This window comes from Pollutibacter soli, assembly GCA_029269725.1.
In the GTDB taxonomy this organism is placed as follows: Bacteria; Bacteroidota; Bacteroidia; order Chitinophagales; family Chitinophagaceae; genus Pollutibacter; species Pollutibacter soli.
Window position 1 is genome coordinate 216292 of sequence record JARJHS010000003.1, and the last position, 115343, is coordinate 331634.

At 42.5% G+C, this 115343-nt stretch carries 84 protein-coding genes, 6 tRNA genes and 1 riboswitch (1 of these 91 running past the window's edge); of the genes, 46 read left to right on the forward strand and 44 right to left on the reverse strand.

Features of this window, described 5'->3' with window-relative positions:
• Nucleotides 1-699: 699 nt before the first annotated feature.
• Nucleotides 700-1326, forward strand: coding sequence for a hypothetical protein (locus tag P2W82_RS09345; protein ID WP_336515609.1), 627 nt, complete (start codon nt 700-702; stop codon nt 1324-1326).
• A 19-nt stretch (nt 1327-1345) separates the two neighbouring features.
• Here the strand turns inward: P2W82_RS09345 and P2W82_RS09350 are convergent, their stop codons facing one another.
• Nucleotides 1346-3748, reverse strand: coding sequence for an ABC transporter permease (locus P2W82_RS09350; protein ID WP_336515610.1), 2403 nt, complete (start codon nt 3746-3748; stop codon nt 1346-1348).
• Between the two features lie 233 nt (nt 3749-3981).
• Between P2W82_RS09350 and P2W82_RS09355 the strand changes: the two genes are divergently transcribed.
• Complete coding sequence (locus tag P2W82_RS09355; RefSeq protein WP_336515611.1) at nt 3982-4257, forward strand: globin family protein; 276 nt, start codon at nt 3982-3984, stop codon at nt 4255-4257.
• 257 nt (nt 4258-4514) lie between these two features.
• Here the strand turns inward: P2W82_RS09355 and P2W82_RS09360 are convergent, their stop codons facing one another.
• Entirely contained in the window at nt 4515-5237 is a 723-nt protein-coding gene (locus P2W82_RS09360) for a head GIN domain-containing protein (RefSeq protein ID WP_336515612.1), read from the reverse strand.
• Between the two features lie 39 nt (nt 5238-5276).
• A complete protein-coding gene (locus P2W82_RS09365; RefSeq protein ID WP_336515613.1) occupies nt 5277-6002 on the reverse strand; it encodes a head GIN domain-containing protein in 726 nt (241 codons plus the stop codon).
• A 94-nt stretch (nt 6003-6096) separates the two neighbouring features.
• Nucleotides 6097-6201, forward strand: a riboswitch (TPP riboswitch).
• A gap of 72 nt (nt 6202-6273) precedes the next feature.
• Between P2W82_RS09365 and P2W82_RS09370 the strand changes: the two genes are divergently transcribed.
• A complete protein-coding gene (locus P2W82_RS09370) occupies nt 6274-8649 on the forward strand; it encodes a TonB-dependent receptor (protein WP_336515614.1) in 2376 nt (791 codons plus the stop codon).
• 195 nt (nt 8650-8844) lie between these two features.
• Here the strand turns inward: P2W82_RS09370 and P2W82_RS09375 are convergent, their stop codons facing one another.
• The 6 genes from P2W82_RS09375 to P2W82_RS09400 form a co-directional block, all read right to left on the reverse strand.
• Complete coding sequence (locus tag P2W82_RS09375) at nt 8845-9222, reverse strand: Dabb family protein (protein WP_336515615.1); 378 nt, start codon at nt 9220-9222, stop codon at nt 8845-8847.
• A gap of 329 nt (nt 9223-9551) precedes the next feature.
• The gene (locus P2W82_RS09380; protein WP_336515616.1) at nt 9552-9857 is read right to left on the reverse strand and encodes a rhodanese-like domain-containing protein; all 306 of its coding nucleotides are present in this window, start codon (nt 9855-9857) and stop codon (nt 9552-9554) included.
• A gap of 22 nt (nt 9858-9879) precedes the next feature.
• Complete coding sequence (locus tag P2W82_RS09385; RefSeq protein ID WP_336515617.1) at nt 9880-10707, reverse strand: PASTA domain-containing protein; 828 nt, start codon at nt 10705-10707, stop codon at nt 9880-9882.
• 28 nt (nt 10708-10735) lie between these two features.
• Nucleotides 10736-11743, reverse strand: a complete 1008-nt coding sequence (locus P2W82_RS09390; protein ID WP_336515618.1) for a D-alanine--D-alanine ligase — start codon at nt 11741-11743, stop codon at nt 10736-10738.
• 85 nt (nt 11744-11828) lie between these two features.
• Complete coding sequence (locus tag P2W82_RS09395; protein WP_336515619.1) at nt 11829-12290, reverse strand: YybH family protein; 462 nt, start codon at nt 12288-12290, stop codon at nt 11829-11831.
• A 120-nt stretch (nt 12291-12410) separates the two neighbouring features.
• Nucleotides 12411-12758, reverse strand: a complete 348-nt coding sequence (locus P2W82_RS09400; protein WP_336515620.1) for a 4Fe-4S dicluster domain-containing protein — start codon at nt 12756-12758, stop codon at nt 12411-12413.
• 89 nt (nt 12759-12847) lie between these two features.
• Here P2W82_RS09400 and P2W82_RS09405 point away from each other — a divergent pair, with 89 nt between their 5' ends.
• Both P2W82_RS09405 and P2W82_RS09410 read left to right on the forward strand, forming a co-directional pair.
• A complete protein-coding gene (locus P2W82_RS09405) occupies nt 12848-13846 on the forward strand; it encodes an acyl-CoA reductase (protein ID WP_336515621.1) in 999 nt (332 codons plus the stop codon).
• A gap of 240 nt (nt 13847-14086) precedes the next feature.
• The gene (locus P2W82_RS09410) at nt 14087-15589 is read left to right on the forward strand and encodes a trypsin-like peptidase domain-containing protein (RefSeq protein WP_336515622.1); all 1503 of its coding nucleotides are present in this window, start codon (nt 14087-14089) and stop codon (nt 15587-15589) included.
• Between the two features lie 256 nt (nt 15590-15845).
• Here the strand turns inward: P2W82_RS09410 and P2W82_RS09415 are convergent, their stop codons facing one another.
• A complete protein-coding gene (locus P2W82_RS09415) occupies nt 15846-17132 on the reverse strand; it encodes an alpha-amylase family glycosyl hydrolase (protein WP_336515623.1) in 1287 nt (428 codons plus the stop codon).
• Between the two features lie 563 nt (nt 17133-17695).
• Between P2W82_RS09415 and P2W82_RS09420 the strand changes: the two genes are divergently transcribed.
• A complete protein-coding gene (locus P2W82_RS09420; protein ID WP_336515624.1) occupies nt 17696-18925 on the forward strand; it encodes a 4-hydroxy-3-methylbut-2-enyl diphosphate reductase in 1230 nt (409 codons plus the stop codon).
• An 18-nt stretch (nt 18926-18943) separates the two neighbouring features.
• Here the strand turns inward: P2W82_RS09420 and cmk are convergent, their stop codons facing one another.
• On the reverse strand, nt 18944-19636 hold the full coding sequence (cmk, locus tag P2W82_RS09425; protein ID WP_336515625.1) for a (d)CMP kinase: 693 nt from the start codon (nt 19634-19636) through the stop codon (nt 18944-18946).
• Nucleotides 19637-19829: 193 nt separating this feature from the next.
• Between cmk and P2W82_RS09430 the strand changes: the two genes are divergently transcribed.
• From P2W82_RS09430 to P2W82_RS09440, 3 genes are read left to right on the forward strand one after another with little or no spacing between them, the layout of a single operon-like run.
• Nucleotides 19830-20816 carry a Gfo/Idh/MocA family protein gene (locus tag P2W82_RS09430; protein WP_336515626.1) on the forward strand — a complete coding sequence of 329 codons (987 nt, stop codon included), beginning with the start codon at nt 19830-19832 and terminating at the stop codon, nt 20814-20816.
• Nucleotides 20813-22231: a sugar transferase gene (locus P2W82_RS09435; protein ID WP_336515627.1), complete on the forward strand. Its 1419-nt coding sequence runs from the start codon at nt 20813-20815 to the stop codon at nt 22229-22231. Before P2W82_RS09430 ends, P2W82_RS09435 begins: the two co-directional genes overlap by 4 nt.
• A 38-nt stretch (nt 22232-22269) precedes the next feature.
• On the forward strand, nt 22270-25020 hold the full coding sequence (locus tag P2W82_RS09440) for a M1 family metallopeptidase (protein WP_336515628.1): 2751 nt from the start codon (nt 22270-22272) through the stop codon (nt 25018-25020).
• On the opposite strand, the gene P2W82_RS09445 is transcribed toward P2W82_RS09440, so the two are convergent.
• Nucleotides 25021-25692: a 2-C-methyl-D-erythritol 4-phosphate cytidylyltransferase gene (locus tag P2W82_RS09445; RefSeq protein WP_336515629.1), complete on the reverse strand. Its 672-nt coding sequence runs from the start codon at nt 25690-25692 to the stop codon at nt 25021-25023. It abuts the gene before it with no gap.
• A 64-nt stretch (nt 25693-25756) separates the two neighbouring features.
• Between P2W82_RS09445 and P2W82_RS09450 the strand changes: the two genes are divergently transcribed.
• Nucleotides 25757-26320 carry a DUF4230 domain-containing protein gene (locus tag P2W82_RS09450; protein ID WP_336515630.1) on the forward strand — a complete coding sequence of 188 codons (564 nt, stop codon included), beginning with the start codon at nt 25757-25759 and terminating at the stop codon, nt 26318-26320.
• Complete coding sequence (locus P2W82_RS09455; RefSeq protein ID WP_336515631.1) at nt 26320-26958, forward strand: DUF4230 domain-containing protein; 639 nt, start codon at nt 26320-26322, stop codon at nt 26956-26958. Before P2W82_RS09450 ends, P2W82_RS09455 begins: the two co-directional genes overlap by 1 nt.
• Nucleotides 26959-27667: 709 nt before the next feature.
• Here the strand turns inward: P2W82_RS09455 and P2W82_RS09460 are convergent.
• From P2W82_RS09460 to P2W82_RS09480, 5 genes are all read right to left on the reverse strand, one after another.
• Entirely contained in the window at nt 27668-28669 is a 1002-nt protein-coding gene (locus tag P2W82_RS09460; protein ID WP_336515632.1) for a bifunctional heptose 7-phosphate kinase/heptose 1-phosphate adenyltransferase, read from the reverse strand.
• A gap of 3 nt (nt 28670-28672) precedes the next feature.
• Nucleotides 28673-30103 (reverse strand): APC family permease, encoded by a 1431-nt coding sequence (locus tag P2W82_RS09465; RefSeq protein ID WP_336515633.1) that lies wholly within the window; start codon nt 30101-30103, stop codon nt 28673-28675.
• 87 nt (nt 30104-30190) lie between these two features.
• Nucleotides 30191-30811, reverse strand: coding sequence for an OmpH/Skp family outer membrane protein (locus tag P2W82_RS09470; RefSeq protein WP_336515634.1), 621 nt, complete (start codon nt 30809-30811; stop codon nt 30191-30193).
• A 137-nt stretch (nt 30812-30948) separates the two neighbouring features.
• On the reverse strand, nt 30949-35244 hold the full coding sequence (rpoC, locus tag P2W82_RS09475) for a DNA-directed RNA polymerase subunit beta' (RefSeq protein WP_336515635.1): 4296 nt from the start codon (nt 35242-35244) through the stop codon (nt 30949-30951).
• A gap of 492 nt (nt 35245-35736) precedes the next feature.
• The gene (locus tag P2W82_RS09480; RefSeq protein ID WP_336515636.1) at nt 35737-37305 is read right to left on the reverse strand and encodes a hypothetical protein; all 1569 of its coding nucleotides are present in this window, start codon (nt 37303-37305) and stop codon (nt 35737-35739) included.
• Nucleotides 37306-37511: 206 nt separating this feature from the next.
• On the opposite strand from P2W82_RS09480, the gene P2W82_RS09485 reads away from it, so the two are divergent.
• The 12 genes from P2W82_RS09485 to P2W82_RS09540 all read left to right on the forward strand — a co-directional run bounded on the left by P2W82_RS09485 (nt 37512) and on the right by P2W82_RS09540 (nt 56206).
• Complete coding sequence (locus P2W82_RS09485; protein ID WP_336515637.1) at nt 37512-38687, forward strand: 2-isopropylmalate synthase; 1176 nt, start codon at nt 37512-37514, stop codon at nt 38685-38687.
• Between the two features lie 105 nt (nt 38688-38792).
• Nucleotides 38793-40193 (forward strand): 3-isopropylmalate dehydratase large subunit, encoded by a 1401-nt coding sequence (gene leuC / locus P2W82_RS09490; protein WP_336515638.1) that lies wholly within the window; start codon nt 38793-38795, stop codon nt 40191-40193.
• Between the two features lie 44 nt (nt 40194-40237).
• A complete protein-coding gene (leuD, locus tag P2W82_RS09495; RefSeq protein ID WP_336515639.1) occupies nt 40238-40837 on the forward strand; it encodes a 3-isopropylmalate dehydratase small subunit in 600 nt (199 codons plus the stop codon).
• 35 nt (nt 40838-40872) lie between these two features.
• A complete protein-coding gene (leuB, locus tag P2W82_RS09500; protein WP_336515640.1) occupies nt 40873-41988 on the forward strand; it encodes a 3-isopropylmalate dehydrogenase in 1116 nt (371 codons plus the stop codon).
• A 288-nt stretch (nt 41989-42276) separates the two neighbouring features.
• Nucleotides 42277-43197, forward strand: coding sequence for a branched-chain amino acid transaminase (locus tag P2W82_RS09505; protein WP_336515641.1), 921 nt, complete (start codon nt 42277-42279; stop codon nt 43195-43197).
• Between the two features lie 65 nt (nt 43198-43262).
• The gene (ilvD, locus tag P2W82_RS09510) at nt 43263-45002 is read left to right on the forward strand and encodes a dihydroxy-acid dehydratase (RefSeq protein WP_336515642.1); all 1740 of its coding nucleotides are present in this window, start codon (nt 43263-43265) and stop codon (nt 45000-45002) included.
• 59 nt (nt 45003-45061) lie between these two features.
• Nucleotides 45062-46813 (forward strand): biosynthetic-type acetolactate synthase large subunit, encoded by a 1752-nt coding sequence (gene ilvB / locus P2W82_RS09515; RefSeq protein ID WP_336515643.1) that lies wholly within the window; start codon nt 45062-45064, stop codon nt 46811-46813.
• Between the two features lie 64 nt (nt 46814-46877).
• Nucleotides 46878-47468 (forward strand): acetolactate synthase small subunit, encoded by a 591-nt coding sequence (gene ilvN / locus P2W82_RS09520; RefSeq protein ID WP_336515644.1) that lies wholly within the window; start codon nt 46878-46880, stop codon nt 47466-47468.
• Between the two features lie 67 nt (nt 47469-47535).
• A complete protein-coding gene (ilvC, locus tag P2W82_RS09525; RefSeq protein ID WP_336515645.1) occupies nt 47536-48639 on the forward strand; it encodes a ketol-acid reductoisomerase in 1104 nt (367 codons plus the stop codon).
• A gap of 63 nt (nt 48640-48702) precedes the next feature.
• Nucleotides 48703-49989, forward strand: coding sequence for a threonine ammonia-lyase (gene ilvA / locus P2W82_RS09530; protein ID WP_336515646.1), 1287 nt, complete (start codon nt 48703-48705; stop codon nt 49987-49989).
• A gap of 186 nt (nt 49990-50175) precedes the next feature.
• Nucleotides 50176-54696: a glutamate synthase large subunit gene (gene gltB, locus P2W82_RS09535; protein WP_336515647.1), complete on the forward strand. Its 4521-nt coding sequence runs from the start codon at nt 50176-50178 to the stop codon at nt 54694-54696.
• A gap of 10 nt (nt 54697-54706) precedes the next feature.
• Nucleotides 54707-56206, forward strand: coding sequence for a glutamate synthase subunit beta (locus tag P2W82_RS09540; RefSeq protein WP_336515648.1), 1500 nt, complete (start codon nt 54707-54709; stop codon nt 56204-56206).
• 109 nt (nt 56207-56315) lie between these two features.
• Here P2W82_RS09540 and P2W82_RS09545 read toward each other — a convergent pair whose 3' ends face one another.
• Nucleotides 56316-57062 (reverse strand): DUF4397 domain-containing protein, encoded by a 747-nt coding sequence (locus tag P2W82_RS09545; RefSeq protein WP_336515649.1) that lies wholly within the window; start codon nt 57060-57062, stop codon nt 56316-56318.
• Nucleotides 57063-57370: 308 nt separating this feature from the next.
• Between P2W82_RS09545 and P2W82_RS09550 the strand changes: the two genes are divergently transcribed.
• From P2W82_RS09550 to P2W82_RS09560, 3 genes are all read left to right on the forward strand, one after another.
• On the forward strand, nt 57371-57658 hold the full coding sequence (locus P2W82_RS09550) for an RNA recognition motif domain-containing protein (RefSeq protein WP_336515650.1): 288 nt from the start codon (nt 57371-57373) through the stop codon (nt 57656-57658).
• A 190-nt stretch (nt 57659-57848) separates the two neighbouring features.
• Entirely contained in the window at nt 57849-58292 is a 444-nt protein-coding gene (locus tag P2W82_RS09555) for a cold-shock protein (RefSeq protein WP_336515651.1), read from the forward strand.
• Between the two features lie 75 nt (nt 58293-58367).
• Nucleotides 58368-59468 (forward strand): fatty acid desaturase family protein, encoded by a 1101-nt coding sequence (locus P2W82_RS09560; RefSeq protein ID WP_336515652.1) that lies wholly within the window; start codon nt 58368-58370, stop codon nt 59466-59468.
• A 248-nt stretch (nt 59469-59716) separates the two neighbouring features.
• Here the strand turns inward: P2W82_RS09560 and P2W82_RS09565 are convergent, their stop codons facing one another.
• Nucleotides 59717-59941, reverse strand: a complete 225-nt coding sequence (locus tag P2W82_RS09565) for a hypothetical protein (RefSeq protein ID WP_336515653.1) — start codon at nt 59939-59941, stop codon at nt 59717-59719.
• A 650-nt stretch (nt 59942-60591) separates the two neighbouring features.
• Here P2W82_RS09565 and P2W82_RS09570 point away from each other — a divergent pair.
• The 3 genes from P2W82_RS09570 (at nt 60592) to P2W82_RS09580 (ending at nt 64035) form a co-directional block, all read left to right on the forward strand.
• Nucleotides 60592-61041 carry a hypothetical protein gene (locus tag P2W82_RS09570; RefSeq protein ID WP_336515654.1) on the forward strand — a complete coding sequence of 150 codons (450 nt, stop codon included), beginning with the start codon at nt 60592-60594 and terminating at the stop codon, nt 61039-61041.
• Between the two features lie 358 nt (nt 61042-61399).
• A complete protein-coding gene (locus P2W82_RS09575; RefSeq protein ID WP_336515655.1) occupies nt 61400-62809 on the forward strand; it encodes an ammonium transporter in 1410 nt (469 codons plus the stop codon).
• Nucleotides 62810-62958: 149 nt separating this feature from the next.
• Nucleotides 62959-64035 (forward strand): porin, encoded by a 1077-nt coding sequence (locus P2W82_RS09580; RefSeq protein WP_336515656.1) that lies wholly within the window; start codon nt 62959-62961, stop codon nt 64033-64035.
• 407 nt (nt 64036-64442) lie between these two features.
• Here P2W82_RS09580 and P2W82_RS09585 read toward each other — a convergent pair whose 3' ends face one another.
• On the reverse strand, nt 64443-67022 hold the full coding sequence (locus P2W82_RS09585) for a phosphoenolpyruvate carboxylase (protein ID WP_336515657.1): 2580 nt from the start codon (nt 67020-67022) through the stop codon (nt 64443-64445).
• Nucleotides 67023-67376: 354 nt separating this feature from the next.
• Here P2W82_RS09585 and thrA point away from each other — a divergent pair, with 354 nt between their 5' ends.
• The 5 genes from thrA to P2W82_RS09610 all read left to right on the forward strand — a co-directional run bounded on the left by thrA (nt 67377) and on the right by P2W82_RS09610 (nt 74746).
• Complete coding sequence (thrA, locus tag P2W82_RS09590; protein WP_336515658.1) at nt 67377-69821, forward strand: bifunctional aspartate kinase/homoserine dehydrogenase I; 2445 nt, start codon at nt 67377-67379, stop codon at nt 69819-69821.
• Nucleotides 69822-69984: 163 nt separating this feature from the next.
• A complete protein-coding gene (locus tag P2W82_RS09595) occupies nt 69985-70917 on the forward strand; it encodes a homoserine kinase (protein WP_336515659.1) in 933 nt (310 codons plus the stop codon).
• Between the two features lie 23 nt (nt 70918-70940).
• Nucleotides 70941-72239 (forward strand): threonine synthase, encoded by a 1299-nt coding sequence (gene thrC, locus P2W82_RS09600; RefSeq protein ID WP_336515660.1) that lies wholly within the window; start codon nt 70941-70943, stop codon nt 72237-72239.
• Between the two features lie 43 nt (nt 72240-72282).
• On the forward strand, nt 72283-74253 hold the full coding sequence (locus P2W82_RS09605) for a glycoside hydrolase family 97 protein (protein ID WP_336515661.1): 1971 nt from the start codon (nt 72283-72285) through the stop codon (nt 74251-74253).
• 28 nt (nt 74254-74281) lie between these two features.
• Nucleotides 74282-74746, forward strand: a complete 465-nt coding sequence (locus P2W82_RS09610) for a hypothetical protein (protein WP_336515662.1) — start codon at nt 74282-74284, stop codon at nt 74744-74746.
• Nucleotides 74747-74836: 90 nt separating this feature from the next.
• Here the strand turns inward: P2W82_RS09610 and P2W82_RS24810 are convergent, their stop codons facing one another.
• Nucleotides 74837-75031 (reverse strand): DUF6966 domain-containing protein, encoded by a 195-nt coding sequence (locus P2W82_RS24810; protein WP_419555714.1) that lies wholly within the window; start codon nt 75029-75031, stop codon nt 74837-74839.
• 57 nt (nt 75032-75088) lie between these two features.
• On the opposite strand from P2W82_RS24810, the gene P2W82_RS09615 reads away from it, so the two are divergent.
• The 5 genes from P2W82_RS09615 (at nt 75089) to P2W82_RS09635 (ending at nt 80983) form a co-directional block, all read left to right on the forward strand.
• Entirely contained in the window at nt 75089-75886 is a 798-nt protein-coding gene (locus tag P2W82_RS09615) for a ThuA domain-containing protein (protein ID WP_336515663.1), read from the forward strand.
• A 117-nt stretch (nt 75887-76003) separates the two neighbouring features.
• The gene (locus tag P2W82_RS09620; RefSeq protein WP_336515664.1) at nt 76004-77167 is read left to right on the forward strand and encodes an alpha/beta hydrolase; all 1164 of its coding nucleotides are present in this window, start codon (nt 76004-76006) and stop codon (nt 77165-77167) included.
• A gap of 72 nt (nt 77168-77239) precedes the next feature.
• The gene (locus tag P2W82_RS09625; RefSeq protein ID WP_336515665.1) at nt 77240-78772 is read left to right on the forward strand and encodes a glycosyltransferase family 39 protein; all 1533 of its coding nucleotides are present in this window, start codon (nt 77240-77242) and stop codon (nt 78770-78772) included.
• A gap of 295 nt (nt 78773-79067) precedes the next feature.
• Entirely contained in the window at nt 79068-80543 is a 1476-nt protein-coding gene (locus tag P2W82_RS09630) for a potassium/proton antiporter (RefSeq protein WP_336515666.1), read from the forward strand.
• On the forward strand, nt 80540-80983 hold the full coding sequence (locus P2W82_RS09635) for an acyl-CoA thioesterase (protein WP_336515667.1): 444 nt from the start codon (nt 80540-80542) through the stop codon (nt 80981-80983). Before P2W82_RS09630 ends, P2W82_RS09635 begins: the two co-directional genes overlap by 4 nt.
• Before the next feature lie 288 nt (nt 80984-81271).
• On the opposite strand, the gene rpoB is transcribed toward P2W82_RS09635, so the two are convergent.
• The 6 genes from rpoB to rplK all read right to left on the reverse strand — a co-directional run bounded on the left by rpoB (nt 81272) and on the right by rplK (nt 89725).
• Nucleotides 81272-85084, reverse strand: coding sequence for a DNA-directed RNA polymerase subunit beta (gene rpoB, locus P2W82_RS09640; protein WP_336515668.1), 3813 nt, complete (start codon nt 85082-85084; stop codon nt 81272-81274).
• Nucleotides 85085-85361: 277 nt separating this feature from the next.
• Nucleotides 85362-87347: a hypothetical protein gene (locus tag P2W82_RS09645; protein WP_336515669.1), complete on the reverse strand. Its 1986-nt coding sequence runs from the start codon at nt 87345-87347 to the stop codon at nt 85362-85364.
• A gap of 154 nt (nt 87348-87501) precedes the next feature.
• Nucleotides 87502-87882, reverse strand: a complete 381-nt coding sequence (gene rplL / locus P2W82_RS09650; protein WP_336515670.1) for a 50S ribosomal protein L7/L12 — start codon at nt 87880-87882, stop codon at nt 87502-87504.
• A gap of 107 nt (nt 87883-87989) precedes the next feature.
• A complete protein-coding gene (rplJ, locus tag P2W82_RS09655) occupies nt 87990-88520 on the reverse strand; it encodes a 50S ribosomal protein L10 (RefSeq protein ID WP_336515671.1) in 531 nt (176 codons plus the stop codon).
• 41 nt (nt 88521-88561) lie between these two features.
• Nucleotides 88562-89254, reverse strand: coding sequence for a 50S ribosomal protein L1 (rplA, locus tag P2W82_RS09660; protein ID WP_336515672.1), 693 nt, complete (start codon nt 89252-89254; stop codon nt 88562-88564).
• A 27-nt stretch (nt 89255-89281) separates the two neighbouring features.
• Nucleotides 89282-89725 carry a 50S ribosomal protein L11 gene (gene rplK, locus P2W82_RS09665; protein WP_336515673.1) on the reverse strand — a complete coding sequence of 148 codons (444 nt, stop codon included), beginning with the start codon at nt 89723-89725 and terminating at the stop codon, nt 89282-89284.
• A gap of 538 nt (nt 89726-90263) precedes the next feature.
• Between rplK and P2W82_RS09670 the strand changes: the two genes are divergently transcribed.
• Nucleotides 90264-90662 (forward strand): hypothetical protein, encoded by a 399-nt coding sequence (locus P2W82_RS09670; RefSeq protein ID WP_336515674.1) that lies wholly within the window; start codon nt 90264-90266, stop codon nt 90660-90662.
• Nucleotides 90663-90735: 73 nt separating this feature from the next.
• Here P2W82_RS09670 and P2W82_RS09675 read toward each other — a convergent pair whose 3' ends face one another.
• The 12 genes from P2W82_RS09675 to rpsU form a co-directional block, all read right to left on the reverse strand.
• On the reverse strand, nt 90736-91746 hold the full coding sequence (locus P2W82_RS09675) for a LacI family DNA-binding transcriptional regulator (protein ID WP_336515675.1): 1011 nt from the start codon (nt 91744-91746) through the stop codon (nt 90736-90738).
• A 94-nt stretch (nt 91747-91840) separates the two neighbouring features.
• Nucleotides 91841-92407, reverse strand: coding sequence for a transcription termination/antitermination protein NusG (gene nusG, locus P2W82_RS09680; RefSeq protein WP_336515676.1), 567 nt, complete (start codon nt 92405-92407; stop codon nt 91841-91843).
• Nucleotides 92407-92604 carry a preprotein translocase subunit SecE gene (secE, locus tag P2W82_RS09685; RefSeq protein WP_336515677.1) on the reverse strand — a complete coding sequence of 66 codons (198 nt, stop codon included), beginning with the start codon at nt 92602-92604 and terminating at the stop codon, nt 92407-92409. The genes nusG and secE overlap by 1 nt, the downstream gene beginning before the upstream one ends.
• Before the next feature lie 68 nt (nt 92605-92672).
• A tRNA-Trp gene (locus P2W82_RS09690) sits at nt 92673-92743 on the reverse strand.
• Nucleotides 92744-92878: 135 nt separating this feature from the next.
• A complete protein-coding gene (tuf, locus tag P2W82_RS09695; protein ID WP_336515678.1) occupies nt 92879-94066 on the reverse strand; it encodes an elongation factor Tu in 1188 nt (395 codons plus the stop codon).
• A 225-nt stretch (nt 94067-94291) separates the two neighbouring features.
• Nucleotides 94292-94363 (reverse strand) — tRNA-Thr (locus P2W82_RS09700).
• A 33-nt stretch (nt 94364-94396) separates the two neighbouring features.
• Nucleotides 94397-94469: transfer RNA gene (locus P2W82_RS09705), tRNA-Gly, on the reverse strand.
• A gap of 104 nt (nt 94470-94573) precedes the next feature.
• Nucleotides 94574-94656: transfer RNA gene (locus tag P2W82_RS09710), tRNA-Tyr, on the reverse strand.
• Between the two features lie 58 nt (nt 94657-94714).
• Nucleotides 94715-94787, reverse strand: a tRNA-Thr gene (locus tag P2W82_RS09715).
• A gap of 368 nt (nt 94788-95155) precedes the next feature.
• Nucleotides 95156-95455 carry a ribosome hibernation-promoting factor, HPF/YfiA family gene (gene hpf, locus P2W82_RS09720; protein WP_336515679.1) on the reverse strand — a complete coding sequence of 100 codons (300 nt, stop codon included), beginning with the start codon at nt 95453-95455 and terminating at the stop codon, nt 95156-95158.
• 271 nt (nt 95456-95726) lie between these two features.
• Nucleotides 95727-96623 carry a tyrosine-type recombinase/integrase gene (locus P2W82_RS09725; protein ID WP_336515680.1) on the reverse strand — a complete coding sequence of 299 codons (897 nt, stop codon included), beginning with the start codon at nt 96621-96623 and terminating at the stop codon, nt 95727-95729.
• 70 nt (nt 96624-96693) lie between these two features.
• Complete coding sequence (gene rpsU, locus P2W82_RS09730) at nt 96694-96888, reverse strand: 30S ribosomal protein S21 (protein WP_336515681.1); 195 nt, start codon at nt 96886-96888, stop codon at nt 96694-96696.
• Nucleotides 96889-97001: 113 nt separating this feature from the next.
• Between rpsU and P2W82_RS09735 the strand changes: the two genes are divergently transcribed.
• From P2W82_RS09735 to P2W82_RS09745, 3 genes are read left to right on the forward strand one after another with little or no spacing between them, the layout of a single operon-like run.
• Nucleotides 97002-97616, forward strand: coding sequence for a riboflavin synthase (locus tag P2W82_RS09735; protein ID WP_336515682.1), 615 nt, complete (start codon nt 97002-97004; stop codon nt 97614-97616).
• Nucleotides 97613-98530: a glycosyltransferase family 2 protein gene (locus P2W82_RS09740; RefSeq protein WP_336515683.1), complete on the forward strand. Its 918-nt coding sequence runs from the start codon at nt 97613-97615 to the stop codon at nt 98528-98530. The genes P2W82_RS09735 and P2W82_RS09740 overlap by 4 nt, the downstream gene beginning before the upstream one ends.
• A gap of 56 nt (nt 98531-98586) precedes the next feature.
• Nucleotides 98587-100629 (forward strand): hypothetical protein, encoded by a 2043-nt coding sequence (locus P2W82_RS09745; RefSeq protein ID WP_336515684.1) that lies wholly within the window; start codon nt 98587-98589, stop codon nt 100627-100629.
• A 1-nt stretch (nt 100630) separates the two neighbouring features.
• Here the strand turns inward: P2W82_RS09745 and P2W82_RS09750 are convergent, their stop codons facing one another.
• The 3 genes from P2W82_RS09750 to P2W82_RS09760 all read right to left on the reverse strand — a co-directional run bounded on the left by P2W82_RS09750 (nt 100631) and on the right by P2W82_RS09760 (nt 108584).
• Nucleotides 100631-102364: an ArnT family glycosyltransferase gene (locus tag P2W82_RS09750; protein ID WP_336515685.1), complete on the reverse strand. Its 1734-nt coding sequence runs from the start codon at nt 102362-102364 to the stop codon at nt 100631-100633.
• A gap of 66 nt (nt 102365-102430) precedes the next feature.
• Entirely contained in the window at nt 102431-107455 is a 5025-nt protein-coding gene (gene porU2 / locus P2W82_RS09755; RefSeq protein WP_336515686.1) for a putative type IX secretion system sortase PorU2, read from the reverse strand.
• A gap of 16 nt (nt 107456-107471) precedes the next feature.
• Nucleotides 107472-108584: a putative type IX sorting system protein PorV2 gene (locus P2W82_RS09760; RefSeq protein WP_336515687.1), complete on the reverse strand. Its 1113-nt coding sequence runs from the start codon at nt 108582-108584 to the stop codon at nt 107472-107474.
• Nucleotides 108585-108773: 189 nt separating this feature from the next.
• Here P2W82_RS09760 and tyrS point away from each other — a divergent pair, with 189 nt between their 5' ends.
• Complete coding sequence (gene tyrS / locus P2W82_RS09765; RefSeq protein ID WP_336515688.1) at nt 108774-110060, forward strand: tyrosine--tRNA ligase; 1287 nt, start codon at nt 108774-108776, stop codon at nt 110058-110060.
• 116 nt (nt 110061-110176) lie between these two features.
• Here the strand turns inward: tyrS and P2W82_RS09770 are convergent, their stop codons facing one another.
• Together P2W82_RS09770 and P2W82_RS09775 are read right to left on the reverse strand one after the other, a co-directional pair.
• Nucleotides 110177-110878, reverse strand: coding sequence for an SGNH/GDSL hydrolase family protein (locus P2W82_RS09770; protein ID WP_336515689.1), 702 nt, complete (start codon nt 110876-110878; stop codon nt 110177-110179).
• Nucleotides 110879-111210: 332 nt separating this feature from the next.
• On the reverse strand, nt 111211-113610 hold the full coding sequence (locus P2W82_RS09775; RefSeq protein ID WP_336515690.1) for a TonB-dependent receptor: 2400 nt from the start codon (nt 113608-113610) through the stop codon (nt 111211-111213).
• 322 nt (nt 113611-113932) lie between these two features.
• Between P2W82_RS09775 and P2W82_RS09780 the strand changes: the two genes are divergently transcribed.
• Nucleotides 113933-114003, forward strand: a tRNA-Gln gene (locus P2W82_RS09780).
• 974 nt (nt 114004-114977) lie between these two features.
• A protein-coding gene (locus P2W82_RS09785) for a hypothetical protein (protein WP_336515691.1) crosses the window boundary here: on the forward strand, nt 114978-115343 show its 5' portion. 57 nt of this gene lie beyond the right edge of the window; only the first 366 of its 423 coding nucleotides appear in the window; its start codon is at nt 114978-114980; the stop codon falls past the right edge of the window.

The following is a 115343-nucleotide window of genomic DNA, read 5'->3' on the forward strand; positions in this document are numbered from 1 at the left end:
GGATAGACATAAGCTTAGCATTGTAGTCGGGCTGTTCACTTCTTACTTCGTACCTCGTACTTCTCACTTATATTGATCCTCCCCTTCGCAACAACAGAAAGTCAATCAGCAATGGTTGACTTTTTTATTTTATCAACTCGTCGGGCTCATATCCGCCGCGGCGGACGGGAGTTATCCGGCTACAGGCTCGTACACAAAATCATTAATGCTTTTGTCTTGCCGGATAGACATAAGCTTAGCATTGTAGTCGGGCTGTTCACTTCTTACTTCGTACCTCGTACTTCTCACTTATATTGATCCTCCCCTTCGCAACAACAGAAAACAACCGCCAGTGCCTGGCCCGTTTAGTTTCATTTTATTGGTCTCTTCAAAAAATACAATCTCTCAAAAAAAGATTCGGAACAACCCGGATGTACAAAACCAATTTCACTAATTCTTTCTACCAAAATAGGGTGTCACTTTTTACTTATCACTTACTCACCTTACACCTGAAAAATCAGGAAAATTTTAATCTCAATTTAATACCGTTTAACAGATTGGTCGTTTTAATAGGTTTCATACAATATTGACAATAAAAACTTGTTGAAACAGAGCAGATTTGTTCATTAATTGATAAATCAAAAACCTTAATTATTTTATTTTCGCGGAGTACTTTTCTGTTTGATAATAAACAATCAGCAGCGAATTATCCCATTACTTATGAAAGGCAAATACCTGGTGTGGCTATTATGTATCTGGGCGCTATTTTCATGCAGGAAGGGCTCTTCTCATTTTATTAACCATACACAGGTATCACACATCGAAATAAGAAAACAAGCAGATCCAATCCCCCTCCGGCTTACAGAAAAACAGACTTACTTATTTCTGCAGAACTGGAACAATTCAAAACTAAAGGGAGTACAAACCATTGACCCGGAATTTCATCTCAATATCTATCTGCAAAACGACAGCCTGATCCGGTTACAGGTTCAACAACACCTGATTTCTCATCCTGACGAGTATGTGTATTCATTCGGAGATAAAAGTTTTTTCAGACGCATATGGTATGATTGCGCAAATATTCCACACGACTATCTGGAATATACACCACTGGTAAAAGATAAAAAAGGATTTAAAAAGGCGCACCATGTGCTAACAGATAAACACAGGGATGCCATTAAAAAAGTGCTCAGTCATCACAGCCATCATTGGAAAGATGTTCGTGGACAAATTTTTTATAAAGGCAGTATCAAAGAAGAGATACTTTTCAATTATACTTCACTGGCTGAAGACAGCAGTTGGCTTGCCAAAATTGAAAAGTCGTCATCGACAGATACCATGGAGTGAACATTTTTATCCACAGAACTTATTCTTCCCGAAGCCCATTTACCGGGTTAACAAATGCAGCCCTGATTGTTTGTGAACCGACAGTCAATGCAGAAAATATTAACATGACGGTTACTCCCGGTACAAATAATCCTGGCCCGAATTCAATTCGCTGACTGATACTCTGCAATACAAGGTTTCCAAGAATGGCGACTACCGGAATTGCGATTAACAATGAAATCAGAATCACCTGGAAATAAGAACGCGACAATAACTTAACCAGCGCAAACGGACCAGCTCCTACAACTTTCCGGATACTGATCTCCCGTGTTTTTGATTGCACGGTAAACATGGTAATGCCCAATAGTCCGAGACATGCTATTACCATTCCCAGGAAGCCGATAAACGCGACCATCCGTGTTATGTCACGCATTCCTGCATAGACTGCCTGTACTTCTTCCTCATAAAATCTGCCATTAAACTGATGATAAGGATCAAGCGCTTTCCAAACAGCACCAAGCTGTGCAACGGTGCTTACAACACTGGAAGAATTAAGGCTGATGTTAAGATAATTCCACTGTGTAGGATCATAACGCATAACCATAGGCGCCAACGCGTACTCCTGTGGCTTGAAAATAAAATCTTTCAACACACCTATGATGGTCAATTCAAGACTGTCGTTTGCAAGTACTGTTTTTCCAACAGCTTCGATAGGAGAACCCAATTGAAAATGTTCAATAAATTTCTCATTCACGATGGCATACTGTTCATGCTGCTGAGATGGATTTGAAGGAAAATTCTTTCCCGCCAGAAGTTTCAGATCGAAGTTGCTGATGTAATTTTCGTCAGTAACATACTCGCGAATGATCACCGGATCTTTATCTTTTGATATCCGGTATTCTCCTGCACGATCACTGTAATTTCCCATAAGTGTTGATATTGCAGACACTTTTCCCACTCCAGGCACTTTTGAAAATTCCTGCAAGGCATGGGCATAGTCCTGTCCCTGCAGATTGATGTTGAAAATATGCGCATGGCTGCTCCCGAAATTGATGTCCATCCCATGCTGCATTTGTTTGTACGAAATATGCACCATGTTGATGAAAATCAATGAAATCAGGAACTGAATAATCAGTAAAACTTTTCTTAAACCCAGCCGCCTGAAATAGGGAAGATGCTGAAGCTTCTGTAATAACATCAACGGTTTTACACGGGAGAGTACGGTTGCCGGCAGAATACCAGCGAATAAGCCAGTGATGATGGCAAATAAAACAAAGTAAAATAACACGAGTGGGTCTGTTTTTAAGCTGATATCAAATGAGCTCATGACACTGAGGCCGGTAAATGAAGGAATCAGGAACTGTAATATCACAAATGCGACGAGCAGGGAAATAAGCGAAGTAATAATTGATTCAGATAACACCTGAAGAAATATATACCATCTTGAACTTCCCACTACTTTTCTAAGTGCGATCTCACGGGTACGAACAACTGCTTTAGCGATGGTGAGATTTGTATAGTTAAAAGCAGCAGAAACGATAATCACCAAGGCAAGCAGACTTATAAACCAGAGTACAATTGAAGGAACACCCCTTCCCATATTATTACTGAACATCGGGCCTGGAGTAATTTTCTGTAATGACTGAAGCTTAAACCGATAGCCTGCATCTCTTGTTTCCAATGGCAGATCTTTATACTTTGTCGCAGCAATTTCAGTCAGGAACAGCTCGATCTGCTTAGGATCGGTTCCTTTGTTCAGCAATAAATAACTGTAGTTGGTATAATAGTTTAACCAATTATTTGTCGTGTTACTTACTACATTTTTTTTCTCGAGCACAGGCACGGATGAAAACGACATCAACGCATCAAATTCGAGATGCGTTTTTCCGGGAAATTTGTCCAGTACACCCGTCACCTTGAAAATGCCCGCTCCTGTAACATCAACCATTTTTCCGACTGGATTTTCAGAAGGAAATAACTTTTCACTCAGCTCATTGGTAAGAACTATTGAAAATGGTTCGGCAAGCGAAGTTGCTGTCTGCCCAGCTTTTAGCGTGAATCCAAAAATGGAGAAAAACTGTTCATCAGTAAACTTTCCATCGAATGAAAATTTTCGTTCTTCAAATGATACATCACCATTGAACCTGCTCAGCATAACTGAATGCTCGATTCCGGAGTAACCTTTGGTTAACGCAGCCATGACTGTGTATGGAGAAGAAGCATAGCCTTCCGTTCCTCCGCCTTTACGAATGGCCTCAGTGTTGATGCGATAAATCCTATCCGGACTTTTATGAAAAAGATCAAACTGGTTTGCATCCTTAACAAGCATGATCAGTAACAGGCAAACTGCCATACTGAGAGCAAGTCCTATAATATTGATCAGTGAAAATGCTTTCTGTTTCCAGAAAATGCGAACTGCTGTTTTGAAGTAATGTCTGAACATAAGTTTTGGTATTGGATCACGCACCTGGAAATCGATCAACCCCGGGTGATGATCATAATTTAAAATGACTACATGCTTTTACAAGCATTCCAGAAATACAAGGCTTATGTTCGTTCCTATGACTTAGAAAAAATTGACCAGACGGCTGGCTGATTTAAGGTAACAAATATTTTCTATTACAGGATCATAAATCCTGCATTTTTAGATCAGCAAAAACAAATAATATAACACAAGTGGAGAAACAAGTACCAACCCTGTTCACGTGGGCGGGTGATAGGAGTACTTTCGAAAGACTGTTTGCAGAATGCTATTCAAAAGTTCTAAAAGACGAATTGCTCGGGCCGGTTTTCAAAAATATGTCGCCCGATCATGTCAGGCATGTGGCGCATTTTGCAGCTGAAGTGTTTGGCGGAGAGAAGCTATGTACAACAGGAGACGGCGGATCACAAGCTTCGATGATTGGAAAGCACATAGGGAAAATGCTTGATGAACAAAAGCGTCAGCGATAGATGGCTTTATAGTTGCAGACAGCTGACGAAGTTGGATTCAAATCCGATCCTGAATTCCGGTTGGCATTTGCAGGATACCTGGAATGGGGACGCGGATTGCAGTTATCAATTCACCTATACAGGAAAACCCAATGAAAGAATCTGAACCTTTGCCTGTCTGGGGTTGGGGCGTGCCAGGAGGGCCCTATCAACCTGAATAAAAAAAATCCATGCAGATCAATCAACTGCATGGATTCTCCGGAATGATTATCAGGTTGTCAATTCTGTCTTTTCACGCTACTCGATCCGCTGCTCTTGATATCCCTTATCATCCCTGCACCCTTATAAAACACATCACTCGCACCTGAAGCTCTTACATTTAATTCTTTCTGTACTGTAATTTGAATATCTGATGCACCAGACGCTTCAGCAGTACAATAGTTTACTTCAAATTCGTAAGCCTTCACGTCACTCGCGCCGCTGACATCTACATTAACCCGATCGGCGCGTCCACTGATCCGCGAATCAGAACTTCCGCTTTGATTTAATGTCAACTGATTTGCTTCGATTGCTCCTCTAAAATCACTGGCTCCGCTCAATGTGAGATCAAAAACGTCACTCCTGATTATCCCGTTTACAAAAACATCGGAAGATCCACTGGCTTTCAGTTTTTTCAATGTTTTAAATGACACGTATGCTTTCAGATTCATATTTGAAGGCCAGCGGGTGAGACTCTTATTATCAAAAAATATTTCAAGCCTGCTTCCATTAACCCTCGTCACGATCCGATCCCTCAGTTTCAAATCATTTGCACTTACCACCACAGTTTCGTTATTATCCGGGGAGAGATAAAGATCAATACCACCCGAAACGGAAATCTCATCAAAGCCGCTTACCGCTCTCACCTCTGCATTCGGATCGTTTACCACCACTTTTTCATCCTGGGCTTTCAAACCGGTAAAAGCCGACAACATCACGATAAAAACAAAAATTTTTTTCATACAATTTGTTTGTGCTACTTATTGGAATGCCTGTAGTTATTATTTCATTCTTTTTAACCTGCCACTTCCCGATGTGGAAATATCCGATATCAACGCTTCGCCATGCAAACGAATATTTCCTGAACCACTGGTAGATGCTGCTATTTCTTTGTTTACAGTCACCTCAACACTTCCTGATCCACTGGTGGAAATTGAACATTTTTCAACGATCAGATCGGGTCCCACAAAACTTCCTGAGCCACTGGTTTCAATCGACGCATAAGTAGCTCTTCCACTTAAACGGGATTGACCACTTCCGCTTTTCTCAAAACTAAGCTTGTTTACATCAATAATTCCATCGATACTGCCTGAGCCACTTGAGGTGATTTCCAGTTCTTCTGAATTGATCCTGCCTTCAATAATCGTACGCCCGGATCCTGATGATTCAATCGATTTTATTACCGGTGAAGACACATAAGCACGGAAACGCCTGTTGCGACCACTCCAGTTCCAGTTGTCAGAATCCTTCTTCATCCGGATATACAATACATCGTTCTTCAAAAAAGTTTCAATTTTATCAGTCCAATCCGCATCAGATGAGCTGACCAGAACTCTCGTGGAAGGATCCTGGGTAATATGCAACTCAATTGATCCCGAAACGGAAACTCCCGAAAAGGTCCCAACTTTTCTTTCCCTTGCATTGGGATCGTTAATCGTGTTTTTTTCCTGTGCCTGCACAAATCCTGTTACAAGGCATAACATAGCCAATCCTATGATCCTTTTCATGTGATGTGTTTATAATGGTACGTTCAGCCAAAACAAATGTTACAGGAAAACTCAAATATTCCTAATTTCGCCGCGGATAGCATCCGCATCCAAAAAAAAGTTCCCGGGGTGCCTGTCTGCCAAAAGCAAGACGGCTGAGATCAAACCCGTAGAACCTGATCAGGGTAATGCCTGCGCAGGGAAGGTTAGAGCCTCTCACATATTCTCTCCTTTCCTGTTTTTGTGAACCAGATTGGTATTGTGAGAATACCGGTCGCCGACAAAAACAGTTATGAAAAAAACAAGAATTTTCCTCACTGCAGGGCTCATCCTGCAGACCATGCTTTCGTATGCACAGCCATACACCATCAGGGGCCAGGTGCGCGATAAAGAAGGTAATGGCGCCCTTTCCGGTGCCACAATCATTGTATCGAATCAGAGCATTATTACAGACCAGGACGGCTGGTTTTCTGCACGTGTTTCATCCAGCGAAAAGCTAAACCTGACTGTCAGTAGTATAGGTTATCGCACTTTGGATACTGCCATTGCTCCTTCAAACACGCCAGTTTTACTACTCCTTTCAAGATCCTCAGGACTGATGCAACCAGTCGAGATCTATGCAGTCAGAGCAGGAGACAAGGCGCCTTTCACAAAATCCACGATTAACAAAAGAGAACTGGAAAAAATTAATCTTGGGCAGGATATCCCTTTCCTGATCAATCAGACGCCATCTGTCGTTGCAAATTCCGACGCGGGTAACGGTGTCGGATACACTGGAATAAGAATTCGTGGAACTGACGCCACCAGGATCAACGTAACCCTTAATGGGATCCCATACAATGATGCAGAATCCCAGGGACTGTTCTTCGTTAACCTTCCGGATTTTGCATCATCCGTCAACAGCATCCAGATCCAGCGCGGTGTTGGTACAAGTACCAATGGCGCCGGTGCATTCGGCGCAACGATCAATATGTCAACCAATGAAGTACAGGATAAATCTTATGCTGAAATTAACAACAGCTATGGATCTTTCAATACCTGGAAGAACACAATCAAGGCCGGTACTGGTTTGCTGAATAATCAGTTCACCGTGGATGCAAGGTTATCACATATCAGCAGTGATGGTTATGTTGATCGTGCTTCATCCACACTAACTTCCTGGTATCTATCCGGGGCATGGCTGAAAGAAAAAACTTCGCTGCGTTTCAATGCATTTTCAGGTAAAGAAAAAACCTACCAGGCATGGAATGGGGTAACTGAAGATTTACTGAAAACAGACCGGACTTATAATCCATCCGGAACCGAAAAACCTGGAACGCCTTATGATAATGAAACAGACAATTACAAACAGGATCATTACCAGCTGTTCTTCAACCAGGAGTTAAGCAGCAAACTCAAACTGAACATCGCATTGTTTTATACGAGAGGCAAAGGCTACTACGAGCAGTACAAAGCTGACCAGGCTTATGAGGATTATGGTTTGCCAAATCCCGTTATCGGTAATGAACCCATAACGGAAACAGATCTGGTCCGCCAGCTTTGGCTCGATAATCATTTTTATGGAAACACTTTTTCACTTCAATACAAAGACCGGAGCAAAGAAGTAATTCTTGGTGGAGGTTTCAGCAGGTATGACGGTGATCACTACGGTAAAGTGATATGGGCAGAAGAAGGCGGAATTGAAAAAGATTATCGCTGGTACAATCTTGATGCTTTTAAAAATGATTTTAATATTTATGGCAAGTGGCAACAACAGATCGCAGATTATTTTTATGCCTTCAGTGATCTGCAGTACCGGCATGTGAGTTACGATCTGAACGGTTTCAGAAATTCGCCGAATCTGCTGATCGATAAGAAATGGAATTTTATCAACCCGAAAGCAGGCATTAGCTATATAAGAAGCGAATGGACCACTTACCTCTCTTACGCTCTTGCCAACAAAGAACCTAACCGGGATGATTTTGAAGCAGGTCTGGAACAACAACCTGTTCATGAGACTTTACATGATTTTGAACTGGGTGTGGAAAGACGCAACGCCGAAACATTTTTTGGTGTTACGGGTTATTATATGCGTTACAAAAATCAACTCGTACTCACAGGCCAGATTAACGATGTAGGCGCATACACGCGTACCAATATTCCCAAAAGTTACAGGATGGGTGTTGAAATACAGGCACGCTGGAAACCTGTCAACTGGTTTACTGTTTCCGGTAATCTGAATCTGAGCGAAAATAAAGTGCTTGACTTTACGGAGTACTATGATGATTATGATGCAGGTGGACAAAAATCTGTTTTTTATGAGAAATCAGATATCGCCTTATCTCCGGGTGTAACGGCTGGAGCTCAGTTACAATTCAATCCCATCCCCGGACTTGGAATTGCAATGACAGGGAAATATGTGGGGCGTCAATATCTCGATAATACCTCAAAAAAATCCAGGAGTCTTGATCCGTTTCTTGTATCGGATCTCCGGTTTAATTATTCTATTCCACAAAAATTTGCAAAGGACATTGAATTGTTATTTGTGGTAAATAATCTTTTCAACGCGCTGTACGAACCTAACGGATATACCTACTCGTACCAGTATGGTGGAGAGCTCGTTACTTCCAACAATTACTTTCCGGTGGCAGGCATCAATTTTATGGGGGGAGTAAATATCAGGTTTTGACGTTCAACGTAAAACGTAAAACGTTAGACTTCGCGAGAAGGATAGACACCCAAATGTCAAAAAGAATAATGCAGAAACTAACCAGGTTAGTTTCTGCATTATTCTTTTACCGTTTAACATACGGAGAACAATTATTTTATCGTGAAAGTTGAACCGCAGCGTATTACGCTTAACGTTATACGTTTCACGTTGTACCTACTCGGCCCAATAATCCACCACGGTCACCTTATCGATATGCGGTCCTGCAAGATCGACGAAAGCTTTATGTTCAGGATGAGGAAGATAATTGTCGCGGTCTTTTTCGGACGCGAAAGTGACTAAGAAGCAATGGGTCAGTCCCTGGCTAACTCCTTCCGTACTAATGTTGGTACCCCATTCAAATGCGGTGATGGTTTTTATTTTCTTCGGAAGTGCTTTAAATGCTTCTTCGATTTTTTTTACGTCCGCCGGAGTGCTGCTGTCTTTAAATTTAAAAAGTACCACGTGGCGTAAGGTTTTTTTCTGATTCAACATAGATGAAGTAAAAATGGTTGCCGCGGCAATAACGGTTAAAAACAATAAAGCTTTCTTCATTTTGCGAGATTGAGATGAGTGTTAGTTATCAGTTGTCAGTTGACAGTCGTCAGACAAATGCTGTGCTGTTTATAATTTGTTTTCAGCTATAGCAATGAGTTGGCAGAAAAAACGAAGCGCTGTTGAACATTTGCTTCCTGTATAATCTACTATTTTCTTACAGGCCCAGGACAGCGGCTGTCGAATACTGATTCACGATTCCCGGCTTCCTGAATTCAAGTATACCGCCGTCCGCTTGCGGATGGTCTTCTTACATTTGCCTGTTTCCACTGTTTCTGTTGTCTTTTTCTCTGTCTACTTCCTGTATTCTGTTTTCTGTATTCCTCTTATTACCCGTACTTCTCTCTCCACGCCAGCATTCCCCCGGTAAGATTTTTTACATTACTAAAGCCCATCGTCCCGAGCATCATTGCTGCCTGGCCGCTGCGATTGCCACTGCGGCAATACACGATCACTTCTTTATCCTGCAGGCCATCCAGTTCATTTATCTCAAAATGATGAATCTTCCCGAGCGGATGCAGTATTCCACCAATATTAAACTCCTGGTTCTCGTGAGGCTCACGTACATCAACAAGGTTAAGCTCTTCGCCTTTTTCAATCCGGTCATGTACTTCTTCTATAGAAATCGTCTTCATAAACAACTTTTTAAAATCCTTCTCAAAATTCGCTCTTTTCTTCTTTAGACGGAGCAGCGATCGCAGAATCAATTCTGGGTTCAGGTCGGGTCGCACCAAGACGGATATCCATAATCTGACCAGCGCGGATCCTGTTGATGCGCCGGTCCCGATCCAGTCTTTCCGGGTTTTGCCAATAAACAAATCCAGCGGTCGTATCTCTTAAATCCGAATCCAGCACAACAAACAACTCAATTCCATTCGCCTCTGAAAGTGCAAGAGCTTCCGCGTAAGGCAAACCATACAGATTGGGTACCGGAACTTCTTCAGCTCCGATTCCTGCACCTATGACAAGCGAAATTTTTTGCCCCATCGTGATCTTGGAACCCGGTTTTATCGAACTGCCGTTCCATATCTGTTCTTTCACTGCATTCTTCGCGATATCCGGAACATATGTGGTATCGCCCAGTTTCAATCCTCTTGATTTCAGTTCCAGTTCAGCATTGCGAAAACTCATACCCACCAGATTCGGCATTTCAATGACAGGTGCATTCGCCCTGTTGATCGTCAGGTAAATTGTTCGGTTAACCTTCACTGTTGCTTCAGGATCTGGAAACTGTTTGAACACTACGGTTGGAGCTATTGTATCATAATACACACTATCCTGCACCACTACATCAAATCCCTGTTTTTCCAGCAAACCTGCAGCTTCAGCAAAAGTTTTTCCTTTTACATCAGGCACACGCAGGTACTCGCCGTGATTCGTCCAGAAATTCAGCGTCATGAAAACCAGGAAGAAAAAAAGAAAAGAAAGGGCAATGCCGACTAGCAGATTCACCCAAAGCGGCCTTTTTGTTATGAAGGAAAACATGTATTAATTCAAAGCGTTTTAGGGTGGATCAAACTAATTGTTTTTCTGTTTTCTGTGCAAGCGCTTCGCGAACCAGTGCAGTATAAAAATCTTTCAACTGCATTCCGTTTGCTCTTACCTGCTGCGGTACGATGCTTGCCTCACTTTGTCCGGGCACTGTATTGATTTCAAGAAGATATGCTGCATTAGCTTCCTCATTGAAAATAAAATCCATCCGCACGATGCCTCTGCAATTGAATACTCGATACACCTTTTCCGCAGTATCACGTACATTTTGTGCGATCTCTTCTGAACATGCAGCAGGCGTCACTTCTCTGGACTTACCCTCATACTTAGCCGAAAAATCAAAAAACTCATTCTCGGCAAATATTTCAGTGAAAGGCAGCGTCACCACTTTATTATTACTCCTGTACACACCGATGGTGAATTCTCTGCCACTGATGTATTCTTCCACAAGCACCTGGTCATCTTCGCGAAAAGCCTTTTCGAGTGCAGCTTCAAGTTCATGTCCATGCATCACTTTACTCATCCCGATACTGGAACCTCCGTTATTGGGTTTTACAAAAACCGGTAAAGTCAGTGATCTGAGAATTTCTGTCGGCGGCAACGGATCGTGTTTGAAAAGGTGCAATGACCTTGCCACGTTAACCCCGGAAAATGCAGCGACTGCTACAGTATATCTTTTATTGAAGGTGATCGCAGACGTCGCTGCATCACAGGAAGTATAAGGGAGTCCTACCAGGTCAAAATATCCCTGCAAACGACCATCTTCACCGGGAGTACCATGAATACCGATGAACACGGCATCAAATTCGACTTTTCCCGATTCGAGAGAAAGCGAAAAATCATCCCTGTTAACAAGTACACGACCACCGCCTTTGAGCGGATGAAACCATTGCTCGGGAGTTATATCAATCCTGTAGACGTCGAATAATTCTTTATCCAGGTGATTTTCAATGGTGATGGCACTTTTGTAAGATATTACCGCTTCAGACGAATATCCTCCGGTAACAAAAGCGATCCGCGGTTTACGCATGGAATTGGTCTTTTAACAAAGAAAATGAAAAGAAACTAAATGAAACCTAAATTTTGAATCAGACTTTAACGAACTGATAATCATTTTATTCTCTGATCACATCATCTAATCCCTGCGTGCCGGCGTCCATCACAAACTTCCAATTGCCATTGTCTGTCTTCCGCCAGACAGTAACATAAGTGCCCCGTTGTTCAGTACTGTCGCCGCTCAGTATGTATGTTCCGTAAGTATAGCCCAGGTCGCCGGATTTTGCCACATCGCCGCCCAGCGGTTCCCATTCCAGGCGGAAAGTGGAATCATTGATGCTGGTTACATAATGAATGGCATCTGCGCCAACAATGGGTTCATGATTGTCTCTCAACAAAATCCCATCCTCATCCATATATTCCAGGAATGCTTTCCGAAATCCCTTTTCAACGGACAGCTTAGAGAAATCAGCATCTGTCTGCTGCATACTGTTCAACGCCTCTACGCGCTTATCTTCTTTTTTAAAACTAAGATTGCAGGAGAATAAAGAAACTAAAACCAGCGCTGCTAACCCTTTCATGGCATGTATTTAAATAGAAAGGGTGAAGTATAAACAAGGTTTATGCCGACTTCACCCCGCGATGGGAAATATCACCCACCTGATTATGTCGCTTACAGCGGCAATCGTCAAATATTTTTCTCAGATATGCAGTTTCTCTTTTTTCGCCAGCAACTCTTCCACAGTTTCAGTATACATCTCATCAGGTACGCAACAGTCCACAGGACAAACCGCTGCACATTGTGGCTCCTCATGAAATCCCTGGCACTCCGTACATTTATTTGGTGTAATATAATAGGTGTCGTTACTGATCGGAGCATGCTTTTCATCTGCATCGGTAACCGTACCATCCAGGAGCACAAAACTTCCTTTCACGGTGGTGCCGTCAGCAATGGCCCATTCCACTCCGCCTTCATAAATAGCATTATTCGGACATTCAGGTTCGCACGCGCCGCAGTTAATACACTCGTCTGTTATTTTTATCGCCATAGCAACTTATTTTTTTAAGGGTTGATTACGGGTTTATTTTTGCAAACTATACAAATGATTTGTGGTCTAAAATTAACTCATGCGTCAATATGAAAATACAACAACGCATCGAAATTCTGAAACAATTAGGTGAATACATAGGATCAGATGAATCGGGCTGGGCAGCTGCCAAACACCGGGCTTCAACAATCAACGCCTGGTTTCTTCCGGAATTTATCGATCTGGCAGCCAACAATATACGGGAGCAGTTTCTAAATGAGGACCTGTTACGTCACTGGGCGGCAGAATATCAATTACCCGAGGAAACGCCCGCAGGTAAAGAAATCGGAATCGTCATGGCGGGAAATATTCCAATGGTGGGATTTCATGATTTCCTCTGCGCTTTTGTTTCAGGTCATCGTCAGAAAATTAAAATGTCTGAAAAAGATAATATTCTTATGACGCACCTCATTGAATGGATGCAGCAAAAGTGGCCGGAATTAAACGAATCGATCACCATCAGCTCCTTATTGAAAAACTGCGGCGCATACATCGCCACAGGATCGAATAATTCGGCCAGGTATTTCGAACAGTATTTTGGAAAATATCCCCATATCATTCGCAGGAACAGAACTTCCGTTGCTATACTCAATGGCGATGAAACACCGGAGATGCTGTCATTGCTTGCGGATGACATGCAGCAATTTTTCGGATTGGGTTGCAGAAACGTTACTCAGTTTTTTGTGCCCGAACAATATGACTTTGTGCCCCTGCTGACTGCGCTGAAGAAATACGATTATTTCATGGACCTGCACAAGTACAAACACAATTACGATTACAACCTGGCTATTCCATTGATGAATAATAAATTTTATATGACCAACGGATCGGTTCTGTTGATTGAAAGCCCCTCACCTTTTTCTCCAATCGGGCAGATTCACTACCAGTATTACAGTGACAAAGACAAATTGACAGCGGGATTAAATACTGAGCACATTCAGACAATCGTTGGGAAAGGATTAACACCTTTCGGTACAGCTCAGAAACCTTCATTAACTGATTATGCCGATAGTGTGGATACTTTACAATTTCTCACCCTCCTGAAATAGACTTTTGCCCGGCTGAATAAATTCTTTTTAATATCCTGCAATAATGATAGACGGGAGCGTTTGGTAGGTTGGAAGTCGGAAGCATTTCGTATTTTTAAAGACGCTTGATGAAATTCTATTCTAATAGTTTTGTTAAATGGGTTTTTCGGGCTACTGAAATTCAGTCAGCTTCGTTTATTTGTAATGTGCTAAGGCACATAATTTGACGAAGCTTTGTATAAAAAATAAACGACACGCAACATGAAATTTAAACAGGTCTTATCCGTAATGCTGATCAGTGCAGCAACTACGCTCACAGTGTTGTTTGCATATAACAAATTCAACAATAAACCCATCGCATTACAGGAGTCGAACAGTAAGATACCGGCAAATTATGCTGGTTTATTTGACAGTTCATTCAATTTGCCTGGCCAGCCCGTCGATTTTCAGCAGGCTGCCAATGCAAGTACACCTTCGGTCGTCCATATCACCACCGTGATCGGGAAAAACCGCACGGCGAGCAACAATCTTCCGAAAAGAAAAAATCCTTTTGCTGATATATTCGGCGACGATTTCTATGATTTTTTTGACAATCCGCAGAGATCAATCCCCAGCCGCGCAAGTGGTTCCGGTGTGATCATCAGCGAGGATGGATACATCGTTACCAATAACCATGTAATTGATGAAGCTGATGAAATAAAAGTTACTCTCAGCAATAAGAAATCTTATGTGGCAAAAATGATAGGGACCGATCCCAGCAGCGACCTTGCTCTTTTAAAAGTTGAGGCAAAAGGTCTCCCCTTCCTTCTGTATGGTAATTCTGACCAGGTAAAAATCGGTCAGTGGGTTCTGGCAGTCGGATATCCTTTGAACCTGGAAACTACGGTTACTGCAGGTATAGTTAGTGCAAAGGCACGTTCACTTGGATTAAATGCGAGGAAGAGTCAAACACCGATTGAATCATTCATCCAGACAGATGCAGCAGTTAACCAGGGAAATTCCGGAGGCGCACTGATTAATACGAATGGTGAATTGGTGGGTATCGTTTCTGCGATCGCTTCTCCAACCGGCGCCTATGCAGGTTATTCATATGCAATTCCTGTAAATATTGTAAAGAAAATCATCAACGACCTGTTGCAGTTTGGTACTGTTCAGCGCGCATATCTTGGTATCACATACCTTCCGGAAAATGCACCTGATACAGAAAAAGAAAAACTTTCATTCAAGGAAGGCCAGGGTGTTCTGGTGCGTGAAGTTGCAAAAGATGGAGCGATGGCAAGTTCGGGCATCCAGGCAGGCGACTATATCACAAAAATCAACGGCGTTAGAATAACCAGTGGTAGTGAAATGGTTGAGCAGATTGCAGGATATAAACCTGGTGACAAAATTTCGGTTACGTATCTCCGGGGAACTAAAGAGTCGACAACAGATATAACGCTCAAAAACAAAACCGGCAACTACGAAGTAGTTAAAGCAAGTTCTCTCGATTTGTTCGGAGCTGAATTCACCCAACTGGATCCGAAAAAAGCAAAAGAATATGGTGTAAAAGGCGGTGTGATTGTCAAGAAAATCAATGCCGGTCCAATTGAAGAGCAGACCCGTATGAAAGATGGGTTCATCATCAACAAAGTAAATGGCCAGGATATTACTACCATCGAAGAATTGAATTCAGCCATGGCTAAAAATCCCAAGCGTGTATTGCTCGAAGGATTTTATCCGGGATTTGAAGGAGCCTATCAGTATCCTATTGAGTTTGGAGAGTAAAAACGTTTAATGCTAAACGTAAAACGTAGAACGTTAGGCTAAGCAATTTATAGAGTCAAAACAGAAAGAACGAACGCTTTAACACAAGCGTTCGTTCTTTCTGTTTAAGGGGAAAAAAATTATATTTAAGCTGGCCTATATTCCACAGAGATGATTCACAAACTATTAGCTTCCTGCACTTTCAGATTTTAACGGTTTACCTTTAACGTTAAACGTTCTACCCACTTCTCACTTCTCACTTCTCACTTCTCACCTCTTACCTTACCCATACCTGGTACGCCCAAGGCTCCAATTGTACTCCCCTGTTTGAATCAAAATCGTTCTCAGCATTGCTGAATAATTCTGTGAATTTTCCGGCAACCTTATTATCGGTTATCCATGCTGGCTGGAAATGCATATCTGATAAATTGAGGACAACCAGCACTTCCCGATCTTCAGATTTTCTGAGCCAGCAAAACAGTGCGCCGTCAGATGCAGTTGCAATTCTTACCGGCGGATGTGCCGGATCAGAAACCAATGCCGGATGAGATGCACGAAGTCCTAGTAATTTTTTATAGAAATCATGCAATGCAGGATGTTCGTTCCACTCGATACAGTCTTTATCAAAAAAAAGGAGTCGTTTATGATTCGGGAGTTCCTGGCCGCTATAGGTCAGCGGAATTCCCTGCCACAGACAATTGAAAACAGCCAGCGCAGGAGCCATCACGCCATACTTTTCATATTCGGTGCCATTCCAGCTGTTTTCATCATGATTACTGGTGAACCAGGCCCTAAGGGCTGTTTTTGGATAGAGTGACTGATAATGCATCAACACCGCATCCAGCAGATGGATCTGCCGGTTACTTGATGTGATGTAATCTCTTGTTGCCCTCATCCATTTCCAGGTATACGCTGCATCAAATACCTGCATATAATCAGGATTATCCCAACTATCCAGTTCCGCCAGCCAGAAAAGTGGTTTGAGTTTGTCCAAGTCGGTCCTGGCCTGCCTCCAGAAATCCAGCGGACAAAGCATCGCCATATCGCAACGAAATCCATCGATATCAAAATTTTTCACCCACCAGGCCATGGAATCGATCATGGCAAGACGCATGGCCTGATTTTCATAATTAAGATCAATCACATCATCCCATCCATGGGCATCGTAAAATTCTCCCTGGTCATTTTTCTTATAGAAGTCGGGGTGAGGAGCCTTCCACACGTGTTCAACGCCGGTATGATTGGCCACCCAGTCAATGATCACTTTCATGTGCAGGTCATGAGCTTGTTTTACAACTGCCCTGAAGTCGTCTTCATTGCCAAATTCCGGGTTGATGGCGCAATAATCTGAACAGGCGTAATAGCTCCCCAGGCTTCCCTTTCTGCCCTCCTGGCTGATGGGCGTTACCGGCATAAACCAGATCACTTCGATTCCCATGTCCTTCAGCCGTGGCAAATGGGACGCAAAGGCACGAAAACTCCCCTCAGTGGTGTATTGGCGGGTGTTTACTTCGTATACATTTGTCTTTCGGCTCCATTCTACCGGGATAAACTGTTCTTGCATGCCGGTAAGATATATAAAAAAGTTTTGGCATCCTTCTCAAAACCTAAACCTGGGAGGTCTAAGACCTCCCAGGTTTATAAAACCTGCCAGGTTTAAAAGACCTGCCAGGTCTTTAAGACCTTGAAGGTCCCACTTCCTGGTCTGAAAGATCTGCCATGTTATTGGGTCCAGTTTTTCATAATTAAAGCGATGGCTGTTTCCAGGTTGATACTAAATGATTGCGAATAAGGTCTCAGATACCCAACCTGGGAGGTCTAAGACCTCCCAGGTTTAAGGAAACCTGCCAGGTTTAAAAGACCTGCCAGGTCTTTAAGACCTTGAAGGTCCCACTTCCTGGTCTGAAAGATCTGCCATGTTATTGGGTCCAGTTTTTCATATTTCAAGCGATGGCTGTTTCCAGGTTGATACTAAATGATTGAAAATAAGGTCTCAGATACCCAACCTGGGAGGTCTAAGACCTCCCAGGTTTAAGGAAACCTGCCAGGTTTAAAAGACCTTCCAGGTCTTTAAGACCTGGGAGGTCTGAGAATACATAACTTTGCTGCTTTGACGTTTATCTCATCATGAAAACATTCAATGTACCGGTAGCTTATCGTAGCCCCCTGATCACTGCCATCAAGCAGAAAAGAAAGCAGGAGGACAAGATGAAGAAGAACCTGTCGCCGACGCTGCTGGATTTTGGCCCGCTGCAACTTTATCTCGCCCGTCATTTTGGCTTTTGCTACGGAGTTGAAAATGCTATCGAAATCGCTTTCCGGACGGTGGATGAGAACCCCGGGAAAAGAATATTCCTGCTCAGCGAAATGATTCACAACCCATTCGTAAATGAGGATTTGAAAGCCCGGGGTGTTGAGTTCATGATGGATACTTACGGAAAACAGCTGATACCCTTCAAAAGCCTTGGCGCTGACGACATTGTTATTATTCCGGCTTTTGGAACCACTCTCGCCATCGAGAAATCTCTTCGCGAACGCGGAATTCAAATTGAAAAATATAACACTACCTGCCCGTTTGTGGAAAAAGTCTGGAACCGCTCAAACCAGATCGCGGCCAAGGGATACAGCATCATTGTACATGGCAAACCTTCGCACGAAGAAACGCGCGCAACATTCAGTCATAGTGCGGCAGAGGCGCCAACAGTCGTTGTAAATGATATGAAGGAAACCATTGAACTCGGGAAATACATAACCGGCGAAAAACCTGCTGAAGATTTTTATACAGAATTCAGGGGACGATTTTCCGAAGAATTTAATGTTACAAAAGATCTGCAGAGAATCGGCGTAGTGAATCAGACCACCATGCTGGCGAGTGACACACAGGCTATTGCCGATTATCTGAAACAGGTAATCGCTACATATTACGACCTGAACGACAAGACAATCAGCGCGCGATTTGCAGATACCCGCGACACACTATGTTACGCAACTACTGATAACCAGGGCGCTGTTTCCGGGATGCTCGAACAAAATGCTGACCTGGCCATTGTCATTGGTGGAAGAAACAGCAGCAACACGTCACACCTGGTTGAACTTTGCGAAGAAGTGCTGCCTACCTGGTTCATACGTTCTGAAGCAGACCTGTTTACCGCAGAAACAATTTTGCATTTCGATTGGAGGAGAAAAACAGAATCTGTTCATCACAATTATCTCCCTGCAAAATACCCGGTAAGAATATTAATCACGAGTGGAGCATCATGTCCGGATGCGATGGTGGAAGCCGTGATAAAAAAATTACACAGCTTTTTTCCGGATGCCAGAAACTACGATGAAGTAATTGACGAATGGAGCAAGTAACTGCTAACGATACACGTTTTACGTTTTACGTTTAACATGTAACGTCTCATCCACCCAATTCAGCGCAATTTTTAATTGCTCTGCTTCGCTGATATTTGAATTATCCAGCAAACGTGCATCATCGGCCTGTCTTAAAGGAGAAATCTCCCTGTTGGAATCAATAAAGTCGCGCAGCTCAAGGTTTGTTTTCACTTCCTCAAGCGTAATATTGGGATTTTTCTCATACAATTCGTTGTACCTGCGTTGCACGCGAATCGCATTATCTGCTGTCATAAAAATTTTCAACTCCGCGTCCGGAAAAACTACGGTTCCGATATCACGGCCATCCATCACTATGCCCTTCTTTCTGCCCATCTTCCGTTGTTGGGCAACCGCAAAATCCCTCACCTCACGTATCGTCGCAATTTCACTTACTTTCTCAGCAACCACGAGGTCACGGATGACAAATTCCACATTCTCGCCATTCAATAAAATCTCGGATTGATCTGATTTTGGATTAAAAAGAAACTCCAGCTCAATCTGCTGTAATGCTTCTTTCACTTCATTTATATCTGTCCAGTCCACATGATTCCGCAGAAAATAAAGCGTTATTGCCCGATACATCGCGCCGCTGTCAATATAAACATATCCGAGCTTTTTTGCCAGCTGTTTTGCTAATGTACTTTTACCACACGACGACCATCCATCAATGGTTATGGTTAGTTTTTGCATAATGCAAATTTGTAGATTCTGGGCGAGACAGGCAAAACAGGTAGTGGTAAGCAGGCAAAAGGCAAAAGGAGTGTAAAGCAGCAGTTGTCGTGATAATTTAGTTTAGTAATGTTTATTACTGAGCAGCCGGCTGTTCCCTTTTGCCTTTTGCCTCCTGCCTTTTGCCTAAATTTGCCTACTTTCAAATCCTAATATGATAAAACTGGGCATTTTCGGTGTTGGCCATCTTGGAAAATTTCATCTGAACAACTGGAAAGAAATTGAAGGCGTTGAACTCGTTGGGTTTTATGATCCGGATGATGTTAATGCTGCAAAGGTTGCCGAGCAATACCAGCTCAGGCGATACGCAGACCCTGCAGAACTCATGCAGCTGATCGATGCTGCAGATATCGTTGCGCCAACAAATCACCACTTTACGCTTTGTGAACTTGCTGTTCGCAGCGGGAAACATGTATTTGTTGAAAAGCCGATGGCAGATACGATGGCAGAAGCCACCAGCCTGATGAAGCTGGTAAAAGAATCCGGAGTGAAGCTGCAGGTAGGCCATGTAGAAAGGTTCAATCCAGCTTTCATCGCATTGAAAGATTATCATCTGCATCCGATGTTTATTGAAGTGCACCGACTCGCACAATTCAATCCGAGGGGTACTGAAGTGAGTGTGATACTGGACCTGATGATACATGATATCGACATTATTCTTCACCTGGTTAAAAGTGATGTAAAACACATCTCCGCAAGCGGCGTCGCGGTGATGACGGAAACACCTGATATAGCGAACGTCCGAATGGAATTCAACAATGGTTGCGTAGCAAATCTTACATCCTCGCGTATATCGATGAAGAAGATGAGAAAGATGCGCGTGTTTCAGAAAGACGCATACATCGGTATAGACTTCCTTGCAAAAAAAACAGAGATCATAAAATTAAAGGGAGAGGGCGACGACAATCTTTTCTCTTTTGATATTGAAACCCCACAAGGTGTGCGCACACTTGCTATCGATAATCCGGCAGTAGAAGACAACAACGCCATTCGTTCGGAACTGACCGCATTTCGTGATGCGATCGTCAACAACACCCGTACCGTCGTCTCTGAAAGAGAGGGATACGAAGCCATGCATATCGCGCACCAGATACTGGAAAAAATTGAAAACAGCTTTGCAGTAGCCAAGTCGTCGCTATGAATAACCGGCAACGGATAAACATTGGCTGGTATGTTTTCAGCGACTTTATCATGTCTGCAGTAGCCTGGGCCGTGTTGTATTCCTTTCGTTCCTGGTTACTCTGGGCCGACGGAAATATCAACACCGAATTAAATATCGATAACCGGTTCTGGCTTGGTGTACTGCTGATACCACTGGCATGGATAACCGGGTATGCACTCACTGGCGCTTATCATTCATTATATACAAAATCCAGGTTGAACGAGCTGACTAAAACATTGGTCAGCTCGTTGATCGGATCACTGATCCTTTTCTTTCTTTTTATTCTTGATGATGTAAGTGCGCGCAACTATGTATATTTCTACAAAGTTTTTATTTCTCTTTTTTTGTTGAATGTTGTTCTGCAATATTCAGGACGATTACTCATTCTAACGCTCGCAAAAAAACAACTGAACACCGGTCAAATCTGGTTTAATACACTACTCATTGGTCACGGCAAAACTGCAACACGCATCGTGACAGAGATCTCCGGAAATCAGTCGTGGACGGGCTACCGCTTCTGCGGCTATCTCACACCGGAATCAAATGCAGTAATCCCCAATCTAAAAATCCCGAAACTGGGAAAGATAGAAATGATGGAAGCATTGATACTTGAACACAATGTTGAACAGGTGATCATCGCATTAGACAAAAATCATGGTAAAGAGGCTGAAGATATTCTCAATCGCCTGGGGCACCTGGATGTTGCGGTCAAAATGGTCCCTGACACATTGGATATAGTGTCAGGATCTGTAAAAACGAACAATGTACTCGGTGAAATACTGATTGAAATTAAAACCGGTTTATTACCCGACTGGCAGCAACATATAAAAAGAGTAATCGACATTATTGTTGCTTTGCATGGCCTCATCATCCTTTCTCCGTTACTACTATATGCTGCTATACGGGTAAAACTTTCGTCATCTGGTCCTGTTTTTTACACCCAGGAAAGAATTGGATACAGGGGAAAACCTTTCGAAATTTTCAAGTTTCGCTCAATGACGGATAATGCTGAAACTAACGGACCTCAGCTCTCCCACGATTCAGATCCAAGAATTACCGACTGGGGAAAAACGATGCGCAAATGGCGGATAGACGAACTACCGCAACTGCTGAATATTCTTCGCGGGGAAATGAGCCTCGTAGGTCCAAGACCAGAAAGAAAATTTTTTATTGATCAGATCACTGCGAAGAATCCATATTATGCATACCTGTTGAAAGTTAAACCAGGACTTACCAGCTGGGGGATGGTGAAATTTGGTTATGCAGAAAATGTAGATGAAATGATCGAACGCATGCAATACGATCTTGTGTATATCGAGAACATATCATTGGCGGTCGATTTTAAAATAATGGTACATACACTCAGAATTATTTTCCTTGGTACAGGAAAATGAAAACGGATACGTTATATACTCTAAAACCAGGATCGTTTTTGAAATACTTCATTACTGTATTTTTCGCATTAGCCTCTTCTCTCCTTTCCAATGGTCAGGATAATTACTGGCAGCAGTACCTGAAATATGATATTGATGTAAAACTGGATGATAGCCTGAAAACGCTTGATGGTTATTTGAAATTAATTTACCGCAACAACTCTCCGGATACACTCTCTTTCATCTGGTTTCATCTCTGGCCCAACGCATATAAAAATGACAGAACTGCGTTAACTGACCAGACATTAGAAAACGGAAGAACCGATTTTTATTTCGCCCCAGCAAACAGGCGGGGGTATATCAATCGCCTCGACTTTAGAATTAATGATGAGCCTCAGAAACTGGAAGATCATCCCAGCGACATTGATATTGTAAAAATGATCCTTGAAAAACCATTGGGGCCGGGAGAAGAAGTACTGATCACAACACCTTACCATGTAAAGCTGCCATATAATTATTCGCGTGGCGGATATTATCAGAAAACATTCCAGATCACGCAGTGGTACCCGAAGCCAGCAGTGTACGACCGACATGGCTGGCATGAAATGCCCTACCTGGACCAGGGAGAGTTTTACAGTGAGTTCGGTGATTTTACAGTTGATATTACAGTTCCATCATACTATAAAATAGCGGCCACAGGCATGCAAATACCTTCAGGCAATGATTCTACCGGCGATAAATATAAAAACAGTGCGGATCTTACCACTTACCGCTACCAACAGGATAGCGTACACGATTTCGCTTGGTTTGCCGACAGAGAATTTGTTTTGTTAAAAGACAGTGTTCAACTGGAATCCGGGAAGAATGTCCTGTTGCAGGTGTACAGGCATGGATTAAAAAACAAAGCCTGGAACGATGCAATGGATTATCTGAAAGAAGCGATTGTGCTGCATTCAAAATGGATCGGCGAATATCCCTGGCCGGTGGCCACAGTAGTAGAAGGTTATATGGGCTTCGCGGGTGGGATGGAATACCCGACCATTACCATCCTGCACACGCCGGGAAAAAATTCATTAAGTGCAGATCTGATTTTCCACGAGGTTGGCCATAACTGGTTTTATGGAATACTGGCCAACAATGAAAGAAGTTTCCCCTGGATGGATGAAGGTTTCAACAGTTTCTATGATAATCGGTACAGAAATACCGGCGTTACCGGCTCTGAAAAAAAAGAAATTTTCAGCACGTCCACAATCGAAAAGCTTCCTTATCAGACGTTAGCTTCCCTAAAGCTAGATCAGCCTATCAATACTCCGGCAGATAGTTTAACCGCGGTAAACGCAGCGGTCATCAGCTATTTAAAAACAGCAGACTGGCTTAAAAAAATTGAAGATAGTATAGGCAGAACTGCTTTCGACGAGGTGATGCAGGCTTATTATCAGAAATGGAAATTCAAACATCCTTATCCGGAAGATTTTTATGCAATGCTAAAAGAGCATGGGCCACAGGCCGCTGAGATGTATCCGTTGATCAATAAAACGGGAATGCTATCAGTACCAGTTAAAAGAATCTTCAAAGTAGCACCGTTCATAGCGCCCAATCCTGATCTGAAATACAACTATCTTTTTATTGCACCGCTTGTGGGATTCAACAACTATGATGGTTTTATGGCCGGCGCTTTGTTTCACAATTACACAGCACCTGTAAATAAATTTTTATTCGCAGTTGCGCCGATGTATGGATTCAAGAGTAAAAAACTTGATGGCATTGGTCGCGTATCCTACCGTTGGCATCCTGATCATATTTTCAGAAATGTGGAGATATTTGCCAATGCATCCCGGTTTACAATGGAAGATTTTACCGATGAAGGTGGAAACAGACTACGGCTTTCATTCAATAAAATTGTTCCCGGTTTTCGCCTCGAGTTCAAAGAAAAATCGGCAAGAAGTACACTTACAAAATATATAGGATTCAAACAATTCCTGATCAACGAAGAACAGCTTTCATTTTACCGTGACACCATCAGGCAACTCAATCTTGCTAATAAGGTTTCAAATAGTTATGGAATCAGTCAATTGAGTTTAGGAGTTGATCAATACCGTGCTTTATACCCGTATAATGCTGAACTGAGAATGGAAGCTTCCGGGGATTTTGGCAGACTAACGTTTACGGGTAATTATTTTTTCAACTATAAAAAGAAAGGCGGAATCAATCTACGGTTGTTTGCAGGTAAATTCTTTTATTTTACCGATAAAAATTCAACTTCAGGCTATGCCACCAATAGGTACCACCTCAACATGACGGGTCCTAAGGGTGATGAAGATTATACGTACAGTAATTATTTCGCCGGTAGAAATGAGTTCGAAGGTTTTTATTCGCAGCAGATCATGATGCGTGATGGCGCGTTCAAAGTGAGAACAGATATGCTGAGCAACAAGATTGGCAAAACAGATGATTGGCTGACCGCAATGAATCTGACAGTTGATATTCCAGATAAGCTCAACCCACTCAGCCTTTTGCCTGTAGATATTCCTATAAGGATCTTTGTTGATGCAGGTACTTATTCGCAAGTCTGGGAAAAAGACAACACCGATCCGAGAGTAGTATTTGATGGCGGTTTCCAGGTTTCACTGCTCTGGAACATGGTGAACATTTACATTCCGGTGGTGTATAGTGATGTTTATAAAGACTACTTCAAATCAGTTCCCGGAAATAAATTCTGGAACCGCATTTCATTCAGCATTGACATTCCGGTTGTTGAACCCCGAAAAATGATCACGCAGGTTTTCCGGAAAGCAGCTAATAAAAACTAGTCATTTCACAGACATTATATGTTCCGCAAAAATCAGATCAGCAGGAAAAGTCACTTTAATATTTGTTTCTTCCCCTTGTAACAGCGATACCTGGTAGCCTGCACTTCCGAGAACCGAAGCTTCATCAGTAAATGAAGTTTGATAAGGTTGCTCAAAGGCTTCTTTGATCAGCGCGGTTTTGAAAGTTTGCGGCGTTTGCACAGCACGTACTATTTCCCGGTCGAGAATTTCATTTTCTCCATTGGTTTTTATAATACGTAAGCTATCACGAAGGGGAACTACCGGAATCGCAGAACCGTTTATAGCAGCATGTTGATAACATCGTTTAATAAGATCGGGAGTAACAAGGCATCGAACTGCATCGTGGATGAAAACAATGCCTTCTTCATCAACTGAAGCAAGGCCGTTTTTTACAGAATCAAATCTCGTAGCGCCACCTTTTACAAAACTGAGAGACGCTGAGGGCGTAAGATTTTCGAAAATTGATTTTGCCGATTCAAGATATGTTTCTGGAAGAACAAGTATAATCTGTATGTCCTGGAAAGCTTCGATAAAAGCTTTTACGGTGTGCAGAAGTATTGGTTTCGCCCTTACTTCGAGAAATTGTTTTGGAATAGCAGAACCCATCCTCGTACCGCTTCCACCGGCAACGATTACTGCAAATTTTTTCATACTGCAAATTGAGGTAAAAATTTAATCTGGAAAATAGTTTGCTTCCTGTTTGTATCTTTCAACTATGAAGTATCTGATCTGGTTGCTTTTTTGCCCCTTTCTCCTATGTTGTGGAAAAAAACTCGACCGGGTGCAGGAAGTGCTGACGATACGGAACATGAATGACCTTGCCACTGTAGAATATGTCGTCACGAAAATTATCAAAACAAACGACAATAAAACCTGGTACAAGATCGGTGACAGAAAAATTCTCATGAGCTGCCAGGCTTCGATTAAAGCAGGCATTGATTTTTCTGCACTAAAACCCGAAAATATTACGATCAACGGCGATGAAATAAGCCTGCAATTACCGCCGGCGAAGATGATTTCATTAAGTATTCGCCCGGAAGATATCAGCGTTCAATACGAAGACGTTGGTGTGTTCAGGCAATCATTTTCACAGGCAGAGAAAGATCTTTTACTCAGTCAGGGAGAAGAACAAATAAAGTCGAGCATTGCATCACTCGGTGTGCTGAATACTGCCGAAACAAATGCGTCTGTTTTTCTCACTCAGTTTCTGAAAAAACTCGGTTACAAGAAAATTAATATCCGCTTTGGTGACAAAGCAATCACGCAACCTGTCGGCTGATGTTTAGAAGTATAAAAGCAATACTGATTATCATTGTTGTTGCAGCTGCTGGATTATTTCTTCTGCGAAAACTTGATTTTATTCCCTCCTGGAATCAGGTTTTTTCAGCAGCACCATTGGAGATTGATGAAACGCCTGTACTCATTAAAGAAGTCAGGGAACTGGCTTCATTGATAACAGTTACAGGATATGATGAAGTGGTTGTTGATAGTGTTCATGCAGATCCAAATCAGATTGCATTAAGAACACTCACTGGCGGACTGGCAGCGAATCCATTCGCACCCATGTTTGACAGGATTGTACTCGTTGCAAAAGGCCAGGTGATCTGCGGAACAGATTTAAAAAAGATGTCAGATTCAGCAATTCGTGTGTTTGATGACTCAGCGTCAGTTACTATTCCAAAAGCAGAGATTCTTGATATCATCATAAATCCCTCCGGTTTTGAAACCTTTATTGAAGAAGGAAACTGGTCGGACCAGGCAATAACAGCTGTAAAAATAAAGGCCCGTCAAAAAATGCGCGACCGCGCGATGCAGCAACAACTCCTTTCAAAAGCAAATACCCGCGCAATTTCGTTGATGACGAGCATGCTGCAAGCCTCCGGGTTCGAGAAAGTAACCATTAACGTTGAACGTTAAACGTTGAACATAGCACGTAGAACGTAAGAACCTGCGGAGGATACAAGTTGCTAATTAAAAACCAGTTACACTGGCGATGGCCAGCGTTTAACGTATAACGTTCAACTTTCTACCTATAAAGGCCATTTCGATAAACCCTCTATCTCCTTCGGCGTTTGACTTGCACATCAGTAAATACCCGATTATTTTTACATCATGAATCGTAAGTATACGAGGCAGACGGGAAAGCGGAAATTACGGTTACCAACACACGAAAGCTTCTCGCTAACAATATTAACTCGGATGGTTTTTAAGATTATTACCGGCTCACAAGGCCGGTTTTTCTTTACGTACAACGTTGAACATTAAACGTTAAACGTTAGAACTCGAGTACTTGAGAGTATACCGATCAGGCAAAAGTTATGAATTTCGGAGGCTTACGTTCAACGTTAAACGTTATACGTTTTACCCGCAAAGGTCATTTCGATAAAGCCTCTTCTCCCTTCGACGGCTGACTTGCACAATGGTAATTCTCCTACTATTTTTACATCATCAATCGTAAGTATACGAGGCGAACAGAAAAGCAGACATTACGGTTAACAACACACGAAAGCAACTCGCTCACAATATTAACTCGGATGGTTTTTAAGATTATTACCGGCTCACAAGGCCGGTTTTTCTTTACGTATAACGTTGAACGTTAAACGTTAAACGTTGAACGTTAAACGTTTTACATTTTTCCCAGGAGTCTCTCACATTCCGCCAATAGCTTGTCCTTCCTGATTGCAGCAGTTCCGACTTCTTCGCAAACGAGCCCTCCGGCGATATTGGCCATTTCCGCCATCAGTTTTTTATCTTTTGTTGCGGCGTATACAAGAGAGGCAACTGCAATCACCGTATCGCCGGCGCCACTGACATCAGCTATGCGACGCAGATGCGAAGGGATTATACCTGCAGAATCGCCCGACTGATAAAAAACACCTTTTTCTGAAAGAGTTATAAATGAAATGCGGTGTTGAAGTTTTTCATGAAGAGCTTCATGAATATTCCTTAGTGAATTTTCATCGACACGCTCATCAATCAGGTTTAACCCCTCTCTTACTTCTTTGAGATTGGGTTTGAATATGTCGACGCCTACATAACTGAAGAAATTCTTTCTTTTTGGATCAACACTGGTCGTTATATTTTTCACCTTGCATAATGCAATGATCTTATTGATCACGAGTTCTGTCAACACACCTTTATTATAATCCTCCATGATGATCACCTGCGGAGATTCCTGCGCGATATAGTTCTGAATTGCAAGAATCAAACGGTTTTCATCTTCGTACTCAAGGTCCTTTGTGATCTCATTATCAAGTCGCATCATTTGCTGGTTACGACTAATGATCCTGGTCTTGCTGGTGGTAACCCGCTTCTTACTCTTCAGTAAAAACGACGTATTGATACCACTTTCATCGTACATTTTTTTCAACTGCACTCCATCATCATCATCACCGGTAATAGAAATCATTGTCGTCTGCGCTCCTAACGCAGCAAGATTCAGCGCCACATTTCCCGCACCTCCCAAACGATAATCTTTATGATCAAGAGATACCACCGGCACAGGCGCTTCAGGAGAAATTCTTTCCACTTTTCCCCAGTAGTAAGTATCAAGCATTACATCTCCTACGACACCTACTTTTATCGATTCAAACTCAGAGAATAATTTTTCAAAGTCTGTTGAACTCATGTCTTAGGAAGTCGATTTTGATTTTCCTGTTGCGATATAGTACAACGGTATTCCAATCAGTGTAATGATCAATCCACCTGCTGCATACTTTGTTTTATATATGAGCAACAAAATACAGAATGCTGTTCCCATGATGATGTATAGTGCAGGTAAAATAGGATAGCCGAAGGCTTTATATGGCCTTTCAATATCAGGCCTTTTTCTCCTTAATATAAAAATGCCCGCTATTGTGAGTACATAAAATAATACCGCAACAAAGCTGATCATATCCAGCAGGTTGCCATATTCACCACTGAGACACAACGCAGAAGCGGCAACACATTGCGCCCACAATGCCCATTGGGGCACAGCATTCTGATTCAGCGTTCCCGCTTTTTTGAAGAATAAGCCATCTTTCGCCATTGTATAGTACACACGTGCACCTGCAAGAACAAGTCCGTTGATACATCCGAAAGTGGATATCATAATTAAAACCGCAACAATGATTGTTCCGCTCGATCCAAAAATTTCAATCGCTGCGGAGATTGCAAGGCGATCTGCTTTGGGATAAGCAATGCCCTGCAAAGGCAGTACATACAGATACATAAGATTTGTAGTAACATAAAGAAATGTTACGATCAGTGTACCCAGGAATAAAGCCAGCCCGATATTACGTTTCGGATTCTTTATTTCACCGGCTATGAATGTTACATTGTTCCATGCGTCACTGCTGAATATTGATCCCGTCATTGCAGAGGCAATTGCTCCGACAAGAGCTACTCCACCAATATCGGTCCATCCGATCGGCTCCTTCCCCGCTTTATCTACACCAAGGTCCTGCATTGCTGTCCATGCATTTTGCCAGTTGGCTGCCCAGAAATTATTCTTCACCAACAGAAAACCGAACAACATCAATCCAAATAATGCAATCAATTTTGATGCTGTGAATGTTGTTTGAATAATCTTGCCTTCTTTGATACCTCTGGTATTCACCCAGGTAAGCAGGATAACAATCAGTATACAAGTTACCTGGGCTGCACTGATCTTAATAAATCCGAAATCAGCCAGTATATTGGATTCGCCTACGGCAGGAAATATATAAGCTGAAAACCTTGCAAAAGCAACACCTACGGCTGCAATAGTCGCCGTTTGAATAACAGCGAAAAAGCTCCACCCAAACAGGAAAGCCATCAACCGGTTATAAGATTCTTTAAGATATACATACTGACCGCCAGCTTTCGGAAACATACCACTGAGCTCACCATAACTCATGGCGGCAGATACCGTCATGAAACCCGTGATCAGCCAGACAAAAATCAACCAGCCTGCACTTCCCACGTTCCGGGTAATATCTGCACTTACGATAAATATACCCGATCCGATCATTGACCCTGCAACGATCATCGTTGCATCAACCAATCCGAGCGTAGGTTTGAACTGCTTGTTTTCTTCCATATAAAAAGCGAAGGTTTTGGCTTGTTGATATAAAAAATCCCGGAAACTTTAATTCCGGGATCCCAATTTATGAAAATCTTTGAGAGATTATTTTTTCACTTTGGTTTTATTATGCTCTTCATTTAAACCTGCAACAACCTCATTAGTGATGTTATAGGTAGTGTCCTTATAAAAAAGCATGTTGATGGTGCTGCTGTAAGAAAAGATATAGGAATACTCCTGTGTTTTGTTATAAATAGCAAGAAAATCATTGATTTTCTTTTTCAACTCCTCCATCGTTTTTACACCTTCCTGCTGGATATTATTCTCCATGCTGCGCTTCTGATTTTCCAGATTTTCCATTTTACGGGTGTACTCACGCTGGAAATTTTCAGCTTCTATCTGAGTGATGGCATTACCTCTTTGTACAAAACTGATACGCTCATTTTCTATTTTCTGAAAGGCGCCATTCAACTCTCGGTCAGCACGATCCTTCTTCTTTTCAAACTCATCCATTTTCTCCTTGTAATACACATAGTTCTCCTGGATCGAATCGAGGTCAACGTATGCGATTTTGAGCGGTTTTACTACTACGTTACCAGCAGAATCTTTTGTTGTAACAGTTGATGCAGAAGGAACGGCCGTTTTCGATTTTCCAAAATGCAGAAAATACAAAATAGCTACGGCTATAATCAGAACAATGTTGAGCGGAAGTAAAATTTGCTTCATGAAAGCTTTTTTGCAAGATAGACAGGATAAAAACTAATCGGGGAACCTGTGATTGTTTTTAGTAAAGCGTTAACAGCCAAAGGTTGAAATGAAAAGAGAGCAGAACTGATGTCCTGCTCTCCTGTAATATTTAAAGATTACTCTTCTTCATCGAAACTCATCACTTCACGTGTAGTCTGCAGCAATTCGTATTCTTCTTTGCTGCCTACGATCATGTTTTCAAACTCCCTCAAGCCTGTACCGGCAGGGATATGATGACCAGTGATTACGTTTTCTTTCAGACCAAGCATTTCATCACATTTACCCTGGATGGCAGCTGAAGACAACACTTTGGTTGTTTCCTGGAATGATGCTGCTGAAATCCAGCTCTGTGTACCCAGAGATGCTTTGGTGATACCGAGCAATACTGGTCTTGATGTAGCCGGATTCGCATCGCGGAATTCAACCAGTTTTTTGTCAGATCGACGAAGGATGGAATTCTCCTCGCGTACTTCACGCAGGCTAACGATTTGTCCGGCTTTGAGTTTTCCTGATTCTCCAGGTTCAGTAACCACTTTCTTATCAAAGATCCAGTCGTTCTCCTGGTTAAAGTCGTAGCGATCTTCCAGATCTTCTTCGAGGAAACGGGTATCACCCGGATCAACGATTTCCACTTTCTTCATCATCTGCCTTACGATCACTTCGATGTGCTTATCATTCAGACGTACACCCTGTAAGCGGTATACTTCCTGAATTTCATTCACCACATATTCCTGTACTGCAAATGGGCCTTTGATAGAAAGAATATCACTTGGAGCAATCTGTCCGTCAGATAATGGTGTACCTGCTTTAATAAAGTCACCATCCTGTGCAAGAATCTGTCGTGTCAACGGTACAAGGTATTTTTTAATAACACCATCTTTCGCTTCCACAACGATCTCACGGTTACCTCTTTTTATAGAACCGAAAGTAATTACACCATCGATTTCAGAAACAACCGCTGGGTTACCCGGATTACGTGCTTCAAACAATTCGGTTACACGTGGCAGACCACCCGTGATGTCGCGGAGTTTACCTAACACCCTCGGGATCTTCACGAGTACCTTACCAGCTTTCACTTCATCACCTTCTTCGATCACGATATGCGATCCAACCGGAAGGTTATATGATTTCTGCTCGTTTATACCAGCAATAATCAATGAAGGAATCTTGGTTTTATCTTTTGTATCAATAACTACTTTCTCCCTGTGGCCTGTCTGCTCATCAGCTTCTTCACGGAAAGTAACACCTTCGATAACATTGTCAAAACGTGCAGCTCCGCTGATCTCAGCAAGGATTACGTTGTTGAACGGATCCCATGTACAGATCACATCGCCTTTGGCTACTTTCTGACCTTCTTTCACCTGCAGTGTTGAGCCGTAAGGAACGTTGTTGGTAATGAGGAGACGATCATTTTTCAGATCCATGATCCTCATCTCACCGGTACGACCGATTACGATATCAACTTCTTTGCCGTCGTTATTGAAAGCTTTTACTGTACGCAATCCATCGAACTGAACGGTACCATCGAATTTTGCATTCAGGTGAGATTCAACGGAAGCGGATCCGGCAACACCACCCACGTGGAAGGTACGAAGAGTCAGCTGCGTACCAGGTTCACCGATTGACTGTGCAGCGATGATACCAACAGCATCACCACGTTGAGTCATCGCACCGGTAGCAAGGTTCAGACCGTAACATTTCACACACACACCGCGTTTACTTTCGCAAGTCAGCACCGAACGGATATCAACTGTTTCCAGTCCGCTGTTTTCAATTTTCTGTGCGATGTCTTCATCGATGAGCTGACCTGCAGAAGCAAGCAGTTCATCAGTCTGAGGATCGAACACATCATGCAATGATGTACGTCCAAGTATCCTGTCGTATAATGGCTCAACGATATCCTCATTATCTTTCAATGCTCCGATATCAATACCACGGAGTGTTCCGCAATCTTCTTCTGTAATTACCACATCCTGTGATACGTCAACGAGACGACGAGTCAGGTAACCGGCATCAGCTGTTTTCAACGCTGTATCCGCAAGACCTTTACGCGCACCGTGCGTAGAGATGAAGTATTCCAATACACTCAGACCATCTTTAAAGTTAGAGAGGATCGGGTTCTCGATGATCTCAGAACCTGTCGAACCGCTCTTTCTGGGTTTCGCCATCAGACCGCGGAGACCAGCCAGCTGTTTTACCTGCTGCTTACTACCACGCGCACCCGAATCAAGCATCATGTACACAGAGTTAAAGCCCTGTTTATCTGTCGCCATTGAACGGATCAATGTTTCAGTTACTTTGGTATCTACACGGCTCCAGATGTCGATGATCTGGTTATAACGTTCGTTGTTGGTGATCAGACCCATGTTATAGTTATCCCAAACTTCCTGTACTTCACCGGAAGCCTGATCGATCATATCCTGTTTCAGTTCAGGGATAACAAGGTCTTCGATATTAAATGACAGTCCACCACGGAACGCCATACGGAATCCAAGTTCCTTGATATTATCAAGGAATCTTGCGGTTGTCGGAACATCAGTGATTTTGATGATGTCGCCGATGATTTCACGCAGGTTCTTTTTGGTGAGCAATGCATTTACAAAACCTACAGCAGCCGGTACCCATTGGTTGAAGATGACACGACCTACAGTGGTTTCGATTAACTTATGTTCAATAACATCTTTATCATTCCTGATATTGGTTTTCACCTTGATGAAAGCGTGCAAGTCGACACGACCTTCATTGTAAGCGATGATCACCTCTTCTGTTGAGTAGAAGCGCATGCCTTCGCCGCGAACTACTTCTGTATCAGTATTTCTCTTTCCTTTTGAAATGTAGTACAGACCGAGTACCATGTCCTGTGACGGCAGGGTGATCGGCGTACCATTCTGCGGGTTAAGAATGTTGTGTGATGCAAGCATCAGCAACTGTGCCTCAACGATTGCAGCGTGGCTCAGTGGTACGTGTACCGCCATCTGGTCACCATCAAAGTCAGCGTTGAATGAAGAACACACCAACGGGTGCAGCTGGATCGCTTTACCTTCCACCAGTTTTGGCTGGAACGCCTGGATTGACAGGCGGTGCAGCGTTGGCGCACGGTTAAGCAATACCGGGTGACCTCGGAGAATATTTTCAAGTATATCCCAAACCACGGCTTCTTTGCGGTCAACCAGTTTACGCGCAGATTTCACCGTTTTTACGATGCCTCTTTCAATCAGTTTACGGATGATGAATGGTTTGAACAATTCAGCAGCCATATCTTTCGGAAGACCGCACTCATGGAGTTTCAGTTCAGGACCTACCACGATTACAGAACGACCAGAATAGTCAACACGTTTACCCAACAGGTTCTGACGGAAACGTCCCTGTTTTCCTTTCAACACATCACTCAGTGATTTCAGTGCACGTCCACCTTCTGCTTTTACAGCATTTGATTTACGACTGTTATCAAAGAGTGAATCAATAGCTTCCTGCAACATCCTTTTCTCGTTACGAAGAATCACCTCAGGAGCTTTAATTTCCAGAAGGCGTTTCAGACGGTTGTTACGGATGATTACGCGACGATACAGATCATTCAGATCCGAAGAAGCGAAACGACCACCATCGAGAGGAACGAGTGGGCGAAGTTCCGGTGGAATCACCGGGATATATTGCATCACCATCCATTCAGGGCGGTTAACAATTCTTGAGTTCGCATCGCGGAATGATTCCACAACACTCAGACGTTTCAATGCATCAGCTTTACGTTGCTGAGATGTTTCAGTAGCAGCTGCGTTACGCAAAGAGAAGCTCAACCCGTCAAGGTCAATTCTTCCAAGCATATCATGCACAGCTTCTGCACCCATTTTCGCGATGAATTTATTTGGATCTTCATCGGGCAGGTACTGGTTATCTTTTGGTAAACCGTCAAGGATGTCCAGGTATTCTTCTTCCGTGAGAAGATCACCGGGATTCTGTCCTTTGTCAACACGGATACCTGGCTGAATCACCACGTATCTTTCATAATATATGATTGACTCCAGCTTTTTAGAGCTTACGCCGAGGAGATAACCGATTTTATTCGGCAGACTTTTGAAATACCAGATGTGAACTACAGGCACCACAAGTTTGATGTGGCCCATACGTTCGCGACGTACTTTTTTCTCAGTCACTTCAACACCACAGCGGTCGCACACGATGCCTTTATAGCGGATTCTTTTATACTTACCACAGGCACACTCATAGTCTTTCACCGGACCAAAAATCCTTTCGCAGAAAAGTCCATCACGCTCCGGTTTGTATGTGCGGTAGTTGATGGTTTCTGGTTTAAGAACTTCACCAAAAGACCTTTCCAGGATGGAATCAGGTGAGGCTAGACTGATAGTAATTTTGGAGAAACTGGCTTTGGGGCGGTTTTCTTTTTTAATTGCCATAGTACGATACAAAGTTTTTGTAAACCGTTAACTTAACACAAAACAAACCCTGCTTTCGGTAGACCGAATGCAAACATTGATTTTCAATAATTTACAAAATCGCGTTTAAGGAAAATGCCGGCATGCCTGAATTAAGGAGGGCAAAGTTAATGATTGTGCTTCAATTGGCAATATTTTTTCAGGCAGGAGCAGGGAGGCAGAAGGCTGGAGTGGTTTAAAGCGAATGTTAAAATTTCAGTTGTCGGTTGTCACTTGTCAGTTGGTGATTGTGATAGAGTTCAGAGCTTCGTTTTCCGATTGACCGTTCAGTTCATTTCCAGCCTGCCTGAAGTCGGAAGGATTTCAGTATTTTCCTCCTTCCAGTATACAGTATCATCGATTTTTCCTCATTTGTGTTTTCCGTTTTCAGGTATGGCACTTTCCCAGTATCGGTTATTCTGTATTCTGTTTCTGACTTTTGCCTGTCTGTAACTATCTCAACCGCTGCCTGTATCAATCTGCTGCCTGTTGCCTGCTGCCGGTAGCTCTCGCCAGGTATTTCGCCCTGATCACATCCTGCACCGGCAGATTCTGAATATGACTTTCCAGCCAGGATATGATATCGAGGTACATAAAGGAGCGGCTCTCCAGCGGGTTGCCCTCGTATTTTTTCAGTTTATCGCGCAGGACTTTAAAAGCCGACCGGATCTGGTGAGGATTGAGATGGAAAGATTTGCGGATAAAGCTGAATATTTCTTTTTCCACGACACTCAGGTTCTCCATTTTGGACATGAACCGGTAGACTGACTTGATAAGGTATTCCAGGATATCAAAGTTGCCAAGTTCGTAATGGGCGATCAGGTGGAGCAGTCTTGCATAACACTGCAAATCGGCCCTTAGATCGACTTTCCAATTGATGATGCGATTGAGATAATCGATCGTCTTATCATTATTACCGCTTCCAAAATAGAGACAGGCGATTTTATAATAAAAGATCAGGACGCGGTGACGATCCAGCTGCAATGCGTATTCTTCCAGCTTCTCTTCGATGTAAGGAACCAGTTTCAACCCCTGCGTAAAGGTGCCATCCATGAAATGACGGTTGATCTTTGCGGTATACAGGTACACAAAACTCTGAACCCTGTTGTTGTCGTTATTATTGGCTTCTTTGGATCGATAAAAATGCTCAAAGTCGTTAATTGTACAGGCAAACTTCTCACCATTACTGAGCATAAAATGAGCGTTCATGAGGTTGTGCATGCCTTTAATGTATTGCTGGGTTTCGATCTTCACCATGAAACGCTCTTTTTCAAAAAGATCGACCCAGCGCTGGCAGTACCTGTAATACATTAATAGGTCCTGCAGGATGAATGCATACCAAGCATAACTCTGGTACAGGAAGAGCTTCTCATAAAAACCCGTAGCCTGGGCAGCGTTTTTTGGCAGATTTCTCTCAAAAAAACCTTTCACCAGCATCTCATCTTTTTCATTCCGGGCGTGTCCGAGGCGTATGTACAGTCCATACATCCGGAGGGATAGATTACTGAGTTTGCCCATCATAACAAGGCGTTCATTCAGGTCATCCACCTCTTTTGACAATTGCTCTGCCCTGTTTTCAAGACTTCGGGTGATATGAAGCGATTCAATCTTCTTTTCAAAAAAAAGCGCCTGCAGCCAGAATGTGATCTGGTTATTGGCCTTCGACAGATCTTTAATCTTAGCCAGTACCTTAAGCGCCTGCGTATATAAACCTTTATTATATAATATCCTGGCGTGGTCCAGTTGCTCGTGCAATTGGATATCGATATTGATCTCATCGCGCATCACGCGAAGACTTGCAAGAATCTGCTTATACAGGTGAGCCTTCAGGTTAGACAGCTGCGATTTACGTATCCCTTTGTTTCTCTTTAACAAAATCTCTTCATCAAACACCTCCATCTTATCCATCGCATCGAATAACTGAATGATTTTCAGGTCATCGGTTGCGGCATTGCGCTTCACATAAAGCTTGAAATTCCGTTTTTCCGCCTTTTCCAGCGTTTTAACCAATTGAAACAACTCATCTGAACTGAGGTTGGGCATCGTAGTCGGCTTTCCTTGTAATCCTTATCTGTAGCGGGTTTCAGACCAAAACCCCCTTTTTGCATAGTGTAAATTACGACCCAATTTGAGTATATCCGTAAAATTAAGGTCGATACATTCGTAGACTGGCATAACCGCCAGGCTCCTCCCTGACCAGGAAGAGTACAAATTTAACGGAGTAATATCCAACAACTTAAATTCAGCTTATGCCATCAAACAAGATTTACATTTTTGATACCACCCTCAGGGATGGCGAACAGGTTCCCGGTTGCAAGCTCAACACAAAAGAAAAAATTGAGATAGCACTTGCGTTGGAAGAACTTGGGGTGGATATCATAGAAGCCGGGTTCCCGATTTCGAGCCCTGGTGATTTTGAATCCGTAACAGAGATTTCCAAGGTTATAAAGAACGCTACCGTTTGCGGACTCAGCCGTGCGGTGGAAAAAGATATTGAAACGGCAGCTGCGGCTCTCCGTTATGCAAAGTATCCACGTATTCACACCGGAATAGGAACTTCCGATTTTCACATCAAAGCAAAATTCAACAGTACCCGTGAAGAAATTCTGAAGCGAGCAGTTCAGGCAGTCAAATGGGCAAGAAATTTCACAGACAATGTGGAGTTTTATGCGGAAGATGCAGGTCGTACTGAAAATGAATACCTTGCACGTGTAGTCGAGGCCGTTATTGCTGCTGGTGCTACAACAGTTAATATCCCCGATACCACCGGGTATTGCCTACCCCATCAATACGGCGAAAAAATCGCTTACCTGATCAATAATGTTCCGAATGTGGATAAAGCAGTACTCTCCTGTCATTGTCATAACGATCTTGGTATGGCAACAGCAAATTCTATATCTGGTGTGATCGCAGGTGCAAGGCAGATTGAGTGTACGATCAACGGACTTGGCGAAAGAGCCGGTAACACTTCGCTGGAAGAAGTGGTGATGGTGATCAAACAACACCAGTGCCTGGATCTGCATACAGATATCCGTGCAGAACAGTTGAACCCGATCAGTCAACTGGTGGCAGATGTTATGCGCATGCCTGTTCAACCAAACAAGGCAATTGTAGGTGCAAATGCATTCTCGCATTCTTCAGGAATTCACCAGGATGGATTTTTGAAAGACTCTCAGACATATGAAATTATTCGTCCGGAAGAAGTAGGTGCCGAGACTTCAAAAATAGTACTAACGGCAAGGAGTGGCCGATCCGCTCTTGCTTACCGCTTTCGTAAGCTCGGTTTTGAATTCAACAGAAATGATATTGATGTTTTGTACGAGCAGTTTCTCCAGGTAGCAGATGCGAAAAAAGAAGTGCAGGATACCGACCTGATTGAAATGGCCGCAAAATATCAGCCTGAAGTTGCAGCAGCAATTTCCTGATCTTAGTTTTTCTCATGTTTGAACGTGGGCTCTGACAGCCGTGGCTTCACCGCCACGTTTTTTTAAAAACCATCCCGATTAAAAACCGGGGCAGAATCATATACAATGGGCAAGTCATTAGTTGAAAAAATCTGGGACGCACATGTGGTAAAAACCATCGATGGGGGGCCATCGGTTTTGTACATTGACAGACATTTTATTCATGAAGTGACTTCACCCCAGGCATTTGCCGGTCTTCGGAAAAGAGGTTTGCCCGTTTTTCGGCCGAAACAAATCGTCGCCACAGCAGATCATAACGTGCCCACAATTCTGCAGCATCTTCCGATTAAAGAAGAACTTTCGCGTCAGCAGGTAGACAAGCTCGTTAGCAACTGCAAGGAATTCGGAATTGAATTGTATGGACTTGGTCATCCTTACCAGGGCATTGTTCATGTGATCGGACCAGAACTCGGAGTTACACAACCAGGAATGACGATCGTGTGTGGTGACAGTCACACATCAACTCATGGCGCTTTCGGAACAATCGCATTCGGTATCGGAACTAGCGAAGTTGAAATGGTAATGGCGACACAATGTGTTTTGCAGTCGAAGCCAAAATTAATGCGTATTAATGTTGATGGCGAACTCAATCCGGGAGTATTATCAAAAGACATCATCCTGTACATCATCTCAAAATTATCTGCGAGCGGAGCTACAGGATATTTTGTTGAATATGCAGGTTCCACTATCCGCGGCCTTACGATGGAGGCCCGTATGACCATCTGTAATATGAGTATTGAGATGGGCGCACGGGGAGGCCTGATTGCTCCGGATGAGGTAACATTTAAATATCTCGAAGGACGTGAGTTCTCTCCGAAAGGAAAAGACTGGGATGCGGCGGTCGCAAAATGGAAAGAATTGTATTCTGATCAGGACGCAAAATTCGACTCGGAAATAAATATAAAAGCGGAAGACATTCAACCAATGATTACCTACGGAACGAATCCGGGAATGGGCATCGGTGTTGATCAGTCAATTCCTGCAGAACAGGAAATCACTGAAAAAGAAAAAGCAGGATTTCTGAAATCCCTGCAATATATGGGATTGCAGGCAGGTCAGCCAATCAAAGGACAGAAAGTGGATTATGTGTTTATCGGAAGCTGCACTAATTCAAGAATTGAAGATTTGCGTTTGGTTGCCGGTTTTGTAAGAGGCAAAAAGAAAGCAAGCAATGTAGAAGTATGGGTTGTACCCGGAAGCAAACAGGTAGAGAAAGCAGCCCAGGAAGAAGGCATCGATAAAATATTTGAAGAGGCAGGATTTCAGTTAAGACAGCCAGGTTGTTCTGCCTGTCTTGGTATGAACGAAGACAAAATTCCTGCAGGAAAATACTGCATCAGTACCAGCAACCGCAATTTCGAAGGCCGCCAGGGACCGAATGCAAGAACACTTCTCGCCAGTCCTTTGACCGCAGCACTAGCAGCGATCACGGGGAAAGTGGAGGATGTGAGGGAGTACTTTAATTAAACCAGGGTTCCACGTTCAACCTTGAACGTTTAACGTATTACAAAATGAAGCACATAAAATCCACCGCGGTTCCCATCAATATCGAAAACATCGATACCGACCAGATCATTCCTGCGCGTTTTTTAAAGGCGACAAGCAGGGAAGGTTTCGGGAAAAATCTTTTTCGTGACTGGCGTTTTGAAAATGACGATGAAGCGCAGCCGAAAAAAGATTTTCCTCTGAATGACTCAAAATGGAAAGGAAGAATTCTTGTAGGCGCGAAAAATTTTGGTTGCGGATCCAGCAGGGAACATGCGGCATGGGCGATCAAAGATTATGGATTTGATGTTGTTATCAGCAGCTTCTTTGCTGATATTTTCAAGAACAACGCGTTGAATAATTTCCTTCTTCCCGTACAGGTATCTGATGATTTTTTACAAAAGATTTTCGACGCAATCGAAACAGATCCGAATACTGAAATCGAAGTCAACCTGGAGCATCAGACCATCGGAATTCCTACCATTGGCATCGAAGAAAAATTTGATATCAACAGTTATAAAAAAACCTGCCTGATCAACGGATATGACGACATCGATTTTCTTTTAAGTATCCGCAACGATATTGAAGGATTTGAAAATAAAAGAAAAGCAGTTGGTGCTGCTTAAAATACAAAACTCAACGAAGCTCAAAGCATTTTAAAATGAATAAAAATATTGCTGTCATACTTGGTGATGGAATCGGCCCGGAAGTCACGATGCAATCCGTAAGAATACTTGATGCCATTGCTGAACAATATGGCCATCAGTTCAACTATGGTTATGGTTTGATGGGAGCTGATGCCATCGATAAAACCGGGAACCCTTTGCCGGATGATACCATCGATCTTTGCAAAAGAAGCAATGCAATTTTATTTGGAGCGATTGGCCATCCCCGTTATGATAATGACCCGACTGCAAAAGTAAGACCAGAACAAGGTTTGCTCCGACTCCGCAAATCACTTGAACTGTTTGCGAATATCCGACCTATCAATACATACCTGGCCCTTCAACACCTCTCTCCCCTGAAAGCTCAACAACTGGAAAGTGTTGACTTTATCATCTTCCGTGAACTGACCGGTGGAATTTATTTCGGTCAGAAAGAAATCAATGCCGAAAAAACATTGGCTTCTGATCTCTGTGTTTACAGCCGCGAAGAAATCCAGCGCGTCAGTCATCTCGCGTTCCAGTACGCCATGATGCGCAGAAAAAAATTATTGCTGGTGGATAAAGCCAACGTACTTGAAACATCCAGGCTATGGCGCGCTGTAGTCCAGGAAATTGCCACGCAGTATCCTGAAGTACAAACAGAATATATGTTTGTTGACAATGCAGCAATGCAAATCATTCTTAATCCGAAACAATTTGATATTGTTCTTACCGAAAACATGTTTGGCGATATCCTCAGTGATGAAGCCAGCGTGTTGAGCGGTTCATTGGGTCTGCTCCCATCCGCTTCAATAGGAACACATACTGCCTTGTTTGAACCGATTCATGGTTCATACCCACAGGCAGCAGGAAAAGATATTGCCAATCCGATTGGATCGGTTCTTTCCGCAGCGATGATGCTCGATTACTTCGGCATGCAGACCGAGGCAAATCATGTACGCGATGCCGTTACCTGGACACTTCAGAATGGGTTTGTGACAAAAGATATCGATCCGGTTAATTTTTACTTCACATCAACGATCGGAGAACTGATCTGTGATTATATCGGAAATAAAATTCCAGGAGTAGTGAATAAGGCGAATATAGAGCTGAGGAAATCGACGATAATTTAGAAGTTAAACGTTGAACGTGTAACGTATAACGTTCAACCTGACAGCAATTTTTTTTCGAAGTTCTTTGTTTTTACATCAGGTGGGTGTATATTCGTTTTTCACGATCTCATTATGCAACCTGGTAATAATATCACTGTGCTGAACAAACTAACCGCAATTATTATTGTGGTGGTGGTGATTATTATTCCGGTCTCGCTGGGAGGTGGTGTTTAATACGATAACAAAATCAAAAAATACAAACCCGCCTCCCTCAGGCGGGTTTTTTTATTGCCTGAAAAACGGTGAGCTATGGAATATTATAATGAACATACCATCCTGTATCACAACGGGAAACTGGTAAAAGCAGCGGAAGCAAAAATCGACTTATACAGTCAGTCGATGCATTATGGCTATGGCGTATTTGAAGGAATACGTTCATACCGTACATCAAAGGGAGAGACAAAGATTTTTAAAGCCGGAGAACACTATGAGCGATTGAAACAATCAGCTCTTGCAGTTAACCTTCCTTATGAATTTTCTTCCGAAGAACTTATATCAGCAACATATGATGTGCTTGCTGCAAACAAATTCCAGGATGCTTATATCAGACCTATCGTATACGCGCCAGCCAATATGAGCTTCGTAAAGAACACTGTATCTTTTATAGCTATTGAGGTTTGGGAAATGCAACCCTTTCTGGGAGAAAAACTGCTGAAAGTGATGACATCTTCCTTCCAGCGACCAAATCCCAAAGGATTTAAGATTCATGCAAAAGCAACTGGCCACTATGTAAACTCACTGCTCGCAAGCCAGGAAGCAAAAGCTAACGGCTACGATGAAGCGCTTTTGCTGGATATGAATGATTTCCTCGCAGAAGCCCCGGGAGCTAACCTGTTTTTTGAAAAAGATGGAGAACTGTTTACACCAGCAACCGGAAATATTCTTCCTGGAATCACAAGAGCCACAGTAATCGATCTCTGTAATGAATTACAGATACCGGTAACAGAAAAACAATGCAAGCCGGGTGAATTAAAATCGGCGGACACTGCATTTTTCTGCGGTACTGCTGCGGAAGTTGTAGGATTCAGGTCAATCGACGACTATCATTTCCCTATGGAATGGCAGGAATCAAAAAGTGCATTGATTCAAAGAGCATATCAGCATAAAGTAAAAGAAGATCATGTTTCATTTGAAGCTCTGAAAGAAGATGCTTTTACGTTGAACGTATAACTTAAAACGTAGAACGGTAAACGACGAACGAATAACGAACAACGAAAAACGAACAACGAACAGGTATGGCAGAACTAAACAAATACAGTAAGACAATCACGCAGGATCCCACTCAGCCCGCTGCGCAGGCAATGTTGTACGGAATCGGATTGACAGAGGAAGATCTGAAAAAAGCACAGGTAGGTGTGGTGAGTATGGGATACGACGGTAATACCTGCAACATGCATCTCAATGATCTTGCTGCTGACATCAAAAAAAGCGTTTGGAGCAATGATCTTGTTGGATTGATCTTTCACACAATCGGAGTGAGTGATGGTATATCAAACGGAACAGACGGGATGAGGTATTCGCTCGTGAGCCGCGATATCATCGCCGATTCTATCGAGACGGTTTGCGGTGCTCAATACTATGATGCATTGATTGCTGTTCCGGGCTGTGATAAAAATATGCCGGGTTCTGTAATGGCTATGGGACGTTTGAATCGTCCTGCTATTATGGTGTATGGCGGTACAATTGCTCCTGGTCATTATAAGGGACAGGATTTGAATATCATCTCTTCTTTCGAAGCATTGGGACAAAAAATTGCAGGTAACCTGAACGATGCAGATTTCAAAGGCATAGTAATGAATTCCTGTCCTGGTCCCGGTGCATGTGGTGGTATGTACACTGCCAATACCATGGCTTCTGCTATTGAAGCAATGGGAATGAGCCTCCCCTATTCTTCTTCAAATCCTGCCTTGAGTAAAGAAAAACGTGATGAATGTGAAGCTGCAGGAAAAGCGATCAGACTTTTACTCGAAAAAGATATCAAACCAAAAGATATCATGACGCGTAAAGCATTTGAAAATGCATTCACGATAGTGATGGCTTTGGGCGGTTCAACAAACGCAGTATTGCATTTGATTGCAATCGCAAAAAGTGTTGACCTCGAATGGACACAGGATGATGTACAGGCGATCAGTGATAAAGTTCCTTTCATCGCAGATCTTAAACCAAGTGGTAAATACCTGATGGAAGATCTGCATAAAGTTGGAGGCGTTCCGGCGGTAATGAAATACTTACTTGCAAAAGGATATCTCCATGGTGATTGTTTAACTGTTACAGGTAAAACAATTGCAGAGAACCTCGAATCAGTTCCGGAGCTGAATTTCGAAATACAGAAAATAATTTTTCCTGTAGAAGATGCCATCAAACCGACAGGTCATCTGCAGATCCTTTATGGCAATTTATCCGCTGGTGGAAGTGTTGCGAAAATCACTGGAAAAGAAGGAGAAAATTTCACAGGACCTGCACGTGTATTTGATGGTGAAAAAGAATTAATCGCTGGTATAAGCAGCGGTCGTGTGAAACACGGCGATGTAGTGGTGATCCGATATGTTGGTCCGAAAGGAGCACCGGGGATGCCTGAGATGCTGAAGCCAACATCTGCAATTATTGGAGCAGGTTTAGGAAAATCAGTTGCATTGATCACAGATGGAAGATTCAGCGGAGGAACGCATGGATTTGTGGTAGGCCATATCACCCCGGAAGCTTTCGACGGTGGACTAATAGCATTGGTCCAGGATGATGACGTGATTGAAATCGATGCAGTATCCCGTGTCATGACTTTAAAGGTCAGTGAAGAAGAGATCAGGAAGCGCCGCGCAAAATGGCAGCAGCCCGAGCTCAAAGTGAAAAAAGGAGTTCTGTATAAATACGCATTATCGGTTACTACGGCAGCAGAAGGATGTATTACTGATGCGCCTCCAGTGGAAACAAAAAAATCAAAATCTGGATCTGAAAAAATAATGGCTTTGGAAAACTGAAAATTTTCGGTTTTACCTCTTCGTTAGTGATCAATATTTATAATCAGGAAATAAGGAAAATGGAAACAGAAACAATCAAGCAGCAGGCCGAAGCGCCTAAGCCCCAGACAACAACCATCAGCGGCAGCGAAGCCGTCTTACAGGCTTTGCTGGGTGAAGGCGTGGAAACCATATTTGGTTATCCCGGCGGAGCCATCATGCCTATTTATGATGCGCTGTATGATTACAATGATAGATTAAATCACATTCTCGTACGCCATGAACAGGGTGCTATTCACGCAGCCCAGGGTTATGCACGTACTTCCGGACGCACAGGCGTGGTGTTCGCCACCAGCGGACCCGGCGCAACAAACCTGGTAACAGGCCTTGCAGATGCGATGATCGATTCAACCCCGGTGGTGTGTATCACCGGACAAGTGTTCGCTCATTTGCTGGGAACCGATGCGTTCCAGGAAACAGATGTGATCAATATCACAACGCCTGTCACCAAATGGAATTACCAGGTGACTGACGCTACAGAAATTCCAGGTGTACTTGCAAAGGCATTTTATATCGCAGGAAGTGGACGTCCCGGGCCTGTAGTTATTGATATCACAAAGAACGCACAGCTGCAGATGTTTCCATGTCCGACTTACCAGAAATGTAGCCACATCCGCAGCTATCGCCCGAAACCAATCGTGAGAAAAGAATTTGTGGAGCAGGCTGCAAAACTGATCAATGAAGCTGAAAGACCATTCGTGATTTTCGGACAAGGTGTTATTCTCGGTAATGCTGAAAAAGAATTTATAAAGTTCATCGAAAAATCCGGGATTCCCTGCGCCTGGACGATCATGGGTATGAGTGCCATACCAACTGATCATCCGCTGGCAACAGGTATGCTGGGAATGCATGGCAACTATGGCCCGAATTTATTAACGAATGAATGCGATGTGTTAATCGCAGTTGGCATGCGTTTCGATGATCGCGTAACCGGCCGCCTAGATAAATATGCAAAACAGGCAAAGGTTGTACACCTGGATATCGATCCTGCGGAAATAGATAAAAATGTGAAAGCTGCTGTTCCGGTATGGGGAGATTGCAAAGAAACTCTGCCGATGTTAACCGCGCTTGTAGAACAGAAATGTTATCCGCAGTGGTTACAGAAATTCAAAGACTGTCAGCAGAAAGAAGAAGATAAAGTCATTAAAGATGAACTGCACCCGAAAACGGAAGTTCTCACCATGGGTGAAGTGATCGATGTACTCAATGAACTCACAAAAGGCGAAGCAGTAATTGTAACGGACGTAGGTCAGCACCAGATGGTGGCTTGTCGTTACACGCACTTTACGAAATCAAGAAGTAATATTACCAGTGGTGGATTAGGTACGATGGGATTTGCTTTGCCAGCAGCCATCGGTGCAAAATTTGGTGCTCCGGACAGAACGGTTGTTGCCATTATTGGTGACGGTGGTTTTCAAATGACACTGCAGGAGTTGGGTACCATCATGCAGTTCCAGCCGAACGTGAAGATCATCATCCTTAATAATAATTTCCTTGGCATGGTGCGCCAGTGGCAACAACTCTTCCATGAAAAAAGATATTCTTTCGTGGATATCACCAGCCCTGATTTTGTACAGGTCGCGAAAGGCTTCAGCATACAAGGACACAGCATTCACGAAAGAGATAAACTCAGATCAGCACTCGAAACTATGCTGAATCACAAAAGCAGCTACCTGCTCGAAGTGATGGTAGGCAAGGAAAACAATGTATTTCCGATGGTACCACAGGGACGGGGAGTAGCGGAGATTGTTTTATCGAAAGAAGAGGTTTAACGTTTAACGTTCAACGCCTGCCTGCCGGCAACGGCAGGTTCAACGTTGAACCAAAAATATCACAATGAACAAACAGGAATATACAATAACCGTCTACACTGAAAACCAGGTAGGCTTATTGAACCGCATCGCGATCATTTTTTCACGCAGGAAAATCAATATCGATAGTCTGAATACCTCTCCCTCGGAAGTAGAAAGTGTTCATCGTTTTACGATCGTGATCAATGAAACTGAAGATGTGGTGCGCAAACTTTGTCGTCAGATTGAAAAGCAGGTGGAGGTATTAAAAGCCTACTATAATACCAGCGATGAAATCGTTTGGCAGGAAATGGCGTTGTACAAAGTGAGCACCGACGAGATTGCAGAAAAAGTAAAAGTGGAAAGATTACTCAGGCAATATGGCGCCCGGGCAGTAGTGATTCGTCATGATTATACTGTTTTCGAAACTACCGGTCATCGCGAGGAAACAGAAGCATTGGTACGGGTACTTGAGCCATATGGCCTGATTGAGTTTGTACGCAGTGCACGTGTGGCGATCATCAAATCAAGTGAAGGATTTCATGAAAAATTACAACAGTTCGAATATCATGAACCCAGTGAAACTGTTATAGAGAATGAATTTCTCAACGATAATGAGCAGGTGTTCAGTATGTAAGTATTAGTAAAATAGTTGTGACCCGACTTTTAAAATAAAAAAATAAAACCAACGTAAAACAATCATCATGGCAAAACTCAATTTTGGTGGCGTAGTTGAAAATGTGATCACCAGAGAAGAATTCCCGCTAAGCAAAGCGCAGGAAGTATTGAAAAATGAAACTGTCGCTGTTATCGGTTATGGTGTACAAGGGCCCGGCCAGGCGCTGAATCAAAAGGACAATGGTATTAACGTAATCGTTGGTCAACGTAAGAATTCAAAAACCTGGGATAAGGCTGTACGTGATGGTTTTGTTCCTGGTGAAACATTATTTGAAATTGAAGAGGCATTGCAAAGAGGCACCATTATTTGTTACCTGCTGAGCGATGCAGCACAAATAGCTTTGTGGCCCACAGTTGAAAAATACCTCACGCCGGGAAAAGCACTTTATTTCTCTCATGGTTTTGGCATCACATTTAACGAGCAGACAAAAATTCTTCCACCGAAAGATGTTGATGTATTTCTTGTTGCACCAAAAGGAAGTGGCACGTCATTGCGTCGCATGTTTTTACAGGGCCGCGGTCTGAACAGTTCATATGCCATTTACCAGGACGCAACAGGCAAAGCATTTGACAGAGTTGTTGCCCTGGGTATTGCAGTAGGCAGTGGATACCTTTTTGAAACCAATTTCAAAAAAGAAGTTTACTCAGATCTTACTGGTGAGCGCGGAACATTGATGGGTGCTATCCAGGGAATTTTTGCTGCACAGTACCAGGTGTTGCGGGATAAGGGACATACACCTAGTGAGGCATTCAACGAAACAGTTGAAGAGCTTACACAATCACTCATGCCTCTCGTTGCAGAAAATGGTATGGACTGGATGTATGCGAACTGTTCAACAACTGCACAACGCGGTGCCCTCGACTGGTGGAAAAAATTCCGTGATGCAACAGCGCCTGTCTTTAAAGAATTGTATGAGAGCGTTGCTGCAGGAAAAGAGTCACAGCGTTCCATCGATTCAAATAGTCAACCCGACTATCGCGAAAAACTGGAAGCTGAGTTAAAAGAATTAAGAGAAAGCGAGATGTGGCAGGCTGGCAAAACCGTAAGAAGCCTGCGACCTGAGAACCAGGTTGTAGATGGCGGTTCTGAAAAAGAACTGAAGCCAGCCGGCACTCTCGCTAACGCATGATATCATTACACAACAGCAGCACCGCTTATTTTCGGTGCTGCTGTTCTGAAAACTTGTCAAGATATGTCAGAAACAGTACAGGCTGAAAAACCAATGGTGGTAAATCCGTTCGGGCCAATGGGTTTAAATATCCGAAAGGCTGCGGAACGATTAAAAAAAGTCGTTACCAAAACGCCATTGTCACTCAATTTAAATCTGTCGCACAGGTATAACTGCCAGGTATACCTGAAAAGAGAAGATCTGCAAATTGTAAGAAGCTATAAACTCCGCGGCGCATTTAATATGATGAGCAGCCTATCGCCTGAAAAACTAAGTCACGGTGTAGTGTGTGCAAGCGCAGGAAATCATGCACAGGGCTTTGCCTACAGCTGTCAGAAGTTGCAGGTACATGGTGTTGTATTTATGCCGGTGATTACTCCAAGACAAAAAATCCGCCAGACAAAAATGTTTGGTGGAGAATGGATCGAAATAAAACTGCAGGGTGACACTTTTGATGATTGCGCAATCGCTGCAAAAAAATTTACTGAAGAAAACGAGATGATATTTATCCCACCGTTTGATGATTTCAGAATCATCGAAGGCCAGGGGACTGTTGGCGTTGAAATTCTTGATGAATTACCGGATCCTGATTTTCTTTTTGTACCTGTGGGCGGTGGTGGATTAACTGCGGGTGTTGGCGCATACTTCAGCGCTTATGCGCCGAACTGCACGATTATCGGTCTCGAGCCGGAGGGAGCTCCTTCGATGAACGAAGCTTTAAAAGCCGGTGAGCCTGTGACTCTTCCGCAGATCGACAGATTTGTTGATGGCGCCGCCGTTAAACGCGTCGGTGATCTTACCTTCTCTATATGTAAGGAAGTAATTGATGAAATGTGCCTCGTTCCTGAGGGAAAAGTTTGTTCAACCATCTTGAAATTATACAACGAAGACGCGATCGTTGTTGAACCTGCCGGCGCAATGTCGATAGCGGCTCTTGATCAGTATGCGGACAGAATCGTTGGCAAAAAAGTGGTTTGTATTGTCAGCGGAAGTAATAACGATATCGATAGAATGCCCGAAATCAAGGAACGTTCTTTACAATATGAAGGACTCAAACATTATTTCCTCATTTCTTTTGTACAGCGCCCAGGCGCTTTACGGGAATTTCTGAATGATGTACTCGGACCGACCGACGATATCACCAGGTTTGAGTATATGCAGAAAACCAACAAAGAAGCGGGACCAGCTTTGGTAGGAATTGAGCTGCAAAGTAAAAATGATTATAACTCGCTGTTACATCGGATGAAAACCAGCGGGATCAATTATTCCGAGATCAATAAGGACGACAAATTGTTCGGTTACCTGATCTGATTTTTCCATCTGACCCCACTCCTGTATCCGGAAAGACCCTGATTGGAAAAACCTGTGGAAAATAATCTGCGGCTCTTCATTTAAATAGGGTTTTTATTCGTATTTTTAAAGAGATGCTTGCTATTATTTTGTATTTCCGTACAATATAACGGCTATTTATTAAATAATTTCTAACAACGCTCCAATATGGCAAGCAACCTTGGACTGTATCGTCCCGAGTTTGAACACGATGCATGCGGCATAGGCTTCGTCGCAAATATCAAAGGGAACAAAAATCACCAGATCGTATCTGACGCACTGACCATATTGGAAAATATGGAACACCGTGGCGCGTGTGGTTGTGAGAGCAACACCGGTGATGGCGCTGGTCTGCTGATTCAGACTCCCCATGAGTTTTTCTTCGAAGAATGTCTGAAGCTTGGTGTTCATCTTCCCGCATTCGGGAAGTATGGTGTCGGATTTATTTTCTTCCCGAAAGAGATCCGCCTTCGTGAGGAATGCCGCGATATTTTCAACAGAACAGCCGAGAAACTTGGCCTTGAAATTCTGACTTATCGTAAGGTTCCGGTTAATCCATCTGATATAGGGCCAACAGCGTTGTCTGTTGAGCCGGAAATGGAACAGGTATTCATTGCCTGTCCGGATCATATCAACGACCCCATGGCTTTCGAAAGAAAGTTATTTGTGTTGAGGAACCATGCAAGTCACATCATTAATAATACTGTTCGACGCGATCAGATCGGATTCTACATCGCATCGCTTTCCTATAAAATTGTTGTTTATAAAGGTCAGCTGACGAGCCACCAGGTTCGTGGATATTTCCCTGACCTTAGCAACAAACGGGTGGTGAGCGCATTCGGACTTATACATTCGCGCTTTGCGACCAATACTTTTCCCTCATGGAAACTTGCACAGCCATTCCGTTTCATCGCCCATAACGGTGAAATCAATACACTACAGGGTAACCTGAACTGGTTAAGATCGAGCGAAAAAGGTTTTACATCTCCGTACTTCACGAGGGAAGAAATGGATATGTTACTGCCTATCGTGACCAATGGTCAATCAGATTCTGCAAGTTTGGATAACGTGATTGAACTGCTGACCATGACGGGCCGTAGTTTACCACATGTGATGATGATGCTGATTCCAGAAGCATGGGATGGTAATGATCAGATGGATCCGGTGAAAAAAGCATTTTATGAGTACCACGCTTCTATGATGGAACCCTGGGATGGACCGGCTTCTATTTCATTTACCGATGGAAAAATGATCGGTGCTACACTGGATAGAAACGGGCTTCGTCCTTCAAGGTATTGTGTTACAAAGGATGATCGCGTGATCATGGCTTCGGAGTCTGGTGTATTGCCGGTTGATCCTGCAATGATCATTGAAAAAGGAAGATTACAGCCGGGTAAAATGTTTGTGGTGGATATGGAACAGGGGCGCATCATCAGCGATGAGGAATTGAAAGCGTCTATATGTTCCCGTAAGCCATATGCTGACTGGCTGAATAAATACAAGATCCGTTTGAATGAATTACCTGAACCAAGGATTTCATTCACTCACCTGAAGCACGACCAGGTTTTTAAATACCAGAAAGCTTTTGGATATACTTCGGAAGACCTGGAAACCATCGTCGCTCCAATGGCGCTTGATGGTAAGGAACCAGTAGGTTCGATGGGAACGGATGTACCATTAGCTGTACTGAGCGATCAACCGCAGCATCTCAGCAGTTATTTCAAACAGTTGTTTGCACAGGTAACCAATCCGCCGATAGACCCTATACGTGAACGTTTGGTGATGTCGCTTGCAACATTTGTAGGTAATAATGGTAATATGCTGATCGAAGATCCCATCAGTTGTCATACCGTTGCGCTGAAGCACCCGGTATTGACAAATCATGACCTGGAAAAAATCCGCAGTATAGATACCGGCATATTCCAGGCAAAAACACTGCAATGTTATTTCCGCGCTGATGGAAAGCCGGGATCGCTGAAAGCCGCGCTGGACCGCGTCTGCCGCTATGCTGTAGATGCAGTGGAAGACGGATTTGAAGTGTTGATTCTGCAGGATCGCGCGGTGGATTCGGAACATGCTCCTATTCCTTCATTACTCGCGACTGCAGCAATTCACCACCACCTGATCCGCAAAGGTTTCAGAGGTAAAGTAGGAATTGTAGTGGAAGCAGGTGACGTTTGGGAAGTACATCACTTCGCATGTCTCCTTGCATTCGGCGCAACTGCGATCAATCCTTATCTCGCACTTTCGTCTATACGTGACATGAAGGATACCGGCAGACTCATCACTGACCTGGACGGTGAACAGCTGAAAAAAAATTACGTGAAGGCAGTGAATGATGGTTTGCTGAAAGTGTTCTCAAAAATGGGAATCTCCACACTCCAGTCCTACCAGGGAGCGCAAATATTTGAAATCATCGGTCTGAACAGCGATGTTGTTGATAAATATTTCACAGGCGCAGTATCAAGGATCCAGGGAATGGGCCTGGATGAGATCGCTCGTGAATCTCTGGCAAAACATTATCTGTCATTCAGCAGAAAAGATCTTCCTGTTGACAAATTACCGGTGGGTGGAATCTACCAATGGAAAAGAAAAGGTGAATTCCATCTTTTCAATCCGCAGACTATTCACCTCTTGCAGCATTCGACAAGGGTTAATGATTACAATACCTTCAAAAAATATTCAAAGGCGGTAAATGATCAGTCGGAAAAAGCATGCACACTGAGAAGCCTGCTGACTTTTAAACCGACAAGGCCTTCGATTTCGATTGATGAAGTTGAACCTGCAGAAAACATCTATAAGAGATTTGCTACAGGTGCGATGTCCTTCGGATCTATCTCCTGGGAAGCACATACAACTCTGGCGATCGCAATGAATCGTCTTGGTGCAAAGAGCAATACGGGTGAAGGCGGAGAAGATGAAAAAAGATATGAACGCTTGCCTAACGGCGACTCCATGCGTTCTGCAATCAAACAGGTTGCTTCTGCACGTTTTGGTGTGACAAGTCAGTACCTGACGGAAGCTGATGAATTACAGATCAAAATGGCACAGGGTGCAAAGCCTGGTGAAGGCGGGCAGTTGCCTGGCCATAAAGTTGATGACTGGATCGGTCGTGTGAGACATAGCACACCAGGAGTAGGTTTGATCTCTCCCCCACCGCATCACGACATTTATTCTATCGAGGATCTTGCACAATTGATCTTCGATCTCAAAAATTCAAACAGAACTGCAAGGATCAGCGTTAAGCTGGTGTCCAAAGCAGGTGTTGGTACAATAGCAGCGGGTGTTGCAAAAGCGAAATCAGATGTGATCCTGGTTTCAGGATTTGATGGTGGAACGGGAGCGTCGCCTGTAAGCTCAATAAAACATGCAGGTTTGCCATGGGAACTTGGTCTTGCGGAATCACATCAGACACTTGTACAAAACCGTTTGCGCAGTCGTGTGGTTTTGCAGACTGATGGTCAGCTAAAAACAGGAAGGGATATTGCAATAGCGACATTGCTTGGTGCAGAGGAATGGGGTGTGGCAACTGCTGCGCTTGTTGTAGAAGGTTGTATCCTTATGCGCAAATGCCATCTGAATACATGCCCTGTTGGTGTTGCTACGCAGGATCCTGAACTCAGAAGGCGCTTTAACGGTGCCGCCGATCACGTGGTGAATTTCATAAAATTCCTCACCCGTGAACTTCGGGAAATCATGGCTGAATTAGGATACCGCACTGTTGAGGAAATGGTCGGACAGGTAGAAAACCTCGCAGCACGCGATAATATCAATCACTGGAAATACAGCAAATTAGATCTTTCGCCTATTCTGTACCGTGAGCCATCATCTCCATACGTTGGTCAGTACAAACAGGAAGAACAGGATCATGGTTTAGCTTCTGTACTCGACTGGCAGCTGATAGATAAAGCAAAGGCGGCGTTGGATAGCGGAGAAAAAGTGTATGGCGAGTTTGCGATCAGGAATACAGATCGTACCACAGGCACCATGCTTTCGAATGAAATTTCAAAGAAGTACAAAGGCGAAGGCTTACCGGACAATACCATTCATTTTAAATTCAATGGTACTGCCGGACAAAGTTTTGGCGCCTTTAATACGCGTGGGGTAACCCTTGAACTGGAAGGAGATGCAAATGACTATTTCGGAAAAGGATTAAGTGGCGCTAAACTCGTTATTTATCCTCCGAGAGAAGCTGGCTATACACCGGAAGAAAATATCATCATCGGAAACGTTGCATTCTATGGCGCCACTTCCGGGACTGCATATATCCGCGGAAAAGCAGGCGAACGCTTCTGTGTTCGTAACTCGGGCGGTGAAGCAGTTGTAGAAGGTGTAGGTGATCATGGTTGTGAATATATGACCGGGGGTACTGTAGTGATCCTTGGTTCAACAGGAAGAAACTTTGCAGCGGGTATGAGTGGTGGTATCGCTTATGTGTATGATATCAATAATAAATTCAGCTCATTGGTCAACCCGGAAATGGTTGATCTGGATCCTGTTGAAAATGGTGACGCATCCAGACTGAAACAATTGATTTACGATCACTATCTCCATACAGGAAGTACAGTTGCGAAATTCGTTCTTGACGATTTCGACAACCAGCTCCAGCATTTCATTAAAGTGTTTCCTAAAGATTATAAGAAAGCATTACAGGTTAAGCCTGCAGTATTAAATACCATCAACAAATAAGTAGTCAGCAATGGGAAAACCAACGGGTTTTATGGAGTTCACTCGGGAACTCCCTGGGAAAAAAGCGGTGGCGGATCGCCTGAAAAACTATAATGAGTTTGTTGAACGGTACAGTGATAACAAGCTGAATCACCAGGCAGCAAGATGCATGAATTGCGGAGTTCCTTTTTGTCATCATGGATGTCCGCTGGGTAATGTGATTCCTGAATTCAATGATGCAGTTTATCGTTCGAGTTGGGAAGAGGCGTATGATATCCTCAGATCAACAAATAATTTCCCTGAATTTACAGGAAGGATTTGTCCTGCACCGTGTGAATCATCCTGTGTGCTTGGCATCAACCAGCCACCGGTAGCCATCGAGGAAATCGAAAAACACATTATTGAAATTGCTTTCGACAAAGGATTGGTAAAAGCAAGAAAACCAAATGTTCGTACAGGTAAAAAAATAGCTGTAATCGGATCCGGGCCTGCTGGCCTTGCTGCTGCGGCGCAGTTGAATTATGCCGGTCATTTGGTAACCGTTTTCGAAAGAGATGATGCTCCTGGCGGATTGTTACGGTATGGAATACCCGATTTCAAACTGGAAAAATGGGTGATCGATCGCAGGATTAAAGTTATGGAAGAAGAAGGTGTGGTTTTCCGCTGTCATGCGAATGTGGGCGTGAATGTCAACCTGAATGATATCCTGAGAGAATTCCATGCAGTTGTACTTGCAGGAGGATCTACAGTACCGAGAAATCTCGAAATTCCCGGAAGAGAGTCTGATGGTGTTTATTTCGCAATGCAGTTCCTCAAACAGCAGAACAAACGTGTTGCCGGAAAAAACCCATTGAGCAATGCCGGAATTGAAAGTAATATAGTGGGGGAAGAATTGAGCGCAAAAGGAAAAAATGTTGTTGTAATTGGTGGTGGCGACACAGGAAGCGATTGCGTTGGTACATCCAACAGGCATGGTGCAATATCGGTAACCCAGTTTGAGTTGTTGCCTAAGCCGCCAAACGATCGTACTGTATTCATGCCCTGGCCAACTTATCCTATGATTTTGAAAACGTCTTCTTCACATGAAGAAGGGGCTGACAGACATTGGGCAATTGCAACCAAAGAATTTATCGCTGATGAAAATGGCAGGCTGAAGGCACTTAAGCTTGTTGACCTTGAATGGAAATTCACAGAAGATGGCCGACCCGCGCAGTTCGTTGAACGCGCCGGTAGCGAGCGTACTATCCCTTGCGAAATGGCCCTGCTTGCCATGGGTTTCACACAGCCACAGTTTGAAGGATTGATCAACGAACTGGGTGTTGAACTGGACGATCGCGGAAATGTAAAAGCATCAGAAAAAGAATATCATACAAACATATCAAGGATCTTCGCCTGCGGTGATATGCGTCGCGGTCAATCATTGGTTGTTTGGGCCATCAGCGAAGGCCGTGAATGTGCAAGAAAGGTTGATGAGTACCTGATGGGTGAATCTCTACTCGAGTCAAAAGATCTTAACCTGATTGCTCTTTAAGGAGTTTAATACAATTTACATAAAGGATGATGATTCAGATCTTCATCCTTTTTTTATTCAAAAAAAGAAGCCGGCAAAAGCCGGCTCTTTTCATTCATCAAAACCTTAACTACCGGACAGACGATGCTGTCGATGATTTCATAGTACCGGAAACCTTGGTTTCATTGGAGTTTACAAGGTCATCATAGGTACCGTTGATTATGTATTTGATCTGTACGGAATCGGATTTGTTTTCACCCGGGAGAAGCAGGATAGTATACACTTTCTTTGCTTCAAAATTAATGTTACGGCTGGCGCTGATACTATCGCCTTTCAGTTGAACTGCGAGATCACCTGCATTGATTCTCTCGAAATCAGAGACCTGCGCATAAGCCGCAGCTTTTGCTGCATCACTTCCGATGGAAACAGCTGCATCTGTTGAACCGGGAATTGCATTGATATACCGTATAAACGCTTTTCCGTTTGCATCAGTGCTGTCGATATTGTCATTCACAATTATATTCTGATAAAGACTGTCAGAACCTACGATAAAACTGGAATATGCTTTATTTACTTCGAAATCATGAGTAGCTGAAGCAACTGAAAAATAATTGTAAGCACTCACTGCTTCAACCATTCTCTTTCCCGGATATATACCGGCATAACCTCCATTATAATTGCCGGGTCCTAAAGGATAAGTGAATGTGTTACCTGAAATATTCATAGTAACTACCTGATCTGTTGCCAGGTTAACGGCCATGAGACCAGATACATTCTGATGATACTCAGGGGCGTCAGACTTTTTACAGGAACTCATTAAAAAAACTGTTAAAAAAACGATCACAGAGCTGTAAGCAGCCCACCTGTATTTTTTCATATTAGATATTTTAGTGAAATAAATTTTGGTGAGCTATATAGATAGGAAAGGACTTCCGGACGTTGGATCAAAAATCTTAAAGTTATCCTAATGAGTTTCCTGCGGGAGGCGGCAGGCTTAATTTTCCAGTGTTATATGAGGGTAGCTTTGTTAAATCCCAAAAATAAACTCATAAAACGGGGAAGTGGTGTTATCTTCACTGAGATAATTTGAGTTTTATCGCGCTGTAGTCATCTCTTTTTTCCTTCCCCTATTCTTTCATCAGCCATTTCTCTCAAATAACATTTCTTATTAAAATATTTGTTTTTATGAACCTATATGTATCTAACCTTGGTTTCGGCACTCAGGACAACGATTTACAGAAACTTTTTGCAGAATATGGCAATGTGACTTCGGCTAAAGTCATCCTGGATAAGTTTACAGGAAAAAGCAGGGGATTTGGATTTGTTGAAATGCCCGACAAAGAATCAGCGGAAAATGCCATTAAAGAAATTGATGGTAAAACGGTGGATGGCCGCCAGGTGAGGGTTTCCGAAGCGAGACCAAAGGAAGACAACCGCAATTCCCGCGGTGGAGGTTTTAACAAGCGTTGGTAATCTGAGGAACTTTCCCGGGTTCAATGATAAACCGGGATCAGAAACAACCTTTAATGGTTAATATCCTACTAGAGAAAGAATTCGGCCGTTTCGAATTTAGTATCTTTAATTATCGACCCCGATTGTCCGGCTGTATTAATAAAAAAGTATTATCATTCAGGATTCAGGAAGATAAAATCTGTTTTTAAATATGTCAATTAGTTGGAACAAAAAAGAAAGAGATAATAAGAAGAAGCAGGAAAGGAAACAAAAAGAAGAGAAGAAAAAAGAACGCAAAGAACAATCAGGTAAGAAAGGAATGGATGATATGATGGCCTACCTGGATGAAAATGGCAACCTCACTTCTGTACCGCCGGATCCTAATAATAAAGTCGAATTCAGTTTAGATGATATCGAAATCAGTGTACCGAAACAGGAAGAGTTGTCGCCTGAAGACCTGATCCGCAAAGGTGTGATCACTTTCTTTAATTCCGCAAAAGGTTTTGGCTTCGTTGAAGACAGTGAGAACCGTCAAAGAATATTTGTTCATCAATCATCAGCCAATACGCTTCTACAGGAAGGTATGCGTATTTCATTTGAAATTGAGAGAGGACCTAAAGGCTATACTGCCGTAAATGTGTCAGCAGCAAAATAGCATGTATCAGAATATAGATAATCACATTAAGTCCGGTTATTACCAATATCCCACTTCTTAAACCGCCTAAATAATATGAGCCGGATTACCTACAACAATAAGAATGCTGTTTTTTTTACGTCACTAAAAAAAGAGGTTGACGATTACTTCAAAACAACCGGGCAACAAAAGACGGGAAATTTTAAACTCTATGTCAAGTCAATAATATTTATCGCAACGGCAATTGGTATATATACTACACTGCTGTTTGTTTCACTTCCCGTCTGGTCTGGAATACTTTTAGCATCTCTTCTTGGCTTCAACCTGGCTTGCATCGGGTTTAACGTAATGCATGACGCTAACCATGGAAGTTATTCCTCCAGCAAAAAATTGAATACCATTTTGGGATTAACCCTGAATGCAATGGGGGGCAATGCTTTTATCTGGAAGCAAAAACACAATATTGTTCATCACACGTATACGAACATTGATGGAGTTGATGACGACATTGCAAAAAGTCCCTTTATCAGAATGTGTGGTACCCAACGATGGGTCGCAGCTCACCGGATTCAACACCTTTACACTCCATTTCTTTATGCCATCAGCTCAATGATCTGGATACTTTACCAGGACTTTGAAAAATATTTCAGGAAAAAAATATGTAGTACCCAACTTCAGAAAATGGTGTTTATGGATCACCTGATATTTTGGGTAAGTAAACTGCTTTATATAGTATTTTATATTGCAATTCCGGCTATTGTACTCGGATGGCCTACCGCACTATTGTATTTTGTTAGTATGCATATTGGCCTTGGGGTTACCTTATCAATAGTATTTCAACTGGCGCACGTAGTTGAAGAAACTGAATTTGAACACTTTCAGGGCAATGAACTTCAGATTGAAAATGAATGGGCAATACACCAGGTAAAAACAACCGCGAATTTCTCTCCCGGCAGTAAAATTATTTCCTGGTTTGCAGGCGGACTAAATTACCAGATTGAGCATCACCTGTTTCCCAGAATCAGTCATATTCATTACCCCACAATCAGTAAATTTGTTAGGAACAATTGCAAAGCTTTCAATATACCTTACAACAGCATTCCTACCATGTCAAAGGCTATTGCTTCCCATTTCCGTTTTATCAGGTTGATGGGGAAGAACAAACCCGTACTTAAAAAAGAATTTCAGTTAGCCTGAAAACAATCCATAAAGCTCTTAGCAATAGCACATCACAGAGCACTGTCAAATGCTACTGCTTCGAAGCATTGCTCCAGAATAATGAATACCCACCGTGTTTTATCAAAGGGTGAATTTTGCCATACCGGATTTTTAGACGATACAGGCAATGACGATCAAACTATCTGCAAGCACAATCGCGAACCGGATATCCAGCCGTGGAACTGAACGGAAATAATGTCGGAATCGAAACCACGCTGGCCACAAAACTACGATTGTAGCAAGAAGTATACATCTCTTATATAGTCCGATTGGTTTCTGAACACAATTCCTGAAATTGCCAGTGTCAGAATTATAAAACCGGAAATAATTACTCCCTGTAGTGACGAATAAGCAACATCACCTAAACCCTTCGATATTTCTTTACTGACTACGAAAATGCCTGCAGGTACCATCATAACAGCAACACCAATGGCATTAGGCAGACCTATCATATCAAGTATGCCGTGAATATGATATTTATCAAAATGAAGCAATGAACTCCGGATCAAGAAAGCAATACCCGGGCAAATGGAAAATTTCCAAGGAAATGGATAACAGCTGGTGCTTTGAAAATCCCGTTTGACATCCGATGGTGCAGGTTTTTGCAAAACCAATTATTATTGCAGATAACCCGATCAGAGAAAAGATCAGAAAGCAGGACATTGATTTCGTGCGGATGGATTTGCTACCAGCAACCTCGCGTGCTATTTCAGAACCTATTCTTTAAGAATTATCACCCGGTATATTCAGTTCATCAATCATGGTTGGAAATCAAAAAACATCCGCCGTGCATTATCTCAGGCACTCCTGTTCTTCAAACTCAGCAGCACTATTACATCCCAATCTAAGTTGCTTTGACTTCAATGATAGAGATTAAACGAAACAACAGGAAGTAACCATTAATTCAAATTCATTGCTGCCTGAAATGAATTCTCCGGAATTGCGTGAATTAATTTATAAAACCAGGCATCAGCATACGAAAGATTTCATAACGACGGTTTATATATAGAAATGTATGGCAGTTTGCGGACACGATGTTGAAGTTTATTCCTTCGCACAATTAACTATACCCTAACGGCCCGACCATTATTTTTATAGCGCTATGGACATCAGGAGGCTTTCATTTATTGCAATGCTGCTTTTGCTATTTGTCTGCCCGTTTTATATCATCAATACATTCTGGCTGATGAAATCAGCAAAGGCTGAGGGTATAGCGGCCTTCCAGGGAAAAGAGTTCGCAGGGCAGCTTGTACACAACTACACTGTGGTGATGTTTGTGGTGAAAAAAGATACATTCTTCTACAATACCAGTGATAATATTTTCTTCCAGCCTGGTACAGCTGTACCTATACGTTATCAGAAGAAAAACCCTGCCGATGCAAAACTTGGTACATGGAGTGGTATATGGATGGGATGTATTTTTTACAGTGCGATGCCTTTGCTGATTATCTTAATTCTTCTTGCTCACCCTTCGCTTATACCTTACCGTTCGTCTGTGAGATTAAGTTTTACACCTCCTTTCATCTTTATCAATCATCCTCCGGACGAATAACGTCACCCGTTGCCCCCGGCTTCCCTGATTCAATCGTACAAATTTGCTGACTTATTCAAAAAAGGAGTAAAATCCAGGTCTTCGTGTAGAATTTACACACGATTTTGACATATTGAAAAAATAAATATTATGCCACAACATCAACAATTATTTAACAATAAATTGATCTCCAACCGAAGTTAACTACTTTCTAACTCCTGAAATACAACTATTTACACCGGAATTCTAACTTATTTTAAAATACATTATTATTTTTTATATGTGTTTATAAATACCTCTTTAAATCGATTTTTTACATTTTAACGGGTTAAACTTGTAAAAGCAAACAACTAATAAGTAAACCAAATTTTGATCTGTTATGAAAAAAGTCGGATTTAAAGAAGCACTCCCCTTTCTTCTACTGGCAGCTCTCGCAATCGCGGCCATTTTTGTGCCGAGTTTACCAACATTTGATGATGGTGGTAAGAGCTATGTAGGAGCAGACATCGCCTGGGTTATCGTGGCAGCTGCTCTGGTATTTTTAATGACTCCCGGTCTTGCATTTTTTTATGGTGGAATGGTTCATCGTAAAAATGTAATCTCGACCATGATTAAGAGTGTGGTCGCCGCGGGTGTTGTTAGTGTAATTTGGGTTGCTTTCGGTTTCAGCCTCTGTTTTGGTGATTCCATCGGAGGTTTTATCGGTAGCCCTTCTACCTTCCTGTTTTTTAAAGGTGTAGTTTCAGGAGAACCCTGGAGCCTCGCTCCAACAATCCCCAAAGGGTTGTTCTCTGTATTTCAGCTGATGTTTGCTATCATCACTCCTGGTCTGGTAGTAGGTGCAGTAGCTGAAAGGATTCGTTTTACTTCTTATATCCTTTTCACTGCGTTATTCTGCATCCTGGTGTATGCACCGCTCGCACACATGAGCTGGCATCCTGATGGCTTCCTGTTCAAAATGGGAGCTCTCGACTTTGCTGGTGGTACCGTTGTACATATCTCAGCTGGTTGTGCTGCACTTGCAGGTGCCATCGTTCTGAAACGCAGAAAAATACATATCGACGGTGGTGAAGTTCCTCCTGCAAACGTTCCCTATGTACTGATCGGTACTGGTCTTCTCTGGTTCGGTTGGTTCGGTTTCAATGCAGGTTCTGCCCTGGGCGCAAACTCACTAGCAGTTTCAGCATTCCTTACCACCAACACCGCAGCTGCTGCAGCTGGTTTGTCATGGATGTTCTTCGATGTGATCCGTGGTAAAAAACCATCTGTACTTGGATTCTGTATCGGTGCAGTGGTTGGTCTTGTTGCCATCACTCCTGCTGCAGGTTTTGTTGCAGTGCCACAGAGCATTTTCATCGGCGTTGTTGCTGCAATTATTTCCAACGTAGTGGTTTACTACAAACAGAAATCAAAACTGGATGACACACTGGATGTATTCCCCTGCCATGGCGTAGGCGGTATGGTAGGTATGCTGATGACCGGTTTATTTGCTACCAAAACTGTTAATGGTGCTGGTGCAGATGGTCTGTTCTACGGTAATCCAGAATTTTTCTTCACTCAGGTAAAAGCAATGCTGGTGGCAGTCGGCTACAGCTTTGCGGTATCTTTCATCATATTCAAACTCATCAACTTCATTTCTCCACTGCGTGTCAGCTCAGAAGAAGAAGAACTCGGTCTTGATGCTACTCAGCACAATGAGAAATATGTACAGGGAACCTTACTGGTTAAAACGACCAGTGAAAACGGATCTTATGTTCGTGAAGTGGAAGTGTTAGCAGAGAAAGATTAAGGAAAACCTGAAAACAAAAATTTCATTTCATTTCCTCTCTTGTCAACATCATTTTATTGACTGGATTAAAATAAGGGCCAGCGCAGGGTGAACTCTTGGCGGAATTGTACCCTGGCTGTACCCTTCTTTAAAACAAAAAAACCAAACCAATGTTAAGAAAAATTTCTTTACTGGCTATTGCTATGGCCGGTGCACAGTACGGAATTGCCCAGGATACTACGGTAGTCGAAGAAAAAAAATCCACAACAACCATCAGCGGTTTCGCCGATGTCTATTACAGATACGATTTCAACAAGAACATCTCAAATAACCGTACCAGCTTTACCAACAGCCAGAACTCATTCGAACTCGGTATGGCTTCCCTCCGAATCGATCATACCATCGGAAAAGTAAGTATGACTGCCGATCTCGGCTTTGGTAAAAGAGCTCAGGAATTCTCTTACAACGAAAGCGGAATAGTTGCGGCCATCAAACAGCTGTACGTCAGCTATGCAGCAACAGACTGGTTGAAATTCACTGCTGGTAGCTGGGCCACACATGTAGGTTATGAGCTCGTTGACGCTCCTGCCAACAGGAATTACAGCATGTCCTACATGTTCTCTTACGGTCCTTTCTTCCACACAGGAGTAAAAGCGGAGATGACTTTCGGAAAACTTGGATTAATGGCAGGTATCGCCAATCCGACCGACTGGAAATCAGCACCTGTTGACAGCAAAAAATTTGCATTGGCACAAGTGAGCTATGCATTTAATGATAACTGGAAAGCATACCTGAACTATGTCGGAGGACAGCGTCCATCTGATTCTGCAAAGACTAACCAGCTTGATCTCGTGATCACGGGTAAGCTGAGTGATAAATTCTCTATCGGAGCGAATACTACTGTGCAGATGCAGAAATACCAGGTCGATAACAAATACGAATCTGATGCAAAAAAATGGTGGGGCGCTGCTCTATACCTGAGTGCTGATCCTTCAGAATTGTTTGGCCTCACTTTGAGATCTGAAATTTTCGGAGACAAACAACAGTTGGCAGCAATGTCTTATGCTCCTGTTGGTGCCAACGTTTGGGCAAACACACTTTCAGCAAACTTCCGCCTCTTTGGCGCACTTACAATAATTCCTGAACTAAGATTTGAAAACAGCAGCCAGAAAATCTTTTATGATGAAGAAGGCGCAGCAAAAGGATCTTATGTAAGTGGACTTATTGCAGCGGTGTATAAATTCTAAAGCAGTTTAAGTTGGGTCATAATCAAACCAGGGCGGCTTTCTAGCCGCCTTGCTTTTTTAGAGGACCAAAGGCCTGTTGCGAAGCACAAAGTGAAAAGCGAGGCAATTGGAAAATGGGAAACAGGCAACAGGAAAAGCCGGTTGTTCTAACGAGCAACCACAAACGAACAACAATAAACGGCTGTTCCATGAACAACGAAATATGAACTGGACTGCCGGCAGGGAGGCTGGCTGCTCCAACTGAATTATGAACTATGAACTATGAACTTTTTTAAAAACAAAATTCCTAACCAACCCACCAGTCCTAAAAAAAGCCCGTCAGAGAATTCTGATGGGCTTTTTTAATAAGTCCGAATCCGTATTACGAACAACGAACGTTAAACTTCCAACGTTCTGCACATTCGGCCCTAGGCAGAGTTTCTTCCCGCATTGATAATCCCAAACGAACACCTCATCACCAGCTTTTCATAACTGGACTTCAAAGGAGAATTGATCAGCTTCTCCTCAAGCTCACGGACACGCGTAATCGCATACTGCTGGATTGTAAGTAACGGCAATACGATTCTTTCACGCATCTGCACGGACAACTGTTCAACCGGATAATCTGCCATGAGTTCGTTATTACCCGATATTTTAAAAATGTATTGTTTGGTCAATTCATATTCATTGTATATCCTGTTCCAGATTTCACCATATACAGGATGATCTGAAAGAAAAGCAGTCAGCGGGAAAAAGCATTTCTTCATCGCCATCTCACAGTTATCCATCAAGGCCTTGAAAAAAGGAGAATTTTCATACAGTTTTTTTACTTCATTAAGACGACCTGCTTCGTCTATTCTCTTCAATGCCGTACCCACGCCATAATAACCAGTCACGTTTTGCTTCAGCTGGCTCCATGCGCCAACAAATGGAATTGCGCGCAAATCTTTTAATGATAAACGACTACCTCCACCCCTTTTCGCAGGTCTGCTACCAATATTGGTCTCCGCATAAAATCTTAATGGACTGGCATGGCCCAGGTAATCAGTAAAATAAGGGTGATCTTTTAAACTGATATAAGCCTGGTAACTGATTTCACTCAGTTCCGTTAGCAGCGCTTCTTCTTTTGCATCCAAAGTTTCCTTTTTCGAAGAAAAAAGATCATTCTGTATTCCGGCGTGTATGAGTTGCTCAATATTAAACTGGGCCGCATCGATAGTACCAAAATTGGAACTGACCGTCTGCCCCTGTATCGTAATCTGAATTTCCTTTGAAGCAATATTCTTTCCCATCGAAGAATAAAAACGATGTGTCTTTCCGCCACCACGCGCGGGAGGACCGCCGCGACCATCGAAAAACACCACCTCAATTCCATATTCTTTTGAAATACGTGTCAGGTTTTCCTTGGCTTTGTAAATACTGAAGTTGGCCATCAGATAGCCACCATCTTTCGTGCCATCACTGAAACCCAGCATAATTGTCTGCTTATTGCCCCTTCTCCTGAGATGCTTGCTGTACAATGAATTTTCATACATTTCACGCATCACTCCTTCAGCGTTCTTCAGGTCATCTACCGTTTCAAAAAGCGGGACGATGTCTACTTTAATTTCTTCCGGTTTCCATCCACGCAATTGGAACAAAGCATATACTTCAAGAATGCTTAATGCACTATTGCTCTGACTGATAATGTAACGCTCACAACCTTTCGGTCCATTATAACTTTGAATTTCCTTTATTACATCGATACACTGTAATGTATCCTTCACCATTGCATCATCGAAATCCTCAGCCTTCACCACATCTTTTATAGCTGATAATGCTTTTATTTTTTCATCATGAGAGAGACTTGCATAACCTGACGGGATTGCCTGTGTATGCTCAGCAATATAATCGAGCACCTTCGTATGTACTGAACTCTCCTGGCGTATATCGAGTGAAGCGAAATATAATCCGAACAATTCCACGCGATAAATCAGTGTATTCAGCAAACCAACAAACAAGCTGTTGTGCTGGTATATCAATGTCTCCTTAATCGAACGTAATGTGCTGAGAATCTCCTCTGCATCAAGATCGGTTTTCTGGCCTGGAATAAAGATGTTGTTGTACAGTTTCTTTTCCAGGTCGAGCAGGCTTTGCTCAACACCTTCGAAAGTAAGTCTGCGCCTGAGTTTTCTCACTTCGAGATAATAGCATTTGATAATACTGCCACGTAACGCATCAGCTACCTTCAATGTAATATCTGAAGTGACAAAAGGATTACCATCGCGGTCGCCACCGGGCCAGAAGCCCATCTCAATTACAGGATTGGCCTCGGACATCGCATCAGGAAACTGCGATTTTAGAAAAGCAAGAATGCGGCCTGAAGCAGGATAAAAAACATTCTCGAGGTACCAGATCAAACTGATCGCTTCATCAAAAGGTGTTGGCTTTATTTTTTTGAAAAACGGAGTTTTACCAAGCTGCTGCAGATACATATTGATTTGCGACACATTATTTTCCCCGATCGCTCTTGACAGATCATTGATGATGCCCAAAACGGCGCCAGGATAAAATTGGGTAGGGTGTGCCGTTAGTACAAGCCGGACTGCAAAATCATTCAGCTTCTGTGCGAGTTCCTCTGTTTTTCCAGTCTGCTGCACTTCACTCTCCAGATGCTTCAATGTACCTGCACCAGACATATCATTAACATCGCGGAAAGCCGCATCTTCCAACGCATCAAAAAGTACAACCTGCCTTTCCACATATTGTACAAACCGAAACAGAACATCAAGCCTTTCCTGTTCGGAGCTGTATGATGTATGCTTGGAAAAAAACTCATCGATGATTTCCAGCGGCGTTTGTTTTCTTTTAAATCCTTCTTCGCAATTGGATTGAAGGAGAGAAAGCATGATCCCAGTCTTCTCGATCCTATGAAAGGGCAAAGAAGTAAACAGACTGTTGTACAGCTGAAATTTGATTCCTACCTGATTTTTAAACTGCTGAAGTGCCGGAGAATTAACATTACTCATGAAATAAACAACTTTAATCAGAATACAGAATACTGAATACAGGATACAGGGTTCTGTACGCTGGGTGTAGAAAAACAGGCAAGTGAATCGAATCGCATGAAGTTAATTGAAATTTTTTGTGATAATGTTGTTTTCTCAGAATTCTGTATTATCTTCAGACCCTATTTTTAGAAAATTGGAAGCAAACAAGACATATTCTTCAAAACTTCTCCGGCAGTTCACTACTGCATCGGCTTCCATTATTATTACAACTATTACAACCCGTTAAGGGTTGAGTATACACATACCATCAAGGGGCTTTGGCTGTACATCCACAACAGGAAATCAAAATTTATTATCGGATAATCTCAAAATATGCAGGTCTTAAAATTCGGCGGTAGTTCAGTAGGTAGCGCGGAAACCATAAAGAAAGTGATCAGTATTGTCTCAGCAAGAAAAAACCGGGGAAAAGCTTTTGTAGTTGTTTCTGCCATGAGCGGTACAACAGATGCTTTATTGAATTGCGGTGCATTAGCGGCAGCAGGAAATGAGGAATACAAAGAAATTCTCCAGCAAATAGAACAACGCCATCTTGAAGCGGTAAAAGAACTTGTACCGGTTCAGCAGCAGAGCGCTACGCTGAGTCTCGTTAAAACCATCTGTAACGAGATGGAAGATATCTGTACTGGTGCTTTTCTCCTCGGTGAACTTTCACCGCGAACTAAGGACCGCGTCGTCAGTTATGGAGAACTGCTTTCATCCCAAATGATTGCTGCTGCTTTCAGAAGTGCGGGACACTCTGTTGAATGGAAAGATGCGAGGCAACTCATCCGCACCAATGCAAATTTTGGAAATGCAATTGTCGATTTTGAAGCGAGCAATGCTTTGATCGATGCTTTCAACAAAAATTGCAATGCAGAGATTATCCTGGTACCTGGATTTATTGCTTCCGAAAGTCATGGTGCTACAACTACGCTTGGTAGAGGCGGATCGGATTATACTGCTGCCATTCTCGCGGCTGCACTCGATGTGGCTATCCTTGAAATATGGACGGATGTTTCCGGGATGATGACAGCCGATCCACGCTGGGTGAGCAATGTGAGGATCATTCCGAACATCTCTTACCAGGAAGCAATGGAGCTGAGTCATTTCGGCGCGAAGGTGATCTACCCTCCTACTATTCAACCCGTAATGACCAGGAAAATTCCTGTGTGGATCAAAAATACTTTCGCACCTGATGATGCAGGTACTGTGATTGAGAATGATGCAGCTTCACCGAATGGCGATATCATCCGTGGTATCAGCAGTATTAACCAGATCGCGCTACTGAGTCTTGAAGGTAGCGGCATGGTGGGTGTACCTGGATTTTCTAAACGTTTGTTTGAAGCCTTAGCTTCTTCCCAGATAAATGTTATTCTCATTACGCAAGGATCCTCAGAACATTCGATATGCGTAGGTATCGAAGCCGGTGCTGCCAGTAAAGCTAAGGATGTTGTTGATGCTGCTTTTCATGTGGAAATTGCACTCGGAAAAGTAAACCCGTTGGTGATAGAAAAAGATCTGTCCATCATAGCGCTCGTGGGAGAGAATATGAAAAATCACCCCGGTATCAGCGGCAGAATGTTTGGTGCCCTGGGTCGAAACGGAGTGAATGTAAGAGCAATTGCGCAGGGTTCATCTGAAAGAAATATATCCGCTGTCTTGGCTACTGCGGAAATCAAAGAAGCACTGAATATTCTTCACGAAGAATTTTTTGAAACTGCATATAAACAGGTCAATCTTTTTGTAACAGGTACGGGAAATGTGGGAAGTAAATTGTTGGATCAGATAAAACAACAACAGAAGTACCTGGCGGAACATCGCCGGTTACAGATCCGGGTGATTGGTCTTGCCAACAGCAGAAAAATGCTGTTCAGTAAAGAAGGAATACAACTGAGCAACTGGAAAGAGCAGTTGGATAAAGGCGAAAAAGCAGATATCAATCAGTTCGCTGATCAGGTCATTCAACGCAATCTGCGTAATACGGTGTTCGTGGATATAACCGCGAGCAGTGATGTGGCAGGAATTTATGATAAGCTGTTACGCAAATCGATGACCATCGTTGCATGTAATAAAATTGCAGCATCTTCTGCTTACCCGGAATACAGAAAATTAAAAGATCTCGCAAGAGAATTCAATTGCAGGTTCCTTTTTGAAACAAATGTTGGTGCCGGACTACCGGTGATCGGTACACTAAACGATCTTATATCCAGTGGTGATCAGATCAACAGGATTGAAGCCGTGCTTTCAGGAACCCTGAATTTTGTGTTCAACAATTACGATGCAACTGTCCCATTTTCAGACATCGTAAAAAGAGCACAGGAGGAAGGTTATACTGAGCCGGATCCACGACTTGATTTAAGCGGGACCGATGTGATGCGCAAGATCATGATCCTCGCACGCGAAGCTGGTGAAAAACTCGAGATGGAAGATATCACCTGCCGTGCATTTCTTCCCGAATCCTGTATGCAGGGTTCAGTAGATGATTTCTATAAGGAAATGAAAAAGCAGGAAGACCATTTTAAATCTATTTACGAAGCAGCAAAAGCAGCAGGAAGTAAACTGAAATTTGTTGCATCTTTTAATCGTGGAAAGGCGGAAGTCGGACTACAGCATATTTCCCCGCAACATGATCTGTTCCATCTTTATGGCAAGGATAACATCGTTCTATTTTATACTGAACGCTATCCCGAACAACCGATGGTCATCAAAGGTGCTGGTGCAGGCGCCGATGTAACGGCGAGCGGGGTTTTTGCTGATGTGATGAGAGCTGCGAACTAAGGCCGGACGCCGGGCTGCGAAGTACGAATGGGTTAAATGTTATACGTTTAACGTTAAACGTTAGCTTCGACAATGGCGAAAGCATTTACAATAGCAGAGTCCAGACTGTGGGTGAAAGACGATGAATGAACAACGAAAAACGAAGAACGAACAACGAAGAACAATGAAATCAAAAAATACCATCACCATCGCTGCGCCCGCGACAGTAGCCAACCTGGTTTGTGGATTTGACATTCTCGGTATGGCTTTGAATGAACCGGCTGATATCATGAAGATAACAGTAAGTGATAAACCGGGCCTGAAGATCACCCATACTGATGACTATGGACTTTCTACTGTGCCGGAGAAAAATGTTGCCGGCGTTTCATTGCTCGCAATGATGGAAGAACTTCCTGCAGGTACTGGCTTTGAACTTGAGATCTGTAAGAATATTATGCCCGGTAGCGGTCTTGGTTCAAGTGCTGCCAGCGCTGCGGGTGCAGTGGCCGCTGCTAATCTTTTACTGGAAAAACCGTTCAGCGAATCTGATCTTGTCAGGTTTGCCATGAACGGAGAAAAACTCGCCAGCGGGGTTAAACATGCAGATAATATTGCACCCTGCATTTCCGGAGGTATCACACTGATACGTTCTATTCATCCCTTGGATATTATCAGTCTTCCCGCTCCGCCCCTATACGTTACTGTTGTACACCCTCAAATTGAAGTAAAAACTTCTGATGCGCGTCAAATTCTTAGAAAGGAAGTTCCTTTGAAAAATGCCATCAGGCAATGGGGAAATATTGCCGGGCTTGTTGCAGGTTTTATGCAATCGGATTATGATCTGATCGGAAGATCGCTTGAAGATGTGATCATCGAACCGGTGAGAAGTATTCTTATTCCGGGTTTCGATGATGTTAAGAAACGCTGCAAGGAAGCTGGTGCACTCGGTGGTGGTATATCAGGAAGCGGACCGTCAATTTTTATGCTGAACAAAGAAGAAAAAACAGCACTTGAAGTAAGATCGATCATGGAAGATATCTATAATACACTCGGGATCGAAACACGTATCTATGTCACTACCATGAATCAGAAGGGCGTGAAAATCATCAATGATTAAAATCTTCAAAGACAAAAAAAGAGATGCAATATTATAGCCTGAATCATAATGCCCCGGATGTCGATTTCAAGACTGCCACGCTCTACGGGCAGGCGCCAGACAAAGGACTTTATTTTCCTAAATACATCCCTCGCTTTTCCGAAAAATTTCTTCAGAATCTCAGTACGCTGTCTTCTGAAGAAATTGGTGTTGAAGTAATCAGGCCCTATATTGAAAATGAAATTCCGGAAGCAGATCTGAAAAGAATTGTCTCTGAGACTTTGAATTTTCCGATTCCGCTGGTGCCTGTTAATGATAACATCTGGTCGCTGGAACTATACCATGGACCTACACTCGCCTTCAAAGATATCGGCGCAAGATTCATGAGTCGCTGCCTTGGTTATTTTGCAAAACAGATTGAAAAAAGAATCGTCGTACTTGTCGCAACAAGCGGTGATACCGGTGGCGCAGTTGCTCATGGTTTCTATGATGTTCCGGGAATTGATGTTGTCATTCTTTATCCATCAGGAAAAGTAAGTCCTGTCCAGGAAAAACAATTAACTACGCTTGGAAAAAATATTCACGCACTCGAAGTGAAAGGAAACTTTGATGATTGTCAGCGCATGGTGAAACAGGCATTTACTGATAAAGAACTTACTGAAAATATTTTTCTTACTTCTGCGAATTCGATTAATGTTGCCCGCTGGTTACCGCAACAGTTTTATTATTTACTGGCTTTGAAACAATGGAACCAGGCACAGCCACCGGTCATTTCTGTTCCCAGCGGAAATTTTGGGAATATCTGTGCGGGGCTTCTTGCAAATGCATCCGGTATGCCAGTCGATCATTTTGTTGCCGCTGTGAATATGAATGATGTTGTTCCCCGGTATTTTGAAACGAAGCGCTACGAACCACTTCCTGCAAAAGCAACATTATCCAACGCGATGGATGTTGGTGACCCGAGTAACTTCATTCGTGTAAGAGAAATTTTCCACGATTCTTTTCCCGGCCTGAGTGAGAAAATGAGTTCAGAAAAATTCACTGATCAGCAGACAGAAGCCGCAATTGAAAAAGTATACCAGGCCTTTCATTATACATTGGATCCTCATGGAGCCGTGGCATTTCTGGGTCTTGATTCCTATCTCAAAAAACACCCAGGGAAGAAGGGCTTCATTCTCGAGACAGCCCATCCCGTGAAATTTCCGGAAAGCGTAGAAAGAATCACAGGCACAAAAATTCCGATACCGGAACATGTACAACCGATCATGTCGGCACAGAAGAAATCCATTTTAATCGATCCTGATTATGTTCAGCTAAAACAAAGCTTATCCAGCTTATTTTGACAGCTGCTTGATTTCTGATGAATGGTTTTCACTAATTTGAAAAATGAAAACGATTGTATTGCTGGTTTCCTTACTGATACTCCAAAAATTATCAGGGCAGGAAAACCTGTACTCACCGGATCGTACGATACGTGTGTCATTTAAAGTGGATTCGGTAATAAGGTTTGCGGTTGATGTCGATGGAAAAGAATTGATAGCGCCATCTGCAGTTGCTTTACAAATTGACGGGAAAGTGTACCCGAAAAATGTAATCAGCAATATCAAAAGAAATTCCGTTAAGCAGGACATCATAAATCCAATACCAGAACGACGTAAAATAATTATTGATCATTACAATTCCATCAGCTTTAAAATTAATCCGGTTTCAGGGTTGGAGTTCAGAGCGTATAATGATGGAATATCATACAGATGGGTTACCTTTTTTAAAGACAGTATCCGGATCAAAGATGAATTTTTCGAATTGGATCTCTCCGATTCAAAAGTTCCTATCATTTTTCAAGAGACCGAAGTAAGGGCGGGAGTCGACAAGTTTCACACCTCATTTGAAGACATCTATCAAAGAAAACCAGTCGATAGTATCAGTAAAGAAAGTTTTCTATATACGCCTTATCTTGTATCTCCGGATTCGGGCCCTAAAATATTAGTGACGGAATCTGATCTTGAAGACTACCCGGGTATTTTTTTCCATGGCAGCCACAACCAAATTCTGCATGCTGATTTTGCAGGATACCCGAACTCAGAAAAAGTTAACGAAGGAGAATTTCCCCAGGCCGTTGTTACGGGTAGAGAAAATTTTATTGCAGAAACAAAAGGCTCCAGAACATTCCCCTGGCGCGTAATGATTATTGCACGAAAAGATACAGTTCTCGCTTCCAGCGATATGGTTTATCGATTGGCATCACCTTCACGCGTACCTGACGTGTCATGGATTCATCCAGGCCAGGGAACGGATGAATGGATCATTGGCATTAGCTTGTTCAATGTTCCATTCAAAGCAGGTATCAATACGGCGACCTATAAGTACTATATCGACTTTGCAAAAAAATTCGGACTGGAAAGAATAATGCTGGATGCAGGATGGTCGGATACGAAGGATCTTTTCAATATCAACCCAGGCCTGAACATGGATGAACTTGCTGCTTACGCAAAACAGCAGGGAATAAAATTAAGCATGTGGACCCTGGCGTTGACGCTTGACAGACAGCTTGATTCTGCATTGGAACAATTTAGTCGCTGGGGCGTGGATTTTATTATGACCGATTTTATGGACAGGGACGACCAGAAAATGGTACAATTTTATCATCGGGTAGCAAAGGCTTGCGCGGATAAAAAAATTATGGTGATGTTTCATGGTGCATTTAAAACAGCAGGTTTTAACCGGACATGGCCAAATGCGGTTACCCGTGAAGGTGTCCTGGGTTCGGAATATAATATCTGGAGTGAGAAACCCACTCCGGATCATAATGTGACGCTGCCTTTTATCAGGATGGCCGCCGGGCCGATGGACTATGAACCAGGGCTGCTGGACAATGCCACAAAGCAGACTTTCAGACCCATATCCGGGAAGGTAATGTCGCAAGGCACCCGATGCCATCAGTTGGCAATGTTTTTGGTTTATGAAAGTGTGATCCAGATTTTCTCAGGAAACCCTTCACAGGGATTGATGGAGCCGGAATTTATGGAATTGCTTGGAAGCATACCAACCAGCTGGGATGAAACGATTGTGCTGGATGGGTCCGTGAGTAAGTATATTGTGACTGCAAGGAAAAATGGCAACGAATGGTTTCTCGGGGCAATGTCCGGATGGGAAGCGCCACCGCTTAAAAAGTATCCTTTGAATTTTTTAGAAGAAGGCGAATATGAAGTAACGATTTGCCAGGATGGAATAAATGCAAATCAAAACGCCATGGATTATACCATGCTGAAAAAAAGGGTAAGAAGAACCGATATGTTAGAAATTGAAATGAAAAACGGCGGTGGATTTCTGGCGAGATTCAGAAAATCAGGAAACTAATTTTTGAAATAAAAAAAGACATTAATCAATGAATAAAGTACAGATCATTATTGCAGCAACTGTTTTGTTCATGACTTCATGTGCAGGAAATAAAGAGAAAGATCCCGAAGTAGCGGATACAAACATTGCAAAAGAGACAACCATTCACTGTTATCAGAAAATCACAGGAAACGATACGATGCTGCTCACAATCAATAAAACCGGGCAAAAAGTTACAGGCACACTGATGTATGATTTTTATGAAAAAGACCGTAGTGAAGGCATGTTTGTGGGTAAACTTTATGGCGATACAATGATAGCGGAATACACCTATAAATCAGAAGGAAAAGAATCCGCCAGGGATATTGCATTTTTATTGAAAGAAGTAGATGTTTTAGAAGGATATGGGGTAGCGGAAGAGAAAAACGGGATATTTAAATTTACCGATAGGACAAAAATTGATTTTAGCGACTCGCTGATTTATAAAAACATTCCGTGTCCGCCACAGAAGTAGTTTTGGTGATTAGCGTCTTACATCCGAACATTCGAGGTTAGGCAAATTAACAAAAGCTATGCCTTTTCAGGAATTTATCAATTGTTGATATCATTCCTTTCTTAATTTATCTGATTCATCATTTTCCTGAAAACATAATTCTCCATTTTTATACAGAATTAAGTCAGTGAACGATCCCATATCAGCATATACACCAGGAACTTTTTTAACCGTCAGTTCCTGACTTGTGTGATTTAATTCCAAAATAGTTTCTTCAAAAAACTTTGACCATTTCTGTTCATTCACACTTAATAATATCTTTTGGATTTCGATCAAATATATTTGAATGCCAATTACTCAATTTTGACTTCAAAATATAAAGCTAAAAAACTGAAAAAAATTCCATCCATATTAATCCTGTCATTCCTGATTAATTTGGGCTCAACTCTTCACTCAGTTGCGCAAATAAAAGAAAAATCAGTTTTGGTTTTATTTGAAAACAAAGGCCACCACAAACCATTCACTGATCGTGCCGTACCCTGGCTTCAGCAACTGGCAAAAGATAGTTTATGGCAAATGACATTCATCACTGATGTCAACAAACTGAACAGTAATTATCTAAAAGATTTTCAACTTATCCTTCAACTGGATTATGTTCCCTACGGATGGAGCGATTCAGCAAAAGCTGCTTTCCGCAATTACATTGAAACAGGTTCTGGTGGTTGGATAGGCCTTCATCATGCCGGTTTACTCGGTGATTTTGACGGCTTTAAAATGTGGCCATGGTTTGCCGATTTTCTCGGCGGTATACAATACAGAAATTATATTCCGGGTTTTGCAGCAGGCACCGTCAATAACGAAAATAACACTCATCCGGTGATGAAAGGGCTGCCGGATACTTTTACTATTCATAAAGAAGAATGGTATACATGGGATCAGTCGCCACGATTCAGGGTACAGATACTGGCTTCGGTTGATGAACATTCGTACCGCCCGGACAGTGAAATAAAAATGGGCGACCATCCGGTGATTTGGACTAACGGTGACGCAAAATCGAAAAACGTGTACATCTTCATGGGTCACGATCCGGCATTGTTCGACAATCCGAATTTTGTGCGAATACTCATGAACGCTATCTGCTGGGCAATCAGTAACTCATAGCACAGATCAATACTTATTTCGCTGCTCAAAGGGGTGTTAATGTTTTTTAAATCTTCATGAGTGGTGAGGCAATAGAAAATGATTTCGATATGTTAGCAGTACCGATAAGTACTGCTCATGAAACCAGCGACCGCAAACACCCCACTGCTGTTATTATTCTTTGCCATGCTTGGAGCATGTAATACATCGCAGCTGCCTGGACATACTGGTTTGAAAGAGTTTGAAGAATATGATCAGGATCGCTTATTCGATACTACCAGTAAAGAACTGGGGCAAAAATTTCGTCCCGTAAAATTTGAAATATACTACCCTTCCTTTTGTTCAACACCGGACAGTTCTGTCACCTTCGGCGATTTTCTTGATATGTACGATCGGCGATTCAATTTCAATCGCTCAAGAGATTCAAGCAGAAAATCGAGCTTCGATTTTGCGCGCATAATTGGTGAAGCTCTGAAAATTGACGCACCTGAAAAGCTGCTCAATGTTGCTACCGGCATTTACAAAGATCTTCCTCTACCCCAAAAAAAATATCCGCTGATCATTTATGCTGCAGGCATGAATGGAGGAAGCTGGGAAAACAGTATACTGTTTGATAGCCTTGCAAAAGCAGGATATGTAGTGGCAGCGGTATATTCCGTTGGTAAATATCCCGGCTACATGACCGATCCCGTCGATCTCGATGAGCAGGTCAGAGATATCATGTTCGTGAAACGAAAAATGAAATCGATGCCATTCATCGATCACAGTAAAATTGGTTTGCTCAGCTGGAGTATGGGTGGAAGTGCCGCTACAAAAGCAGCAATGCTTTCCAATGATTTTAAATGCCTGTTATCATTCGACGGAACGGAGATTCATTATTACGGAAGAGACAGCAGCTGGGACAGACAATTCGATGAAATAAAAACAATACCACCCTTTATTCCAGAGCGCATATCGATTCCATACATGTACCTGTCCAGCTCCAGAAACTGGAAAAATGATTCTGTATATATTTTCCCTCAACACATTCATTCCGAAGAGAAATTTTATCTCGAGATGAAAGGCGCTGAGCACGAAAGCTTTTCCTCACTTTTTCCAATCGCAAAAGCGGCTCAGCCCGGAGTAGTTATCAATGATTCAAATCATCACGAACGCGTACCTGCTCTTACCCGCACTTTTTTTAACCAGTACCTGCTCAACAGGAAAGACGTTTCAACACGAGACACCATTTCAAAAATGACTTCCACGGAGCCTGGTCTTTTCTCAATTGAATATCCAGCACAGAAATATTCTGAAAAATAAGACGGCTATCGTTCAACGGTTTGAACAGCAGGGAATAATCATCTATCTTCCTTGTTCGCGAATAACTCAATTATGTCCGGACAAAGAACAGCAAATATCATTCTGGCCGTATTTATCATCGCAAAATTTTTGTTGCAGACAATAGTCGTTGATCCGGCTTATGAATTGCAGAGAGATGAATACCTGCATCTCGACCAGGCTAATCATCTGGCATGGGGTTTTCTTTCCGTTCCACCATTTACATCGTGGATTGCGTGGATGATCAAAATGCTGGGCAATACATTGTTCTGGATCAGGTTCTTTCCCGCCCTTTTCGGTGCTATGACTCTTTATTTTGTGTGGAAAGCGGTTGAACATCTCGGCGGTTCTTTGTTTGCATGTATTCTCGCTGCTTCTGGTTTGCTGTTTTCCGTGCTCTTACGATTGAATATTCTTTTTCAGCCCAATGCCGCTGATGTACTTTTCTGGACCATGTCCTTTTATTTCCTGATCAGGTATATCGGTACAAGGCAAAACAGGTTTCTCTATTTTATGGCGATCAGTTTTGCATTCGGCATGCTGAACAAATACAATATAATTTTCTGGGCCGTTGGTTTGTTGCCTGCGATCCTGGTTACATCGCAACGTAGGATTCTTGCGAATAAACATTTCTGGTTTGCTGCGATTGTTGCATTGATTATTTTCCTTCCAAACCTGCTCTGGCAGTACAATAATGGTTTTCCGGTAATTCATCATATGCAGGAGTTGAAAGAACGCCAGCTGGTGAATGTAACATTGAAAGGTTTCCTTGGGGATCAGCTGTTGTTCTTTTTTGGATCCTTCTTTATATGGATGGCTGCAATACCTGCTTTTATATGCTATCCGCCATTCCGAAAGTACAGAGTGATCGGATGGAGTTTTCTTTTTATTATCCTGCTGTTCATCTACCTGAAAGCAAAATCATACTATGCCATTGGATTGTACCCGATATATTTTGCCTTCGGAAGCATTTATCTTGATCAGCTTACAAAAGGAAAATACCTGCGCTTTGCGAAATTCCTTTTACCGGTTATTCCATTACTTCTGTTAATCCCGATGTTCAACCTCGTTTTTCCCTTATTAAGTCCGAAAGAAATAATGGCTAAAAAAGAAAAGTTTGCAAAGTTCGGCTTGCTCCGATGGGAAGATGGAAAGGATCACAACCTGCCGCAGGATTTTGCTGATATGAGAGGCTGGAAGGAAATGGCGCATCTTGTTGACAGTGCCTATGCATTGATTCCTGAAAATGAAAGACAATATGCGATTGTACTTACCAATAACTATGGGCAGGCAGGTGCAATAAATTATTATTCCAGATTCAAAAATATCGGTGCTGTAAGTTTCAATGCTGATTATAAAACCTGGTTCCCATGGTCAACAAAAGTGAAACATGGCATTCGGGTAAAAACCGATGAGCCAGGTGAAGATCCGAACGACACCGAAGAAAAATCACTCTTCAGTAATTACTACCTGATCGGGTATGTGAAGGATTCGTCTGCGAGAGAGTTTAATACTAAAGTAATCCTGCTGATGAATGCCAATACAGATATCAATAAAGTACTTGAAGCAGAAGCGAAGGAAGATTAGTTGTTAGTTATTAGTTGGAACAGGCGTTTATCTTAGTTGTCAGTATCCTCGGTAACTATTTTATCTTCAACCGCCCAGAATTTTTATTGCCTATTGTCTATTGCCTTCCTGTTTTTGTATTAGTATTCTGTATTCTCTTTTTTCCCCGCATCAGGTGAGCATGTGTGATAGTTGAACAGGTAATTTCATTTATCAGTAAGTCGATCTTTCTGAAAATCAAGGTTCAACGTTAAACCTTAAACTTTAAACCTTAAACTTTCTATCGTATATTTAAAAAAAGAGGTCGTGCATTTCAATGCATCTAACTACAGAAAATATACTTCTTGTCGGATCTATTCTGCTTATACTGAGCATATTTGCCGGTAAAACTTCGCCGCGCCTTGGCGTGCCCACTCTTATACTTTTTCTGATCATTGGCATGCTGGCCGGATCTGAGGGAATCGGTGGAATTGCGTTTGACAATCCTAAACTGACGAAGTTCGTAGGCATTGTCGCTTTAAATTTTATTCTTTTCTCCGGAGGACTTGAAACAACATACGCATCAATAAGGCCAATACTCTGGCAAGGCATTGCATTGTCGACACTAGGTGTATTGATCACCGCGATAAGCATTGGCTTATTTGTTTCCGTTGTTGCAGGATTCAGTTTGTATGAAGGATTATTGCTTGGAGCGATCGTATCCTCGACAGATGCCGCTGCTGTGTTTTCAATTCTGCGTTCAAAAAACATAGGGTTAAAAAACAACCTGCGACCATTGCTTGAACTGGAAAGCGGAAGTAACGATCCGATGGCCTATTTTCTAACGATTGCGATCATCGGACTTATTGAGAATCCTGATCGTACACTTATCAGTGTAATACCACAGTTTTTCGGTTCCCTATTTATCGGGACTGCCTCAGGATTGATATTTGGATTTTTGAGTAAACAGGCCATCAATCGCATCCGGCTTGATTTTGAAGGATTGTATCCTGTGCTGCTGATCGGGTTACAATTTGCGACATTTTCCGCAACGGATGCGGTACATGGCAATGGATTCCTTGCTGTATACATCTGTGCATTATACCTTGGCAACCAGGAATTGATTCATAAAAAAACGTTGATCAAAGCTTTTGATGGTTTTGCCTGGCTGATGCAGATAGTTTTGTTCCTTACACTTGGTCTACTGGTTTATCCAAGTAAGATTGTAGCTGTTGTGGGTATCGGCTTGCTTTGTTCTGCCTTCCTGATATTTTTTGCCCGGCCAGTCAGCGTATTCATCTCACTGATGTTTTTTAAAATGAAAAACAGGAGCCGATGGTTTGTCAGCTGGGTTGGTTTGCGTGGTGCAGTGCCTATTGTATTTGCTACCTATCCCCTGCTGGAAGGAATTGAAAAAGCAGAACTCATCTTCAATATCGTATTTTTCATTTCGGTCACATCAGTGCTGATACAGGGCACAACTTTGACGATGGTGGCGAGATGGCTTCATGTCATTGTACCTGATAAAGCAAAACAAAAATCGCCGCTGGATATTGAACTATCAGACTCGATTAAATCCCTGCTGGTGGAAATGATATTACCCCCCGGAAATCCTGCTGCTGGTCAAAGAATTCTTGATCTCGCATTTCCAAAGTCGACGATGATCGCATTGATACAACGGGACGGCAAATACATTACACCGAAAGGTTCTACAGTACTCGAGGCAAATGATAAGTTGCTTGTACTTTCAGACAACCGAGAGCACCTGGAAGAAGTTTATCATATTCTTGCACTTGACAGAGAAATTGGATGAGCCAGCAAAGGAAATTTGAAATAAAAATTAAAGTCACTGATGCTGATATCGATCAGCTCAAACATGCGAACAATGTTGTTTACCTGCGTTGGGCGCAGGATGCAGCTGCCGCACATTGGAACGTGCTATCAGGCACGGACATACGAAAAGCCAATGCATGGGTCGTTTTGAGGCATGAGATCGATTACAAATATCCTGCATTATTGAACGAGGAACTCACACTTCTCACATGGGTTGGTGAAACCGCAGGAGTGAAATCAGTCAGGCATGTTGAGATTTACAATAGCCAGGGACAACTTTCTGCAGCGGTAAAAACGACCTGGTGCCTGATCGATCCGGTAACGATGAAGCCTAAGCGAATTTCGCGAGAGATGGAGGAAGTGTTATTTCAGGCAGGAGTAAGGAGTAAGGAGGCAGGAGATGCAGCGGATGGTGAGTAGTGACAAACGGTTATTTAGTGAACTTTTTCTATTCCAGGACTTCCGGCCTTCTTTCTCTGGAATGTTGGCCGCGCGGTTATACTGTAGTTTGAATTCCCTAGAAAATAATTTCCGAAACAAAACAATTTCTTTATAGTTCGCATTTACAGCCGCACCGCAGGGCTTGTGACTATTTTCTATTTACCAAATCTCCTGCCTCTCCTCTCCCTGCTCGTCTGCCGCTTTGCACTTAAAAAAAATGGCCACCCTTCTACAGGATGGCCAGTGATATTTCGCTTTACAGCTTTATTAATTCTCAAACTTCAGATCGAGACCGAGACCTCTCAACTCATGTACAAGTACATTGAAAGATTCAGGTATGCCTGCGCGAGGTACATTGTCACCTTTAACAATAGACTCGTAAGTCTTCGCTCTTCCGATGATGTCATCAGATTTAAGCGTGAGCAACTCCTGGAGAATGTTTGATGCACCATAAGCCTCGAGTGCCCAAACTTCCATTTCACCAAAACGCTGACCTCCGAACTGCGCCTTACCACCCAATGGCTGTTGTGTGATGAGACTGTATGGTCCGATAGAACGTGCGTGCATTTTATCGTCCACCATGTGGTGCAGTTTCAGCATGTAGATGATACCTACGGTTGCTTTCTGGTGGAAACGTTCTCCGGTTTCTCCGTCATGCAGATAAGTATGACCAAATGCCGGCAGACCTGCTTTGTTAATCAACTCCTGGATCTCATCTACAGAAGCACCATCGAAGATCGGAGTTGAAAAACGGATACCCAATTTCTCACCGGCCCAGCCAAGAATAGTTTCATAGATCTGTCCAAGGTTCATACGACTAGGTACACCCAATGGATTCAGAACGATATCTACAGGAGTTCCATCTTCCAGGAACGGCATATCCTCTGCACGTACGATCTTCGCAACGATACCCTTGTTACCGTGACGACCCGCCATTTTATCACCCACTTTCAACTTACGTTTTACTGCGAGATAAACTTTTGCAAGTTTCAATACCCCTGCAGGTAATTCGTCACCGATAGAGATGTTGAATTTCTCTCTCTTATAGCGACCGAGTTCCTCGTTGTATTTGATATTGTAGTTGTGCAAAAGAGTATTGATGGCGTCATCAGTTTTTGCATCACCCGTCCAACCCAGCGGGTTAACGTTCTGGTAATCGATGCCAGTCAGGTTTTTCGCTGAGAATTTCGCACCTTTTCCGATCAGTACTTCACCGAAGTTATTGGATACGCCTGAAGAACTTTTTGTACCTACCAACACCTGCAGCTTACTGATCAACAGTTCCAGCAGATCCTTTTCATTCTGTTCGTGTATTTTCTCCAGTTTTTCGATGGAAGCTTTCTCCCGCACTTTCGCGTTCTTATCTTTTTTCGCGCGCTGGAAAAGTTTCTTACCAATCACCACACCTTCAGTTCCGCTTGGAGCTTTCAAAGAAGCATCTTTCGCATCACCAGCTTTATCACCGAAGATTGCACGAAGAAGTTTTTCTTCCGGCGTAGGATCGCTTTCACCTTTTGGTGTGATCTTACCAATCAGGATGTCACCCTCTTTTACAATCGCACCGATGCGGATGATACCATGCTGATCCAGGTCTTTTGTCGCTTCTTCAGAAACGTTTGGAATATCCGGCGTCAGTTCTTCTTCACCCAGTTTTGTATCGCGTACTTCAAGTTCAAATTCTGAAATGTGAACTGAAGTGAACAAATCCTCTCTTACCACTTTTTCGTTGATTACGATCGCATCCTCGAAGTTGTAACCCTTCCATGGCATGAATGCTACTTTCAGGTTTCTTCCGAGAGCAAGCTCACCATTTTTTACAGCATAACCTTCAGTCAGGAAGTCTCCGTTTTTCACACGTTGTCCTTTCCTTACAGCAGGTTTCAGTGTGATACTGGTTTCCTGGTTGGTTTTGATGAATTTGGTGAGTTTATATACCATCAGATCATCTTCAAAGCTCACGAGTTTCTGTGCTTCATCACGCTCATAACGAACATGAATTTCATTTGCATCTACAAACTCAACAACACCTTCTCCATCTGCGTGGATCTGGATCCTTGCATCACGCGCAGCTTTTCCTTCCAGTCCGGTACCCACGATCGGAGCATCCGGCAGAATCAAAGGAACCGCCTGGCGTTGCATGTTTGATCCCATCAGCGCACGGTTGGCATCATCATGCTCAAGGAATGGAATCAATGAAGCACTCAGACCTACGATCTGGTTCGGCGCAACGTCCATGTACTCTACTTCACCTGGTTCGAGGATCGGGAAGTCGCCGGTTTGTCTTGCCTTGATTTTATCTTCAACGAACTGACCGTTATCATCCAAAGGAATATTCGCCTGCGCAATTTTCGCAGTATCCTCTTCTTCAGCACTCAGGTAATTCAGTTCTTTCGTATCTACTTTACCGTTATCAACTTTCCTGTACGGAGTTTCAATGAAACCCATTTCATTGATCTTCGCGTGAACGCAAAGTGTAGAGATCAGACCGATGTTCGGTCCTTCCGGTGTTTCAATGGTACAAAGACGACCATAGTGTGAATAGTGTACGTCACGAACCTCAAAGCCCGCACGCTCACGACTTAAACCACCAGGTCCGAGAGCTGAAATACGACGTTTGTGTGTGATCTCACTCAGCGGGTTCGTCTGATCCAGGAACTGGCTCAGCTGAGAAGTACCAAAGAATGAGTTGATCACCGAAGAAAGCGTACGCGCGTTAATCAGGTCAACAGGTGTGAACACCTCGTTATCCCTTACGTTCATACGTTCGCGAATGGTACGTGCCATACGTGCAAGACCAACACCAAACTGAGCATACAACTGCTCGCCCACTGTACGTACACGACGGTTGCTCAGGTGATCGATATCATCAATTTCCGCTTTACCATTGGTCAGACGAACGAGATATTTAATGATCTCGATGATATCTTCTTTGGTCAGGGTCTTCTGATCCAGTTTATAGTTCAGGTTCAGCTTACGGTTGATTTTGTAACGGCCAACTTCACCCAGGTCATAACGTTTATCGCTGAAGAACAATTTGTCGATGATACCACGTGCAGTCTCATTATCCGGAGCATCAGCACCACGCAACTGGCGATAGATATGCTGAACAGCTTCCAGCTCAGAGTTTGCAGTATCCTTGTTCAATGTGTTGTAGATGATCGCGTAATCACCACTCATTTCTTCTTTCTGAATGAACACACTCTTCACATCCATATCAGCAATCATTTCGATTGCCCCTTCATCAAGGATGGTATCGCGCTCAAGAACAACTTCGTTTCTTTCGATACTTACAACTTCACCAGAATCTTCATCCACGAAATCTTCCACCCATGTTCTCAATACACGGGCAGCGAGTCTTTTACCCACATGAGCCTGTAATGCTTTTCTGTCCACTTTCACCTCATCAGCCATACCGAACAGCTCAAGGATATCCTTATCTGTTTCGTAGCCGATAGAACGCAATAAAGTCGTTACGGGGAACTTTTTCTTACGATCGATATAAGCATACATTACGTTGTTGATATCGGTCGCAAACTCCATCCAGGCGCCTTTGAAAGGTATCACCCTCGCAGAGTAGATTTTTGTTCCGTTCGGGTGAAGAGACTGGCCGAAAAATACGCCAGGTGAACGATGTAGCTGTGAAACCACAACGCGCTCAGCACCGTTGATAACAAAAGTACCACGGGGAGTCATGTAAGGAATGTTTCCGAGGAACACATCCTGAACGATGGTCTGGAAATCCACGTGCTCTTCGTCGTTACAGCTCAAACGCAGCTTTGCTTTCAGCGGAACGGCGTAAGTAAGACCACGTTCCATACATTCTTCAATGGTATAACGCGGCGGGTCAATGAAATAATCCAGGAACTCAAGAACGAATATGTTCCTGGTATCCGTGATTGGAAAATTCTCCTTGAACACTTTAAACAAACCCTCATTATTACGTTTGTCAGGAGTTGTTTCCAGCTGGAAATAATCTTTGAAAGACTGAATCTGGATTTCTAACAGGTCAGGTGTTGCAGCAAGGTGCTTCACTTTACCAAAATTCATCCGTTCAGCAGGAGCCACTTTTGTTGAAGACATAGTGAAAAGCGCTTTTTTATTGTTGTACAGACGGCAATACAATCAGACCTCTATTCTGAAAAAAATAGAAGGCAGATGATTTTCAATCATTTATGATTGTAATGGAACGTCAAAATTTATTAGGCCTAAATTAAAGGAACGCAAAGGTAATGATTACAGGGCATTCTGAAAAGATTTTTTCCCTGACCGAAAAGAGTTTTAACCCTTTGCCATGACGCCAGAAAATACCCGTTTTCGGCCGATTCAGGGACTATTCTTGTTCCTTTGGCCTCCGGGTTCAGGGATGCTGAAAAAGCTGTTCGAATCCCGAACGTTTACGATCACGGTCGTTCTCAGTCATATCAATCTCCCACCGAACCTTCTTCAGCATGGATTTCAATTCTTCGTATCTGAACACCTTCCACGGAATATACCCGGATGCGATTGTAGCAGAAAACTCCGGATCTTTTTGCCAGTCGCCATTGGCCAGCGGCTGAATCAACTTCAGGTAGGGTTTATAATCTGTAGCGAGACTTCTGCGGACCTTATTGACACCCGGAATTTCAATTTCAACTTCTGCGTTGATGGGCATTTTGAAAGATGCTTTGCCTGATTTGATTGGGCTCTGCCCGATTTTTCGCCCGAGTTGAATGATGTTCAAAATCCCATTGGAAGTACTGTGAATTCCGGTGAGACTTAATTCGACCTGCGATATCATTGCCCGGGGTTGTACATCGTCCTTCTTCATGAAATAAAATGGAGAAGTGATGCATACATCTCTATCGGAAGATTCTGCGATGCGTTTATTATCATACCACCCTGTTACTTCCAGGTTTGAAGGATCCTTCCATGCTTTCTGCCCATATGCTTTTATCACATACCAGCTTCGCTCCTTTTCGCTAATTGTTATTTGAGTATTGAATACACGTTCTTTTTTACCCCGCAGATCCCATTGCTTCCAGATTTTACCATTTCTGAATACCAGCAGGTAAGAAAGAAAATCATCGGCATTATTTGAAGCATATGCGGTGATATTCAGCTTATGATTTTTTCCATCCGGCTCAATGATATCACCATATTGAAATGCGCTATCGATGTCGGCAAGTATTATTGGTCCGGTCGTTACAAAAGTTCTCCCCTTTTTTGTGGCCTCAACTACAGATGTTATCAATTCCTTCGTTGAATCCGTTTTAAAAAAAGTCCGCATCATGCCAAAGGGATATTTGAAACCGGGTAAATAACCACCGTCCAGTTCTGAAAATGCCGGCATACAATATCCAAGATTTAATATCTGAAACCAGAGATTCTGATAGGAGTAATGATCTTTAAAATCACCCATTATCACAAGCCCATCAGCAGGTGTACCGGAAAGTAAACTGAAAGAAAGACTTGCAATCGCGTTGGTCGTATACTTTACAGATCGTTCGCGTTCCTGCATCCACCATCGGGTGGGATGCGCGATGATTGCCACTGCCCTCTGACTTGCTGAAAAACGCGGAACAAATTCAATGTCGGAATATCGATCGAAATTCAATGTATCAAAAGTCCAGTGCGTTGCATCCGGGGACTGATAATAACTTTTTTCGTAGGCAGAATCCAGGAGTTCACCGAAATATCCTTTTGTTGATTCGAGGCCAATCCACCAATAATGGCCAGTACGGTATTTCGGCATTTCAGCGCCGTAGTAAAGAGTGAAATTCTTATCGTTTACAAAAGCATAATCTTTTTTCCAACTGTCGTCTGTTGCTCCGGCCCAACCTTGTGCGGCGCAGATGAAATCAACACCTTGCGCTCTGCATATTTTTCTCACACCCGCAATCATCGCGCTGTCGGGATGAAGCTCAGTATACAGATGCGCATGTGCTTCGCCGTTAACCCAACCCATTTTTTTAAGATTGACCCATGGCTTTAGCTGTATAGTAACAGCAGTAAACCTCCCTTGCGTTACGACAACAGTCTGCTCTGCAGATTCGTAATCGATACCATGGAAAATCTTCACCTTATATTTCCCGGGACCAAGACCTCGTTTGATTGAACCATTTTCATCCGTAAATACTCCCGGAAGAAATTTGTAATAGGTCGATTGCAAGGAGTCCTGCTCGTTATAAATTTCGATCCTGGCAGGAAGCGAAGCACCCGTATTTAAATCCATTACCTGCACCTTGATGCCTTGCGGAAGTGAATCATTGAGAACCGCATTTGAATTTTTCTGCGTATAGCATGATCCGGCAATAAATAAACAGACGATTAAAATGGAAATTGAACGGCGCATATCCTGGTCCATATAGTTACCGGAATTTATTCAAAGTTTGTTCCACAGGAACGACCCGGACAAAAAACCTTCGAGGTTTAAGCCCCCGGAAGTGTTGGTGAGGTAGGGAATAAAAAAACCGGTAAGGAAACCCTTACCGGTAATTTATTACTTACTTTATCAAAAACTATTTGATCTCTACATCAGCACCAGCTTCTTTCAGCTTAGCTGCGAGTTCATCAGCTTCTGCTTTCGCAACACCTTCTTTGATTGGTTTTGGAGCGCCATCAACGAGGTCTTTAGCTTCTTTCAGTCCAAGACCAGTCAGGTCTTTAACGATTTTCACTACAGCCAGTTTGTTAGCACCACCAGCTTTCAGGATAACATCGAAAGCTGTTTTTTCTGCAGGAGCAGCAGCGCCACCGCCAGCAGCAGGACCAGCAGCAACAGCTACAGCTGCAGCAGCAGGTTCGATACCATACTCATCTTTCAGGATTTTTGCGAGCTCATTTACATCTTTCACGCTGAGGCTAACAAGCTGTTCAGCGAATGCTTTTAAATCTGCCATTGTTTTGAATTTTTACCGTCTTCACTTCTGGTTTACAGATCCGACGGATGTTTAAAAAAATTGATTATGGTTGAACGTTTAACGTATAACGTTGAACGTATGACCTCTTAGTTAGCGCGCTCTTCCAGCGCTTTGATAATACCGGCCAGTTTGCTACCGGCATTCAATGCACTGATAACATTCTTCGCTGGTGACTGCAACAGACCAATGATCTCTCCGATCAGGTCCTGCTTGCTCTTCAGATCTTTTAATGCAGCGAGCTGGTTGTCCCCAACAAATACATCACCATCAATGAAAGCAGCTTTCAGCTGTGGTTTCTCCTTCGTCTTTGGTTCCTCGCGGAAACTGCTCAGGATCAAAGCCGGTGCTTTTGGATTTTCAGAGAATAACAATGCAGTTACCCCGTGTAATGAATCAAAAGTTCCCTGGAAACGGGTTTCATCCAGCTGCTCCAGAGCTTTACGGATCAAAGTGTTCTTAGCCACTTTCATTTCTACATTTTTGTCGAAACAAATGCCGCGGAGCTTGTTTACCTGCGCAACTGTAAGTGACTCTGTGTTTGTTATATAGAAATTGTTGTACTGAGAGAATTTCTCTTTCAGCACTTCAATTACTTCGTTTTTTTCCTGCTTATTCATGATAAAGCTTTTAATAGTTTAACAATAATCCTTTGTGTGGATTAGTGAATCAATACTTTGGTATCTACCTGGATTGCCGGGCTCATTGTGCTCGCCATAAACACGCTTTTCAGATATGTTCCTTTAGCGGTAGACGGTTTGGCTTTAATGATCGCGTTCAGCAGTTCCTGGCTGTTTTCTGACAGCTTCTGGGAAGAAAAGCTCACACGTCCGATAGATGCATGAACGATACCTGCTTTATCAACTTTAAATGCAACTTTACCCGCTTTTACATCTTTTACAGCAGCCTGCACATCATTGGTAACGGTACCCGTTTTTGGGTTTGGCATCAGGTTCCTTGGACCCAGTATCTTACCAAGTTTACCAATTTTTGGCATCACTGAAGGAGTAGCAACAATAACATCTACATCCGTCCAGCCGCCTTCGATCTGTTTGATGAACTCATCGAGACCAACAAAATCAGCACCTGCGTTCTTTGCTTCTTCTTCTTTATCAGGCGTGCAGAGTACCAATACTTTTTTCGTTTTACCTGTACCGTGAGGCAGGGTTACTGTTCCTCTTACGGACTGGTCAGCCTTTTTAGGATCAACTCCAAGGCGGATATGAAGATCTACTGAGCTGTCAAATTTTGTACAGTTCACCTCTTTTACAAGCGATGAAGCTTCAACAAGTGAATAAGATTTCTTATTATCCACTTTTGTATCTGCTACTTTTCTTTTTTTAGTAATTCCCATCGTTTCTGGTTTTTAAGTGGTGAACAATCAGTTTTGCCATGGAGCTTTACCGTCAACATTAATACCCATGCTGCGTGCAGTACCCGCCACCATTTTCATGGCGCTTTCCAGCGTGAAGCAGTTCAGATCGGGCATTTTATCCTTGGCAATTGCCTCCACCTGGGCCCAGGTTACTTTACCAACCTTGTTACGGTTAGGTTCTTTAGAACCACTCTGCAGTTTTGCTGCTTCAAGGATCTGAACGGAAGCCGGAGGAGTTTTAATTACGAACTCGAAAGATTTGTCCGTAAAAACTGTGATGAGTACAGGTAAAACTTTACCTGGTTTGTCCTGCGTGCGTGCATTAAACTGCTTGCAGAACTCCATGATGTTCACCCCTTTGGAACCCAGTGCGGGACCTACGGGAGGTGCAGGGTTGGCTTGCGCGCCTTTTACCTGCAATTTTACATAGCCTGAAATTTCTTTAGCCATTTTGTTTGTTTTTTTGGTGATAGCGTTCCGGTTCTTCCGAAACTCCCAAATCCAGTCAAAAAAAGAACTTTTAATTGGGGCTGCAAAAGTAGTGTATTTTCCTTTTCGCGACAAACCATTTTTTGTCCTGTCTGCCAGCCAAAAGAGCCCGGTTTCCAGGGGCTGCCGAACCTCATTATTCTGATGATCCGTTCATGATATGTTTTGAGTCATAAGATGGCGATGCAAAGATATTTTTGGTACCGGATTTTATGACCAGTTACGGTACATCAAACATTAATTTTTTTTGCGGGATATGAAAAAAAATCGCTCTGACTGTCGCATATATTTACCTGGCAAATCATAGAAATGATCTGCAGTTCAATAACATAAAATCCTCAGAAAACCAATGCTGTATTGAATTTTAGAAGAAGTCTAAAAGTTTCGCTTCACATCTTCTGAAATTTTTTTATTGTATTAGTAGGATTTGATGAATTTTAATTCATAATTTTCATCAACAATTTTTTACTTACATTATCTCTAAAAAACTATTACAACTATGGCCAAAGCATCCAAAAAAAAAGCTGCTAAAAAAGCTGTAAAAAAAGCTGTTGTTAAGAAGGCAGCTAAAAAAGCAGTGAAAAGAGCAGTAGTAAAAAAAGCCGCTAAAAAAGCTGTTGCTAAAAAGGCTTTAAAAAAAGCAGCTGTTAAAAAAGCAGTCAAAAAAGCTGTTGTTAAAAAAGCTGTTAAGAAAGCAGTAGTAAAAAAGGCGGTTAAAAAGGCTGCTGTTAAAAAGGCCGTGAAGAAAGCAGCAGTGAAAAAAGCAGTAAAAAGAGCGATAGTGAAGAGAGCCATTGTGAAGAAAGTAATTGCTGATAAGATAGCAGACGCTACATCACCTGAAGTAACTCCGGCACCAGCTCCGGAAACTCCATCTGAATCTGGAAGTGCCGAATAAAAGATACTGACAAAGCATAAAAAAACGCAGGATTTCTCCTGCGTTTTTTTATTTATTCCATAGTTAAAACTTATCAAACAGATTCCCTCTCCATTACCTGCGGCTCCAGTACATAGTGAAGCGATTCGCCGGATTTTGAATTAATCATGTGAAGAATGATTTCCACTGCTTTCTTTCCGATTTCTCTTATGGGTTGCGAGATTACTGAAATCGTAGGCGAACCCAGCCTGAATAGATCATTGTCGTCGAAACTGATCACAGCAATTTGTTCGGGTATTATTTTTTTCAGATGGCGGATCGCCTCCATCCCCGCAACACCCAGATAGTTCGTTGTAAAAAAGACGGCATCTGCCGTGTTATGGGACGACAAAAATTCAACAATCGCCTTTACCATTTCAGGATGGGTAAGATCATATTGCAAGTGAAGTGTATCAGCGGGTTTGTGAACTTTTCCAGAAGAAGCAATCGATTCAATAAAACCACGTTCCCTCTCAGTCATCTGGACCTGCTCTGAGTCGAGTGTAACAAGTAAAATGTCTTTGTATCCTTTTGCCAGCAGCAACTGCACTCCGTCATAAGCGCCTTTATAGTTATCAACGGTGACGTAACTGATATCCATCCCCGGAAAATAGCGATCGACGAGAACCACCGGCCGTTTTTCCTCAGCAAGCGATTGTATCTCTTTTTCTATTCCGCTGGTAGGAATAATGATAAATCCATCCATCTGGCGATGACGCAAAAGATAGAGAAGGCTGATGGCTTTTTCATCATTATTTTCTGTACTGCAGAACATTACCTTATATCCTGCTTTGTCAGCTTCGTCTTCGACAAATCGAGCAAGATGTGCAAAGAATGGATTGGAGATATCTTCCACGATAAGACCCAGCGTATGGGTCTGCCCCGTTCTTAAGCCCCGGGCAACCTGGTTGGGCCGATAGTTTAACCTCTCGGCAGTTTTTAAAATTTTATCTCTGAGTTCATTACTGATCCGTTTTTCCTTTGCTTTTCCGTTGAGTACAAAGGAAACGGTGGTAGTAGACACACCTACCTCCTGGGCAATGTCTTTAATGGAAACACTTCTCATATGGCGTTATAAATGTAGTGAGTTCCGATGAGGTAAATCTAAAAAGAAAAATCCCGCCATGAGCGGGATTTTCAAAACATCTTTTAAACTCGGATCAGGAGAGTTTCTCTACCTGCATATAATTGAGTTCTACCGGGGTCGAACGACCGAAGATTTTTACTGTTACTTTCAGTTTCTTCTTTTCATCATTCACCTCTTCAATAACACCATTGAAATCATTAAACGGACCATCGATGATCTTGATGGTTTCACCAACAATGAATGGCTCACTCATCACAATACCACTTACTCCACTCATCTCATCTACTTTACCCAGCATTTTATTTACTTCTGATTTGCGAAGTGCAACCGGATTTTCTTTACCAAGAAAATGAATCACATTAGTCATATTCTTGATAGTTGCAATAACATCATCATTCAATTTCCCGGTTTCCACTTCAATCATTACATAACCCGGATAAAAGTTTCTTTCGCGCATCACTTTTTTACCGTTCTGCACTTTGTACACTTTTTCTACGGGAAGAAACACCTGTTTAATAGACTTTCCCCAGTCATTGCGGGAAATATCTTTGTCAAGATACTCCTTCACTTTCTTCTCCTTGCCGCTAACGACACGAAGCACATACCATTTGGTTTCCTGCTGTTGAGTAGGTGTTTCCATTATGATTTGAATAGAGAATAAACAAATTTCAGAACATTATTGCTGGCGAAATCCATTACCCATACGATAGCGGTTATTACCAAAGTAGCAATCAGCACAATCATGGTTGACTGTTGCAATTGCTGCCAGGTTGGCCAGCTCACTTTCTCCATCAGCTCGTTATACGAGTCCCTGAAATATGCCTGTACTTTAGACATGCGTTTATTTTTTCATTTATACAGATGACCTGGAATAAAAGCTTTCGCAATTCAATTCTCAGACTTCGCACGGGCACTAGGATTCGAACCTAGATCGAAGGTTTTGGAGACCTCTATTCTGCCGTTGAACTATGCCCGTTTATATCAGTAACCGGTAAAATTACAAGTCACTGTTAAGAAGAAAGTACCCGGGATCGCTCCCAGGTACTTTTGCAAAGATATATCATTCATTTTTGAGATCAAATCAGCCTCACGGCGACTGTTCCCAGCAGAATTATTTCAGAATTTCAGTAACCTGACCGGCACCTACTGTACGTCCACCTTCGCGGATAGCGAATTTCAAACCTTTCTCCATCGCGATTGGCTGGATCAGTTTTACAGTAAGACCTACGTTATCGCCAGGCATTACCATTTCAGTTCCTGCAGGCAGTTCAACCTCACCGGTTACGTCTGTAGTACGGAAATAGAACTGAGGGCGATATTTGTTGAAGAACGGAGTGTGACGTCCACCTTCTTCTTTGCTCAATACATAAACCTCGCCTTTGAATTCAGTGTGCGGAGTGATTGAACCTGGCTTGCATATTACCATACCACGACGGATATCTTTTTTCTCAATACCGCGGAGCAACAAACCTGCGTTGTCACCAGCTTCACCTTCATCAAGAAGTTTGCGGAACATTTCAACACCTGTACATACAGAGTTCAAAGGTTTCTCGATCAAACCAACGATTTCAACTGCTTCACCAACTTTGATACGACCACGCTCGATACGACCAGTAGCAACAGTACCACGACCAGTGATAGTGAATACGTCTTCTACTGACATCAGGAATGGCTGATCGATTGGACGAGGAGGCAATGGAATGTAGCTGTCAACAGCTGCCATCAACTCTTCGATTTTTGCAACCCATTTGTCTTCGCCAGCGAGTGCGCCGGTTGCAGAACCCTGGATGATGGGTGTGTTATCACCATCAAAACCGTAAGTAGTCAGCAATTCACGAATTTCCATTTCAACCAGTTCCAACAGCTCGGGATCGTCTACCAGGTCAACTTTGTTCATGAAAACAACGATACGAGGTACACCTACCTGGCGGGCAAGAAGGATATGTTCTTTAGTCTGCGGCATAGGACCATCTGTAGCAGCAACCACAAGGATCGCGCCGTCCATCTGTGCAGCACCGGTAATCATATTTTTAACGTAGTCAGCGTGACCAGGGCAGTCAACGTGAGCATAGTGACGGTTAGCCGTCTGATATTCTACGTGAGCTGTATTGATAGTGATACCACGTTCTTTTTCTTCGGGCGCCGCATCGATTTCATCATACTTCTTTTCCTGTGCCCATCCTTTCTTTGCAAGGATATTGGTAATGGCAGCCGTTAAAGTGGTCTTACCATGGTCTACGTGACCAATTGTACCAACGTTTACGTGGGGCTTATCCCTTTTAAAGGTCTCTTTAGACATTGTTATCCGTTTTAGATTGTGTTTACAATTGTTATTCTATTTCAACGGCAAGTCAGGAAACAATTCCTTTAAGCCGCAAAACCCGAATCTTTTTCACCGGGCACCAAAAAATAAGGGGAGTTAAAATGAGCGTCTACATTCTTTTTCACTTACATCTGACTTTCTCAACTCTTACCTCTTATTTCTTCATTCTCACTGCGGCCTTTGTACTTCGTACTTCAAAAGAGCCGTTGATGAGAATTGAACTCACGACCTCTTCCTTACCAAGGAAGTGCTCTACCACTGAGCTACAACGGCTTGAAAACACCGCAGGCAACAGCGGTCGTGTTGAGCGGGAGACGAGGTTCGAACCCGCGACCTATAGCTTGGAAGGCTATCGCTCTACCAGCTGAGCTACTCCCGCTTATACAACAGTTGTGAAGGACTCACTTTTGTACAAAAATGCACATTGATGATTCCATTTTTCTGATGTGCTATCCGCCAATGCTGACGCTTTGACAAATGCAGTGGGCAGGAGAGGATTCGAACCTCTGAAGTCGAAAGACAGCGGATTTACAGTCCGCCCCATTTGGCCGCTCTGGAACCTGCCCGTTTCGACCATTTACCTGTCGATAACCTGAAAGAAAAGTGTAATGCAAAAAAGCATTGAGCCAGAGAAGGGACTCGAACCCCCGACCAGCTGATTACAAATCAGCTGCTCTACCAGCTGAGCTACTCTGGCTTGTTATTTCAGGTGTATCAGACGCACTGCTGCGCCATCAGAAAACAAAAAACAAAGAACTACCCGGTTTTTTTGGGAAGGCAAAGGTAATGGAATTCTTTAAATGCAAAAAAATATCTCCGCGAGTCTTTGAATTTAAATGAATATTTTCTGCACAGTCGCAAGAGCGGCGGAATACAACGACTTTGCCGGTTTTTGCAGGAGACAATTTCCGGAAACGACAGATGATAACAGTCCCGGCTTTGTATAAACGATTATGTTGGAGGAATAGGCTGGTGAAATGTGTCTGCGAGTCTTCGTTTATCTCCAGGTAATACAAAACGAAAAGACTCGCAGACGTAAAACAAAAAAGGCCCGAAGGCCTTTTTTTATGCTGCTTGTTTTTCTTTCAATCTTTTGATTTGTGTGGTTATGGACTCTATTGCATTGTCAAATGACTCTTCGAATGATTTAGATGTTTGTTTTACGAAAAATTCGTGACGTGGCACCTTGATCCTGATCTCGGCCACTTTATCTTTTATCTGGTGAACAACATTATCCAACTTCAGAAACACGTCAATCTTTACAATTCTGTCATGATAATTTCCGAGCTTTTGAAGTTTTTTTTGCACGTGTTCGATCAATTTTGAATCCGCATCAAAACGCACTGTTTGAATGTTAACGGTCATAGCATAACGTTTAATTCAGTGAAACAATAAATATAAGAACTAGGTTGATTTTCAGGTAGTAATCCTGTCATTCAGCAGCAATCTGAAATTAATCATTTAACGCTGTAATATCAAATTAAATTTCGTCCCCGGCCAGCTATTTTAACTAGGGTTGAATTCAGAAATTTGCTAACGGTTTTTATCTGCGGGAGACATTAAAAAAGCATGCCCGGTTTTCATTTATGAGTCTGAGGAATAGCGCAGGAAATTCAATGCCCATGCGGATTCCGCACTACCCTTTTGGATGGGCTTTCCGATGTATATCCCTGAGCTTTTCGATACTGTTGTGCGTATAAACCTGTGTGGCCGCCAGACTGCTGTGACCGAGCAGATCTTTAACAGCGTTCAGGTCGGCGCCGTTGTTCATCAGGTGGGTTGCGAAACTATGCCTGAGCACATGCGGACTTTTCTTTTCTGCTGTAGTTACCAGGGAAAGCCACTTTTTCACGACATCATATACATTCCTTGAAGTGTATTGCTTTCCATTGTCTTTTATAAGAAGATAGTCATCGCTGAAGCCAAGACTTTTTTTCTCCTTACAATAAGCTGAAATTTCATTCAGTAAATCAGGATTGACAGGTATCATCCTTTCTTTGTTTCCTTTCCCTAGGATACGGATCACTTTCTGATATGAATCTATCTGTTGTTGCCTGATGCTCACCAACTCCCCTACGCGAATACCGCACTGATAAAGCAGCCTCAGCATCAATTTCTCAACACGACCGTTGTATTCATCAGGAAATTCAACATGCGTAAACAAAGTGTCCATCTGATGCTCCTCCACAAAAGAAGGCAAACGCTTCCTGGTTTTCAGCAGGCGGATAGCACTGGCGGGGTTATCATCCCGGATAGAATGAGTTCTGCAAAATTTAAAAAAGGATTTGAGGCAGGAGATTTTTCTGTTGATGCTTCTCGGAATAATGCCGGCTTCTGTCATCTCCGCCATCCAGCTCCTGATCATCAATGTGGAAACTGAATTCGGCGAATCTGATTCAAATACCCTGCTGGTAAAACTGAAAAAGTCAGAAAGGTCATCCTGGTATGCCGTAATGGTATGGGCAGAATACCGTTTTTCAAAACGGATATAGTTTATGAATCGCTGTACTTCCGGAATTTCAGGCAGGAGCATAAAAAATAGCCATAAAGTTAATCAACCTTATGACTATTAGTTTAATATTATTGGTCAGAAAATCAGTGGATTACTGAATCTCTCCGGTAAATAATTTCTGCTTGTAGATTGCTTTTAAAACCTCACCACGACGTTTGATGGAAGGTTTCTTAAAAGACTGACGCTCACGCAATTGAAGTAAAATTTTCGCTTTCTCGAATTTCTTCTTGTACTTCTTCAGCGCTTTGTCAATGTTTTCGCAATCTTTAGAATCGATGATTAACATAATTGGATACCTCTTTTCAGTTTTAAGGAACGCAAAGATAATACATCAGATTGTTTTACCAAAATACAGGGAAAAATTCCCGCAGTTATCCGAAATTCGACGCAAATTAAACCATGTTCACCGGCATTGTAGAAACCACAGGTACGATTAAAAGACTGAAGTCCGAAGGAACCAACCTGGTGGCATGGATCGATTCTTCGATTACCGCGGAACTGAAACCGGACCAAAGCCTTTCGCATGATGGGGTCTGTCTCACTGTTGAATCAATTGAAAATAATACATATCGCGTAAGTGCCATTGCGGAAACCCTTGCTAAAACTGCGCTTGGAAGCTGGAAAACGGGAGGAAAAGTAAATCTTGAACGGGCGATGAAGATGAATGACCGACTGGATGGCCACATAGTACAGGGTCATGTAGATACAACTGCAACCTGTGTATATAGAGAAAACAAATCCGGAAGTTGGTTATACAGTTTTGCGTTCCCCTCAAAATTCGCGGCTTACATTATTGAAAAAGGATCGATCTGTGTGAATGGAATCAGCCTTACAGCATTTGATGTCAGCACTGATCGATTTTCAGTGGCTATCATTCCATATACTTTTGAACATACCGGCATAAAAGATATTCAACCCGGCATGAAAGTCAATCTTGAGTTTGATATGGTGGGAAAGTATATTTTGCGTAGCCAGGAATTGAAAACCTTTACTAATCCAATATCACAAATTTGACACCTTATTGTTCGGTTATCGTTCCCGTTTATAATGAAGCAGATAATATCGCTTCGTTTTACGCTGAGCTGGTAAAACATATCACTGCGAATTTTGAATTGATCTGGATTAACGACGGCAGCAATGATGGCTCGCTGCAACAGATAAAAAAAATCGCTTCAGGAGATCCACGAGTCCGGTGTGTTTCTTTTTCCAGGAATTTCGGCCAACAGGCAGCATTGATGGCAGGGTTGCATTATGCGCGCGGGGAAAGAATCGTTCTGATGGATGGAGATCTTCAACATCCGCCAGAACTCCTTCCAGCATTTTTCAATAAGCTGGATGAGGGATATGATTTGGTATCAGGAAAGAAAATGGGTACTGCGGATATCCGGCAAACAAAAAAGCATTTTACGAAATTGTTTTACTCCATCCTGAATATGATTTCAGACACCCGCATTGAGCCTGATGTTTCTGATTTCAGGGTTTTCAATCGTAAAATCGCAGATGCTCTGATTAAGTTCGAAGAACGAGAACTTTTTTTAAGAGGTGTATTTAACTGGATAGGATTTAAAACAACCACAATCGATTTTGTTGCGCCTGCGAGAAAAGCCGGAGAAACAAAATACAGTTTTGGAAAGATGATCCAGTTAGGATTGAAAGGTACACTTTCATTTAGTTTCAAACCACTGAGGTTATCGCTGCTGATCGGGACGATCGTCTCACTTGCATCATTTTGTTATATCATTTACGCAATCGTCGTTTATTTCAAAGGCCATACTATACCCGGTTGGGCCTCGTTGATCATTGGTGTTATGTTTCTTGGTGGAATACAATTGATAATGATCGGGTTAATCGGTGAATATATCGCCAGCTTTTTCAACGAGATAAAAAAGCGACCACTTTTCCTGATTGATGAAACAATCAATTGCTGATTTCATCACCGCTTATATCACGGATTCAAAAACAGTTACCTGAGTTTTCACAATAGATGCAAATTTCAAAAGAGAATAAGACAGCTCTTCTCATAGGTGCCCTGATCATTTTAGCCTATGCGCCACTGTCAGGTTTTGTTTTTGGATTGAAGAATGATGCGTTCACTGATTATTTCCCTCCTAAATTTTTCCTGGGTGAGACTTTAAAAGAAGGTCGTCTGCCACTCTGGAACCCATATCTCAATTTCGGTTTTCCGGTGTATGGAGATATGAATATTGGTTATTGGAACCCAGTAACCTGGATTGTAGCAGGTACGTGGGGATACAATGCCTATAGCTTTACTTTAGAAACAATAATTTACCTGGTTCTTTCGGGAATCGGATTTTATAAACTGACAAGCATATGGAACTGGTCACGGTTGGTGAGAATCAATTCATCACTTTCCTATGCGTGTTGCGGTTTTATAGTCGGGCATTTGCAGCATTTCAACTGGATCAGCAGCATGGCCTGGTTTCCTTTTCTACTTTACTTTTTTCTTAGGTACTTATCCGAAGGAAGTATAAAGCCCTGGCTTGGATTTTCTGTCTCGTTATACTTGTTTTTCACAGCAGCTCATCCTGGAATAATTATCGGAGCTTTTTATTTCATCATGATCATTTTTCTATATGACATTCTCAGGGTAAGAAAATTCACCGCAGAACGAAACTCCTATCTGAAAAGAATTGCCATATTGATCATAAGCAGCGTTGTTGTACTGGCTGGGCCCATGTACGCATATCTGGAAGTTCTGCCTGTTGTCAATCGCGGAGAAAAATTACTTTTTGCAGAGACAGGAGAACCTTCTGGTTGGCAGACCTGGATATCGCTCCTCCTGCCATTGGCTTCGACCAAAAATGATGCATTTTTCAATTCAGATATTTCGATGAGAAATCAGTATCTCGGGTTGGCATCACTGATCTTTTTAGTTTTTTCTTTCAGAAAAAAAATTCTCAAAGAGATCCCGCAATGGTTAACCATTACCATCTTCTTTTTCGTGCTTTGCAGCGGTACTTTTTTTAGCCGGGTTCTTTACGCGATTATCCCGGGTGTTGGTTATGTCAGACTGCTGGGAGAATATACAATCTTTTCTTTATTCGGATCCATTGTGCTGGCTGGCTATGCGTTTGACCATTATATAAATTCCGACCGGTCCCGTAATGTAGAAAAGATTATTACCGCTATAAGAATCTTTTTAGTGTTGTTGCTTTTGTTCGCCATTGGAGCAGCTGTATACACCAAAGAAAGTTTAGTATTTACGGCCGTGTCACAAGAAGGATCAGGCATGCGTTCTGTTATAAAACATCTCGCAGATTCTCTCTCATTCTATGATGCAATTTATATCCAATGTTTACTTCAGCTGTTTATCCTGTATTTTCTGTATAAAAAAATCCACTCAAATAATAATGCACTGATGAAATGGATGGTGATCGATCTGCTCCTGGCTACCCTAATGAACTTACCATTTACCGGAGTCGGTATAAGAAGCCCGGCAGAAATTCAACAGCTGATTAATTCTGCAACAGAACAAAAATCGGTTACAAATATCTCAGAATCTATTGCATCGCAACAGTTAAAAGATAGTGTTGATAAAAAAGTTATCGGCGATTCCCGATGGTACCAGCATGCACCTGGCAATCTTGTAAAGATCAATTACCCGCTCATACTTAAGACAGCGGAGAATCATTTCAGAAGTGATAGAAAACCATTAACTGACCAGTTGCCGTTCATTTTCACGACTTCTAAGAAAACGGAAAACAAACTTGAGTTGAGGCAATTTTCTCCGGGAAAGATTTTACTTACTGCAAATTTTGAAACCCCTGACGATATAGTAGTTCAACAGATGAATCACAACGGATGGCGGTTAAAAATCAATGCAAAAAAATCCGCTATCAAAACAAATGAAGATGAGTTTCAAACGTTTTCAATACCTAATGGAAAATCGGAAATAATGCTGGAATTTAAAAATCCGGCGATTGTTTTCTTTCTGATTTATTCTGCAATCATTTTCTCTGCACTGTCGGGCTTTCTCCTCATCTTACATTTCAGAAAAACCAATTAGTTTATTTAGGTAGCCAGATTTCGGCATTCTGATAATTGATTGCTTTCTGATAAAAAGAAGTAATACCGGGAAGCATGAAATCCTTTTCTACAACAACAGCTTCGTATACACTATCAGCATTAAACGGCCGGTAATCCAGGCTTTTTTCTGCGCCCATATAGATATCAGGTTGCAAGTCTTCCTTTCTGCTGTAATACTCAATCGCTGGTTTCAGATAACCATATTGCAGGTAAATTTTCCGGATATTTTTTTTGATCAAGGTTTGACTCACATCACGTGCTGCAATATCCATTTGTCTGCTCCATCTGAGAAATTCGCCCTGGTAAACAAAGTAACTGTTGAGAATTAAAACTATGATAGCAATTACAACAACTATCGCGTTGTTGATTGAACGCTTTCCCGAAAAATAGAAACACAACCCTGCAACCGCTGTACCTACAGATATCGTAAAGAAAATTATTACATGATCGAACAAAGGTTTTGCCTGGATGAATGAAAACAACAAAACCATCCCAAGTGCAACCACGCTGCACATTGTAAAAAAATTTGCGGGGAAATGTTTACGGTTCAGCCAGGCGGCCATTATAATCATCGGGATAAGTAAAATACTCCCCCATCCGAAACCCATCTGCCAGAGACCAAGGTACAAAACAGTGTCCTTCATCAACAAAAACGAACGTCGATAGATATCCGGGAAGCCATACCTGGCAATTTCCGCCGCATGATTAGTAAGGATGTCAGGCAAATAAAACACAAATAATACTGGCACAGCTTTTAGGCTCTGTTTAAAAAACATCCTGAAAAGCAACCAGCTTTTCATCTGTATCGCATCGGTAATGGAAACCAGTAACAGAAAACAATGCGTGAAGAGAAACAACGGATTTGACAGATACCCGAGTATGAGTACAACGACTAAACAAGTTTTCCAGCTCCTTTCATTTGCCCTTTCTTTCATTTTAAAAAGTATCCAGAACGATAAGAATGAAAATAAAAGCACAAAAGAGTATGAGCGTGCAAGTACCGAGAACATGGTCACCAGCACAGAACTGGAAACAAATACGGTTGATATCATTGCTGATGCACTATTAAAATATCTCCTGATCATCATCCAGAAAATAAAAACAAATGCCAAAGCGCTGAGCATAGCAGGAAGTCGGATGGCTACATCCCTGTCTATCGGCAGGTACAAAAAAACTGAAGCAACAAAACTGTAGAGTATGTGATTGTTTCCGGGAAGGATAAGACTCTTCCAAAGTGACCTGTCGATAAAATAATTACTCGTCCACATTTCATCATACTGCATAGGGATTATTGACATCAACCAGAAAGTTCTTATTGCCAGCAGGACAAGGAATGCAAAAATGAATACGCGATCAATCGCGGGGTAGCTTTTCAACCGCGTTGACAACGAACGGGAAATCAGCTGCAGATCCGAAACAAATGATGCTAAATTTGCTGTGATCTTCTCTTTTCGCTTCCACACCGGAAACAAACTCAGGATTAAAATAGATAATATCGATAGAGAAGCGACCCTTGAAATCCGAAATGATTTCCCGGGATAAACAGATTTTAAAAATTCAGTCCAATCCGGCTTGTCGATTGCACCAGCTATCTTTTGTATAAATTCAGCGTAAGAGGAATTGAAAAGAAAAAAACATATCGCTGCCAGCAAAATAATTGGCAATGCAACAGAGAGAATCAGAAATAATTGAAGAATTCTGTGCCCAGGCTTCATGAAAAAATGCTGACCTGAATATTCGGGAAACGTATCCGGAAATTCAGATCAGCATAAAAATAAGCTTTATCGCATCAGGTACATTTTTCCGTAACCAGCTTTAAAGTACTGGTCGGTTTTATCGCCCTCAGCCTTGTATTTGTCAAGTGATTTTCCGTTCAGGTTTGTAAGAACGCGATAGAGATAGACACCGTTAGCGAGTTTCTGACCATACTGATCTGTGCCATCCCATTTAAATTCAGTGATATTTCTACCCACATGAATAGGACCTAACTCCTGTTTGGTTATTTCGCGAACGATTTTTCCTGTGATGGTCAGTATCTGGATACGCAGATTCTGTGGAGGTTCACTGCCAGTAACCGTAAATACAAACGCTGTCGAAGTAGTGAACGGATTCGGATAGTTCAGCAGGTTAGAGATCATCGGCTTGTTGATGATTGAGAACACAACCCTGTAATCTGTCATGCCTGTTGGATTGCCACTCTTATCTTTTCCTGTCACAAACAATTCGTATTCGCCATCCTCGCCAAATACCGGGGAGAAATCTATTGTCGCCGTATTATCGGTATTTCCACCACTCAAATCGGCAGGAGTAAATCTCAGCGTATCATTATCAAACCTGAATGTGCGTTCATCACCGTTCGGATATTTTACTTTTAACTGCATAAGTGCAGTGTCATTCAGTGCAAGGTATTTGCTGTTATCTTTCAGCTTAACTATGATCTTCGGTTTTGCAGAAACGATATCACGGTTAAGGATATGCACTCCATCAAATGTTACATCCAGCGTTGGGTGATATGTATCCGGTTTCACAAACAAACCTTTAAACACAAAGTTGTTGAACAGGAACTGCTCCGGTTGATCATAATTAGGATTGACATTAAGGAACAAAGTACTTGTACCGGGATAATCCTTCGTATTTATGCTGTGCGTTAGCATAATCGTGTCATTGGGTTGTAATGGTTTCTTCCGCTGTATCCCCAGGTCATGCGTTACATTATCCTTATCAGTCAATTGCATGATCACTTTCAAACTGTCAAATGCTTTATTGCTGACATTTTTAAATGCAACATCAAATTTGACATCTTCGCCCAATTCAAGTGTATCACGGGTCACAGAACCTGCTACAGCAACCAATGCTCCTTCCGGTGGCAACTCACCAAGAAGTCTCCAGTAACGAAGCTGTGGCGGTGTACCATGAATTGTATCCTTGTTCTTCATCCTGAGACGCAGATAAGGATAATTCTTAGCATCGACCCAGGCGAGTGATGTATCGGAAGTCAGTTGCAGGTCTGCAATCAGGTTTTCATTTCCGGAATAATCTTTTCCATAAAGCAGGTAGCCCACGGAATCTCTTTCCAATTCTTTTGGTCTTGCATCAATCAGCAACTTATTCCATTTACTTGCTGGTCCGAGCCATGGTGAGCTGACTTCGCCGAAGTTTTTCCTGATGGACAAATCAAAATTTGCTTCGAGGAAATCAGATTCTTTAGTTCCAACCTTATTATAGATCGGGTAAGAAGGATCACCTTTCTTTTGGAAGAATATAAAGGGAACATTCTTCGTGAATCCGTCGATATCAACAAAACCAAGTTTTTTAAATGTATGATACAAAGATCTGCCGCTTCCAAGATGTGCTGTATCAGCCATCCACTGATTTATAAAATTGGTATTGTTTGTTCTGCCGTAGTTGCTGATGGAAATATAATAACCATTGGGAATTGACTCCAGGAAATCCATTGCACGTCTTCTGAAACTGGTATCGGTATAACCAAATTCAAAGCAGTAACCGTTGTGTACGCAAGGAGGAACACTACCGAATCTTCCATAACCATCAGGTTGTACTGTATTTTTCCAGGGTTCGAGTGTAAGACTGTCATACACGAAAATCTGGATTGAGTTTATTCGACAACCATAGTTGGTGAATATATCAGTATTCAGTGAAACGCCAATCTGGAATGCTCCATAATAGGGGTCAAGTCCATTCTTAATGGTGAGTCGCGCATTGACAGTGCCATAACGGTACACTCTGTCATTATCAAGGGTAAGATCTACCTGTTCACTTTTCTTATGCTGGAAATAATGTGACTGGTTGAAGCCTTCTCCAGCACCTGGCAGGTAAATAAAAGACGAATTATTCCAGACATGTGTATCTCCAGGTCCTGGAACCGGTGATGTTCTCCAATAGTAAACAGTACTGTCTGTCAGGTTTAAGCCCGCGACATTAAATTGCAGCAAACCACCACGCGAATTGATGGTCTGTGTTTTCTTCCATGTTGAATTAAACAACTCGGTTGTATCCACTTCCATCACATAATTTCTCGGAGCACTGAAAGGACTTGAAGCGGAAGCGTAAAAAGTTGGGTTGCTGGTATTAACTATTCCGTAATTGATCGGAGCAATTGGCCTGGCTTCTTCTTCAATAATATAAAATACTTTGGTAAGCGTATTATTTGACTCAGAGATCTCAGTTACCGCATCATCAGCATCGATTGAAATGATGAGTTTGTTTTCACCTTTATCTGTCAGCGGATTAATAGGAATTTTCAATAATAAGGAATCCATGTAACGTATTCCCGGTATTTTCCTGTGGTAAATAAGCGTTTGTGTCCCGTTTGGCAACTGTCTTTTAACGTCGATAAGAATTGAATCACTAATTGCTTTACCGATGTTATACATCTTAATGTTTGCATCGAAATTATTGTCCGAAACGGAGATAAATGCAGGGTTGAATTTTACAAACGGTTCCTCAATAATATAGTCAGGAGCTGGCTGCGGATACAATTTTATTGCAGGATCACCGTGCATGAGAATTTCTTCAGCATGCATTTTTCCAAAGAAATCAGTAGCGCCAGTGACGCTCAACAATTTTTTTGCTGCCTCTATCTGTAACTGACTTACCGTAAGAGAATAGTCTTTCGAAATTGCTTCATAAAAACCATAAGTGAAGATATTGAGATATGCGACGATACCGTAGTGTGTACTCGCCATGAATCCGATACATCCGCGTTGGTTTGCCAATACGTATTTTTCAGATAATGTTTGTGCATTTGCTGTTATTCTCAAAGTATCAAACACGAAAAAGTTACCGGCATTACATCCATTCACAAGGAACATCGGGTATTTACCGGCGTTATTATAAATGTTGGGATCATCCAGGTTGAACTCAAGCGTATTTGCAGAAGAGTGACCGAAATAAGTAAGCAGGTTTATTCCTTCAGCAAACAAATCTTTAAGCTGCTGTGATGTCAATTGCTGTACAGAATATGCAGAGTTCTTGCTGAAGCTGTAAACTTTACCACCAAATGCCGTGTCTTCAATTACTTTCGCAGCAGCGTTCATATATCCATAAATCACCGACTGCAAGAACGGATCACTTCCTCCAATTGCATGCACAACATTTTTTAACCAGCCACGATCTCCGAATGTTTGTGAACCAGTTTTAAGGACATTTTCATGCTCCTTCACTTTATTCAGATAACTGGTTATTTCATCAGGAAAACAGACAGCTAACCTACCGATGGGAGTTTCCGGAATGGGATCTAAATCTTCGGAAGCTAAAATATTGTCGGATGCGGGGGAACCGAATGTAGGTACGAGATGCAGTCGATCCGTTAAGGTCTTTGATTGTTGATTTCGATATTGATCGTAAGTGAGACCACGACCAATGATGAAAACGAATTTAGGTTTTACAGGATATCCGTTTCTCGCGAAACGGATAAAGTTCTTTACAGAAAGCGGGTGTTGTTTTATCCCAAAAGCAAACTGGTCAACGAGTTGATCGATATCATAAACTTCAGCATTGAAACTTCCACCTTCAGGAGAAGATCTGAATGCCTTGTAGTTTTCTACCGGGTTTCCATTTGTTCCTGAGTAAAGAACAGGATTGGAAATAATCAGGAAATCACCCGGCTTTTTAGCGTAGTCGACGAAGTTGCGTTCTTTAAGCGATGTAACGTCTGTGAAGGCGGGTCCTGACGAATTCATAAGGACCATGTGCCTGTCCGATGTTGATGGGGGAAGCACAAACCTTACCCTGCTCGCAGATTTAACCGCGACATATCTCTTGTTATTGGTGAGATCGTATAAAACAGGGTTTGAAGTTGCGGTAAAATTGAAGCTTCCTATATCAAGATAATCCCCATCGGCTTTTGCAGGAAGAGTGAACTCGAAATATGGATTGCCTCCAAAATTGAAAGTTCTCGGATATGTCAGCTCAAATTTCCCAAAGACCATGCGATCCGATGGTACATTACTCGTACTGGCAAAACGGAATGAGTCAATCGTTTTTCCGATCATGGATATGGGCAACGGTATTTCCCTGACAGCTGTCTGAAAAAATTGCAATGGTTCATCAAGCAATTTGTTTCCATTGACATACACCTGCCATGTTCTTTGATTCTGAGCCGCGCCTGCAGCAGAAACACGCAACACAGGATCTGGTCCTGCTGTATATACAAAAAGATTATTCCTGTTTTCAACTAAGGGACTTGCCGGAAACACATCGCGGGAAGACCAACCTTCTCCTGTTTCAAAAGTGGAAGAGTATACATATTCTCCAACAACAGCAGCTTTACCCGGATTGATTTTTATCCTGTTAGCCGCGCTTACATAGGTGTACATTAAATAAGGAGAAGGTGCAAGAGTATTTCCGGCAACATTGTTAGTTTCATTGATGATACGCTGATTTCCTCCACCCGGATTCAATGTTAGAAAATAGGAAGAAGTATCAGTTACAAGGCTATACCTGTTTGAAATTCTTTCTGCCGGGTTTTCATACATTTTATCGTCAAAATGACCATCATTTATCACGCCGGCGAATTCGATAAAATCATCTGATGCAAACAGACCGGTGGATTTAGATGTAAAGATGGGAACTTCAACTCCATTGTGCCAAAGTTGAAAATCCTGCGCCTGGGCATTCGCAAGACCGGCAGCACTCAGGACCGATGCATTTATACGCACCAGGCCATTGACGCCCACATGCATTTTATAATAGGTCTTGCTATAATCAATCCATTCATTGTTGTATTGTGCATTCGCAATAAATACAAACACAGACAATAAAAGGGTCATCCATAGTTTCTTCATACCAGGTGATGTATTTCTATTGGTTTTCTTTCTTTTTCCGGATCAGGTTGAGTCTGAGGGAAAAAATATGGGAATATAACGGATTCGATTGGTTGGCCAGATTGGTAAAAGCGTAATCAATAGACAAACTCTTCAGCGCGAAACCAACACCAACACTAGGTTGGTATATCCACACTTTCTGTTGATTAAGTGTATCACCATCTTTCAAAGCCTGCTGGAAATTATAAATACCTGCACGCACAAAAATCAGGTTCTTATATCCGAGTTCCAGCCCTGCTCTTGGATCGATACTTACCGGATCAGCACTGAACACAACATTGCGTTTACCATCAAACGTGATATCAAAATTGGCTTCAGCCTGCAGATTGAACTGTTTTGACAATTTAAAATTATAAGCACCCCCAAGTATAAGTCTCGGCGCTGTAAGCTCTGTTGACTTAACAGGAATATCATTGTTGGTCAGGTATAAAACTTCCTTTTCCTTTTCAGTAAATGTAAATTTCCAGGCATTGAAAGTCGTTGTCAGATCTCTAACGGCAGCGCCTATACGCCAGTTTTTCTGCTGCATCTGAAAGCCTGCATCAATTCCAAATCCCCAGGCTTTTGCAAAACTTCCTACACTCCTGTGAATCACTTTTGCATTTGCGCCAAAGCTGATCTTTCTTTTTTCGGTATTGACCAACGATTGAGAATAGGTAAAAAGAAATGCATAGTCAGCAGAAGAAAATGAGCGGACATTGTTATAGTTAAGGGAACCATCAGGTTCAACTAAAAAAAGAGTGTTTGGAATATCATCAACTGCGAACCTTAACAGGGAGAAGCCTAACGACCTTTTGTTATCGTTTACCGGTAATGCAAGGCTCAGGTAATCATACTTACCGATACCGGCAAAATACTCCGCATGCATCAGGGTTACAATGGGATAATCACGCACATTGAAAAGCCCGGCAGGGTTCCAGTATCCGGCGGTTCCATCATTTACAGAAGCCACCTGCGCACCACCCATGGCAAGTCCACGGGCGCCTGCACCTATATTTAGAAACTCATTGGAATACTTACGGAATTGCGAAAAAGCAATCAGGTTTAAGGATACAAAATAGATTAGTAGCAGCGCAGATTTACGGTTCATCTGGTTGATTTTCGAAGGCATTCGCACTAAAATAAGCTCGGGTAAATGTTGCGTCGATCTGCAAATGTACGGTGATACGCAACTAAAAACCAACAAACTCAATGGTTTATAACGGTTAACCACCGCCTATTATTGCTCAATCTTGGGAAGCAGGTCTTTCTGTTTTACATTTGCGCAAATTTGATGAAAATGAATCTGATAGAGGAGCTAAGGTGGCGAGGCATGCTTCAGGATATCATGCCCGGGACCGAAGAACAGCTTTTAAGAGAGATGACTTCAGGGTACATCGGCTTTGACCCAACTGCCGACAGCCTCCATATCGGAAGTATGGTACAGATCATCCTCTTGCTCCACTTACAAAAAGCCGGGCATAAGCCACTTGCCCTGGTTGGTGGCGCTACGGGGATGATCGGAGATCCGACCGGCAAGAGTGACGAAAGAAACCTCCTGAGCGATGACGAACTGATTCGCAACCAGGCCGGCATACAGCGCCAGCTTGAAAAATACATTGACTTTTCAGATACTATTCCGAATTCAGCAGAAATCGTAAACAACCTTTCCTGGTTCAGGGACATGGATTTTATCCGGTTTCTGAGAGATATCGGGAAACACATTACAGTCAATTACATGATGTCCAAAGACAGTGTCAGGAAAAGAATTGAAGGGGATACAGGCATCAGCTATACCGAATTTGCATACCAGCTCATGCAGGGCTATGACTATTACTGGCTTTATACGCAGAAAGGCGTGAAACTGCAATGTGGCGGCAGCGATCAGTGGGGTAATATTCTCACGGGAACTGAACTGATCAGAAGAAAGGCCGGAGGCGAGGCATTTGCGTTTACATGTCCGTTAATCACAAAGGCTGATGGCGGAAAGTTCGGGAAAACGGAAAAGGGAAATGTATGGCTTGATCCTGAAAAAACTTCACCGTATCAGTTCTATCAGTTCTGGCTAAATGCGAGTGATGATGATGCAATCAAGTGGATCCGCATTTTTACTTTTCTTGGCAGGGAAGAGATTGAATCGTTGATTGCAGATCATCAAAAGGACGCTGGTTTAAGAATTTTACAGAAAAGACTGGCGGAAGAGATCACGGCCTTTGTACATGGAAAAGACGAACTCGCATCTGCATTATCTACTTCTGAGAAACTTTTTAAAGGTGATGGTGGCATTACGGATTTCCGCAGTTTTTCAGAATCGGAACTATTGACTGCTATGGATGGAGTTCCGCATTATTCACTTGCAATGGATAAAGTAAGTTCAGGAATTGACCTGGTAAGTTTGCTGGCTGAAACCGGTATTTTTCCTAGTAAAGGAGAAGCGCGAAAGACGATCCAGGGCGGTGGAGTAAGTGTGAACAGGGAGAAAGTAGTGGATCCATCAGCACCAATTTCAACTGCACAACTAATCGCAGGAAAATACATCGTGGTCCAGAAAGGCAAGAAGAATTATTACCTGGTAAAAGCGGAGTAGGTTTTAAGTTGAAAGTTAAAGGTTAAAAGCAGGTCGTTGCTGATTACGGCTCTTTACTTTCCGCAATTTCCCTAATGAATATTACGGTTTGTTTTTTGGGAAGAATCAATTGTTTCCTATCTGATTTTTGATATCTCCTTCCACATCTGCTCGGCTACAATCTCATTTCCTTTCGGATTGAGGTGAACACGATCGGTTGTAAGAATGCCTGACTCTTTATTGTCAGGATTGTTGGCGAGACTATATTCCAAAAACACTTTTCGCAAATCAACCAGAGGCAGTTGCTGTTCCTGTGCGATGTTCCTGATAAGGTTTGAATAACGATTCAAATCCCCGTCCTGTTGATTTGAGAAGTCATTTCTCTCTCCGATCACTGCAGGCGTACAAACAATTACTTTAATCTTCTGCGCCTTCAGTTTGGCAAGAACAGCATTGTAAAATTTCACAAATTTGTCCTGGTCAGTGCCAGTGCCGGAAGAAGCTTTGTGCCAGACATCATTCACACCAACATAAATAACAACAATATCCGGATTCTTTTTTAACACATCAGAATCCATTCTCAGGTACAGATCATAAATCTTATTTCCTCCGATCCCCGCACCTATCAGTTCGTACTTGGAAGAGAGATTCTGTTCACTGAGCTTCTTATTCAAAACATCAATATAACCACCAGGATTGACAGCTGCCTGCGTGATGGAATCGCCAAAAAAAACGACCTTCTTTTTCTCCTGCCGCTTAATATAGGAAAAGCTGGATACTATTAAAAAAGTGGAGAAGATCAGGCCAATAAGCACCGACATGCGGGAGATAACTGGCATGGCAATTTTTGATTAAGGGTTAAAAGTTCTGCCTGCAAAGAAATTGAATCCGTGCGAAAAAACGCAAAGCAGCTCAAATTATTTTGATATTTCAGATGACGGAAAAGTTGAATGTTTAATATTTAGGATTGAAAGTTAAGCGACTTTATCGATCAAATCATCGCGAAATGCGCAATGAAAATAATTTCTCAGCTTGTCTTGTAGTTAAGAACATGATGCAAATTTGATAGACAAAACGACAGAGCTCTGTATTTCAGTTCATCGTTTTTCGCTGCTTGTCCTTCGTTTTTCATTCTTCATTTTCGTTTGTCGTTGGTCGTTCTTCGTCTTTTTTAATTTGCTCGTTGATTCAGCTCATCAATTCCCGACTGCCGGTTTCTTGCAGCCTTCACCTGCGAATTACCGAAACGCCACGTGAAATTGGCCTTAAACTGACGACTTTCGTAAGCGCCGGAAGCGATGATGTACAAACCACCGAAATCACTCACTCCTTTCCATGGCATCGTATAGAAGATATCGGTTATACTGACACGTAAGGTGGCGTTATCCCTGAGGAGTTTTGTCTGGAGGCCGGCATCCAGGTTCCAGAACGCACTTGTCCTGTAAGTTCCACCCCAGACCGATGGTGAATTATAGGAGCCGCTCAGTTCTGCAGTCAGTTTTTTATTGAGTTTGAAGGTCTGTTGCTGATAAAGATTAAACACAGTTGCATTCAGCTTAATGATTTTATTTTCTTCAAACTGTGCTCGATACCTCGAATGATAAAGATTTGCATTTGCATACACACTCCACCATTTGATAATGCTGAATGGATATGTCACTGTTAAACTATATACCTGCTGATTGGCCAGGTTTCTTTGTTGTATATAGTTGCGGTTACCATCAATAGTATCTGTAACCTGCGCGAAATAATCGGTTACTTTACTGTACGATAAGGTTGTAGTCAGCTTTTGGTTATAAGAATGGCGAAGCTCAATGATGTTGGTGTACTGCGGCTTCAGGAAAGGATTACCTTTTCTGAACGATAACTGATCGAGCTGATACTCGAACGGATTCAGATCCTGGTATCGGGGCCGATCGATTCTCCGGCTATATGATAGGCCCAGACTTTGTTTTTCTGCTGGCTGCCACGTGATGCCCGCACTTGGGAAAAGATTGAGATAGCTTCGTTTTACATTCTCATCATCTACTGCTACGGCTGCGGTCAGCTCACCATGACTATTGGTTTGTTCCAGGCGCACACCCGCATGCATGCCCCACTTCTTCCACTGCCTGCGATACTGACCATACAATGCATTGATAAATTCTGTGTACTCAAAACGATTGCTCCTGTTTGGATTCAATATGGGCTGATCGTTTTCGTTGTATTCGTAAAATTGAAAATTATTGTCGGTGAGTACAAGCGATGATTTAAATCCGAATGCCAGGCGTCCTTTGCCAAGGTTCTGCTCATAATCAGATTTCAGACTGATCATATTTATATCCGTTGGCATTTCGGAACTAAAAATGTACTCGGACAGCACAGTGCTTCCATCGCCACTATAATAAATATTCGGAGTGATATTTTTTCCGCGCATGCTGTACCTGCCAAAATCCGCATCGATGTTCCATTCGCGGCCTGTCGTATCAGTATAACGGTAATTCAGATTTGCTGAAAAATTGCGACGTTTATTTCTTGTTTGTGAATTCGCATACAAAATCCTATCTGTTTCCTTGATATTTGTCGGAGCGATAGGAGTATAGCTGCTGGAGTTAAACTCCATATTCCCCAGGTTACCATTGATCACGATTCCCAGAGTTGATCGTGAGTTCAGGAAATAGTCAGCGCCGGCTTTCAGGTTATGTCCCTGGAAATGTCCCCTGCTTTGCGCTTTCTGATCGTAGCTGGTGTCGTTCTGCTCACGGTACAGGTTCAGTTCATTCCAGTTGCGGTTATTGTAATAGCTGTAGTTCGCGAAATAGTTTACTTTCTTATTTCGATAATTCAAAGAAGCAGCACCGTTGTACTTGGAAAATTTCATGATGCCATATCCCCCACTCAGGCTTCCGTTCAGACCATAATTTTTATTTTTCTTCAGCCTGATATTGATTATGCCCGCATTTCCTTCTGCATCATATTTAGCAGAAGGATTGGTGATGATTTCTATCGCTTCAATATCATTACTGCTCAATCCTCTCAGGTAGGCTGCGAGATCGGTGCCTGCAAGAGGACTGGGTTTGCCATCAATATAAATGCGCACACCATTTTTACCACTCAGTAATATATTATCATCCTTATCAACGATCACACCGGGCGATTTCTGAAGAAGCTCAAGGCCGTTGTTACCAGTTGCATTGATACTCGCTTCAACATTGAAAACGAGTTTGTCGGGTTTTACTTCAACTATTGGTTTTTTACCGGTAACTACTACTGCGTCAAGCGCACGTGTGCTGCGTGTGAGTGTGATATGCGATTGCTGCAATAATGATTGTGGCGATATCCAGCGATTTTCAAATCCAACGGCATTAAACTGAATAAGCATCGGAATTGTATCCGGAACATTGAAACTGAATACACCATCGTCAGCACTTAATGTCGTCTTTAACAGTGAAGAATCTTTTGCTTTATGCAATGTCACAGTTACTTTCGATAAGCCTTCGCCATTTTCGTTTTTAAGTTTTCCCCTTATTTCCTGCGCTATCGTATGGAGTGTCATGAAAATGGGGAAGCATATTAGCAGGGCTGATCTCATCTTACTGAATTGAAAAGTTAAAACTAATATCAGCCAGAGGGGATTTTCCTGTAGTAATGCCCGATCGGAGTTTATAGAAGATAGATGGTTACCGCCTGTCAAAAACGCCCGGGGGGTCAAAAACCGATGCCCGGGAATTCACAGCTGATTCCGACTGGAATAAGTCACCTGCAGGTGATATCAAAACTCTGTATTATGCAATTTCTACCCGTACGTTCTTCGTCGTTTCAAAGGAATGTGCGCTCATACTACATACACCATTCAGACTAAAACTTGGTTGTAAAACGATATTCTGCTATTTTTGCACCCGCTTTTAGCGTATTGCCCGATAGTATAATGGTAGTACATCAGATTTTGGTTCTGACTGTCTTGGTTCGAATCCAGGTCGGGCAACAAAAGAAGGTTAAAAAGCTGGGTGCAGGTCTTTAAGGCCTGCATTTTTATTTTGACCATCCTGAATTCAATTCTTCCATTTCGCCAGACACAATATTACTTTTTATGTAGTCCCGGCGCCACAAAATACCATTGCACTCATCCGGGAAAAATATCTAAAGCCTCACTTGTCTTTCGTTCCTGCGGCGAGTTGTAAAGAATTCAGCCTGAAATCAGCCGTATTGAAATTCTAATCTTCATAACAAGTGATATAAAGCAATTCTGGCATAATATTTTAACCAGGAAAGGCACCCAAGAGAAAGATACAATTGGAAAAAAACGTTACCCAGAAAAGCACTGACTTTTAGTCGTGATGTACCGGAACAGCTCGCTCCGGTACATCTTTTTTTAAGCTATCTGTTTTATCTAAGAAATTACCTGTCAGCTACTTATGAGTTATGCTCCATTTGCCGTAGTAACTCAACGAGCACCAATAAATCACTCCACTTATTCTCGGATTTCGGTCGTTACATCGAGAAATATTTCGTCCTTTGTCTGTCTTTTTCTAAATTTGCCGCTCAAGTTTGCCCGATAGTATAACGGTAGTACCGCAGATTCTGGTTCTGCTTGTCTTGGTTCGAATCCAGGTCGGGTAACGAAAAAAATCAGGAGTAAGGAGTGAGAAGTAAGAAGGGCTGATAAATGCGAAACTCCATCTTGTTCATGAGATTAATGCAGGTTGTAATGCCTGCATTTTTTATTTACAGGAATCACAGATGCTTGATCTGCTTGTCGGGGGTTGCGGGTTCAAACAGCAAATAACAGTAGGTTGGGGAACCTATGGCGACTCATCAATAATACAACACAGGAATGTGCTATCACCAATTCCACCAGGTTAACTCATGTTAAAATCCGGTTGATTAAAATATTGTACACGAAAAATTCGTTACCGTGCGCTGATACTGAATCCTTCATTGTAAAATACAGTCTAACCAATGAAAAAATGTTTAAGCGGGTTGCTGGTGGTAACCATTTTCATCAGTTGCTCAAAATCCAATAGTGATCAGCAGCAAAGCAGTGGAATCAATGTTGGTCAGTTGACTAAACATACCTGGGTTCTCGATTCTGGAGTGATCATCTATAATGGTATGAGATCTGTACAGAAGCCTGCTTCCGGCGAGAGATGGGCGGCCGAATTCACTGCCAGCAACTACATCATCAAAATTCAAAACGAGCCCCCTGAAATAAGGAATTATTTGTTTAAAGCTAAAGACACTGTTTTCTACTGGGACCAATCAGATCAACGCGACCCGGATCAATATTTCCTGATCAAGTCACTTAATGCTGAAAAGTTAGTTACT

Excerpts from the sequence above, each read along its gene's own strand:
- P2W82_RS09345 (WP_336515609.1), top strand. The coding sequence starts at position 700 with ATGAAAGGCAAATACCTGGTGTGGCTATTATGTATCTGGGCGCTATTT.
- P2W82_RS09350 (WP_336515610.1), bottom strand. The coding sequence starts at position 3,748 with ATGTTCAGACATTACTTCAAAACAGCAGTTCGCATTTTCTGGAAACAG.
- P2W82_RS09360 (WP_336515612.1), bottom strand. The coding sequence starts at position 5,237 with ATGAAAAAAATTTTTGTTTTTATCGTGATGTTGTCGGCTTTTACCGGT.
- P2W82_RS09365 (WP_336515613.1), bottom strand. The coding sequence starts at position 6,002 with ATGAAAAGGATCATAGGATTGGCTATGTTATGCCTTGTAACAGGATTT.
- P2W82_RS09370 (WP_336515614.1), top strand. The coding sequence starts at position 6,274 with ATGAAAAAAACAAGAATTTTCCTCACTGCAGGGCTCATCCTGCAGACC.
- P2W82_RS09375 (WP_336515615.1), bottom strand. The coding sequence starts at position 9,222 with ATGAAGAAAGCTTTATTGTTTTTAACCGTTATTGCCGCGGCAACCATT.
- P2W82_RS09380 (WP_336515616.1), bottom strand. The coding sequence starts at position 9,857 with ATGAAGACGATTTCTATAGAAGAAGTACATGACCGGATTGAAAAAGGC.
- P2W82_RS09385 (WP_336515617.1), bottom strand. The coding sequence starts at position 10,707 with ATGTTTTCCTTCATAACAAAAAGGCCGCTTTGGGTGAATCTGCTAGTC.
- P2W82_RS09390 (WP_336515618.1), bottom strand. The coding sequence starts at position 11,743 with ATGCGTAAACCGCGGATCGCTTTTGTTACCGGAGGATATTCGTCTGAA.
- P2W82_RS09395 (WP_336515619.1), bottom strand. The coding sequence starts at position 12,290 with ATGAAAGGGTTAGCAGCGCTGGTTTTAGTTTCTTTATTCTCCTGCAAT.
- P2W82_RS09400 (WP_336515620.1), bottom strand. The coding sequence starts at position 12,758 with ATGGCGATAAAAATAACAGACGAGTGTATTAACTGCGGCGCGTGCGAA.
- P2W82_RS09405 (WP_336515621.1), top strand. The coding sequence starts at position 12,848 with ATGAAAATACAACAACGCATCGAAATTCTGAAACAATTAGGTGAATAC.
- P2W82_RS09410 (WP_336515622.1), top strand. The coding sequence starts at position 14,087 with ATGAAATTTAAACAGGTCTTATCCGTAATGCTGATCAGTGCAGCAACT.
- P2W82_RS09415 (WP_336515623.1), bottom strand. The coding sequence starts at position 17,132 with ATGCAAGAACAGTTTATCCCGGTAGAATGGAGCCGAAAGACAAATGTA.
- P2W82_RS09420 (WP_336515624.1), top strand. The coding sequence starts at position 17,696 with ATGAAAACATTCAATGTACCGGTAGCTTATCGTAGCCCCCTGATCACT.
- cmk (WP_336515625.1), bottom strand. The coding sequence starts at position 19,636 with ATGCAAAAACTAACCATAACCATTGATGGATGGTCGTCGTGTGGTAAA.
- P2W82_RS09430 (WP_336515626.1), top strand. The coding sequence starts at position 19,830 with ATGATAAAACTGGGCATTTTCGGTGTTGGCCATCTTGGAAAATTTCAT.
- P2W82_RS09435 (WP_336515627.1), top strand. The coding sequence starts at position 20,813 with ATGAATAACCGGCAACGGATAAACATTGGCTGGTATGTTTTCAGCGAC.
- P2W82_RS09445 (WP_336515629.1), bottom strand. The coding sequence starts at position 25,692 with ATGAAAAAATTTGCAGTAATCGTTGCCGGTGGAAGCGGTACGAGGATG.
- P2W82_RS09450 (WP_336515630.1), top strand. The coding sequence starts at position 25,757 with ATGAAGTATCTGATCTGGTTGCTTTTTTGCCCCTTTCTCCTATGTTGT.
- P2W82_RS09455 (WP_336515631.1), top strand. The coding sequence starts at position 26,320 with ATGTTTAGAAGTATAAAAGCAATACTGATTATCATTGTTGTTGCAGCT.
- P2W82_RS09460 (WP_336515632.1), bottom strand. The coding sequence starts at position 28,669 with ATGAGTTCAACAGACTTTGAAAAATTATTCTCTGAGTTTGAATCGATA.
- P2W82_RS09465 (WP_336515633.1), bottom strand. The coding sequence starts at position 30,103 with ATGGAAGAAAACAAGCAGTTCAAACCTACGCTCGGATTGGTTGATGCA.
- P2W82_RS09470 (WP_336515634.1), bottom strand. The coding sequence starts at position 30,811 with ATGAAGCAAATTTTACTTCCGCTCAACATTGTTCTGATTATAGCCGTA.
- rpoC (WP_336515635.1), bottom strand. The coding sequence starts at position 35,244 with ATGGCAATTAAAAAAGAAAACCGCCCCAAAGCCAGTTTCTCCAAAATT.
- P2W82_RS09480 (WP_336515636.1), bottom strand. The coding sequence starts at position 37,305 with ATGCCCAACCTCAGTTCAGATGAGTTGTTTCAATTGGTTAAAACGCTG.
- P2W82_RS09485 (WP_336515637.1), top strand. The coding sequence starts at position 37,512 with ATGCCATCAAACAAGATTTACATTTTTGATACCACCCTCAGGGATGGC.
- leuC (WP_336515638.1), top strand. The coding sequence starts at position 38,793 with ATGGGCAAGTCATTAGTTGAAAAAATCTGGGACGCACATGTGGTAAAA.
- leuD (WP_336515639.1), top strand. The coding sequence starts at position 40,238 with ATGAAGCACATAAAATCCACCGCGGTTCCCATCAATATCGAAAACATC.
- leuB (WP_336515640.1), top strand. The coding sequence starts at position 40,873 with ATGAATAAAAATATTGCTGTCATACTTGGTGATGGAATCGGCCCGGAA.
- P2W82_RS09505 (WP_336515641.1), top strand. The coding sequence starts at position 42,277 with ATGGAATATTATAATGAACATACCATCCTGTATCACAACGGGAAACTG.
- ilvD (WP_336515642.1), top strand. The coding sequence starts at position 43,263 with ATGGCAGAACTAAACAAATACAGTAAGACAATCACGCAGGATCCCACT.
- ilvB (WP_336515643.1), top strand. The coding sequence starts at position 45,062 with ATGGAAACAGAAACAATCAAGCAGCAGGCCGAAGCGCCTAAGCCCCAG.
- ilvN (WP_336515644.1), top strand. The coding sequence starts at position 46,878 with ATGAACAAACAGGAATATACAATAACCGTCTACACTGAAAACCAGGTA.
- ilvC (WP_336515645.1), top strand. The coding sequence starts at position 47,536 with ATGGCAAAACTCAATTTTGGTGGCGTAGTTGAAAATGTGATCACCAGA.
- ilvA (WP_336515646.1), top strand. The coding sequence starts at position 48,703 with ATGTCAGAAACAGTACAGGCTGAAAAACCAATGGTGGTAAATCCGTTC.
- gltB (WP_336515647.1), top strand. The coding sequence starts at position 50,176 with ATGGCAAGCAACCTTGGACTGTATCGTCCCGAGTTTGAACACGATGCA.
- P2W82_RS09540 (WP_336515648.1), top strand. The coding sequence starts at position 54,707 with ATGGGAAAACCAACGGGTTTTATGGAGTTCACTCGGGAACTCCCTGGG.
- P2W82_RS09545 (WP_336515649.1), bottom strand. The coding sequence starts at position 57,062 with ATGAAAAAATACAGGTGGGCTGCTTACAGCTCTGTGATCGTTTTTTTA.
- P2W82_RS09550 (WP_336515650.1), top strand. The coding sequence starts at position 57,371 with ATGAACCTATATGTATCTAACCTTGGTTTCGGCACTCAGGACAACGAT.
- P2W82_RS09555 (WP_336515651.1), top strand. The coding sequence starts at position 57,849 with ATGTCAATTAGTTGGAACAAAAAAGAAAGAGATAATAAGAAGAAGCAG.
- P2W82_RS09560 (WP_336515652.1), top strand. The coding sequence starts at position 58,368 with ATGAGCCGGATTACCTACAACAATAAGAATGCTGTTTTTTTTACGTCA.
- P2W82_RS09565 (WP_336515653.1), bottom strand. The coding sequence starts at position 59,941 with ATGATAGGTCTGCCTAATGCCATTGGTGTTGCTGTTATGATGGTACCT.
- P2W82_RS09570 (WP_336515654.1), top strand. The coding sequence starts at position 60,592 with ATGGACATCAGGAGGCTTTCATTTATTGCAATGCTGCTTTTGCTATTT.
- P2W82_RS09575 (WP_336515655.1), top strand. The coding sequence starts at position 61,400 with ATGAAAAAAGTCGGATTTAAAGAAGCACTCCCCTTTCTTCTACTGGCA.
- P2W82_RS09580 (WP_336515656.1), top strand. The coding sequence starts at position 62,959 with ATGTTAAGAAAAATTTCTTTACTGGCTATTGCTATGGCCGGTGCACAG.
- P2W82_RS09585 (WP_336515657.1), bottom strand. The coding sequence starts at position 67,022 with ATGAGTAATGTTAATTCTCCGGCACTTCAGCAGTTTAAAAATCAGGTA.
- thrA (WP_336515658.1), top strand. The coding sequence starts at position 67,377 with ATGCAGGTCTTAAAATTCGGCGGTAGTTCAGTAGGTAGCGCGGAAACC.
- P2W82_RS09595 (WP_336515659.1), top strand. The coding sequence starts at position 69,985 with ATGAAATCAAAAAATACCATCACCATCGCTGCGCCCGCGACAGTAGCC.
- thrC (WP_336515660.1), top strand. The coding sequence starts at position 70,941 with ATGCAATATTATAGCCTGAATCATAATGCCCCGGATGTCGATTTCAAG.
- P2W82_RS09605 (WP_336515661.1), top strand. The coding sequence starts at position 72,283 with ATGAAAACGATTGTATTGCTGGTTTCCTTACTGATACTCCAAAAATTA.
- P2W82_RS09610 (WP_336515662.1), top strand. The coding sequence starts at position 74,282 with ATGAATAAAGTACAGATCATTATTGCAGCAACTGTTTTGTTCATGACT.
- P2W82_RS09620 (WP_336515664.1), top strand. The coding sequence starts at position 76,004 with ATGAAACCAGCGACCGCAAACACCCCACTGCTGTTATTATTCTTTGCC.
- P2W82_RS09625 (WP_336515665.1), top strand. The coding sequence starts at position 77,240 with ATGTCCGGACAAAGAACAGCAAATATCATTCTGGCCGTATTTATCATC.
- P2W82_RS09630 (WP_336515666.1), top strand. The coding sequence starts at position 79,068 with ATGCATCTAACTACAGAAAATATACTTCTTGTCGGATCTATTCTGCTT.
- P2W82_RS09635 (WP_336515667.1), top strand. The coding sequence starts at position 80,540 with ATGAGCCAGCAAAGGAAATTTGAAATAAAAATTAAAGTCACTGATGCT.
- rpoB (WP_336515668.1), bottom strand. The coding sequence starts at position 85,084 with ATGTCTTCAACAAAAGTGGCTCCTGCTGAACGGATGAATTTTGGTAAA.
- P2W82_RS09645 (WP_336515669.1), bottom strand. The coding sequence starts at position 87,347 with ATGGACCAGGATATGCGCCGTTCAATTTCCATTTTAATCGTCTGTTTA.
- rplL (WP_336515670.1), bottom strand. The coding sequence starts at position 87,882 with ATGGCAGATTTAAAAGCATTCGCTGAACAGCTTGTTAGCCTCAGCGTG.
- rplJ (WP_336515671.1), bottom strand. The coding sequence starts at position 88,520 with ATGAATAAGCAGGAAAAAAACGAAGTAATTGAAGTGCTGAAAGAGAAA.
- rplA (WP_336515672.1), bottom strand. The coding sequence starts at position 89,254 with ATGGGAATTACTAAAAAAAGAAAAGTAGCAGATACAAAAGTGGATAAT.
- rplK (WP_336515673.1), bottom strand. The coding sequence starts at position 89,725 with ATGGCTAAAGAAATTTCAGGCTATGTAAAATTGCAGGTAAAAGGCGCG.
- P2W82_RS09670 (WP_336515674.1), top strand. The coding sequence starts at position 90,264 with ATGGCCAAAGCATCCAAAAAAAAAGCTGCTAAAAAAGCTGTAAAAAAA.
- P2W82_RS09675 (WP_336515675.1), bottom strand. The coding sequence starts at position 91,746 with ATGAGAAGTGTTTCCATTAAAGACATTGCCCAGGAGGTAGGTGTGTCT.
- nusG (WP_336515676.1), bottom strand. The coding sequence starts at position 92,407 with ATGGAAACACCTACTCAACAGCAGGAAACCAAATGGTATGTGCTTCGT.
- secE (WP_336515677.1), bottom strand. The coding sequence starts at position 92,604 with ATGTCTAAAGTACAGGCATATTTCAGGGACTCGTATAACGAGCTGATG.
- tuf (WP_336515678.1), bottom strand. The coding sequence starts at position 94,066 with ATGTCTAAAGAGACCTTTAAAAGGGATAAGCCCCACGTAAACGTTGGT.
- hpf (WP_336515679.1), bottom strand. The coding sequence starts at position 95,455 with ATGACCGTTAACATTCAAACAGTGCGTTTTGATGCGGATTCAAAATTG.
- P2W82_RS09725 (WP_336515680.1), bottom strand. The coding sequence starts at position 96,623 with ATGCTCCTGCCTGAAATTCCGGAAGTACAGCGATTCATAAACTATATC.
- rpsU (WP_336515681.1), bottom strand. The coding sequence starts at position 96,888 with ATGTTAATCATCGATTCTAAAGATTGCGAAAACATTGACAAAGCGCTG.
- P2W82_RS09735 (WP_336515682.1), top strand. The coding sequence starts at position 97,002 with ATGTTCACCGGCATTGTAGAAACCACAGGTACGATTAAAAGACTGAAG.
- P2W82_RS09745 (WP_336515684.1), top strand. The coding sequence starts at position 98,587 with ATGCAAATTTCAAAAGAGAATAAGACAGCTCTTCTCATAGGTGCCCTG.
- P2W82_RS09750 (WP_336515685.1), bottom strand. The coding sequence starts at position 102,364 with ATGAAGCCTGGGCACAGAATTCTTCAATTATTTCTGATTCTCTCTGTT.
- porU2 (WP_336515686.1), bottom strand. The coding sequence starts at position 107,455 with ATGAAGAAACTATGGATGACCCTTTTATTGTCTGTGTTTGTATTTATT.
- P2W82_RS09760 (WP_336515687.1), bottom strand. The coding sequence starts at position 108,584 with ATGAACCGTAAATCTGCGCTGCTACTAATCTATTTTGTATCCTTAAAC.
- tyrS (WP_336515688.1), top strand. The coding sequence starts at position 108,774 with ATGAATCTGATAGAGGAGCTAAGGTGGCGAGGCATGCTTCAGGATATC.
- P2W82_RS09770 (WP_336515689.1), bottom strand. The coding sequence starts at position 110,878 with ATGCCAGTTATCTCCCGCATGTCGGTGCTTATTGGCCTGATCTTCTCC.
- P2W82_RS09775 (WP_336515690.1), bottom strand. The coding sequence starts at position 113,610 with ATGAGATCAGCCCTGCTAATATGCTTCCCCATTTTCATGACACTCCAT.